The 114463-nt window shown below is 61.5% G+C and carries 107 protein-coding genes, 2 tRNA genes and 10 pseudogenes (2 of these 119 only partly in view); 71 read left to right on the top strand and 48 right to left on the bottom strand.

All coding sequences use genetic code 11. From position 1 onward, the window contains the following. The 3 genes from clpX to X727_RS151985 all read left to right on the top strand — a co-directional run. A protein-coding gene (gene clpX / locus X727_RS151975; RefSeq protein ID WP_023682305.1) for an ATP-dependent Clp protease ATP-binding subunit ClpX crosses the window boundary here: on the top strand, positions 1-1002 show its 3' portion. The gene continues 273 nt to the left of window position 1, outside the view; 1002 of the gene's 1275 nt are visible here — the last part of the coding sequence; its start codon lies off the left edge, out of view; it ends in the stop codon at positions 1000-1002. A 273-nt stretch (positions 1003-1275) separates the two neighbouring features. Beyond that, positions 1276-3687 carry an endopeptidase La gene (gene lon / locus X727_RS151980; RefSeq protein ID WP_023682304.1) on the top strand — a complete coding sequence of 804 codons (2412 nt, stop codon included), beginning with the start codon at positions 1276-1278 and terminating at the stop codon, positions 3685-3687. A 196-nt stretch (positions 3688-3883) separates the two neighbouring features. Continuing rightward, positions 3884-4156: an HU family DNA-binding protein gene (locus X727_RS151985; protein ID WP_023669423.1), complete on the top strand. Its 273-nt coding sequence runs from the start codon at positions 3884-3886 to the stop codon at positions 4154-4156. Positions 4157-4246: 90 nt separating this feature from the next. On the opposite strand, the gene X727_RS151990 is transcribed toward X727_RS151985, so the two are convergent. Continuing rightward, a complete protein-coding gene (locus X727_RS151990; RefSeq protein WP_023669424.1) occupies positions 4247-5269 on the bottom strand; it encodes an aldo/keto reductase in 1023 nt (340 codons plus the stop codon). 184 nt (positions 5270-5453) lie between these two features. On the opposite strand from X727_RS151990, the gene X727_RS151995 reads away from it, so the two are divergent. Together X727_RS151995 and X727_RS152000 are read left to right on the top strand one after the other, a co-directional pair. Then, on the top strand, positions 5454-6020 hold the full coding sequence (locus tag X727_RS151995) for an SIS domain-containing protein (protein WP_023689464.1): 567 nt from the start codon (positions 5454-5456) through the stop codon (positions 6018-6020). A gap of 3 nt (positions 6021-6023) precedes the next feature. Continuing rightward, entirely contained in the window at positions 6024-6767 is a 744-nt protein-coding gene (locus X727_RS152000; protein ID WP_023689463.1) for a creatininase family protein, read from the top strand. Between the two features lie 233 nt (positions 6768-7000). Here X727_RS152000 and X727_RS152005 read toward each other — a convergent pair whose 3' ends face one another. The 3 genes from X727_RS152005 to X727_RS152015 form a co-directional block, all read right to left on the bottom strand. After that, the gene (locus X727_RS152005; protein WP_023669427.1) at positions 7001-7918 is read right to left on the bottom strand and encodes a carbohydrate ABC transporter permease; all 918 of its coding nucleotides are present in this window, start codon (positions 7916-7918) and stop codon (positions 7001-7003) included. 9 nt (positions 7919-7927) lie between these two features. Continuing rightward, a complete protein-coding gene (locus X727_RS152010) occupies positions 7928-9043 on the bottom strand; it encodes a sugar ABC transporter permease (protein ID WP_023689462.1) in 1116 nt (371 codons plus the stop codon). 98 nt (positions 9044-9141) lie between these two features. Then, the gene (locus X727_RS152015; RefSeq protein ID WP_023669429.1) at positions 9142-10806 is read right to left on the bottom strand and encodes a sugar ABC transporter substrate-binding protein; all 1665 of its coding nucleotides are present in this window, start codon (positions 10804-10806) and stop codon (positions 9142-9144) included. A gap of 272 nt (positions 10807-11078) precedes the next feature. Between X727_RS152015 and X727_RS01000000164690 the strand changes: the two are divergent. The 6 genes and pseudogenes from X727_RS01000000164690 (at position 11079) to X727_RS152030 (ending at position 15480) form a co-directional block, all read left to right on the top strand. After that, positions 11079-12207, top strand: a pseudogene (locus X727_RS01000000164690) (ATP-binding cassette domain-containing protein). Positions 12208-12249: 42 nt separating this feature from the next. Next, a complete protein-coding gene (locus X727_RS152020; RefSeq protein ID WP_023834209.1) occupies positions 12250-12702 on the top strand; it encodes an RbsD/FucU family protein in 453 nt (150 codons plus the stop codon). Between the two features lie 4 nt (positions 12703-12706). Further along, positions 12707-13636, top strand: coding sequence for a ribokinase (rbsK, locus tag X727_RS152025; RefSeq protein WP_023697413.1), 930 nt, complete (start codon positions 12707-12709; stop codon positions 13634-13636). 231 nt (positions 13637-13867) lie between these two features. After that, a pseudogene (locus X727_RS1000000169600) lies at positions 13868-14305 on the top strand (alpha/beta hydrolase); the annotation flags it as partial. Positions 14306-14477: 172 nt separating this feature from the next. After that, positions 14478-14714: an alpha/beta hydrolase gene (locus X727_RS1000000169595; RefSeq protein ID WP_348524527.1), complete on the top strand. Its 237-nt coding sequence runs from the start codon at positions 14478-14480 to the stop codon at positions 14712-14714. A 130-nt stretch (positions 14715-14844) separates the two neighbouring features. After that, positions 14845-15480 carry an SGNH/GDSL hydrolase family protein gene (locus X727_RS152030; RefSeq protein WP_023743584.1) on the top strand — a complete coding sequence of 212 codons (636 nt, stop codon included), beginning with the start codon at positions 14845-14847 and terminating at the stop codon, positions 15478-15480. A 61-nt stretch (positions 15481-15541) separates the two neighbouring features. Here X727_RS152030 and X727_RS152035 read toward each other — a convergent pair whose 3' ends face one another. After that, a complete protein-coding gene (locus tag X727_RS152035; protein ID WP_023743583.1) occupies positions 15542-16555 on the bottom strand; it encodes an NADP-dependent oxidoreductase in 1014 nt (337 codons plus the stop codon). Between the two features lie 92 nt (positions 16556-16647). Here X727_RS152035 and X727_RS152040 point away from each other — a divergent pair, with 92 nt between their 5' ends. From X727_RS152040 to X727_RS152060, 5 genes are all read left to right on the top strand, one after another. Further along, a complete protein-coding gene (locus X727_RS152040) occupies positions 16648-17580 on the top strand; it encodes a LysR family transcriptional regulator (protein ID WP_023742812.1) in 933 nt (310 codons plus the stop codon). Positions 17581-17774: 194 nt separating this feature from the next. Beyond that, positions 17775-18179 carry an MAPEG family protein gene (locus X727_RS152045; RefSeq protein ID WP_023682292.1) on the top strand — a complete coding sequence of 135 codons (405 nt, stop codon included), beginning with the start codon at positions 17775-17777 and terminating at the stop codon, positions 18177-18179. 645 nt (positions 18180-18824) lie between these two features. Continuing rightward, a complete protein-coding gene (locus tag X727_RS152050; RefSeq protein ID WP_023834206.1) occupies positions 18825-19592 on the top strand; it encodes an SMP-30/gluconolactonase/LRE family protein in 768 nt (255 codons plus the stop codon). A gap of 274 nt (positions 19593-19866) precedes the next feature. Beyond that, entirely contained in the window at positions 19867-21039 is a 1173-nt protein-coding gene (locus X727_RS152055; RefSeq protein ID WP_031204207.1) for an alpha-hydroxy acid oxidase, read from the top strand. After that, positions 21032-21721, top strand: a complete 690-nt coding sequence (locus X727_RS152060) for an aldolase (protein ID WP_023743581.1) — start codon at positions 21032-21034, stop codon at positions 21719-21721. The genes X727_RS152055 and X727_RS152060 overlap by 8 nt, the downstream gene beginning before the upstream one ends. Before the next feature lie 13 nt (positions 21722-21734). Here X727_RS152060 and X727_RS152065 read toward each other — a convergent pair whose 3' ends face one another. From X727_RS152065 to X727_RS152100, 7 genes are all read right to left on the bottom strand, one after another. Continuing rightward, the gene (locus X727_RS152065) at positions 21735-22688 is read right to left on the bottom strand and encodes a PleD family two-component system response regulator (protein ID WP_023669440.1); all 954 of its coding nucleotides are present in this window, start codon (positions 22686-22688) and stop codon (positions 21735-21737) included. A gap of 64 nt (positions 22689-22752) precedes the next feature. Next, the gene (locus X727_RS152070; RefSeq protein ID WP_023682287.1) at positions 22753-23772 is read right to left on the bottom strand and encodes a chemotaxis response regulator protein-glutamate methylesterase; all 1020 of its coding nucleotides are present in this window, start codon (positions 23770-23772) and stop codon (positions 22753-22755) included. A 22-nt stretch (positions 23773-23794) separates the two neighbouring features. After that, entirely contained in the window at positions 23795-26068 is a 2274-nt protein-coding gene (locus X727_RS152075) for a hybrid sensor histidine kinase/response regulator (RefSeq protein ID WP_023669442.1), read from the bottom strand. Continuing rightward, on the bottom strand, positions 26065-26769 hold the full coding sequence (locus X727_RS1000000166390; RefSeq protein WP_081726107.1) for a chemotaxis protein CheW: 705 nt from the start codon (positions 26767-26769) through the stop codon (positions 26065-26067). Before X727_RS1000000166390 ends, X727_RS152075 begins: the two co-directional genes overlap by 4 nt. After that, the gene (locus tag X727_RS152090) at positions 26769-28010 is read right to left on the bottom strand and encodes a protein-glutamate O-methyltransferase CheR (RefSeq protein WP_023734098.1); all 1242 of its coding nucleotides are present in this window, start codon (positions 28008-28010) and stop codon (positions 26769-26771) included. The genes X727_RS1000000166390 and X727_RS152090 overlap by 1 nt, the downstream gene beginning before the upstream one ends. Further along, the gene (locus tag X727_RS152095) at positions 28007-28474 is read right to left on the bottom strand and encodes a chemotaxis protein CheW (protein WP_023700505.1); all 468 of its coding nucleotides are present in this window, start codon (positions 28472-28474) and stop codon (positions 28007-28009) included. The genes X727_RS152090 and X727_RS152095 overlap by 4 nt, the downstream gene beginning before the upstream one ends. Before the next feature lie 23 nt (positions 28475-28497). Further along, positions 28498-30135 carry a methyl-accepting chemotaxis protein gene (locus X727_RS152100; protein ID WP_023834204.1) on the bottom strand — a complete coding sequence of 546 codons (1638 nt, stop codon included), beginning with the start codon at positions 30133-30135 and terminating at the stop codon, positions 28498-28500. 1103 nt (positions 30136-31238) lie between these two features. Between X727_RS152100 and nanR the strand changes: the two genes are divergently transcribed. The 13 genes and pseudogenes from nanR (at position 31239) to ligD (ending at position 44084) form a co-directional block, all read left to right on the top strand. Then, positions 31239-31946, top strand: a complete 708-nt coding sequence (gene nanR, locus X727_RS152105; RefSeq protein WP_023743578.1) for a transcriptional regulator NanR — start codon at positions 31239-31241, stop codon at positions 31944-31946. Then, the gene (locus X727_RS152110; RefSeq protein WP_023743577.1) at positions 31946-32251 is read left to right on the top strand and encodes a putative quinol monooxygenase; all 306 of its coding nucleotides are present in this window, start codon (positions 31946-31948) and stop codon (positions 32249-32251) included. Before nanR ends, X727_RS152110 begins: the two co-directional genes overlap by 1 nt. Positions 32252-32298: 47 nt before the next feature. Continuing rightward, complete coding sequence (locus X727_RS152115; RefSeq protein ID WP_023749392.1) at positions 32299-33075, top strand: aldolase/citrate lyase family protein; 777 nt, start codon at positions 32299-32301, stop codon at positions 33073-33075. 14 nt (positions 33076-33089) lie between these two features. After that, the gene (locus X727_RS152120; RefSeq protein WP_023834203.1) at positions 33090-34142 is read left to right on the top strand and encodes an NAD(P)-dependent oxidoreductase; all 1053 of its coding nucleotides are present in this window, start codon (positions 33090-33092) and stop codon (positions 34140-34142) included. Positions 34143-34262: 120 nt separating this feature from the next. Beyond that, on the top strand, positions 34263-35918 hold the full coding sequence (locus X727_RS152125; RefSeq protein ID WP_023682276.1) for an extracellular solute-binding protein: 1656 nt from the start codon (positions 34263-34265) through the stop codon (positions 35916-35918). A gap of 87 nt (positions 35919-36005) precedes the next feature. Continuing rightward, complete coding sequence (locus tag X727_RS152130) at positions 36006-36947, top strand: sugar ABC transporter permease (protein ID WP_023743575.1); 942 nt, start codon at positions 36006-36008, stop codon at positions 36945-36947. Further along, positions 36947-37795 (top strand): carbohydrate ABC transporter permease, encoded by an 849-nt coding sequence (locus X727_RS152135; protein ID WP_023827582.1) that lies wholly within the window; start codon positions 36947-36949, stop codon positions 37793-37795. Before X727_RS152130 ends, X727_RS152135 begins: the two co-directional genes overlap by 1 nt. 12 nt (positions 37796-37807) lie before the next feature. Next, positions 37808-38902, top strand: coding sequence for a sn-glycerol-3-phosphate ABC transporter ATP-binding protein UgpC (gene ugpC, locus X727_RS152140; RefSeq protein WP_023705660.1), 1095 nt, complete (start codon positions 37808-37810; stop codon positions 38900-38902). Positions 38903-38958: 56 nt separating this feature from the next. Further along, positions 38959-40872: a hypothetical protein gene (locus tag X727_RS152145; protein ID WP_245274161.1), complete on the top strand. Its 1914-nt coding sequence runs from the start codon at positions 38959-38961 to the stop codon at positions 40870-40872. Between the two features lie 200 nt (positions 40873-41072). Beyond that, entirely contained in the window at positions 41073-41261 is a 189-nt protein-coding gene (locus tag X727_RS1000000167920; protein ID WP_155923567.1) for a hypothetical protein, read from the top strand. A gap of 51 nt (positions 41262-41312) precedes the next feature. Next, positions 41313-41807, top strand: a complete 495-nt coding sequence (locus X727_RS152150; protein ID WP_023834201.1) for a YidB family protein — start codon at positions 41313-41315, stop codon at positions 41805-41807. A 55-nt stretch (positions 41808-41862) separates the two neighbouring features. After that, complete coding sequence (locus X727_RS0133900; protein WP_032998960.1) at positions 41863-42222, top strand: DUF4112 domain-containing protein; 360 nt, start codon at positions 41863-41865, stop codon at positions 42220-42222. Positions 42223-42318: 96 nt separating this feature from the next. After that, positions 42319-44084, top strand: a pseudogene (gene ligD, locus X727_RS01000000164680) (DNA ligase D). Between the two features lie 13 nt (positions 44085-44097). Here the strand turns inward: ligD and X727_RS1000000166385 are convergent. From X727_RS1000000166385 to X727_RS1000000169005, 5 genes are all read right to left on the bottom strand, one after another. Further along, complete coding sequence (locus X727_RS1000000166385; RefSeq protein ID WP_023715431.1) at positions 44098-44289, bottom strand: DUF3606 domain-containing protein; 192 nt, start codon at positions 44287-44289, stop codon at positions 44098-44100. 579 nt (positions 44290-44868) lie between these two features. Further along, positions 44869-45909, bottom strand: a complete 1041-nt coding sequence (locus tag X727_RS152155) for a sensor histidine kinase (protein WP_023682268.1) — start codon at positions 45907-45909, stop codon at positions 44869-44871. Next, positions 45906-47393 (bottom strand): ATPase domain-containing protein, encoded by a 1488-nt coding sequence (locus X727_RS152160; protein WP_023734086.1) that lies wholly within the window; start codon positions 47391-47393, stop codon positions 45906-45908. The genes X727_RS152155 and X727_RS152160 overlap by 4 nt, the downstream gene beginning before the upstream one ends. A gap of 174 nt (positions 47394-47567) precedes the next feature. Further along, complete coding sequence (locus X727_RS152165; RefSeq protein WP_023669466.1) at positions 47568-47771, bottom strand: CsbD family protein; 204 nt, start codon at positions 47769-47771, stop codon at positions 47568-47570. A gap of 273 nt (positions 47772-48044) precedes the next feature. After that, positions 48045-48632: a CGNR zinc finger domain-containing protein gene (locus tag X727_RS1000000169005; protein WP_245274160.1), complete on the bottom strand. Its 588-nt coding sequence runs from the start codon at positions 48630-48632 to the stop codon at positions 48045-48047. 163 nt (positions 48633-48795) lie between these two features. Here X727_RS1000000169005 and X727_RS152175 point away from each other — a divergent pair, with 163 nt between their 5' ends. After that, positions 48796-49767 carry an EamA family transporter gene (locus X727_RS152175; protein WP_023834199.1) on the top strand — a complete coding sequence of 324 codons (972 nt, stop codon included), beginning with the start codon at positions 48796-48798 and terminating at the stop codon, positions 49765-49767. A 276-nt stretch (positions 49768-50043) separates the two neighbouring features. Here the strand turns inward: X727_RS152175 and X727_RS152180 are convergent, their stop codons facing one another. From X727_RS152180 to X727_RS152190, 3 genes are all read right to left on the bottom strand, one after another. Further along, complete coding sequence (locus X727_RS152180; RefSeq protein WP_023746312.1) at positions 50044-50304, bottom strand: hypothetical protein; 261 nt, start codon at positions 50302-50304, stop codon at positions 50044-50046. Positions 50305-51308: 1004 nt separating this feature from the next. Next, on the bottom strand, positions 51309-52199 hold the full coding sequence (locus X727_RS152185) for an adenylate/guanylate cyclase domain-containing protein (RefSeq protein ID WP_023746314.1): 891 nt from the start codon (positions 52197-52199) through the stop codon (positions 51309-51311). 415 nt (positions 52200-52614) lie between these two features. Further along, positions 52615-53643: a LacI family DNA-binding transcriptional regulator gene (locus tag X727_RS152190; RefSeq protein ID WP_023834198.1), complete on the bottom strand. Its 1029-nt coding sequence runs from the start codon at positions 53641-53643 to the stop codon at positions 52615-52617. Positions 53644-54000: 357 nt separating this feature from the next. Here X727_RS152190 and X727_RS152195 point away from each other — a divergent pair, with 357 nt between their 5' ends. From X727_RS152195 to X727_RS1000000168510, 15 genes and pseudogenes are all read left to right on the top strand, one after another. Then, on the top strand, positions 54001-55614 hold the full coding sequence (locus tag X727_RS152195; protein ID WP_023746316.1) for an extracellular solute-binding protein: 1614 nt from the start codon (positions 54001-54003) through the stop codon (positions 55612-55614). A gap of 81 nt (positions 55615-55695) precedes the next feature. Further along, positions 55696-56556, top strand: coding sequence for a carbohydrate ABC transporter permease (locus tag X727_RS152200; protein WP_023746317.1), 861 nt, complete (start codon positions 55696-55698; stop codon positions 56554-56556). Further along, positions 56553-57509: a sugar ABC transporter permease gene (locus X727_RS152205; RefSeq protein WP_023834197.1), complete on the top strand. Its 957-nt coding sequence runs from the start codon at positions 56553-56555 to the stop codon at positions 57507-57509. The genes X727_RS152200 and X727_RS152205 overlap by 4 nt, the downstream gene beginning before the upstream one ends. Beyond that, positions 57506-58597 carry an ABC transporter ATP-binding protein gene (locus tag X727_RS152210; RefSeq protein ID WP_023834196.1) on the top strand — a complete coding sequence of 364 codons (1092 nt, stop codon included), beginning with the start codon at positions 57506-57508 and terminating at the stop codon, positions 58595-58597. Before X727_RS152205 ends, X727_RS152210 begins: the two co-directional genes overlap by 4 nt. A 1-nt stretch (position 58598) precedes the next feature. After that, positions 58599-59660 carry an ABC transporter ATP-binding protein gene (locus X727_RS152215; protein ID WP_023746320.1) on the top strand — a complete coding sequence of 354 codons (1062 nt, stop codon included), beginning with the start codon at positions 58599-58601 and terminating at the stop codon, positions 59658-59660. Positions 59661-59695: 35 nt separating this feature from the next. Then, positions 59696-60856, top strand: a pseudogene (locus X727_RS01000000164675) (Gfo/Idh/MocA family oxidoreductase). A gap of 24 nt (positions 60857-60880) precedes the next feature. After that, positions 60881-61868, top strand: a pseudogene (locus X727_RS01000000164670) (sugar phosphate isomerase/epimerase). A 55-nt stretch (positions 61869-61923) separates the two neighbouring features. Continuing rightward, the gene (locus tag X727_RS152220; RefSeq protein WP_023746325.1) at positions 61924-62865 is read left to right on the top strand and encodes a substrate-binding domain-containing protein; all 942 of its coding nucleotides are present in this window, start codon (positions 61924-61926) and stop codon (positions 62863-62865) included. A gap of 61 nt (positions 62866-62926) precedes the next feature. Next, positions 62927-63931 (top strand): ABC transporter permease, encoded by a 1005-nt coding sequence (locus X727_RS152225; protein ID WP_050586906.1) that lies wholly within the window; start codon positions 62927-62929, stop codon positions 63929-63931. Next, the gene (locus tag X727_RS152230) at positions 63928-64710 is read left to right on the top strand and encodes an ATP-binding cassette domain-containing protein (protein ID WP_023693351.1); all 783 of its coding nucleotides are present in this window, start codon (positions 63928-63930) and stop codon (positions 64708-64710) included. Before X727_RS152225 ends, X727_RS152230 begins: the two co-directional genes overlap by 4 nt. Positions 64711-64720: 10 nt before the next feature. Next, the gene (locus X727_RS152235; protein ID WP_023746326.1) at positions 64721-65896 is read left to right on the top strand and encodes an aldose 1-epimerase family protein; all 1176 of its coding nucleotides are present in this window, start codon (positions 64721-64723) and stop codon (positions 65894-65896) included. A 118-nt stretch (positions 65897-66014) separates the two neighbouring features. Further along, positions 66015-67185 (top strand): annotated as a pseudogene (locus X727_RS01000000164665) (fatty acid desaturase family protein). A gap of 27 nt (positions 67186-67212) precedes the next feature. Beyond that, positions 67213-67507: pseudogene (locus X727_RS01000000164660) on the top strand (Rieske 2Fe-2S domain-containing protein). Positions 67508-67559: 52 nt separating this feature from the next. After that, positions 67560-67845: pseudogene (locus X727_RS1000000169800) on the top strand (3-methyl-2-oxobutanoate hydroxymethyltransferase); the annotation flags it as partial. Between the two features lie 30 nt (positions 67846-67875). Continuing rightward, positions 67876-68232, top strand: coding sequence for a hypothetical protein (locus X727_RS1000000168510; RefSeq protein WP_156932493.1), 357 nt, complete (start codon positions 67876-67878; stop codon positions 68230-68232). Between the two features lie 246 nt (positions 68233-68478). Here the strand turns inward: X727_RS1000000168510 and X727_RS01000000164655 are convergent, their stop codons facing one another. From X727_RS01000000164655 to X727_RS152260, 5 genes are all read right to left on the bottom strand, one after another. Continuing rightward, entirely contained in the window at positions 68479-68667 is a 189-nt protein-coding gene (locus tag X727_RS01000000164655; RefSeq protein WP_245265855.1) for a DUF3606 domain-containing protein, read from the bottom strand. Positions 68668-68978: 311 nt separating this feature from the next. Beyond that, positions 68979-69185, bottom strand: a complete 207-nt coding sequence (locus X727_RS152245; protein ID WP_023708917.1) for a hypothetical protein — start codon at positions 69183-69185, stop codon at positions 68979-68981. A 195-nt stretch (positions 69186-69380) separates the two neighbouring features. After that, complete coding sequence (locus tag X727_RS152250; RefSeq protein WP_023749387.1) at positions 69381-69821, bottom strand: hypothetical protein; 441 nt, start codon at positions 69819-69821, stop codon at positions 69381-69383. Positions 69822-69859: 38 nt separating this feature from the next. Continuing rightward, positions 69860-70216, bottom strand: coding sequence for a hypothetical protein (locus X727_RS152255; protein WP_023746331.1), 357 nt, complete (start codon positions 70214-70216; stop codon positions 69860-69862). Positions 70217-70404: 188 nt separating this feature from the next. Then, positions 70405-70917 carry a DUF4142 domain-containing protein gene (locus X727_RS152260; protein ID WP_023746332.1) on the bottom strand — a complete coding sequence of 171 codons (513 nt, stop codon included), beginning with the start codon at positions 70915-70917 and terminating at the stop codon, positions 70405-70407. Positions 70918-71812: 895 nt separating this feature from the next. On the opposite strand from X727_RS152260, the gene X727_RS1000000169000 reads away from it, so the two are divergent. The 3 genes from X727_RS1000000169000 to X727_RS1000000168990 all read left to right on the top strand — a co-directional run bounded on the left by X727_RS1000000169000 (position 71813) and on the right by X727_RS1000000168990 (position 72946). After that, positions 71813-72136 (top strand): hypothetical protein, encoded by a 324-nt coding sequence (locus X727_RS1000000169000; protein WP_245274167.1) that lies wholly within the window; start codon positions 71813-71815, stop codon positions 72134-72136. 36 nt (positions 72137-72172) lie between these two features. Continuing rightward, on the top strand, positions 72173-72565 hold the full coding sequence (locus X727_RS1000000168995) for a hypothetical protein (protein WP_023743175.1): 393 nt from the start codon (positions 72173-72175) through the stop codon (positions 72563-72565). A gap of 231 nt (positions 72566-72796) precedes the next feature. Next, a complete protein-coding gene (locus X727_RS1000000168990) occupies positions 72797-72946 on the top strand; it encodes a hypothetical protein (protein ID WP_023834193.1) in 150 nt (49 codons plus the stop codon). A 397-nt stretch (positions 72947-73343) separates the two neighbouring features. On the opposite strand, the gene X727_RS152280 is transcribed toward X727_RS1000000168990, so the two are convergent. The 3 genes from X727_RS152280 to X727_RS152295 all read right to left on the bottom strand — a co-directional run bounded on the left by X727_RS152280 (position 73344) and on the right by X727_RS152295 (position 75286). After that, positions 73344-73712: a hypothetical protein gene (locus tag X727_RS152280; RefSeq protein ID WP_155923565.1), complete on the bottom strand. Its 369-nt coding sequence runs from the start codon at positions 73710-73712 to the stop codon at positions 73344-73346. Between the two features lie 439 nt (positions 73713-74151). Next, entirely contained in the window at positions 74152-74403 is a 252-nt protein-coding gene (locus tag X727_RS152285) for a hypothetical protein (protein WP_023708906.1), read from the bottom strand. Between the two features lie 421 nt (positions 74404-74824). Further along, positions 74825-75286 (bottom strand): MucR family transcriptional regulator, encoded by a 462-nt coding sequence (locus X727_RS152295; RefSeq protein WP_023708904.1) that lies wholly within the window; start codon positions 75284-75286, stop codon positions 74825-74827. Positions 75287-75556: 270 nt separating this feature from the next. Between X727_RS152295 and X727_RS152300 the strand changes: the two genes are divergently transcribed. From X727_RS152300 to X727_RS1000000165580, 3 genes are all read left to right on the top strand, one after another. Beyond that, on the top strand, positions 75557-76306 hold the full coding sequence (locus tag X727_RS152300; protein ID WP_023708903.1) for a Crp/Fnr family transcriptional regulator: 750 nt from the start codon (positions 75557-75559) through the stop codon (positions 76304-76306). Positions 76307-76672: 366 nt separating this feature from the next. Next, entirely contained in the window at positions 76673-77215 is a 543-nt protein-coding gene (locus X727_RS1000000167915) for a hypothetical protein (RefSeq protein WP_155923564.1), read from the top strand. Then, positions 77163-77489: an ATP-binding protein gene (locus tag X727_RS1000000165580; RefSeq protein WP_196814989.1), complete on the top strand. Its 327-nt coding sequence runs from the start codon at positions 77163-77165 to the stop codon at positions 77487-77489. Before X727_RS1000000167915 ends, X727_RS1000000165580 begins: the two co-directional genes overlap by 53 nt. Positions 77490-77633: 144 nt before the next feature. Here the strand turns inward: X727_RS1000000165580 and X727_RS1000000166365 are convergent, their stop codons facing one another. The 4 genes from X727_RS1000000166365 to X727_RS152320 all read right to left on the bottom strand — a co-directional run bounded on the left by X727_RS1000000166365 (position 77634) and on the right by X727_RS152320 (position 80657). Then, on the bottom strand, positions 77634-77927 hold the full coding sequence (locus X727_RS1000000166365; protein ID WP_081726104.1) for a helix-turn-helix transcriptional regulator: 294 nt from the start codon (positions 77925-77927) through the stop codon (positions 77634-77636). A gap of 324 nt (positions 77928-78251) precedes the next feature. Continuing rightward, entirely contained in the window at positions 78252-78551 is a 300-nt protein-coding gene (locus X727_RS152305; protein ID WP_023669226.1) for a DUF1236 domain-containing protein, read from the bottom strand. Positions 78552-79788: 1237 nt separating this feature from the next. After that, positions 79789-80076: a hypothetical protein gene (locus tag X727_RS152315; protein ID WP_023745948.1), complete on the bottom strand. Its 288-nt coding sequence runs from the start codon at positions 80074-80076 to the stop codon at positions 79789-79791. Between the two features lie 320 nt (positions 80077-80396). Continuing rightward, a complete protein-coding gene (locus tag X727_RS152320) occupies positions 80397-80657 on the bottom strand; it encodes a hypothetical protein (protein ID WP_023745949.1) in 261 nt (86 codons plus the stop codon). Between the two features lie 744 nt (positions 80658-81401). Between X727_RS152320 and X727_RS152325 the strand changes: the two are divergent. The 3 genes and pseudogenes from X727_RS152325 to X727_RS152335 all read left to right on the top strand — a co-directional run. Continuing rightward, positions 81402-81599, top strand: a pseudogene (locus tag X727_RS152325) (adenylate/guanylate cyclase domain-containing protein); the annotation flags it as partial. A gap of 276 nt (positions 81600-81875) precedes the next feature. Then, complete coding sequence (locus tag X727_RS152330; RefSeq protein ID WP_155923563.1) at positions 81876-82427, top strand: hypothetical protein; 552 nt, start codon at positions 81876-81878, stop codon at positions 82425-82427. Continuing rightward, positions 82403-82825, top strand: a complete 423-nt coding sequence (locus X727_RS152335; RefSeq protein WP_023745951.1) for a hypothetical protein — start codon at positions 82403-82405, stop codon at positions 82823-82825. The genes X727_RS152330 and X727_RS152335 overlap by 25 nt, the downstream gene beginning before the upstream one ends. Positions 82826-82870: 45 nt before the next feature. On the opposite strand, the gene X727_RS152340 is transcribed toward X727_RS152335, so the two are convergent. Further along, positions 82871-82947: transfer RNA gene (locus X727_RS152340), tRNA-Asp, on the bottom strand. Between the two features lie 218 nt (positions 82948-83165). On the opposite strand from X727_RS152340, the gene X727_RS152345 reads away from it, so the two are divergent. Beyond that, positions 83166-83241: transfer RNA gene (locus tag X727_RS152345), tRNA-Val, on the top strand. 75 nt (positions 83242-83316) lie between these two features. On the opposite strand, the gene X727_RS152350 is transcribed toward X727_RS152345, so the two are convergent. Beyond that, complete coding sequence (locus X727_RS152350) at positions 83317-83895, bottom strand: hypothetical protein (RefSeq protein WP_245274159.1); 579 nt, start codon at positions 83893-83895, stop codon at positions 83317-83319. Positions 83896-83952: 57 nt separating this feature from the next. Between X727_RS152350 and X727_RS152355 the strand changes: the two genes are divergently transcribed. Beyond that, entirely contained in the window at positions 83953-84774 is an 822-nt protein-coding gene (locus tag X727_RS152355) for a M15 family metallopeptidase (RefSeq protein ID WP_155923561.1), read from the top strand. Here the strand turns inward: X727_RS152355 and X727_RS152360 are convergent, their stop codons facing one another. The 5 genes from X727_RS152360 to X727_RS152380 form a co-directional block, all read right to left on the bottom strand. Further along, positions 84775-85545: an SDR family oxidoreductase gene (locus X727_RS152360; protein ID WP_023834189.1), complete on the bottom strand. Its 771-nt coding sequence runs from the start codon at positions 85543-85545 to the stop codon at positions 84775-84777. 12 nt (positions 85546-85557) lie between these two features. Further along, complete coding sequence (locus tag X727_RS152365) at positions 85558-86553, bottom strand: ABC transporter permease (RefSeq protein ID WP_023706422.1); 996 nt, start codon at positions 86551-86553, stop codon at positions 85558-85560. Between the two features lie 160 nt (positions 86554-86713). After that, positions 86714-87754: a sugar ABC transporter substrate-binding protein gene (locus X727_RS152370; RefSeq protein WP_023684845.1), complete on the bottom strand. Its 1041-nt coding sequence runs from the start codon at positions 87752-87754 to the stop codon at positions 86714-86716. Positions 87755-87795: 41 nt separating this feature from the next. Beyond that, positions 87796-88560: an ATP-binding cassette domain-containing protein gene (locus tag X727_RS152375; protein ID WP_023669142.1), complete on the bottom strand. Its 765-nt coding sequence runs from the start codon at positions 88558-88560 to the stop codon at positions 87796-87798. After that, the gene (locus tag X727_RS152380) at positions 88557-89723 is read right to left on the bottom strand and encodes an ROK family transcriptional regulator (RefSeq protein ID WP_023834188.1); all 1167 of its coding nucleotides are present in this window, start codon (positions 89721-89723) and stop codon (positions 88557-88559) included. Before X727_RS152380 ends, X727_RS152375 begins: the two co-directional genes overlap by 4 nt. 212 nt (positions 89724-89935) lie before the next feature. Between X727_RS152380 and X727_RS152385 the strand changes: the two genes are divergently transcribed. Beyond that, the gene (locus X727_RS152385) at positions 89936-91117 is read left to right on the top strand and encodes a M24 family metallopeptidase (RefSeq protein ID WP_023697546.1); all 1182 of its coding nucleotides are present in this window, start codon (positions 89936-89938) and stop codon (positions 91115-91117) included. Between the two features lie 47 nt (positions 91118-91164). Here X727_RS152385 and X727_RS152390 read toward each other — a convergent pair. The 3 genes and pseudogenes from X727_RS152390 to X727_RS152400 form a co-directional block, all read right to left on the bottom strand. Continuing rightward, positions 91165-91440, bottom strand: a pseudogene (locus X727_RS152390) (ABC transporter permease subunit); the annotation flags it as partial. Between the two features lie 75 nt (positions 91441-91515). Further along, positions 91516-92793 carry a M23 family metallopeptidase gene (locus X727_RS152395; RefSeq protein WP_023834187.1) on the bottom strand — a complete coding sequence of 426 codons (1278 nt, stop codon included), beginning with the start codon at positions 92791-92793 and terminating at the stop codon, positions 91516-91518. Positions 92794-92956: 163 nt separating this feature from the next. Further along, positions 92957-93424 (bottom strand): peroxiredoxin, encoded by a 468-nt coding sequence (locus X727_RS152400; protein WP_023834186.1) that lies wholly within the window; start codon positions 93422-93424, stop codon positions 92957-92959. A gap of 184 nt (positions 93425-93608) precedes the next feature. Between X727_RS152400 and X727_RS152405 the strand changes: the two genes are divergently transcribed. Further along, positions 93609-96995, top strand: coding sequence for a DUF3971 domain-containing protein (locus tag X727_RS152405; RefSeq protein WP_023834185.1), 3387 nt, complete (start codon positions 93609-93611; stop codon positions 96993-96995). 17 nt (positions 96996-97012) lie between these two features. On the opposite strand, the gene tyrS is transcribed toward X727_RS152405, so the two are convergent. Next, entirely contained in the window at positions 97013-98266 is a 1254-nt protein-coding gene (gene tyrS / locus X727_RS152410; RefSeq protein WP_023834184.1) for a tyrosine--tRNA ligase, read from the bottom strand. Between the two features lie 254 nt (positions 98267-98520). Between tyrS and X727_RS152415 the strand changes: the two genes are divergently transcribed. Genes X727_RS152415 through X727_RS152430 form a run of 4 tightly spaced genes read left to right on the top strand, consistent with a single transcriptional unit; the run spans position 98521 to position 102209 of the window. Beyond that, the gene (locus tag X727_RS152415) at positions 98521-99255 is read left to right on the top strand and encodes a glycosyltransferase family 2 protein (RefSeq protein ID WP_023834183.1); all 735 of its coding nucleotides are present in this window, start codon (positions 98521-98523) and stop codon (positions 99253-99255) included. After that, the gene (locus X727_RS152420; protein ID WP_023669132.1) at positions 99248-99580 is read left to right on the top strand and encodes a lipid-A-disaccharide synthase N-terminal domain-containing protein; all 333 of its coding nucleotides are present in this window, start codon (positions 99248-99250) and stop codon (positions 99578-99580) included. Before X727_RS152415 ends, X727_RS152420 begins: the two co-directional genes overlap by 8 nt. Before the next feature lie 58 nt (positions 99581-99638). Beyond that, on the top strand, positions 99639-101282 hold the full coding sequence (locus X727_RS152425) for a glycosyltransferase family 39 protein (RefSeq protein WP_023834182.1): 1644 nt from the start codon (positions 99639-99641) through the stop codon (positions 101280-101282). Between the two features lie 30 nt (positions 101283-101312). Beyond that, the gene (locus X727_RS152430; protein WP_023734517.1) at positions 101313-102209 is read left to right on the top strand and encodes a phosphatase PAP2 family protein; all 897 of its coding nucleotides are present in this window, start codon (positions 101313-101315) and stop codon (positions 102207-102209) included. Positions 102210-102247: 38 nt separating this feature from the next. Here the strand turns inward: X727_RS152430 and X727_RS152435 are convergent, their stop codons facing one another. Then, positions 102248-102895: an FMN-binding negative transcriptional regulator gene (locus X727_RS152435; RefSeq protein ID WP_023697554.1), complete on the bottom strand. Its 648-nt coding sequence runs from the start codon at positions 102893-102895 to the stop codon at positions 102248-102250. A 222-nt stretch (positions 102896-103117) separates the two neighbouring features. Continuing rightward, positions 103118-103792 carry an alpha/beta hydrolase gene (locus X727_RS152440; RefSeq protein ID WP_023669128.1) on the bottom strand — a complete coding sequence of 225 codons (675 nt, stop codon included), beginning with the start codon at positions 103790-103792 and terminating at the stop codon, positions 103118-103120. Between the two features lie 255 nt (positions 103793-104047). Between X727_RS152440 and X727_RS152445 the strand changes: the two genes are divergently transcribed. From X727_RS152445 to sufA, 8 genes are all read left to right on the top strand, one after another. Further along, positions 104048-105211, top strand: a complete 1164-nt coding sequence (locus X727_RS152445; RefSeq protein WP_023745964.1) for a cysteine desulfurase family protein — start codon at positions 104048-104050, stop codon at positions 105209-105211. 187 nt (positions 105212-105398) lie between these two features. After that, positions 105399-106916, top strand: a complete 1518-nt coding sequence (sufB, locus tag X727_RS152450; protein ID WP_023706434.1) for a Fe-S cluster assembly protein SufB — start codon at positions 105399-105401, stop codon at positions 106914-106916. A gap of 484 nt (positions 106917-107400) precedes the next feature. Beyond that, positions 107401-107688: a hypothetical protein gene (locus tag X727_RS152455; RefSeq protein ID WP_155923560.1), complete on the top strand. Its 288-nt coding sequence runs from the start codon at positions 107401-107403 to the stop codon at positions 107686-107688. Further along, positions 107681-108436, top strand: a complete 756-nt coding sequence (gene sufC, locus X727_RS152460; protein WP_023834179.1) for a Fe-S cluster assembly ATPase SufC — start codon at positions 107681-107683, stop codon at positions 108434-108436. The genes X727_RS152455 and sufC overlap by 8 nt, the downstream gene beginning before the upstream one ends. A gap of 40 nt (positions 108437-108476) precedes the next feature. After that, positions 108477-109745: a Fe-S cluster assembly protein SufD gene (sufD, locus tag X727_RS152465; RefSeq protein WP_023834178.1), complete on the top strand. Its 1269-nt coding sequence runs from the start codon at positions 108477-108479 to the stop codon at positions 109743-109745. Positions 109746-109877: 132 nt separating this feature from the next. Beyond that, entirely contained in the window at positions 109878-111119 is a 1242-nt protein-coding gene (locus X727_RS152470) for a cysteine desulfurase (RefSeq protein ID WP_023834177.1), read from the top strand. Between the two features lie 21 nt (positions 111120-111140). Beyond that, positions 111141-111527 carry an SUF system Fe-S cluster assembly protein gene (locus X727_RS152475; RefSeq protein ID WP_023709315.1) on the top strand — a complete coding sequence of 129 codons (387 nt, stop codon included), beginning with the start codon at positions 111141-111143 and terminating at the stop codon, positions 111525-111527. A 105-nt stretch (positions 111528-111632) separates the two neighbouring features. Next, positions 111633-112013 (top strand): Fe-S cluster assembly scaffold SufA, encoded by a 381-nt coding sequence (sufA, locus tag X727_RS152480; RefSeq protein ID WP_013532156.1) that lies wholly within the window; start codon positions 111633-111635, stop codon positions 112011-112013. A 150-nt stretch (positions 112014-112163) separates the two neighbouring features. Here the strand turns inward: sufA and X727_RS152485 are convergent, their stop codons facing one another. After that, positions 112164-112661, bottom strand: a complete 498-nt coding sequence (locus tag X727_RS152485; protein WP_023834176.1) for a GFA family protein — start codon at positions 112659-112661, stop codon at positions 112164-112166. Between the two features lie 83 nt (positions 112662-112744). Between X727_RS152485 and X727_RS152490 the strand changes: the two genes are divergently transcribed. Beyond that, positions 112745-113068 (top strand): TfoX/Sxy family protein, encoded by a 324-nt coding sequence (locus tag X727_RS152490; RefSeq protein ID WP_023834175.1) that lies wholly within the window; start codon positions 112745-112747, stop codon positions 113066-113068. 202 nt (positions 113069-113270) lie between these two features. On the opposite strand, the gene X727_RS152495 is transcribed toward X727_RS152490, so the two are convergent. Further along, positions 113271-114188, bottom strand: coding sequence for a pseudouridine-5'-phosphate glycosidase (locus X727_RS152495; protein ID WP_023834174.1), 918 nt, complete (start codon positions 114186-114188; stop codon positions 113271-113273). A gap of 70 nt (positions 114189-114258) precedes the next feature. Next, a protein-coding gene (locus X727_RS152500; protein ID WP_023834173.1) for a carbohydrate kinase family protein crosses the window boundary here: on the bottom strand, positions 114259-114463 show its end. It continues 740 nt past the right edge of the window; the window shows 205 of its 945 coding nt (coding positions 741-945); its start codon lies off the right edge, out of view — the gene reads right to left on this strand; it ends in the stop codon at positions 114259-114261.

Below are 114463 nucleotides of genomic sequence, written 5' to 3'. Positions count from 1 at the left end.
GCGGTCCACAACCACTACAAGCGCCTCGCGCATGCCGGCAAGAACAACGACGTCGAATTGGCGAAGTCCAACATCCTGCTGATCGGCCCGACCGGCTGCGGCAAGACGCTGCTTGCCCAGACGCTGGCCCGCATCATCGACGTGCCCTTCACCATGGCCGACGCGACGACGCTGACCGAAGCCGGTTACGTCGGCGAGGACGTCGAAAACATCATCCTGAAGCTGCTGCAGTCGGCCGACTACAATGTCGAGCGCGCCCAGCGCGGCATCGTCTACATCGATGAAATCGACAAGATCTCGCGCAAGTCCGACAACCCATCGATCACCCGCGACGTGTCGGGCGAGGGCGTGCAGCAGGCGCTTCTGAAGATCATGGAAGGCACCGTTGCCTCCGTGCCGCCGCAGGGCGGCCGCAAGCATCCGCAGCAGGAGTTCCTGCAGGTCGACACCGCCAACATCCTGTTCATCTGCGGCGGCGCCTTCGCCGGGCTGGACAAGATCATCTCGGATCGCGGCAGGAAGACTTCCATCGGCTTCGGCGCCATCGTCGCTTCGCCCGAGGATCGCCGCACCGGTGACGTGTTCCGCCTGGTCGAGCCCGAGGATCTCTTGAAGTTCGGCCTCATCCCCGAGTTTGTCGGCCGTCTGCCGGTCCTGGCGACGCTGGAAGACCTCGACGAGCCGGCTCTGATCCAGATCCTGACCGAGCCGAAAAACGCGCTGGTCAAGCAGTATCAGCGGCTGTTCGAGATGGAAAGTGTCGACCTGACCTTCCATGAGAATGCGCTGTCGGCGATCGCCAAGCGCGCCATCGAGCGCAAGACCGGCGCCCGTGGCCTCCGCTCGATCATGGAAGCGATCCTGCTCGACACCATGTTCGAACTGCCCGCCCTGGAAGGCGTGCGCGAAGTGGTGATTTCGGAAGAAGTGGTGACCGGCAGCGCCCGGCCGCTCTACATCTATTCCGAGCAGAAGGAAAAGAAGGGCAACGTCAGCGCCTGATCTGGCATCTGGCCTAACCTTTTTATGGAACGGCGCCCGCGGGGCGCCGTTTTGCTGTGGTGAGGTACCGATCCTTGTGACGGAGTGGATGAACGAACGTGTCGACCCTTGATCTTTGCCCCTCGTGCATCCAACTAACATCGGAAGGCCGTGGTGCCGAATTCTGTGCTGTAAAACTCCCGTCACAAACGGTGGTAGGCGGAACGATCCTCGGTCGTTAATATGAGATTCGCGGTTGGCTCGATTAGCGGCCGCGACATGAAAGGTTGGACAATGGCCAAAATATCCAAGGCTCCCAGCGACGGCGTCTTCGCAGTCCTCCCACTGCGCGACATCGTGGTGTTCCCGCACATGATCGTTCCGCTCTTTGTCGGGCGTGAAAAGTCGATCAAGGCGCTGGAAGAGGTTATGGGTCAGGAAAAGCAGATCCTGCTTGCCACCCAGATGAATGCCGCCGATGACGATCCCGAGCCCGATGCGATCTTCGACATCGGCACGCTCGCCAATGTGCTGCAATTGCTGAAGCTGCCCGACGGCACCGTCAAGGTGCTGGTCGAAGGCGCGTCGCGTGCCAAGATCGTCTCGTTCACCGACCGTCCGGACTTCCACGAAGCTACCGCCACGGCGCTGGTCGAGCCGGAGGAGGAAGAGGTCGAGGTCGAGGCGCTCGCCCGTTCGGTCGTCACCGACTTCGAAAACTACGTCAAGCTGAACAAGAAGATCTCGCCTGAAGTGGTGGGCGCCGCCAGCCAGATCGACGACTATTCCAAGCTCGCCGATACGGTTGCTTCGCACCTCGCCATCAAGATCCCCGAGAAGCAGGAGATGCTGGCCACGCTGTCCGTCAAGGAACGGCTGGAAAAGGCGATGGGCTTCATGGAAGCCGAAATCTCCGTCCTGCAGGTGGAGAAGCGCATCCGCTCGCGCGTCAAGCGCCAGATGGAGAAGACGCAGCGCGAATATTACCTCAACGAGCAGATGAAGGCGATCCAGAAGGAGCTCGGCGAAGGCGAGGACGGCCGCGACGAGGCCGCCGAGATCGAGGCGCGCATCAAGAAGACCAAGCTCTCCAAGGAGGCCCGCGAAAAGGCGGAAGCCGAGTTGAAGAAGCTGCGGACGATGTCGCCGATGTCGGCGGAATCGACCGTCGTGCGCAACTACCTCGACTGGATCCTGTCGATCCCGTGGGGCAAGAACTCCAAGGTCAAGCAGGACCTGGCGTTTGCGCAGAACGTGCTCGACACCGATCATTTCGGCCTCGACAAGGTCAAGGACCGCATCGTCGAGTATCTCGCCGTGCAAAGCCGCCAGAAGAAGCTGAAGGGGCCGATCCTGTGCCTCGTCGGCCCTCCCGGCGTCGGCAAGACCTCGCTCGGCAAGTCGATCGCCAAGGCGACCGGCCGCGAGTTCATCCGCATGGCGCTTGGCGGCGTGCGTGACGAGGCCGAGATCCGTGGCCACCGCCGCACCTATATCGGCTCGATGCCCGGCAAGGTCATCCAGTCGATGAAGAAGGCCAAGAAGTCCAACCCGCTCTTCCTGCTCGACGAGATCGACAAGATGGGCCAGGACTTCCGTGGCGATCCGTCATCGGCTTTGCTCGAGGTGCTCGATCCCGAGCAGAACTCGACGTTCATGGACCATTACCTCGAGGTCGAATACGACCTATCGAGCGTGATGTTCGTGACGACGGCGAACACACTGAACATCCCTGCGCCCCTGATGGACCGCATGGAGATCATCCGTATCGCCGGCTACACCGAGGACGAGAAGATCGAGATCGCCAAGCGTCACCTGATGCCCAAGGTGATCCGCGATCATGCCCTGCAGCCGAAGGAATTCTCCGTCGGCGAGGACGCGATCCGCGGCATCATCCAGACCTACACCCGTGAAGCGGGCGTCAGAAGCCTGGAGCGCGAGCTGATGAAGCTCGGGCGCAAGGCGGTGACCGAGATCCTGAAGACGAAGAAGAAGACGGTGAGCATCACGGCGGCGAACCTCGCCGATTACCTCGGTGTTCCGCGCTTCCGCTTCGGCCAGGTCGAGGCTGACGATCAGGTCGGTGTCGTCACCGGTCTTGCCTGGACGGAAGTCGGCGGCGAGCTGCTGACGGTCGAAGGCGTCATGATGCCCGGCAAGGGCCGCATGACGGTGACCGGCAATCTGCGCGACGTGATGAAGGAATCGATCTCGGCGGCGGCCTCTTATGTCCGCTCGCGGGCCATCGATTTCGGCATCGAGCCGCCGCTGTTCGACAAGCGTGACATCCACGTCCACTTGCCCGAAGGCGCCACGCCGAAGGACGGTCCGTCTGCAGGTGCTGCCATGGCGACGGCCATCGTATCTGTCATGACTGGTATTCCGGTCCGGGCCGATGTGGCGATGACTGGCGAGATAACGCTTCGCGGCCGCATCTTGCCGATCGGCGGCCTCAAGGAGAAACTGCTCGCCGCACTGCGCGGCGGCATCAAGAAGGTGCTGATCCCGGAAGACAACGCCAAGGATCTGGCGGAGATACCGGACAATGTGAAGAACGGTATGGAGATCATTCCGGTCTCACGTGTCGGCGAGGTTCTGAGGCACGCGCTGGTGCGCATGCCGGAGCCAATCGAGTGGGTCGAGCCAGTCAATCCGCCGGCTTCCACCGATACCGTTGACGATGCTGGAAAGTCGCTTGCACATTAGAAACTACTAAAGTTGCAGTGCACAAAGAGAGAGCCGGGCCTTGAGCCCGGCTTTTTCATGTGAAAAACCCACCATTTCCGGGCTTTTTTCAACTTTTTTCCGGCTTTTTGACTTGGGTTTGCGAGCGCTTCTTTCTAAAGTCCCTCTCCTGCCGGATGAGTCGAAAGTTCCGGTTTTCTCATGGAAGGGAATTTTTATGAACAAGAACGAACTGGTTTCCGCTGTCGCTGAATCCGCGAGCATTTCGAAGGGTGACGCACAGTCGGCGGTTGAGGCGGTGTTCTCCGTCATCACTGGCGAACTGAAGAAGGGCGGCGATGTACGGCTCGTCGGCTTCGGAAATTTCACCGTCTCCAAGCGTGCGGCATCGACTGGCCGCAACCCGCAGACTGGCGCGGAAGTGAAGATTCCGGCGCGTACCGTGCCGAAGTTCTCGGCCGGCAAAGGCCTCAAGGACGCGGTCAACTAAAAATTTTTCAGAGAATGTTGAAAAGCCGGGTTCGCCCGGCTTTTCTTTTGCCTCGATGGCGGCAGGCCGTCAGCCCGCTGAGGCGAGCCTTCAGCCCACCGGCGCATCCGCGCGCATCAGGCCTTCCTGCTTGAGGTCCGCCCACAGCGCCGCAGGCAGCTTGGCATCGAGCAGGGCGCGGTTGCTTTCGACTTCACTCGGCCGCTGGCCGCCGGGGATGACCGACACCACGGAAGGGTGCAGCAGCGGAAACTGCAGCGCCGCCTCGATCAGCCTGACGCCATGGCGCTGGCAGACGGCCTCGATGCGCCCGACGCGATCCATGATGTCCCTTGGCGCCTCGGAGTAATTGTAATAGGCGCCTGGCTTCGGCCCGGTCGCCAGGATGCCGGAATTGTAAGGACCGCCGAGAACGATGCCGATGCCGCGTTGCTCACAGAGCGGCAGGAAGGTGGCAAGCGCTTCCTGTTCCAGCAGCGTGTAGCGCCCGGCCAGCAGGAACAGGTCGAAGTCGCCACGCTCCGCCAGCGTCTGGCAAACCTCCCATTCGTTGATGCCGCCGCCGAAGGCCTTGATCACGCCCTGGTCGCGCAGCGCAACCAGTCCGTTGTAGCCCGAGGCCATGAATTCCTCGATGCGCTGGTCTGACGCCTCCTTGCTGCCATGGGTGAAGATGTCGAGGTCATGGACGAAAAGGATGTCGATGCGGTCGACGCCAAGCCGTTCCAGCGACGCCTCGAACGAGCGCATGACGCCGTCGTAGCTGTAGTCGTAGACCTCCTTGCGCGTCGGTGTGTCGAAGAACTTGCCGATGCCGGTTCGTTCCTCCGGCGGGCAGGCGCGCAACAGGCGACCGACCTTGCTCGACAGCACATAATCGTCGCGCTTCCTGCCGCGCAGGAAGGCATTGAGCCGTGTTTCGGCAAGGCCCAGGCCATAGAGCGGCGCGGTGTCGTAGTAACGGCAGCCGGTCGCCCACGCCGCCTCCAGCGTGGCGTTGGCATCCGCGTCGGGGACGGCGCGGTAAAGGTTGCCGAGCGGCGCGCTGCCGAAGCCAAGCTCGGTGAAGTCGAGGCCGCCATTGCCGATGCGGTCGAAATGCCGTGTCTTCATGTCGTGCTGATTTCCTGGATTGATTGTCTGACATGACACTATCACGCCGCTGGCTCAGCAAAAGCCGCCATGGCCGTTGGACAGGCATTTTCGCGGTGATAGCATGAACAAAAACAAGCCTTTTTCCGAAAGCGCGCAACCCGAAATCACCGGCCACAAACCCAGCCGGACAGATGGGACTCTCATGACGAATGCCGGCTCGGATATGTTTTCGACCGCCCTGCAAGAGCTGGGCGCCGTACTGGCGCGCGTCGACGAAGCCGGCATCGACACCGCCTGCGAAACCCTGGCCCGCGCGCAAAAGATCGTCGTCTATGGCTGCGGCCGCGAGGCGTTGCAGCTCAAGGGTTTCGCCATGCGCCTCTATCACCTTGGCCTTGAGGTGTCGGTGGTCGGCGACATGAACACGCCACCGCTTCGCCCAGCCGATGTCTTCCTGGTCAGTTCCGGCCCGGGCGAGACGACGACGGTGCTTACCTTGATGCAAGTCGCCCGCCAGGCCGGCGCCACCGTGCTTTTGCTCACCGCCGAGGCAGGCAGTAGTGCGGTCGCGCTTGCCGACTTCACCTTGCTGATCCCGGCGCAGACCATGGCGCGTGACCAGGGGCCACAAAAGACATCGCTGCTGCCGATGGGCTCGGTCTTCGAAGGGGCGCTGTTCCTGCTGTTCGAGGTGATGGTGCTGAAGCTCAAGGCGCTGACCGGCCAGTCGTCCGAGGCCATGCGCACCCGCCACACCAACATGGAATAGATCATGCGCTACGAACTGATGTTGCCGCACCAGATCCGCAAGGCGATCGCCGAGAACTGGCCGGTCGCTCTCCCGCTCGGCGTGCTCGAATATCACGGCGAGCACATGGCCGTCGGCATGGACACGCTGGCCGTCGTCAAGACGCTGGAGCTCTACGAGAAGGAGGCCGACATCGTCATCCTGCCGGCTTTCTACTACGGTGCGGCGAGCTATGTGGTGGCAGCACCTGAAGGCAACGGCTCGGTGCAGGTCGGCGGCAACCAGCTGGCGCCGTTCGCCGAAGAATTGTTCTACAGCCTGCTGCGCATCGGCTTTCGTAACATCAACGCCATCATCCACCACCAGACCGAGAACTTTGCCGCCGGCATGCCGACCGATCTCGCCTTCAAGGCCGCCGGCCGCCAGGCGATTTTCCGCTTCCTCGAGAAGCAGCGCGGCGAGGGCTGGTGGGGCTCAGACGAGATGGCCGATTATTATGCCGGGCACGCCGCCGGCGAGAATTTCTTCAACTGGGTGCAGGTGCACCCGCTAATGTCGGCTGCCATGAACGGGAAGTATCCGTTCGATCACGCCGGTGTTGGCGAGACATCATTGATGCTGGCACTGTGTCCGGAAGCGGTCGATGCCGGGCGTTTTGGCGAGAATACCGCGTGGTATACGGCCAGTGCGCCGGAGGCCTCGGCGGAGCTAGGGCAGAAGGGCGTCGCGATGATCATGGATCACCTGAGGGCGATATTGGGGCGCTAGCAGACAAAGTCGCTCTGTAGCGATTCTTCACACCCCCTCTGTCCTGCCGGACATCTCCCCCGCAAGGGGGGAGATCAGATGTCATTTCCGCTTTCGCCAATCACCTACGTCGCAAGAAAAGCGATGCAGCCAAAGCTGCCGATCTCCCTCCTTGCGGGGGAGATGGCCGGCAGGCCAGAGGGGGGGTGCTGTCCCGCCGAGGTCAACAGTAGAGGGGCACGCCGCCTCTCGCCCTACTTCACCGCGCCCGCCGTCATGCCCATGATCAGATACCGCTCAAGCGCAATCCCGATGACCGCCAGCGGTGCGATCGCGGCGGTGGCAAGCGCCGCCATCGACCACCAGTTGATGCCTTGCGAGCCGGTCTGGCTCGCCACCATGACCGGGATGGTCTTGGCGTCGGTCGAGGTCAGCAGCGCGGCGAAAAAATACTCGTTCCAGCACAGCACCATCGCCAGGATGAAAGCGGCGACCATGCCCGGCAGCGCAATCGGCATGACGATGCGGAAAAAAGCGCCCCAGATCGAGAGGCCGTCGACCAGCGCTGCCTCCTCGAGCTCGACCGGGATCGAGTTGAACTGGTCGCGCATGATCCAGATGACGATCGGCAGCACCATCAGCGTGTAGAGCAGGATCAGGCCGATGCGTGTGTCGAGCAGACCGACTTCCCGGTAGAGCACCAGGAAGGGCAGGGCCAGCACTACCGGCGGCAGGATCAGCTGCGACAGGAAGAAGAAGGAGATGTCCTCGTTCTTGAACCAGGCGAACTGATAGCGGTAGCGGGTCAGCCCATAGGCGGCGAGGCTGCCGATGACGATGGCGAGGCTCGACGCGCCGACCGAGGTGATGACCGAATTCATGAAGCGCTTGAAAAACTCCTCGCGCACCGTCGAGGTCTGGAAGATCGAATCCGGCGACAGGCCGAGCGAGCGCCAGCCCTTCCAGTCCGGCTGGAAGTCGACGAACGGGATGAGGTGTCCTTGCGTGACGTCGACCGCGGTCTTGAACGAGGTGGTGATGGTCCAGTAGATCGGGAACAGGCAGATGAAGGCCCAGAACGCCAGCGCGCCATAGATGAAGATGCGATTGGCCAGAAAACCCAGCGGTGAGCGGATTTCCGAGGCAGCATAGTCGGTGGTCTGGACGCTCATTGTGCCTCGTCAGTTCACGTTGCGCACGAAGCGATTGGCGAATTTCAACAGCCAGGTCACGAACACGACGATGATGACGAGATAGGCCATCGCCAGCATGGTGCCGTAGCCGACATTCGAGCGGTCGCGGTATTCGCGGTAGATGAAGCTCGACACCGAATCGGTGGCGCCGCCAGGCCCGCCGGAGGTCACGGTGATGATGATGTCGGCGAGCTTCAACTTGAAGATGATGCGCAGGATCACCGCCGTGACCGACACCGGCAGCATCAGCGGGAAGGTGACCTGCCAGAAAGTCTGCCAGGGCGTGGCGCCATCGACGCGCGCCGCTTCCAGCACGTCGCGCGACATCGCCTGCAGGCCGGCAAGCAGCATGATCATCATGAACGGGATGAAGGTCCAGGCGTCGAGCACCATGATCGAGATGCGGGCGGTGATCGGGTTGGAGAAGAAGGCGGGGTTCTCCCAGCCGAGATGGCGCGCCAGCGTCGCCGCCGGCCCGAAACGGTACTCCATCAGCGATTTGCCGATCATCCAGGATACCGCGACCGGCGACAGCATCAGCGGCATCAGGAAGACGACTCGGAAGAATTTGCGCGCCCGGATCTGCGCGTTGAGCAGCAGCGCCAGGCCGAAGGCAATCACATACTCAACCAGCACGGCGAGCACATAAAGCACCATGTTGAACAGCGCGTTGCGGTAGTAGGGATCGGCCAGCATCTGCCAGAAATTGTCGAGCCCGTTGAACTTGCGGCCGGAAAAGGACGACAGGTTCCAGTCGGTCAGCGCGATATAGAAGCCGAACAGCGTCGGGAAGATCACCATGGCGATGGTGAACAGCAGCGCCGGCAGCAGGAACAGCGCGCGCTGGCCGTCCTCGCCGCGCGTCAGCACCTGGCCGATGCCGAGCGCCACGCCCCACAGAACATAGGCGTAGACGATCGGACGCCAGGTCTCGAAGCCGAGCGTGGTGATCTCGTTCTTGTAGAGGATCTCAAACGCGATCACCGCCAGCAGGCCAAGCGTGGCGGCCGCCATCAGGGCAAAACCCGCCCGCTTGCGGGCCGGCGAGATCAGATCGGCTGGGCCGGCGTTGGCCGGCCATGCATTGGTGGTCTGGTCTGCCACGCGTCCCCGTCCGTTTAAAAAATCAAGCCTGCGACCGGCCCGAGCCGGTCAGGTCCGGCGGCTTGCACCGCCGGACCTGTTGTCACGATAGGATCAGCCTACACGCCGAGCGAGGCCTTGTAGAGCTTGATCTGGTTTTCGCGGCCGATCTGGTCGGTCAGCTTCTCCCAGGCCGCGGCAATGGCGTCGGCGCCTTCCTGCGCCTTCATCTTGCCGGCGAATGTGTTGGCCAGAATGTCCTCGGCAGCCGAATAATACTGGAAGATGCCGGGGATGCGCGGCTCGATCGCCGCGTTCGGATGGTTGTAGCTGTCGGCTTCCGACTTCAGATACGAGGTGATGAACGCCTCGTCGTAGCCTGCCGCCACCCATTCGGGAATGTCGAAATGCGAGTTGCGGTAGGGCTGGAAGCCGGACGGATACATCGCCGTCCAGATCGACAGGTCCTTGCCGCCGAGATGAGCGGCGGCCGACCATGCCGCTTTTTTCTTCTTTTCGTCAGTATCGACGCGGGCCATGACGTAGACGCCCCAGCCGAGATAGGCGCAGTTCGGCGCATAGTTCGGGCCGCTGGCGAGTTTGTCCCAAGCGCCGGTCTTGGCATTGTAGACGTCGTCGGACCCCGGCAGGATCGAGAAGCCGGTGACGTCGCCGATGACCGAGCTATCATTGGTCTTGACGTTGGAGCCGACGTCGCCCCACCAGGTGACCATCGAACCGGTGCCGGCCAGGAACTGCTGGAAGGCTGTCGTGTTCGGGTCGGCGTTGATCTGGTCGGCGGGCTCCGACGGCAGCGCGTCGATGACGTCCTGGATGGCGCGCACCCAGGCCGGATTGTTGATGCGCGGCTTCATCGTGTCGGCATCGAACAGCCAGGCCTTGTCGTCGGGATGCTTGGCATAGGCGGTGGCGCGGCTGCCGAGGAAGTAGAAGCCGAAACCGCCCCAGGCCTTGGGCGCATCGAGATAGCCGAAGACGTCCTGGTCCTTGAACTTCTTGCCCTTGAGGAATTTTGTGACGGCCTGGACTTCCTGCCAGGTCTTCGGCACACCCCATTCGGTGGCCGCGCCGCCGTCCTTCCACGCCTTGGCGAGGTCGGCATCGGCAAAAACGTCGGTGCGGTAATTGAAGTTGTGCGCATCGCCATCGACGGTGATCCGGTACTGCTTGCCGTCCCAGGTGCCGACCGGCGGCTGCAGATAGGCCACGACATCCTTCATGTCGATCTGCTCTTTGACCCAGTCGGGCATCTCGGACGTCAGGCCCTTGCCGCAGACATCGCCTTCGAAGGGCGCGCCCATCTCGATGATGTCGAAGTCGACGGTGCCGGTGGCGATCGACTGCTGCAGGCGGGCATTGTAGTCGGCCTGCGCCAGGTCGATCCAGCTGATCTTGGCGCCGGTATAGGCCTCCCACGGCTTCAGGAAGCCGCGGAACAGCACATTGTGCAGGTTCTGGTTGTTGAGGCCCATGAAGGTGAGCTCGACGCCGGCGAATTCGCCTTCCTTGACGTTGGCCTTGGTGGCTTCCAGGCAGAGTTCGCCGACCTTCTGGAAATCGGCATCCGTCGGCTGACCCTTGCCGACGCCGGGGATCTGCAGAATTTTGGAGCGTAGCTCGCTGGCGGCTTCAGCCGGGCGGGTGAAAGCGCCGAGCCCAGCGCCCGATGCGGCGGCGATCGCGGCCATCGAGGCCGCGCCTTTGAGTATGTCACGCCGGGTGGCACCCGCGCGGACGAGTTTTTCGTACAGACCGACTCTCATCTATTCCTCCCAGAACAACAGTCGTGAATTAAAATGCCAATCCCTCCGACGCCGAACGTCGGCGGTTCTCCTTTATCATACGGGGACGTGGGACCCCACCCTGCGTCGCCTGGAGCTCCGATTTTCGGATAAAAATCCGACTGCCGGATTGGCAACAGCTAATATTTGCGTAATCGATTACCTTGTCAACACGAATGGCTTTTTATCGATAACATACCGACTTGCCCTTGCCGTTGGCAATGGCTAGCTTCACCGCGAGAAAAGGGGGGACGATGGCTCAAGTCGCGATCAGCAATGTGGCCAAGGCGTTCGGAACCGTCAAGGTCCTGCACGAGGTCAGCGTCGATATCGCCGATGGCCAGTTCGTGGTGTTGGTCGGCCCGTCGGGCTGCGGCAAGTCCACGCTGCTCAGGATGGTGGCCGGGCTGGAGACCGTCTCCGGCGGCACGATCGCCATTGGCGAGCGCATCGTCAACAATCTGCCGCCGGCCAAGCGCGACATCGCCATGGTGTTCCAGAACTACGCGCTCTATCCGCACAAGACGGTGGAGCAGAACATGGCGTTTGCGCTGAANCATCGCCATGGTGTTCCAGAACTACGCGCTCTATCCGCACAAGACGGTGGAGCAGAACATGGCGTTTGCGCTGAAGCTGCGCAAGACCGATCCAGCCGTGGTCGCCGAGCGGGTCAAGCGCGCCGCCGACATTCTCGACCTCAATCCGTACCTGAAACGTTATCCGCGCCAGCTATCCGGCGGCCAGCGCCAGCGCGTCGCCATGGGCCGCGCCATCGTGCGCAATCCGCAAGTCTTCCTGTTCGACGAGCCGCTCTCCAATCTCGACGCCAAGCTGCGCGTGCAAATGCGCACCGAGATCAAGGAACTGCACCAGCGGCTGAAGACCACCACCATCTACGTCACCCACGACCAAATCGAGGCCATGACCATGGCCGACAAGATCGTCGTCATGCGCGATGGCCGTATCGAGCAGGTCGGCGCGCCATTGGAATTGTTCGACCGGCCGGCCAATCTGTTTGTCGCCGGCTTCATCGGCTCGCCGTCGATGAACCTGCTCAAAGGCGTGGTGCGCAAGGGCGACAAGGTCGAGATTGCAGGCACGCTGTTCCCGGTCGCGGCCGGCAGCGCCGCCAAGGAGGGCCAGGCCGTGGTCTATGGCGTGCGGCCCGAGCATCTCGAAATCCATCCCGACGGCGTGCCGGCAAAAATCTCGGTGGTCGAACCCACGGGTTCCGAAACGCTGGTCTTCGTGCGCTTCGGCGACGGCGAGATGGTGGCGCTGTTTCGCGAGCGCCACGACTTCAAACCCGGCGACACGCTCAATCTCAAGCCGCGCCTCGACCAGGTCCATCTCTTCGACGCCGAGACCGGCAACCGGCTCTGATTTCCAATCGACTTTGACCAAACCTGTTTGACGAGGACTGCCATGCTCAAAGGGATCAACCCATTGCTCAATGCCGATGTGCTCCAAGCGCTCAGGGCAATGGGACACGGCGACGATCTGATCATCGCCGACACCAATTTCCCCGCCGATTCGGTGGCGCGCCAGACCGTGCTCGGCAAGCTGCTGCGCATCGATGCGCCGGCGGCCGATGTCGCCAAGGCGGTGCTGTCGCTCTATCCGCTCGACACTTTCGTCGACGACGCGGCCGCGCGCATGGAGATTGTCGGCAAGCCGGACGAGATTCCGCCGGTGCAAAAAGAGGTGCAGAAGGAGATCGACAAGGCGGAAGGCAAGGCCTGGCCGATGATCTCGGTCGAGCGCTATGCCTTCTACGAGCGCGCCAAGAAAGCCTATTGCGTCATCCAGACCGGCGAACGCCGCTTCTATGGCTGCTTCGCCTTTCGCAAGGGCGTCGTGCCGCCGGACGCCGAGTAGGGCCATGGCGTCGGGCAAACCTGTCGTCATTCTGGGCGTTTTCGTCGCCGACACCGCCTACCGCGCCGATCGACAGCCGCGCATGGGTGAAACCATTCTTGGTAATTCCTTCAAGCTGGGACCTGGCGGCAAGGGCTCGAACCAGGCGGTGGCGGCAGGCAAGCTCGGCGCCGACATCACTTTCCTGACCCGGCTTGGCGTCGATGCTTTCGCCGACATGGCCAAGGCGACCTGGGCAGAGGCGGGCGTGAAATCCGCCGTCATCGACACGCCGCAAAGCTATACCGGCGCGGCCTATATCTTCATCGAGGAGACGACCGGCAACAACGCCATCATCGTCAGCCCGGGTGCGGCGATGCTGATCTCGTCTGAAGACATCGAGGCCAATGCCGGCCTGATCCGTGGAGCCGGCGTCTTCGTCACCCAGCTCGAACAGCCGATCGACGCGGCACTGCGCGCACTCGAGATCGCGCGCGGGGCAGGGGTGACCACCATTCTCAATCCGGCGCCCGCGGCCAAGCTGCCGGACCGCATCTACACGCTGTGCGACTATGTGACCCCCAACGAAACCGAGGCCGAGGAACTGACCGGCATCAAGGTTTCTTCGATCGACGACGCTCGCCGCGCCGCCGACAGCCTGCTCAAAAAAGGCGTCGGCTCGGTCATCATCACGCTCGGCGAAAAAGGCGCGCTGCTGCACACGGCCGCTCGGTCCGACCATGTCCCGGTGGTCAATGCCGGCCCGGTGGTCGAAACCACCGGTGCGGGCGATGCCTTCAATGGCGGCCTGGCCGCCGCACTCGCCAAAGGCGTGGAGCCGCTGCAAGCCGTCCGCTTCGCCTGCGCCGTCGCCGGCATTTCGGTGACGCGGCCGGGTACGGCGCCATCCATGCCGACGCTGCATGAGGTCGAGGCGCTGCTGGCCAAGGGGTGACGTCGTTGCGGGAGAGATCGAATTCAGATCCGACCGGATCTGAATTGCCTCATGCAAGATCATGATTCTAGACGATTATGCCACATTTCTCCTGAGGAGAAATGGCGCGAGTGACGGGGCTCGAACCCGCGACCTCCGGCGTGACAGGCCGGCGAAAACCCCTGATTAATCAACGAATGGTTTCAATTCCTTACGCTCTCGAATTTGCGGGAAAAAGCGCGAAATTGAAACTTGCCTATCAGAACTCCTCGTCAACTCCGCGAGGTATTCACTTTGATCGACGCCTCCGCTGCTGCCAGCCTAGCGGCTGGACCGGGACTGACTGCTCCCGGCGACTTCTGGATCGGCTGGAGACGGCAGATCGATGCGCTCGCTTCCGCCGGATTCCGGGTCATCGTTCCCGACCAGAGGGGCTACGACACCAGTGACAAGCCGAAAGCCATCCGTGAATACACGCTCCCCAAGCTCGTCGGCGATGTCGTTGCCATCGCCGACGCGCTCGGCATCGGAAGGTTTCACCTCGTCGGTCATGACTGGGGCGGTATCGTCGCCTGGGCCGCAGGCGCAAAGCTGCCGCACCGCCTGGAAAGGCTCGTCATCCTGAACGCGCCCCATCCCGAGGTGCTGCTTGCCCATTCCTTGCGATCTCCGACCCAGTTCCTGCGGAGCAGCTATGCCGCCTTCTTCCAGTTCCCCTTGCTGCCGGAGGCTGTTCTGGGAGCAGGGCACTCGGCTCTGCTGGCACGGGCGCTCATCAAATCCAGCCGAACAGATGCCTTCACGGCGGAGGAAATCGCAGAGTATCGGCAGGCCTGGGAACGGCCGGGGGGCGCTGACCGGCATGCTCAACTGGTATCGGGCGCTGCGCTTCCGCCCAGGCCTGAAGCAGCGGATCACGACACCGACCCTTGTACTGTGGGGGATGCAGGACCAAGCTCTGGAATATGGCCTGGCCGAGCGCAGTCTGGCCCTTTGCAACGATCGGGGCCTGCAGACGTTCGAGAAGCCGACGCATTGGGTACAGCGCGAAGAGGCCAGCGCGGTGAATGCCGCGCTTCTGGCGTTCCTGGACGGCTGAGATGCCGCTCCGTTCTGCAGGTGGCCTGACTCGCCGTGATCTCCTGACCGTGCTCGCTGCCGCGGTCACAACCCACCACCTTACCTCCTCTGCTGATGCAGCATTGGCAGAGGCCTCAACGGAGCATCCGATGCCACACGTCGTCCTTCTCGGGGATTCGATCTTTGACAACGCTGCCTATGTCGCGCACGGGTCCGACGTAGTGCGGCAGCTGCGGGAGCGGTTGCCGGAGGGGTGGCGTGCAACGCTAAACGCCGTCGACGGCGCCATCACAAGCGGCGTCGAGCGGCAGCTTGAACGGCTCCCCCAGGATGCTAGCCATCTTGTCGTCAGCGTCGGTGGCAATGATGCTCTTCGTCATGCAGGGATTCTGGAGCAGGGGGCCTGTTCGGTGGCCGAGGTTCTGGACAGGATCAGCGATATCCGGGAGGAATTCGAGCACGACTACTGTACGATGCTCGAGGGGGCGCTGGGCCAAAACCTACCCACCGCTGTCTGCACGATCTACGAGGCGCGCTTTCCCGACTCACAGCGTCGTAGACTTGCCGCAACTGCCCTGACGGTCCTCAACGACGTCATCACCCGGGCGGCGTTCTCGCGCGGTTTGCCGCTCGTCGACCTGCGCTTGGTATCGAATGAGGACGCGGACTTCGCCAATCCTATCGAACCGTCAGTGCAAGGTGGCGCGAAGATCGCGGCAGCCATCGCGGCACTTGTAGTCGAGCACGATTCAGCCGGACGTCGGTCGTTGGTCTTCGTCGGCTAAACGGCGTAATCCCGCCCGATCGTCTGCACTCCCGATGGTCGGTCGGACTGAAAGCAACAATTCAGACGGCCAGCACGATCTTGCCTTGAATACTGCCGTCGGCGGCGCGCTCATGTGCGCGCGATGCCTCGGCCAGCGGGAATGTGCTGTCGATGACGACACGCACAAGGCCGTCGTCGAGCAGGCGGGCGGCTTTTGCCAACTGCGCGCCATTGGATCGAACCTGTGTGGATGAGACCGTGATCCCCAGCCTCTCTGTCTCTTCGTGACCAGCGAAGCCCAGTGGGTTGACCAGGAACAGCGCGCCGCCCGGCTTCAGAACATGGAAGAAGCGCTCCATGTCCGCGCCGCCCACCGCGTCGAGGACAAGGTCGACGTCTCGGACGACATCTTCCGCCGCGGTTGTCTTGTAGTCGATGAATTGATCCACGCCGAGATCGCGCATCAGCGCCTCGTTCTTGGCCGATGTCACCGCGATGACGCGCGCGCCCCGCCATTTCGCCAACTGGACGGCCAGATGCCCGACACCGCCTCCGGCACCATTGATGAGCACCGTCTTGCCGTCGAGGGGCACCGGCTCATGCGGTAAGGGCTGGAACGGATTCGGCTCGTCGTGGCCAAGTTCGATCAAGAACTGCCATGCCGTCAGAAGCGACATCGGCGCACCAGCCGCATGAATATGGTCGATGCCGGCTGGTTTCAACGCAACATGCGATGCCGGCACACTGACATAATGCGCGTAGGCATTGCTACCCGTCATCAAGTTATCGGGGAAGCGAACCATTGCGTAGACCTCGTCACCGATGCTGAACTCAGCGACGTCAGCGCCAACCGCTTCAATGACGCCCGACACGTCCGTGCCGAGAATCAGTGGGAAGGACGCGTTGGGTCGCCATTCTGGCGGCAGTGCGCGATAGCCATCCCGCAGATACCAGTCGGGCGGATTAAGCCCGGCCGCCTGGGCTCGGACAAGCACCTCGCCGGGCTTCACACCCGGCCTAGGAGCGTCTTCGTACACCAGCATCTCGGGACCACCGAATGCGTGCAGACGGACTGCCTTCATCTTATCGCTCATTGGTGAAATCTCCGCTCATCCATGTCATTGGAGCGAATCTAGCGGCATGACCGCCGGTTGATAATCGGTGCCGATGGCGGTTAAGTAATGCCATGGCGGAACATATCACTTTGGATCGGCTCACTGGCATCATCGCCTTCGCGCGTGCGGGATCGCTGGGCAGCTACACGGCAGCGGCGCGCGCGCTGTCGATTTCCCCGTCGGCGGTCAGCAAGAGCGTCCAGCGGCTCGAGCGGCATTTAGGAGTGTCGCTGTTTACCCGTACAACGCGCTCGCTCACCTTCACGCCCGAAGGGCGCGACCTGCATGAGCGCGCGCTGCGTCTGCTACGCGAGGCGGAGGAAATAGAGCAGGCGGCAATGACCGCGCGCTCCGAACCATCGGGCACGTTGCGCGTGGCCGCGTCGCTGCCGATCGGACTGCATCTGATCGCTCCGGCTTTACCGGCTTTCCGTCGGCTCCATCCGAACCTGATCGTCGATCTCAGGCTGGGTGACCAGATGGTGGACATGATCGAGGAAGGGATCGATGTCGCCATACGCATCGGTGATCTGGCTGACACCCGGCTACTATCACGCAAGATCGCACCCCATCGGCTTTGCTGCTTCGCCTCGCCAGCCTATCTCGAGGAACGCGGCACACCGACCCATCCCGATCACCTGGAAGGGCACGACACCGTCAACCTTCGATATCAGAGCACAGGCCAGGCCTTTCGCTGGCCCTTCCGGATTGGCGACCGTGAAATCGAGATCGTGCCCAATTCCGGTGTGGTCGCCGATGCCAGCGATGCCGTGCTCATCATGCTGGCAGCCGGCGGTGGGATAGGCATAGGCGCCTCCTTCATGGCGGCTCCCTATGTGAAGCGCGGCGAACTGGTCCCAGTGCTGTCCACGTTCGCGGTCGAGCGAAACAATGTCACCGTGCTCTGGCCGGCAAGCCGACGCGCCAACCCCGCCGTGCGCGCCTTTCTGACCATGCTCGACGCCGCTTTCACTCTGCGAATGGCAGCTTCAAGCATCGACTGATCTGGCGCGGAAGGGTCGCTAACGGGCGAAAGCGGTCAATCCTGCTGATTGGCTGAACGGCAGCTATTCCGGGCACAACGTCCAAAAGCTGCTATTCCGTTTCGGCCCCACTACAGGCCGCCCCTCCTCGTCGAATAGCATTAGACTAGTTGATCGGCTACAACGACCTAGATTGCTAGCAACGGGGAGGGCACATGTCGGCGAGTGCTTACGCATTGACTGGCTTCATCTCGTGGGCGCTGGCCCTGCTGATCGTGATGGAAGTTATCCGGAGCTACCTGGTGATCTCTGGGCAAGTCCCGGCAAACGGCTTTACGCCAGATAACGGAGCCCTCTCCCCGTTTATGCGGAGGTTAGCCCGTGCCCACGCCAACTGCATTGAAGGGCTTCCAATCTTCGGAGGTCTGCTCGGAGTCGCGATCATCATTTCAAAGACAGATGTCACGGATCCCTTGGCCTCCACGATGTTAGGCGCACGTATAGTGCAGTCGGTGATCCACCTCGTCTCAACCAGCCAACTCGCGGTCAGTCTCAGGTTCACCGCGTTCGCTGTGCAAATGGTGATTGGTGCGTATTGGTGCTGGTTGCTGTTGATCTGAAGAGTGGCGGAGCCCCGACGCAAAAGTGGGCCACCTCGATTCCGGGAGCCTTGGCAAACCCACTCCGGATCGTGACCCGAAAGACTGTCCCTTTTGACAGGCGAGCGAACCGCAAAACTGGCAGTGGCAAAACCGCCGTTGAGGCATGATATTGCTGTTGGATTTTGGGGCTACTCCCCAGCTTCGGAGAAGGATCGGCGTTCAGAGAGCAATTTGCACGCCTGGGCGCTGCGGCGCTCCCCAGCTTTTGGCCACACGCACGCCCTGCAAACGCTCGGCTCAAGAGCGCCTGGCAGCGGAGCAGAGAATTGTTGGACTTTGTGAGTGTTAGAGGGAGAGGAACTGAGATTCAACCTTCTCCACCTGCACTTGTTCCTGGCACGCTGGCCTCAGCAGCACCTAATCCTGCCACCCAACCTGGAGGAGCAAGCCAGTGCTACCGAGCTATGTAGACACCGATCGGCTCGCGCTGTAGCCAGGCCTCCGCCCGTCGGGGTTCACCGGCGCCGGGGTGGGGGGGCGGCCTAGGGGGGGCCCAGCAACGCGCACGTCAGCCAAGCTATCTTTGAGTCGCCGGGTCCGGAGACCGCCAGGCTGGATTATACCCGACAAATCTTGTTAGGCTGCCGTTCTGGGGGTCGCACGATGAACGAGGTTGAAAAGCTGGCCGTCGAGGTTGTCGCGACCGGCCTTGGCTGGCCCGAGGGCCCGACGGTGCTGCCCGATGGCCGAATTGTCATCGTCGAAAGCTATCGCAGCCAGCTGACGGCCATAGATCGCGACGGAAGTGCTCGCCAGTTCGCGTATGTTGCCGGAGCGCCCAACGCCTGCGTTCTCGGATCGGATGACCTGCTCTATGTCTGCCAGAACGGCGGCACGACCGGACCTTGGCGGGCTGCGGACATGACGACGCCATCGATCCAGCGGGTTGCCGAAGGCGGAAAGCCGGAAATCCTGCTGAGCGAAGTCGCGGGCATTCGGCTCAATGGGCCAAACGATCTTGTATTTGCTGCTGACGGCCGGCTCATCTTCAGCGATCCCGGCACATACAACCCGGGGAATCCGGACCCAAGCTACATTTTTGCCGTCAACCCCGATGGCAGTGCTTACCTTGCTCTCGGTTTCGACAAGCCGACCTTCCCCAATGGTGTGGCGATCGAAGCCGACGGCTCGATCATTTGGGGGGAGTCCTATACGGGGCGCGTCAAGCGGCAGCGTCCGGATGGTTCCGTCGAAGACCTGGGCCGCCTGCCTGGGGCCAATCCGATCCCGGACGGGCTGAAGGTCGGAGCCGATGGCCGCCTTTATGTCACGGATATTGCCGCCAACGGCATTCACGTTCTGAAGCCCAACGGCACAGCGGAGGGTTTCTTCGTCTGCGGCAAGGCAACGACCAACTNATTCACGTTCTGAAGCCCAACGGCACAGCGGAGGGTTTCTTCGTCTGCGGCAAGGCAACGACCAACTGCGTCTTCTCGGGCGAGATGCTTTGGGTGACAAATGCCGGCGTGCTGGCGACCGGCAGCGATCCCTCCTTTGAGGGAACACTCTCCTGCGTGCGTGTTCCGGGAGGCGGTGGACCGACGCATCATGGTCGCATCGGCGGAAAGCAACCGTGAGTAGCTCCTCGTCCGCCTCAAACACAGGCGATGACCGCGGTGCCGGCGGTGCGGCATCGTCTGCTTCGATGGCGGCGTTGAAGTGCCTGTACAGCGTGGCCGCGGTCCGCGTCGCCGCGCGGCGGACTTTGCCACGCCCGGTGTTCGACTTCGCCGATGGCGGTGCCGAGGATGAGCGAACGCTGCGCCGGAACGAGCAAGCTTTTAACGAGGTTGCCATTCTGCCGCGACCACTCAACGGTGCAACGACGCGAGACCTTTCCCTTGACCTCTTCGGCGCGAAACTTGCCATCCCGCTGGGCATCGCGCCAACCGGCCTGGCTGGGCTGTTCTGGCCCGACGGCGAGCGCGCAGCCGCCCGAGCCGCAGCGGCCGCAGGGACATTCTACTGCGCCAGCCACGGATCGGTCTGCACGCTGGAGGATATAGCAGCCACCGGAAGTAGCCCACGGTGGATGCAGGTGTTCGTCTATACCGATCGCGGCTTCACCCGAGAAATGGTGGATCGGGCGCGTGCCTCAAGCTACGACGCGCTGGTGCTCACCATTGATAACCAGATGCTTGGCAACCGTGAACGCGACATCCGCAACGGTTTTGCCATCCCGCCGCGCTTCGGTGTGGCCGGAACCCTCGCGGCCGCCACCAAGGCGGCGTGGCTTCTTCGTATGCGCACCCGACTCCCGAAACTGACTTTCGGCAACTACGCGCGCCCCGGAGATACGGCGACGGTCGGTGCATTGGCGGGCCGAATGGCCGCAATGCTCGATCCCGGACTCTCCTGGGCCGATGTCGACTGGCTGCGCACTGTCTGGTCCGGACCGTTGTTGCTGAAAGGCGTCCTGCATCCCAGCGAAGCCGCCGAGGCTGTAGCCCGAGGAATCGACGGCATCATCGTATCCAATCATGGGGGACGTCAGCTTGACGGCGCCGCCGCATCCCTGGACGCGTTGACGGCGGTTGTCGCGGCTGTCGCCGGCCGCGTACCAGTGCTTATCGACGGCGGCATCAGGCGAGGCTCTGACGTCGTCAAGGCCCTGGCGCTCGGCGCCTCGTGCTGTCTGATCGGGCGGCCGCAGTTGTGGGGGCTCGCGGTCTCCGGCGAGGAGGGGGTACGCCACGTGCTCGAACTCTACCGCAAGGAGATCGACCGCGTCATGGGACTGATGGGCGCGCGGAGCCTGCGCGACCTCGGGCCGGACTGTATTTCGTTCGTTCAGGGAATGGGGCCGCTACATGATTGAAGACCCACCACTGCTCACCATCAAGCGCCGTTTCGAACGGCCCGCAGCAGAAATCATCAGTGCTTTTGCGGACGTGCCGGTTAGCCAGGTCGTAGACGCGATGGGGGGACGCGGCGCCTTGCATTATGCGATCAAGCCACTGTCGCCAGCTACTGCGACGATGGTCGGCGTCGCCGTGACCTGTCACTGCGGTCCCGCCGACAACCTCGCCCTGTTTGGAGCACTGGATGCCGCAGCAAGTGGCGATGTCATCGTCGCGGCCACCGACAGCTTTGCCGGTACCGCGGTAACTGGCGATCTCGTGCTCGGCATGGCGCGCAACAAGGGGGTCGCCGGCTTCATCACTGACGGCCTGGTGCGCGACGTTGTCGGGATCGAGGCGGTCGGGTTGCCGGTTTACTGTGCCGGGGTCATTGCGAATTCGCCTGCGCGAAATGGTCCAGGCACGGTCGGATTCCCGGTGGTGCTGGGAGGAGTGACTATCTCGCCGGGAGACATACTGGTCGGCGACCGCGACGGTGTCGCCGTGGTGCCTCGCCTGGAGGCTGAGACTGTGCTGGCCCGACTCTCCGCCATCAGGGCGGCTGAGAAAACTCTTGATGGCCTGGTGCGGCAAGGTCTCGAGATGCCCGACTTCGCCAAGGTCGTCCTCAAATCGAACAGGGCGCGCTTCGTTGACTGAGATGTGAGCTTCTCTAGCTGCGGGACATATGAAGCGCAACACGATTTCGTCCTTCCGATTTGGCACGAAACAGAGCCAAATCGGCGGCATTGACGAAATCGTTTGGCGTCTCGTTCTCGGTGGGCACCGCTGTTGCGACGCCGACGCTGATGGTCACGCGATCCGGGCCGTGGGGTATGTTCAACTCTCGCACGCTCTGGACGAGCCGCTCGGCGATCGCACTGGATTGTTCCAGTATGGTGTCGACCAGCACGATGACGAACTCTTCGCCTCCGTACCGCGCAGCGAGATCGGTGGAGCGGCCCGAACCGCTCTGGATTACGCGGGCGATTTGCTTCAGCACATCGTCGCCGGCCATATGGCCATAGGTATCGTTGTATCGTTTGAAGTTATCGGCATCGATCATCAACAGCGACAGTGGGGACTGTGCGCGAAAAGCGCGTTTCCATTCAGCCGCCAGATATTCGTCAAAATAGCGCCTGTTACCGAGACCTGTCAGGCCATCGATCCGCGTCAGACGTTCAAGCTCTAGATTTGCACTGATCAGCTGTCGCTGGCTTTCCCTCAGCGCTCGGTGTGCCGAGTCTCGCTGGACGTGATCCAGATAGGCCCGCGTGTGATATCGAATGCGTGCAATCAACTCGATACGATCCGGCAGTTTGACGAGATAGTCGTTCGCGCCCGCAGCGAAGGCTTCGCCCTTGGTGGCTGGATCTTCCTTGCTCGACAGCACAATGACTGGAACCGCGCGTGTCGACGCATGCTTCCTGTATTCTCGCACCAGATGTAGCCCATCCACCCCGGGCATGACGAGATCCTGCAGGATGACGGTTGGCTTTACCTCATCCGCGACCGTCATCGCTCTCAACGGGTCGGTGCAGAAGTGCAAGGAAATATCGGGCTCGTTGGCTAGAGCGCGCCTGACCGCCTCGCAAACCATGATCTGATCATCGATGAGCAGAACCATGGATGAATAGTTATCTGCGAGTGGCGGGACCAACTCTGGTTCTTGCGTCATCGGAAGGGGCCTTTCACGTGGAGCGCTCGCAGGCTTCGATTATACGTGAGCCGATCGCACCCAAAGGAAGAATATCAACAGCCGCGCCGATGTCGGCGGCGGCCTTCGGCATGCCATAGACGGCACTTGTTGCTCTATCCTGCGCGATTGTGAGATGTCCCTTGTCACGGAGCTGTCTCAGCCCGCGCGCACCATCCCTGCCCATGCCTGTGAGCAGAACACCAATCACCGAGCCAGGCCACCATTGCGCCGCACTTTCGAAGAACACATCTACCGACGGCCGATAAACATTGTCCTTGGGGCTGGGCGTATAGCCAAGTTGCTGAGCTGACTTGAAAACCAGATGATCCGCAGAACTGGCAACGAGAACGGTGCCCGCTTGTGGACTATCCCTTTCCCCCGCGGGACGGATCGGGAGACGCGTATGCTGCCCTAGCCAATCAACAAGGCCTGGAACGAACTGAGCATCGAGATGCTGGACGAGCACAATCGCGCCGCGAAAATCAACGGGAAACGCGCTCAGGACTGCGGCAACGGCAGCCGGCCCGCCCGCAGAGGCGCCGATTGCTATCACGTGTCGAGTTGACGGCTCAGCCGCACGTGACATCCGCCTTTTTGCCTGGGTAGGCGCGTCGCCGATCAACTTGCCTATCGTTCGTATCTTGTTCGTCAAAAGCCGGGCGGATTGCGAGGACGCGTTGCCTTCGATGCCCACTGACGGAATATCGACTGCGTCAAGCGCGCCATGACCCATTGCTTCGTAGACGCCGGCGAGGTTGGCTTCGATACTGGCGGTCACCAGCAAGATTGAGCACGGGGTTTCCGCCATGATTCTGCGGGTCGCTTCCACGCCGTCCATCTCTGGCATCGCTAGATCCATGAGTATCAGATCCGGCAGATCACGTCTGCAGACCTCGACCGCCTCACGCCCATTAGTCGCGATCCACGCGACCTGATGTTCGCCGGTCAACAGAACCAGTCGACGCAGAAGTTCAACCGCCATCGGCATGTCGTTAACTACGCCGATTCTCATTCGCTGGCTTCCAATCTCGATCTCATTCAGCCGCCTCGCCAATCATGTCCACGACGGCATGGATCAGCGCCTCGTCCTGAAAACTACTCTTGGTCAGATAATAGTCCGCACCTGCGTCGAGCCCGCGCGCGCGATCTTCTTCCCGATCCTTGTATGAAACGATCATAATGGGTGTGTTCTTGAGATCAGCGTCCTTTCTGATCAAACTCACCAGCTCGATGCCATCCATGCGAGGCATGTCGATGTCGGTGACGACGAGATCGAAAGGACCAGACCGGACGGCATTCCACCCGTCCATGCCGTCTACCGCCACTTCGACCTCATAACCGTAATTGCCGAGCATCTTGCGCTGGAGTTCGCGAACCGTCAGTGAATCGTCAATCACGAGCACGCGCTTGCGCCTGCTCGCTTCGGGACCGCCCGCGGCGCGCCGAAGAGCTCGAAATCCGCTGGACGATGCAAGCTTTTCCACCGATCGGATCAGATCGTCGACGTCGAAGATCAGAACAGGCGAACCGTCTTCCATCAGGGCCGCTGCGCTGATGTCCTTGATCTTGGCAAACCGTGGATCGAGAGGTCTGATCACTAACTCGCGTTCCCCGAGAAAACGGTCAACGATCAGGCCGTACGCATCGCCCCGACCCGCATCCACGACGACGACCGATAGTTCGTTCGGTTCCGATCCGGGCTCACCTCGATCGAGCACCTCGCGAGCGGTGACCAGCCCGATCTGTCGATCGTTCAATCGAAAATGCGGCCGGCCCTGCAGGACGTTGATCTCCGTCCGCTGCAGTTTCAAAGTCTTGGAAATGGCAGCGAGTGGAAAAGCATAGGGCTCTCCATCGACATCGACGAGCAGCGTGCGCAGGACCGACAATGTCAGCGGCAATTGCAGTTGAAATCGGGTTCCGTGGCCAAATTCTGAGGAGACGCTTGCGACTCCCCGGACTTCCTTCGTCATGGCTTGCACTGCATCGAGCCCCACACCGCGACCTGAGACGTCGGTAAGGCCCGCTTTCATGGAAAAGCCTGGCAGAAACAGAAATGCGAGCAATTCGCTTTCGCTGAGTGTTTCAGCACTTTCCCTGGTTGCAAGTTGCCGGGCGACGACGGTCTCGCGCAGCTTCGAGAGCTCTATCCCCCTGCCGTCGTCCACCACGGCTATCTGCAGCAGCCCGGCATTGTGCCTCGCTTCGAGCCTGATGAGCCCCTCTTCGGGTTTGCCCATCGCGAGGCGCTCCTCAGGCGGTTCAAGCCCATGGTCTACAGCGTTGCGCAGAAGGTGCCCCAAAGGGGCATCGAGCTGCTCGAGGATATCGCGGTCGATGCCGGTCGAGCCGCCTACGATCTCCAGTCGCACCCGCTTGCCAAGGGTACGACCGAGGTCGCGGATCATTCTCGCATAGTGTCGCACGCCGTCCTCAAAAGGCCGCATCCGGCTCGCCAACGTTTCGTCGTACAATCTGTTGGCAAGATCGGTCGCTTTCCGATCCACTGAATCCAACTCATCGAAACGCTGCGCCAGGAACGCTTGGCTCAACCGAAGCTTTCGCTGCGCTTCAGCCAGCGCCTCCACCACCGCCGCATCGTTTGAAACCGGCGGCAGCACTGCATGAAGATTGTCGAACGCACTTGCGAGGTCCGATTGAAGTCGCTTCAGCCGTAGCAGCCCGTCAGCGAATGGCCTGAGCCGCCGAGCTTCCATCAGCGACTCGCCAGCCAGCCCGAGCAATCGGTTCAGGCTGTCTGCCGTCACCCGAACCATTCTATCAGAGCCGATGCTGCCGTGGGCTTGCGGTACCGCCCCAACGAGGAGGTTCGCTGAAGAGGTCGTCGCCAGTTGCTCCTGGGCGTGATCTGGAGTTGCGAAATCAGCTGCAGAATCTTGGGGCCCGGGCTTTGCCTGGGGGAGGGACAACCCCTCGAACTTCGCGAGAAAGGTTTCGACTTCTGAGTTGGCGCTCTCGCTCGATGATCCCGATGCGATCAATTTCAAAAGGTCAGAACCTTGCAGAAGCGCATCTATATGCTCCCGTCGCACCCTCAGATGCCCGCGTTGCGCTGCGACCAGGCAGTCTTCCATCGCATTTGCAACTTTGACTGCGGGCATCAGGTCGATGATGCGGGCAGCTCCTTTCAGAGAATGCGCGGCACGCATGCATGCTTCCAGGGCGTCGGCGGCGATAGGATCGCGTTCGAGTGCCAGAAGTCCAGAGGTTAGAGCCCGTGACTGCGTCTCCAGTTCGGCCTGGAAGAGGCTGAGCATCGAAACCTGGCTGAAGTCTTCATCTGTCAAGCGATGCTCCGATCCAGCATCGTGAGCAGTTGTCGTGGATCGAGACAGCCAACGGCTCGTCCTTGCCATGGCAGCACGGCAACCGTAGCGGCCGACAGTGCCTTGCCAATCATGGCCGGAACAGCGAGAGTGTCGCGTTCCTGGTACCGATGTAAGCCGTGGATCTCATCAACCATAAAAGCAACCCGCTTGTCGCGCTCGCCTACCACGACAAGGCGGCGAAATACCTTGGTTCGTGTGCCTTGTTCCCCTTCCTTGCGCTCGTCTATCCCGAGCAATTCGGCCAGGGAAAGGCAAATGAGCAATTCACCACGGACATTCGCAATGCCGAGCAGTGCACTGTTCCTGCGATGTGGAAGTGAATGAACGCGACGAGATTCAGCCACTTCATGAAAAATACCGACTGGAAGTGCCAGCCATTCCTCCCCCAAACGGAAGAGAACGGCCGTCTGCAGCGCGTCGTTGTCTGCCGAATCGATCGCTGCACGACCAGCGTTGTCAGGCCATTCGTCGCGAGATGCCGAGGGAGCTGCACGGTCGAGGAGGCGTCGTGCGATCTTCTTGTAGGTCGGGCAATTGCGGCAGTGGAGATGCTGCTCTAGTAGCGGACATGACTTGTCACCCCGTACGCCTATTTGCCGCCAGCAGTCGTTGATTTCGATCTGCTCCACCGGCTGAGCGATCCTTGTCGAAGCCGCCATCAACTGCCGCTCCTTTTCTGGACCCGACCCAGCCGGCCGGCCAGCGCCTCGGCGCCGTTATGGTCGCCTTGCTTGCTAAGCAGCAAGGCCAGATGGACAAGAGCTTCTCGATGATTTGGCGCGAGATAGAGCGCCTTGCGATAACTTTGCGCGGCTTCGGGTGCAGAACCATCCGCATCCTGGACGAGGCCCAGCAGGTAGAAGATTTCTGCGGAAGGACCGAACTCCCTGAGATGCGCCAGGGCGACCTCCTGTGCCTCCTTTACGCGTCCTGCATTGGCGATCCGTTCAACCGCGATGAGGCTTTCCGAGGCGCGTGCAAGCGGCTTGGCCGGAGCCTGCCCGCGGCCTTCATTGCCAATTGTCGGTCGGAACGGACGAAGAGGCTCGCTCTTGTTGACCTTAGGGCTTGGCGTCCGCACCGGGACGGCGGCCGAAACCTTCGGCGCCGTGGTCTTGACGGGCTCCGATTTCAGAAAGGCGAAGGCCAATGGCCATTCAGCGGAAAGAAAGCCATGCACCCTTGGAAGAGCTGCTTCCGCCGGACCGACCAGAAGAAGTCCGTCTTTGGCCAGCAGGTCCTTCAGGCAGATCAATGCGCGATCCTGCAGCTCTCGATTGAAATAGATCAGCAAATTGCGGCAAAGCAGGATGTCATAGACCTCTTGCCCGAAAGGCGCGTGAGAACCGAACAAGTTTCCTACCATGAACCGAACCTGTTTCAGCACCCCAGCAACAGGCCGCAACCCGCCCTCGGCCGCTTCGAAATAGCGATCCTTGAATTCTAAATGGCTGCCGCGAAACGAATTGCGGCCATAGATGGCGTGTTCAGCCGTCGCGATATTGCGGCTGCTGACGTCCACGCCATCGATCTTGAACTCATGTGCCTCAAAGCCGGCATCGAACATGGCCATGGCGACCGAGTAAGCCTCTTCGCCGGTTGAACATGGCAGGCTCAGGATTCTTATCGGCTGAGCAGGCTTGTGCGCGCGCGCATGCCGCGCCAGCATCGTGAACGCTTCTCGGTCGCGAAAGAACCAGGTCTCTGGGATCACCACCGCATTGATCAGCTCCTGCAGCTCCTGCGAGGAACCGGCCAAGTGTTGCCTATAGGCCTGAGGGTTGGTTATCCGGCATGCTTCCATCCGTTCTCTGACCGCCTGACGAACCACTGTCGGACCAACGCTGGCACTGTCCAGTCCAATGGTTTCCGTCAGGAGCTTTTCTATTGCTCCGGTCATTGATCACCAATTGCCGCCTGGCGGAGCAAAGCGGTACGAATCTCTTCCGAAAGCAGCGCTTCCACTTTGACCCACTGAATGATCTCCAAACCATCGGAAGCCACCGGCCCAAGATAGGGCGGGGTTCCTGGTTCCAGTCCGAACGGCGCGAAATCGGCCGGGTCTCGCTCGATCGTATCCGTCACCCGTTCCGCGATCAGCCCCAGCAGGCGTCGCTCGCCATCATCCGCCGGATAGCGCGTCACAACGATCCGGGTGCTCAACAGGCGCTCCGATGGTCGGCCAAGCGCAAGAAGGGTGACATCGATCAGGGGGATGGGTATTCCGTTATAGCTGACCAAACCCACCACACCAGTTGGCGCACCCGGAAGAACTTTCACGTCGATATAGGGCAGCACCTCTTCAATTTTGTGGACATCGATCAAGTAGCGATCCGGACCCATGCTGAAGGCGAGGAATAGCATTGTCACCTCCTACTGCCGGCTCGCTATGCTCGTAGCTTGAACCTCGATATGCTACTTCGCATGCCGCCTGAGACTTGATTGAGCTCGTCGATCGCGAGCGTCGATTGCTGAAGGGACTCGACTGTTTGCTGAGCTGCCTCGCTTAGCTGGGTTAGCGTGTCGCTGATCTGACCCGCGCCGGTCGCCTGTGCTTGCATGCCTTCATTGGCGGTTTCGAAACGTGGCACCAGCCCCTGAACCTGCTGAATGATCTCGAAGAGTTGCCCGCCGACCTGCTGGATGTCCTGCATACCCCGACGGACCTGCTCGGAAAACTTGTCCATGCCCATCACCCCGGCCGCGACTGCCGACTGGATGTCCTTGACCATTTGCTCGATATCGTAGGTGGAGACAGCTGTCTGGTCCGCGAGCCTTCGGATTTCCGTCGCCACCACTGCAAAACCCCGGCCATATTGGCCTGCCTTCTCCGCCTCGATGGAAGCGTTGAGCGACAACAGGTTCGTCTGATCGGCCACTTTGGTGATGGTCGTCACCACCTGATTGATGCTGCCGGCTTTCTCGCTCAGGATCGCCAGTTTGGAATTGATCGCGCCAGCCGCTTCCATGACCTGCTGCATGGTTTCTTCCATACGGGTCAGCCCCGCTTGCCCCCCGCCAGCCACGGCAGCGGTTTGTTCGGCAACTGTGGAGACCTCGTTCATCGTGCGGACCAGTTCGTTTGATGTGGCGGAGATTTCCTTGGCTGTCGCTCGGATTTCTGTTGTGGTCGCTGCGATTTCAGTCGCAGTTGCCTGCTGTTGCTTGGAGGTGGCGGCGATCTCAGTTATCGACGTGCCGACCTGTATGCTGGACCTTTGAACCTGACCAATGAGGGTTGTGAGATCGTCCGCCATTGCGTTGAAGCCGTCGGCAAGCACGCTGAATTCGTCTCGGCGCCTCAGATCGAGCCGTTCGCTGAAGTCGCCTTGCCGCATCAATTGAACCGCGTCGACCAAACGGGTGAGCGGACCTGTAATGGCGCGAAACAGCTGGTAACCCAAAAGAAGGGCTAGCCCGAGGGCTATCAACAAGCCAACGCTCAAACCGACTTCGGCCGTTCTGACGATAGAGCTGATCCGCTGCGTCGCGCTGTTTGCCTCGCCTCTGTGATCCTCAACCATGGCCTGCAGAGCGGACTGCAATTTTACAAAGATCGGCTCTACTTCGTTCTTGATAGCTGGGCTTTCATTGGGAGTTTCACCTTTCGACAAGGCAGCCCGGCTTGTTTCCAGCACAGCAGTTTCAGCCAGACGGAATTGGTTGGCGAGTTGTTTGACGGCTGCATAATTCTGCTTGTCGATATCGGAGACGATCGTTGCCTCATAGTCGTCCATCGACCGCTGCACCTGGTTGCGATTGGTCGTGATCGCGTTTTCAACCGTGCTTCTGTCTGACGGGTTGTCCTGAAGGGCATATTCCTGAAGCAGACTATGGGCCGCCATCTGGCCCGTCATGATCTCGGTACTTTGATAAAGGTCCGGAAGGATGCCCCTCTCGACCTCAGTCGCCTCCTCCCCCGCCTGAAGAAACCAGGCGTACGCGATGAGGGCTATCACGGACATGACCACCAGAACGGCTGCGAAACTGACGAGGATGCGGTGGCGTATTGTCAGACTCTTCATGGAACCGGTTCACCAATGGGGGGCATCGTGGGCTGCGCGACAAGCGCTCGTTCCGACATATTCGAAAAGGTGCGTCGAAAAGCGGTAGTCTGATGCTGAATGGTTTCTTTTCCGTTCCATAGCTAATGATGGCGAGGCGGCTCGCCAATCGGCGCCGCCAGAAGCGGTGGTCAAAGGACGACTGCCGTCCACGCACATCAGCCCGAGATCGGCTGGATGGCACGCCGCGTCAGGAGGAGCGTGGATGAGCTGCTTGAGGCCACGAATTGAATGACTGCTTAGGCCAGGTCGAGGCAAGAAAGCCGACGTCCTGCTTGCTGCCCCTAAGCTGCCAGGCGGGAACGCGCCTCATATCAGCCGTCCAGCATGACCGTCGCACTGAAAGCGGATCGCCGAAACCACATGTCGCAAACTGGCCAGCGCGTAGATTGGCGCCGAGTACGGGTTCGACATGCGCAGGTGACGATAACTAAATGGCAAGCGCCCCCGCCTGAGGCCCCTCAGGACTAAAATGATCTTGAGACAGTTTCAAATGCGCATCCTCAAGCGGCGGCCGCCAACCGCACAAGGATGAGCACAACGTGACGAGCGCTCTGGAGCGTAGAGGGGACTAACCCGACAATCCCTTCCTTTGCGACATTGCGGCGGGGAAAAAGATTACGAGATGGAGCAGGCGTATTGCCAAAGGGGTCCAGCAGCGAGAGTTCGCGTTTTCCGCCTCGGCTGTGAACCCGCTTCCATTCGCTGATCTTGCTCAGGTCGAGGTCTACTTGCCATCGAGGGCTCATGTCCCAGCTCATAAGCAGGCGGTTGGGTAGGTCTCGGCCAGCACACGGCCCGGTGGCACTCCTGGGGTCCACACCGCAGGTTCAAACTGACCACCGACCCAGGGTTCGAAGACCGTTCCCGATCGGAACACCGAGCAGATTGTGCTCGCTCTCCCGCAAGTTACTGAAATCTTCGTGAAGACATTGAAGGCGTCGCAAAGGACGCCTCGACAACGACGGAGTGCTTTAAGGGCCCGGCCACCGGATGCTTAGATCTCGTTGACAAGGGGTGCTATGGGATCATAACGTACCTGATTGGTATAACAGGTATGCCACATGATCGGAGTTCTGATCAAACAGCGGAAGCTTTCGGACGAGGTGGCAGCGCACCTCGAGCGGATGATCCGAGAGGGAGAGTTGGCCGAAGCCGACCGTCTCCCATCTGAACGGGAACTCATGCGGCAGTTCGGGGTAGGGCGGCCTTCCATCCGTGAGGCGCTGCTGCATCTGAGCAAAATGGGCCTTGTCGAGGTAAAATCGGGGGAGCGTGCCCGCGTCACTCGACCCACTCCTCAATTCGTGATCGACGCCCTTGCAGGGCCGGCTCGGCACATGATTTCGGCGCCGGGAGGGGTTCACGACTTCCAGAGCGCGCGGTTGTTTTTCGAGGTCGGCCTTGCCCGCAACGCCGCTGTGCATGCTACCCCGGAAGACATTGAGAGCCTCAAGGAGGCGCTCGAACTCAACCGTCAATCAATCGGCGACCTGGCGCGCTTCGAGCGCACGGACGTAGACTTCCATTACGTGCTGGCGGTAATCACCCGCAATCGGATCTTTACAGCTATTCACGCGGCGTTGGCTGAATGGTTGCTCGAACAGCGTCGCACCACATTGGCCAAGGGTGAAGACCGCAAGGCTTACCAGGCTCATCGCGAAATCTTCGAGGCCGTCGCCGCGCGCGATCCAGACGCGTCAGAGACGGCCATGCGCAGCCATCTCGAATATGTGGCCAAGCGGTATCTGCAACTTGCGAGGCCCAAGTGATGACCGGATTTGTCGTCTGGGTCGATTTCCGCCTGAGGCCTGATGCCCGGGACAGGTTCCGAGAACTTGTCGACGCCAATGCAACCGCGTCGATGCGCACCGAGGCCGGCTGCCGCCGCTTTGACGTGACGGAGGCGCGTGGCGAACCGGATCGGGTCCTGCTCTATGAAATTTACGATAGCGAGGCCGCATTCGAGGACCATTGCCGCACCGCTCATTTCGACGAATTCAATACGCGGAGCGCGCCGCTCGTCGTGACCAAGTTGGTGACGACCTGCGACCTCGTTCTTGAGGCCACGCATTGAAGAGAACGTAGGCGGATTGCCCCATTGGGGCGAACGGGAGGAAGTGCATGTCGGAGCCAAGTCTCAGGGCGTTAGTTTCTCACCGGCGGGTCAAGCTCGGCACGCTCGTCGCCGAGTTCGCCACGCCGGGAATCGGTCACATCCTGAAGTCCGCTGGCTGCGATTTCGTCTTTTTCGACATGGAGCATTCGGGATTTAGCTTGGAAACGCTGAAGAGTGCGATCCGTTATTTCGAGGCGGCCGATCTGCCGGTCATGGTGCGTGTGCCGTCGCAGGACTACCATTTCCTCGCCCGCGCCATGGACATGGGCGCCGAAGGCCTGATCGCGCCGATGGTGAGCAGCGTCGAACAGGCGCAGCACATCATCAACTCCATGAAGTACCACCCTGCCGGCGCCCGCGGTGTGGCGCTGCAGATCGCTCATGACCGCTACCGCCCAGGCTCGGTCGCTGATAAATTCGAGGCCGCCAACAAGCGCTCCACGTTCATCTGCCTGATCGAGACCGCCGACGGCGTCAAGAACATTGACGGCATCGCGGGACTGGACGGGGTTGATTGTCTTTGGGTCGGGCATTTCGATCTGTCCGTCTCGCTCGGCATTCCTGGCGACTTCGCCCACCCCACTTTCACTGCTGCAATGGCCAAAATCGTTGCCGCCGCCAAAAAGCACAACAAATCGCTTGGACGCTTGGTGCCCAACGTCGCCCAGGGACACGAGTTCTACGCACAGGGCTTCGATTTCATTTGTTATTCAGGCGACGTTTGGGTCCTGCACGACGCGATCGCCGACGCGGTTTCCAAGATCCGGGCCGGGTGCCAATAGGAGCGGAGGAGACGATGGACGGCGTAGAATTCAGGGTGGCGCTTTCCGGTGATTTCCGCAAGCCGGACGGCTCGCCGACCTACCCAGATTTCGATCTGGAGCCGCTGCGCAATGCGACAGGTGTCGAGATGGTGTTCCTGGAGTCAAACAGTCCGCTTCGCGCCGACCAACTTGAGGATTTCGATGCGCTCATCCTCCTCGCCCATCGTTTCGATGCCACGAGTGTCCCCAGGAGCGGCCGCCTGGCCGTCGTTGCCCGCTTCGGGGTCGGCTACGACACTGTCGACGTTGAGGCATGCACCGCAGCCGGTATTGCCTTGGTCATCACGCCCGATGGCGTGCGACGGCCCGTCGCCGTATCCGTCATCACCTTCATGCTGGCGCTGACCGGCAAGCTGCTGACAAAGGACGCGCTCACCCGCAAAGGGTCTGTTGGTTTTGAGAAGCGCTCCGAACATATGGGGGTCGGCCTCGTCGGGCGTACGCTTGGGTCGCTGGGCATCGGCAACATCGGTGCCGAGGTCTTCCGCTTGGCGAGGCCCTTTGACATGCAATTCATCGCCCATGACCCGTTTGCCGACAAGGGGGTCGCTGCCGACCTGGGCGTCGAGCTGGTAGGGCTGGAGGATCTGTTTCGCCGCGCCGACGTGCTGTCGGTGAGTTGCCCCCTGTCGCCCCAGACCCACCACATCGTCAATGCCGAGCGGATCGCCCTGATGAAGCCGACAGCTTACCTGATCAACACCGCGCGCGGCCCGATCGTCGACCAGAAAGCGCTGACGAAAGCACTGCAGGAGCGCCGCATCGCCGGCGCCGGTCTCGACGTGCTGGAACAAGAGCCTCCCGACGCAGACGATGCGATCCTCAAACTCGACAATGTCATCCTGGCGCCGCACGCGCTTTGCTGGACCGACCAGTGCTTTGCCGGCAACGGTGCCGCGGACGTCAAAGCGGTAATGGAGGTGCAGCGCGGTCGCGAGCCGCGCGGCGTGGTCAATCGCGAGGTGCTTTCGAGCGAGCTGTGGAAGACCAGGCTGTCTGGGCTCGCCGCCCGCTTTGGAACCTAGGAGGACACTGATTTTCGGCGCGCCGCCGCGGCCTGTTTGCGGCGACCTTACGGGAGGAAATGCTTGACCGCTGCGCCGGCGGACGAGTGAAGCAAAAGGAAAATGGGAGGACCAAGCATTATGAACGATCGTGAAAAACGTGACTTTCAGGCAGGTCTCGAAGCAGAGGTCGACGCCTTCATGCGCGGCGAAACCACCCGCCGAACTTTCATCACCCGCTTCGGTCAGATGACCGGCATGTTGGCCGTGTCCGGCCCGCTGCTGGGGATGATGACCGATTGGGCGCTGGCGCAGCAAACATTGGAATTGGCGGACGGCACGTCGCCGCTCGGCCAGGCGCAGGCCGCAGCCCTGAAAGCATCGAAGGAAGGGCCTGCGGACGGTTCCGCCTTTCGCGCGGCGGAGGCGGCCAAGGCGCATTCGGGCGTCACCCTCAACATGACCTACGAGGCTGGCCTGCAGGCACTCGACCCGCGCAATTTCAGTGGGCCGATGTGGGAGCAGCTTACCGGGATGAAGTCGAATGTCGTCGAGCTGTCGAACCCGGACCAGTACTCCAAGGCAGTCGCCGAGCACATCGCCGGCTCGGGTGCCTATGACGTCCTCGACATCTCGCCGGCCTGGACGCCGTCGCTTGCCGATGGCGGCGTCATCGCCCCGCTAGACGACTACATCGCCAAATACATGAACCCGGCAGACCTCGAGGACTATCATCCCCTGTACAAGGCGCTGCCGACCTACAAGGGCAAGATCTGGGGGTTCTTCGACGACGGCGACATGTTCGCTCTCTACTACCGCAAGGACATTTTCGAGGATCCGAAAATGATGGAGGCTTACCAGGCGAAGTTCAACGCCAAGCTTGGACCGCCCAAGACATGGGAAGAATATGCCCAGATCGCCCAGTTCATCACCGACCAGATGGCGCCAAAGGTCTATGGCGCGGGACATTTCCGCAAGGCAGGCAGCCCCGGCAATCAGTTCGACTTTCTGCAGCAGTACCGGGCCAACGGCGGAAAACTCTTCGGCGACGACATGAAGGCAGGTTTGGTTTCGGATGCCGGCGTCAAGACGCTGACAAACATGCTCGCCGCAAACAAGGCCTCGATCCCCGGCAACAACGAGCTCGACGCCGTCTCCTTGTGGGCGGCTTTCCTGACCGGCAAAGTCGCGATGATCTATTCCTGGCCTCCTAGCGGCCGTATGGCGGCGAACTATTCGCAGTCGGCCACGGCAATCAACTTCATTCCGCAGTCTCAGATCGCCGGCAAGGTCGGCTATGCCGTGGTTCCGGGAAATCCGGAACATGCCACCGGCTACAACAAGGCACTGTCGGCCGACTCGCCCAACCCCGAGGCGGCATATCTGTTCATGCAATGGGTATGCTCGCCACCCGTCTCGCTGGCACGTTGCATGCTGCCCTACGCGCTACGCGACCCGTACCGCATCTCGCACTTCAAGTCCGAGCTCTACGGCGCGCTCTTCCCGAGTGCCAAGGAGTACCTTGCCAACCTCAACAACTCGGCAAATGTCGGTCTGCTCGACCCGATCATGCCAGGCGCGCAGGACTACTTCTTGAGCATCGATCGCATGTGCACGGCGGTGTGGGCTGGTGCGGATCCGAAGGCGTCGCTTGAAACGGCGGCCGCCGAGTGGAACGAGACGACCGACCGACTGGGTGTGGATTCGCAGAAGGGCTTCTACACCGAGTTCTTGAAACTGCCTGGCGCCACCGCCGACAACACGGTGGAAAAACTTGGCATGGCGGTCACCCTCTGAGGGCAGGCGGACTTCTCTGGAGCAATCGGTGTTGCGGGCGCTTGGCTCGCAACACCTCCCCGCTAAGCGGCGATTTTGGATACGCCTATGCAGCCCACCGCCACGATCCGTCGTTTGAAGGCAGCCGGCGCACCGCCCCGGCTGTCTGCCTTTGCTCAATGGGCAGACCGTCATTTCAAGTGGCTGCTGGTCGGCCCCGCTGTGCTGCTGATATTGGCACTGTCGATCTATCCGCTTCTGTTCTCGCTGGTGGTATCCTTCATCAACTACGACTTCCAGGTGCCGGGCCACGCCTTTGTCGGATTGAACAACTTCGAGCGGGTCGTGTTCGATCCCGTAGCACGTTGGTCCCTGTTGCTGACAGCATCGCTGTCGGGCATCAGCGTCGCTATAGAATTCGTTCTCGGCCTCCTGGTGGCGCTGACAATGGTGCGCAGCTTTCCGGGCCGCGGTGTGATCATGTCGATCCTGATCGTGCCGCTGTTCATCAGCCCGGTCATCGTCGGCCAAGCCTGGACGCTGCTTTTACAGCGGCCTTTCGGACCGACGAACTATATCCTGACGCAACTATTGGGGCAGGAGGTTACGATCGGCTGGATGACGGAGCGCCCGTGGCTCTACGTCTCGCTGATCATCGCCGATGTCTGGCAGTGGACGCCGTTCATGTTCGTCATCCTGCTCGCCGGGCTGACCGCAATCCCACCCAATCTCTATGAGGCGGCAGAACTCGACGGCGTCAACGCCTGGCAGGTTTTTTGGGCGATCACGCTCCCGCATCTCGGGCCGATGATGCTGCTGGCGCTGACCTTCCGTCTGCTCGACGCAATCCGTATGTTCGATACCATTTTCATCATGACAGGGGGTGGCCCGGGAACACAAACCTACACGGCCTCCTATTATCTTTATACCATCGGCTTCACACAGTTTCATCTGTCGCAGGCAACAGCAGGAAGTTGGCTGTTCCTGATCTTTACGGCGCTCATCGTGACGTTGCTGGTGCGTCGGCTCTTGAAGGTAGAACCGGTCTGATGGCCGCCGTCGCGCCCGCCCGCCGCAGGAAACGCCGGTCGTTGCCGATCGGCCGAATTCTGCTGCTGGGGTTCTTCCTGGTGTTCGTGCTGTGGCCGCTCTACTGGATGTTCAACACCTCCATCAAGCCCAGCGACGACTACCTCACCGTACCGCCTGTCTGGTTCCCCGCCGCTCCGACGCTTGTCCACTACAAAGCTGCGCTGTTCGCCTATCGTGGTCTCGACGGGCTCATCAACAGCCTGATTATTTCGCTTTCGGCCACGGTGCTTTCGGCGCTGCTCGGCACGCTAATGGCCTATAGCCTGGCGCGCTACGACACCGGCGGCAAGCATCTGTCTTTCTGGGTGCTGTCGCAGCGCTTTTTGCCGCCGATCGGGATCGTGCTGCCGGTGTTCCTGATCTATCGCCAGGTCGGGCTCTACGACACTCATGTCGGCCTGATCATCGCCTATACGGTCTTCACGCTGCCGGTCTCGGTGTGGATGATGTTCGCCTATTTCCGCGGCATGCCGAAGTCGATGGAGGAGGCGGCCCTCGTCGATGGCTGCACGAGATGGGAGGCGTTCTGGCGCGTTGCCGTGCCGCTCGCAGCACCGGGCATCGTCGCGGCGGCTGTCTTCGCCTTCATTGCATGCTGGACGGAGTTCTTCTTCGCTCTGATCTTGACCAGCCGAACTGCCTTTACACTGCCAACGGTCTTCCGCGCCTTCATCGGCTTCCAGGGCGCGCAATATGGGGAAGCCGCGGCCCTTGCCATCGTCTCCCTTGTGCCATCGATCGCCCTCGGGGTCCTTGCTCAACGTCATCTGGTGCGCGGGCTGACGCTCGGCGCCGTTCGCGGTTAGGAAAGCTCCCGCATGGCCGAAGTCAAAATTACCGGCTTGCACAAGCGCTACGGCGCGTTCCATGCCGTGCGCGGCATTGACCTCCACATCCGCGACGGCGAGTTCACCGTCCTGGTTGGACCGTCCGGCTGCGGCAAGTCCACGCTGCTCCGGACCATCGCCGGCCTGGAGGAGATATCGGAAGGCACGATCGAGATCGGCGGCGAGGTGGTCAATGATTTCCGGCCGCGCGATCGCGACGTGGCAATGGTGTTTCAAGATTATGCGCTCTATCCGCATATGAGCGTGGCCAAGAACATCGGCTTCGGCCTCAAGGCTCGCAAGATGCCGAAGCCAGAGGTCGAGGTGCGCGTGGCCGAGGCGGCACGCATGCTTGGCATCACTCCCTTGCTGGGGCGTTTTCCGCGCCAATTATCCGGTGGCCAGCGCCAGCGCGTCGCCATCGGCCGCGCCATAGTCCGCAACCCCCGCATCTTTCTGTTCGACGAGCCGCTGTCCAACCTCGACGCACAGCTTCGCGACGAAATGCGCGGCGAAATCAAACGCCTTCACCAGGACATTGCGACAACGATGATCTACGTCACCCATGACCAGATCGAAGCGATGACGTTGGCTGACCGTATCGTGCTGATGCGCGACGGGTTGATAGAGCAGCAGGGCGCGCCACTCGAGTTGTTCGAGCACCCGGCCTCAACGTTCGTCGCTGGGTTCCTGGGTTCGCCGCGGATGAGCTTCCTGCCAGGCACCCTTGCCTTGGACGCAGGCGCCGCTGCCATCCGGCTCGCAGATGCACTGCTACCCTTAGCGCCCGGCAGGGGGCTGAAGGGCGTCGCGGACGGACAGCAGGTGCTGCTCGGGTTGAGGCCAGAACACCTCACTCGTGCGCACACTGCCATGCCGGAGCAGGGCACGTTTCGCTATGAGGCAACGATCGACCTGCTGCAGCCGACCGGCTCGCGCAGTTACGCGACATTCCGACTGGCCGGCGCGCCGGTGATGGCTGAGCTGCAGGCGCACGATGTCAGCCGTCCGGGCGAGAAGCTTGCGATCGACATCAACATGAACCGGGCCTCGATCTTCGACGCCACGACGGAGCGGGCAATTTGACCTCGACAGCTTCCCTGCCAGTCCGCTTGTGTGGCACCGAACAACTCGAGGCACCGTTGTGCACGCTGCGCGCCGGATCCTTGTCGGTCGCGTTCGACAATGGCGCCTTGCGTTACATCCGCATCGGGACGATCGAAATCTTGCGCGGAATCTCGTTTCTTGTACGGGACGAAAACTGGGGAACATGTACCCCCGTTCTCGATGATCTGCGGATCGACGAGAGGCCGGATGCGTTCGCCATTGAATACCGTGCAACATGTGCCGCAACATCCGGCCGCCTGATTTACCGGGCGCGCGTCTCAGGCAGCAGCGATGGTGCGCTGTCGTTTGTGGCGGAGGCAGAGCCCGAGACCGACCTTTTGACGAACCGGACCGGCTTCGTCGTCCTTCATCCGATCGAGGCCTTGGCCGGCAAGCCGATAAGGGTGCTGCATGAGGATGGTCACGACGAGCTATCGTTCTTTCCGGACCAAATCGATCCAAAATGTCCGTTCACCGACATCCGGGCGTTGGCGCACGAGATCGCGCCTGGGATCTGGGCGACATGCACCATGGAGGGTGATGCCTTTGAGATGGAGGACCAACGCAATTGGTCTGACGCCTCGTATAAAACATATGTCCGCCCTCTGCGTCGCCCGTGGCCTTACAGACTGCCCAGAGGCCAGAAATTCACGCAGGCCGTCCGGCTTCACGTGTCAGGAACGCTCCCTGCCGGGACGTCTGAAAATCGCAATCCACTCATCAACCTGACCATCGGCGGACCGGTCGGCCGAGTGCCCCGCACTGGCGTCGGCGTCGCCGCCGACGAGGCAAAGCACGCGCTCGAAACCCCCGAGCTCCTACGACGAATGGCTCCGCAGTGGATGGTCTGCCAGGTCGATCTCCGGATCGCACACGGCCAGGACGAACTAGAAAGCTACGCCGCGCTCGCACGGCTGACCGGCGCTGGCGTGGTCCTCGAGATTGTCACCAAGGGCACGCGCGATCCATTCGGCGAATTGGCGCCGGTCGCGGATGCTGTCCACTCACTCGGCCTCAAACTAGAAGCTGTCTCCGTATTTCCGGCGCAGGACATGACATCCGTACAGCCGGGAGCACCGTGGCCGACTATGCCCAGCTTCCACGAAAGCTGCTCCGCCGCTCGCCGGGCTTTCCCGGGCATCGCGCTGGGCGGCGGCATGGCCGCGTACTTCACCGAACTCAACCGCAAGCGTCCGCCAGCCGAAGCGCTCGACTACGTGACCTTCACCACCTGTCCAAGCGTGCACGCCGCAGATGATGTCTCGGTGATGGAGACACTTCAGGCAATCCCCCATCTAATCCGCTCCGCGCATGCTTTCATGGGGGAACGCTTGCCAATGCGTATCGGTCCCATCCAGCTCGGCTGCCGTGAGAACCCATACGGAAAATCCACTGCGCCGAATGAAGCGAACGCTCGCGTCTGTCTATCGCGCATTGATCCTCGTCAGCGCGGGCTGTTCAATGCGGCTTGGACTGTCGGATATTTCGCGGCCTGCGCTCGCGAAGGAATCGAGGCCGTCGCGTTCGGTGACTTCGCCGGCCCCTTTGGCCAAATCCACAGGAAGGCTGATTTCGTGCAGCCATGGTATGATCAGCAGGATGGCCCAACGGTCTATCCCGCTTTCCATGTCTTGGCTGGTCTCTCAAAGCTCGGCGGAGCCACCTTGCTGTCCGTAGGAACTTCCGGCGCTGACGGCGTCGCCACGATCGCGGCTGAAAAAGATCGCCGCGTGACCCTGTGGGTCGCTAACCTTACCGCCAAGACGCAATCTGTGCGGCTTTCGGATTCGCCGAGCAGCGCCCGCATTGCTCTTCTCGGCGCCGAGCAGTTCGAGCGGGCGGCAACCGATCCCGACTTCATGGAAAGTTCCGCAAGACCGCTGGATGATCAAAGCATCTCGCTTGGCGCCTACGCCGTCGCGCGAGTCGACCTCAATCGATCGTCTTAGGCCTAGCCGATGTTCGCTGTTTGGCCAAACCCCCGTCAAGGATGAGGGTGATAGTTCCATACTCTAAGGCAGCGCGTGGAATCCATCTCGCTTATACGTTGTACTATCGCGACGGCGACCAGGCTCGCTAGGTTCCGCCTGCCGAGACGCCAAGTTTTGAGGCCGCTCGCGCCGAAGCGATCCGTTGCGGAATCGGCCTGTTGGCTGATCTGGGCGATGACGATATGACCGGATGGTTAGTGCGCATGCGCGATCAGGCAGGCAACGAGCTTTGCACGATCAACGTCTGCGAGGCCGAAGCCGCACCGCAAACGGAAACAAGCCGGTTAGGCAGCACCGCTCACGTCTGTGTCGATACGCCAGCCCTTATTCAATTAGATCGTCGCTAGTCGGAACTTTTGTGATGTTGAGCCCTTGTCCATTGAACAGTGGAGGTACCAATGGCTAACCTGGGAAAATTGGCGATCGCGATGCTCGGCGTCTTGGCATACCAAAATCGCGACAAGATCGGCGACATGATCCGTGGAGCGGGCGATCGCAACCCAAATGATCCGCAAGGCGGGATTCTGGATCAGCTTTCAAAAGGCGTTTCGGGGACCGCGCTTGGCGATATTCTCGACCGGTTCAGAGGGGCAGGCGCCGGATCGAAGGTCGATTCGTGGGTAGGCACCGGGCCGAACGAGCCGATCCAGCCAAGCGAGGTGGAAGCAGCCATAGACGAAGACACCCTGACTTCCCTCTCGATGCAGACCGGCCTATCGCGCGAGGAGCTCATAAGCCGGATCACGCGAGATTTGCCTGAGGCCGTCAGCAAGATGACGCCTACTGGTGAATTGCCCGTTGAGGCGCCGAAAAGCTCCGGTGAGACGACCTTGCTCGACGACGTGCCATCGCACAGGACGGAAGCGAATTCAGGCGGCCAAAGCGATATCTAAGGTGACGGCTATCCATCAGGGAGAGATACTAAATCGTACTGGCGCGCGAGTTGGCATGATCGGGCAGGGCGGTCACGGTGGTCATACAGCAAACGTACTTGCCGAGTTGGATCTATTGGCCGCGCTACTCGATTCCCGCTGGCGCATTCCAGGCACATCAATTCGTTTTGGACTGGATGCGCTCGTAGGTCTGGTTCCCGTACTCGGAGATGCGGCGACGGGCATTGTCTCGGCCTACATCGTCTTGCGAGCTCGAAACGTCGGTGCCGGAAATGGGTTGGTCGCCCGCATGCTAGGCAACGTGCTGCTGGATACGCTCGTAGGAAGTGTCCCAATTCTCGGCTCGATCTTCGACGTCTATTTTAAGGCGAACAATCGCAACATCACTCTGCTGCGCCGTCACATCAACAAGTGAGGCGGATAACCAATCGTCGCGATGCAATTCTTCTAAAAGGCTCGGAACCGACAGGGGCGCTGGGGCTTGAGTCGCGATTCCTGGAGTCGCGAGCATATGACCAGTGCCATTGACCGGCTTTCGTTCATCGAGTTCCAATCGCCCACACTGGTCGAGAAAGCTCCCGAAGGCGGAGATTGGCTTCACGAGATCAAATATGACGGCTACAGGACGCAGCTGGTCGTTGAAGGCGGAAAGGCGCGAGCATTCACGCGTCGCGGCTACGATTGGTCCCACCGTTACAAGAGGATTGTTCAGGCCGCGGCAAGCCTGCCGGTCAAATCCGCTATCATCGATGGTGAAGCTGTCGTCCTGGGCGACACCGGCCTGCCGGACTATCAAGCCCTGGAACGTGAGCTGGGCAACCCAAGTTCGCTGCGGATGACTCTCTACGCTTTCGACCTCCTGTACCTCGATGGCCGTGATCGACGGGAACAACCGTTAGTGAAGCGCAAGGCTGCGCTGAAGAAGCTGCTGACCGAAACCGAGCCAACCCTGACTTATGCCGAGCATCTGGAGGTGAACGGCAAGGATATGTTCGACCATGCCTGCCGGATGGGCATAGAGGGAATCGTATCGAAGCGAGCGGATGCTCACTACCGCTCGGGCGTCCAGACCAGTTGGGTCAAGGTCAAATGTGTCAAGAGCGACACTTTTCCAATCGTGGCTTTCGTCGAGAAACTTGGCGCGCAGCCGCGCCGCATCGCATCGTTGTACATCGGCAGGCGAGAGGGCGACCGGCTGCTTTATGCCGGGAAGGCCCAGACCGGCTATACGCTGGACGCAGCCCGGCGCGTTAGGGAGCGGCTTGATCCGCTTGTAATCGCCAAGTCACCGCTGTCGGAGCCGATCAAGAAGCCCAAGGCGACATGGGTCGAACCAGACGTTCTTGCCGAGGTGCAATTCAGTGGCGTGTCGGACCGGGCATCTTGCGTGAGGCGGTCTTCAAGGGACTCCGCGAGGACCTTCAGGCAATCCCGCCCAAGCCTCCATCGCCCTCCAAGCGGAGGTCGGAAGGCCAACACGGCGTCCCGCGCGAGAACATTCTCCAGCTGCTACCCGATGCGGTTGCACCTTCCAAGGAAGAGCTGGCAGACTATTGGCGGCGGGTCGCTGATCAAGCTCTAGTTAATCTCGTTCGGCGACCGCTGAAGCTGGTCCGCCACGCCTCTGGCGCAACCTTCTACCACAAGGGACCGCTACCTCGGATACCGTCGTCCGTGCACCAGCTCCGCGTTCAAAAGCGCGAAGGCGGCGAAGGCATTCGGGTATGGATAGATGACATGGATGGTCTGCTTGGCTTGGTCGAGAAGGATGCCGTTGAGCTTCATCCTTGGAACGCGACGATTGAAGACATCGAACATCCGGACCGGCTCGTCGTCGACCTCGATCCCGGAGAAGGCGTGCCATGGGACGCTGTGATCGAGGCCACGCTGGCGCTACGGGGCATCTTGGAAGCGGCAGGATTGGAGAGCTGGCCAAAGGTCACTGGCGGCAAAGGCATCCACTTGGCCCCGCTCGTTGCGAAGATGACCCATGACAGCGCCCGGAAACTGGCCAAGTCGCTCGCCCACCGTCTGGTTGATACCGATCCTGACCGATACCTGTTGACAGCTGACCCCGCAGCCCGAGGAGGCCGGATCTTTCTCGACTATCTCCGCAACGGACGGGGCAATACCGCAATAGGCGCTTTTTCCCCGCGAGCGCGGCCCGGCTTCCCAATTGCCCACCCGGTCACATGGAAGCAAGTCGAGGCGGGCATCCGGCCAGACGTTTTCACGCTCGCGCAGCCTTTCAGACCCGCTCGTCGAAAAGCCGCGTGATGCGTCGCGACCATCAGCCGATATCAGCCCGTTTTCTTGCCTCGCGTTCGAGCCTCTTCCGGTCGTTGCCGTGTTCTCTGATTAGTTCGCGGACCTGTTCTGGCGTGATACGATGCTGTTTGGCGAAATAGCGAACCTCATAATCTTCATCGACTGATACACGATTGCGATCTCGAAAATCACGCTTGCTCTTATCGTCTGCCATTATCTTTCCTCCTGATCAGAGAAACAACGACCGACGTTGTATGTTCCCGGCGCCTCACTTCGGCCGCCAGAGGCGCGGGCTGTCCGACCGTACTGGCGCCGCAGGCATTGCGAAGGTGATCTGGCGAAAGTTGGTTGGCCAAAGGCGAGGGTGATTTCGTTTGCTGTTCGGGATAGCTGACCGTCGATCGAGCCTGCCTGCGGGCCTCTTGGTTTTTTACGACGCCAGTCGGAACCCAGACGGGTCGCAGATGATTCAGATGCGCATCCGGGCTATCAACGAGGATCGTGAGCAAAATGGCGGGGGGTGACCACGAAGGCGACAAAACTGCGCTCCGGGAGCCCAAAGTTTCGTCTAGGACGCATGACCCGGGTCACAGCGCCGCGGCACGAGTTCGACTTCATCACCAAGGTCGGCCGCATAGACCACGCCGGAGCTCTCGCAATGTAGCAGAGGCATATGGGAGATATAGAGGCGGTCTTTTTCGGAACTGATGTTTTGGCTAAAGCGCTAGACCAGCCTGCCGAGTGACGCTCAGTTATCCCTATCGCGGCGCCCAGCCAGCCTTTCCGTTGCCGCTCAGTAAGCCGGCACAAGGCGCGTGTTTCGCAACGGCAAGGCCATGGTGAACTGCAAGCCGTCACGATGGTAGTTCAATTCGATCTTGGCGTTGCATTGCACGGTCACGACTTTTTCCAGAAGTGTCGTGCCAAACCCCCGGCGACTGGGCTGCTCGACTTTCGGCCCATCTCGTTCCCGCCAGTCAAGATTGACGATCTGTGTATCGCCGGACCCGCCTAACGACCAGCGGACATCAAGGCGGCCTCCCGTTTGCGAAAGCGCGCCAAACTTCGACGAATTGGAGGCCAGTTCGTGGAAAGCCATCCCGACAGGGACCGCAATGTCGGCGACTAGCGCTACGTTCGGGCCTTCCATAACGATACGCGGCCTGTCGCGCGTCTCATAGTGGTCAAGCTCGCTTTCGAGCAGCTTGTGCAGCGAGGCAGTCTGCCAATAATCGTCGGTAAGCATCGAATGGGTCTGGGCCAGGGAAACGAGCCTGGCTGAAAAATCGCGTACGAAATCATCGACGTTGCCGCTCGACTTGGCCGTCGCGCCCATCATGGCGCGAACGTTGGCCAGCGTGTTCTTGACGCGGTGATGCAGCTCGCGGATGAGCAATTTCTGCCGATCGGCGACCTCCCGCTTCTGTTCGATGTAGGACTGGACCTCACGCTGGCGGGCGCGGGCACGCAAGGCGGAGCGCACCGAGTTGGCGAGGCTCGAAGCCAGAAATGGCCGTTCAAGCACGATCAGATAGCGGTCCAGAAATGCCATCCGCGTGTCGACTTCGTTCCCCCGCATCGTCAGAAGCACGATCGGAAAATCCGACCATGCGGGTTGGGCTTCAAGCCAGGCCGCAAACTGCGTTCGATCGGAACTGAGCAGGGCCTCCTCGGCCACGACAAGGCACTGAGCCTCGTCGAGAAGCGGCACTGCCTCTTCCAAGCTGCCGCACACACGCGAGGCAATCTGGTTTGTAGCCAGGATGGAGGCCGCGATCCTCGCGTCACGGCCAAGCGGCGCCAGCACGAGAACGGCGGGGCTGGACGACATCATAACGCCTTGTCCCTCAGAAGGTCTGTCGGCTTGCCTTCAAATTCCGGAGATCCCATCAGGATACCGCGGAATTGTTCCAGTGGCTCACCTACGGCCACGCCGTTACCGCCGATTTTAAACTCACGAATCGTCTCTTCGTGGGGGCCGACACGTTTCTTGACAACGGAAATCGCGCGTCTCAACTGACCTGCGTTCTCGAAGAAGCGCAGAAGCATGATGGAATCGCAGAGATAGGTCATGTCGACCGGCGCTGCCGTTTGCCCAAACAGCCCATGATTGGCCAACAGCAGGATCGTCGCCACTGCCTTCTGATTGAGATAGGTGAGGATCTCGTGCATCTGAAGCACCAGATGCTGTTCTTCGGACATGGCATTGAGATAGCCAGTTAGGCTGTCGATCACGACGATCCGCACATTGGATTCTTCGACGGCCGCTTGGATGCGCGAAGACAATTCGCCTGGTGAAAGCTCAGCCGGATTGACAGATTCAAGCATCAGCGTGCCGTCCTCGGCAAACGGCTCCAGGTCCATGCCGAGCCCGGCGGCGCGCGCCAAGAAGATGCGCTTTGTCTCGTCAAACAACAGCACCAGCACACGCTCGCCACGCTCGAGTGCGGCATAGCAATAGGTGCAGGCAATTGTAGACTTGCCAACGCCAGACGGCCCCATCAGCATCGTGCTGGTACCACGGGCCAGCCCGCCGCCAAGCAGGGTGTCGATCCGGTTGTTGCTCATGGCCGGCGTATCATGCTCGGCCACCTCATGCTCGGCTGCAACGAGCCGCGGATAGGCGATAACGCCGCCTGGGCGAATGACGAAATCGTGAAAGCCGCCCCGGATCTGCACGCCGCGCATTTTGATCACGCGTAGCCGCCGACGCTCTCCACCATAGACGGGCGACAGCTGCTCCATCCGAATGACGCCGTGACTGATCGAATGCAAATTGAGGTCATCCTGCTCAGCGGTCAGGTCGTCGAGCATAAGCACCGTCACATTGTTGAGCATGAAGAAGCTCTTCAATGCCAACACCTGGCGCCGGTACCGCAGTGACCCTTGCGATAAAAGTCGAATTTCAGAGAGCGAATCGAACACCACGCGATCGGGTCTGACGCGTCCGATCTCGACCATGGCAGACTGCACGGTTTCGCCGAGTTCCAATTCCGAGGAATGGATCAATGTCTGTAGCTGCGCAGGATCGAAACTGAGCTCCGGCGGCACAAGTTCAAGAATTTGCACCCCCTTCAGATCCCAGCCGTGACGGCCAGCAACCGAGAGCAGTTCGCGCTTGCTTTCTGACAAAGTGATGTAAAGGCATGTCTCGCCATTCTTGGCGCCCTCGATCAAAAACTGGAGGCCAAGAGTGGTTTTTCCAGAACCTGGTTTCCCTTCGATGAGATGGGAGCGGTTCCTGGCGTAGCCGCCACGAAGAATGTAGTCGAGGCCGCTAACTCCAGTTGTGATCGCCGAGGCGTCGTCTCTGTCCAACTAATCCCCCAATGTAATTTCGAGAACCAGATAACGACGGGCACCTTTCGCGGTTCCACGTCTCTCGGTGAGCGCCCTTGTCGTGAGACTCACGAAAAGGCGACAAGAAACGCGGCAAAAAAGGGCGCCGTACCTCTCGGAGCCCTTTTTCAAGTTCAGTTTGGAACCGGCGACCTACCAGCCTTGCCGGCCATACCAGTCATCGATGTCGCGCCGGGCGCGGTCCTTCTCAATGCCGTAGCGCTCCTGAATCTTGCCTTCCAACTGATCGCGGTTACCGGCAATACGGTCCAGATCATCGTCTGTGAGTTTGCCCCACTGTTCCTTGACCTTGCCCTTTACCTGCTTCCAATTGCCTTCGACACGGTTCCAGTCCATGGCACCTATCCTTGTTTGTTTCGGACTGAGAAAAACGCCGTCAGGCTAGCGGAGTTCCCGTCAAGTTTGAGCAGATCGACCGATCGAAGCGTGGCGAGGTAGGCGGCCCCGAAGCAACCCGCCCTGGAACGCGATGATGGCTTGCCGCGCCGGCCGTGGTCTCCACCGTCTTGGCCACAGTCGCTCGCGAGACCAGCTTCGTTGAACAAACAGCGACAGGGATAGCGTGAAGCCAACTATGCTGCGTTCGTCATCCAAGCCTGGCGTCAGATACTAATTCTTTCTGTTGGGAGCCATGTTCCCTGCGGCTTTTGCCCTGAAGCGCCTTACCCGGCTGCGTGTGCCGCAGCTCTCATCCGAGCACCACCGCCTGCGCCCGCCACGCGAGGTGTCGATGAAAAGCCAACCGCAGTTCGGCCCGGTGCACTCGCGCACGCGGCGGCGGTCATTCCTGGACACCAAAAACTCGGCTGTCTCAAAGGCCACGCGGTGGCCGATAGTGTTCAGACTGGCTGCGTCGGTCCACTGCCAAGCGAGGCGGTCGCCGGACGGGAAAAGCGAGCGCTTCGGCAGGGCTAGGGCGACTGTATCGCGCACGATTTGCAAGGCATCGTCCGGCACCCGGGCGCCTGCCGCCTCGGCCTGGAGAGCCGCGTAAACGGCCTCGCGCAAAATCTTGGCCTTTTCCAATGCCGCCTCCGCAAGGAGCGGGCGGGCGGAAGCCTCCGCGAGCAGTGCTCGCGCCTCATCGACGTCGATCAAATCGGCACGTCCAGCCCAGACGACCAGGTCGGCATAGGTCTGCAAGAGGTCTGGCCCCCACACATCGCGTCGCGCGTCGACCGTGTTGACGAAGTCCAAGCAGGGGTGACCGCCAACCATGCGCATGTCGACGATAGTCTTCGCACCATCCATCCCGGAAACATCGGTTGGCGGAACCGTATTGGCAAGAGGCCGTTGTAACGAAATAAACGTCCTTTGGCCGTTACGACGAACCAACAACGCCCAGCGAAGGCTGCTTCCGATGAACCGCAACACAGCGACATTTCTGGTTTTATGTGTGATCTGGGGCACCACGTGGATCGGTATCAAGGCAGGGATCGCCACCGTGCCGCCTCTGATGTTCGCAGGCACGCGTTTTACAGTAGCCGGCTTGCTGATCCTCAGCGCGACGCGCCTAAGGGACGCTGCTCTACCACGGGTGGCGAAAAGGAGTTGGCCGCGTCTTTTCGTTGTTACGTTGTTCATGATTCCGCTTTGCTATGGCCCACTCTTTTGGGGCATGCTCTATGTCGATACGGGCACCGCGGCTGTTCTTGAGCTTTCGCTGACCCCTGTCACGCTGCTTGGATTTGCGTTGCTTCTGGGGGACGAACGCTATGACGGCCGCAGGCTCTTTGCGATTTTGCTCGGTGCGGCCGGTCTGTGCATCCTGTTCGGGCCCGAGGCCTATGCTAGTTGGACACACGCAGACCAGCAGGGCAGGGGGCTCCGGCTGCTGGCGATGACAGCGGTGGCGTCGGCAGCTGTAATCTATGCATGGGGTTCGGTGCTCGCGCGGCCGCTTCTTGAGGTATATTCATCGGACTTCATCGCCGGCTTCACCACCCTTTTCGGGGGCGCATTCCTAATTCTCATCTCACTCGTTGTGGAGCCAGGCGCGGCCGCGGCTCTAAAAGGCGATTGGGGCTGGCCGGCCTGGGTCGGGTGGCTGTTCCTCGTGCTGTTTGGTTCGTTCATAGGCTACACTCTATTTATCCGGCTCCTGCACGAAATCGGCGCCTCGCGCGCCGGAGCATTTGCCTTCGTCTCACCCGTGATTGCCGTCGTGCTTGGCATCATCACCTACGGCGAGGAGGTTAGCCTGATCGACATCATCGGCATGGCTATCATGCTCTTCGCAGCGTTTCTTGCGCTACGCGAGCGCAAACAGGAAACATCATCCGCTTCCCCACCGTTGATTCCACGCTCCGCGCGGGCCGATGGCAGAACATGAAAGACGGCGCGCGCATCCAGCCGCCAATCAGCCTTGAGATGGAAAAGCACAAGGTTCTCGTCTATGCGAAAAGAGGGCTCTCCCGGCAGCGTATCCCGCCTACCACCGGCGGCGAGGAAAGCTTCAGCTCATACGACAACACTAGTCGGCGAGGGATTTTGCCGAGTTGCTGTCAAGATTGCAGGCGGGATTTGATGGAAAAATCGCGAGGCTGCAATCAGCGACCTATTCGTTCCGATGGCAATGCAGGCTATCCGCCAACACGTCGACAAGCTGTCAGCCGCATCGCTTCAGTTCCGCCACCTGAACCCCGAGACGGAATGCCTGACCATCGGCATAAGAACGTGCATAGCTTTCCGCTTCGAACGGAAACGTCAGGGTGCTGCCGTAGGCGGTGATGCGGACCGTCCACTTCTTGTCGCGAACGAGTTCGACCGAATTGTCGGGCGACGTCATGATTTCCTCCGGCACCAGCAAGGCGAAGGCACGGATAGCGTCGCAAAGGTTGTTTGAATGCAAACAATCCGACACGCTCATGTCGCTTGTTCTATACGCCTCGACTTTCTCTCGATTAGCGTAGCGCCACGGCTGCAATGTTGGTGGCGCTAAGTCCCCTAGCTACCAAGACCTTTCCCATCGCGTCGGTCCCCTTGCGGCGTCACGCAGCGACCTTTCTGAACCCGATCGCCGAGATCGTCAGCCCGCAGTGTCATCGAGAGAATAGCCGGCAAGCCGCACGGTGCGAATGGCAACTCTGCGACGACTGCTTCAACAACTTTCGCGACTGGCTCATGTGAACGTCGACCACCTGGGCGCTCACACTGGCTTTCTGCGACCAGCCGGCTGCGATGAATTCATCACGGCTGATCACCTTTCAGGATCCTCGAGCATGTGGCGCACCAACTTGAACTCGATCGGCCCAAGAGGAATCTCCCCCCGGTGCTGCAAACACGGTGGTATCGAGCTCCATCTCGACGTCGCGATATGTCAGTGGTCTGCGCTTCTGCGCCAATTTCGTGACGGTAGCCCAATCGCGAGCCTTCGCAGGTGGTCGAGGAGCTATTGCGGCGCAAATGGTCTGATGAAGCGTTCGTCGACCCGGGCTGCAACAGCCTGTGCTGACCTTCAGCGCCTGGGGATATCAAGGCGACACAGGGCAGGGAATTGGTCCGGGCATTCCGCTTCAGCCGGCCGCTCCCGTCGCCAGCTCATTGTCTGGCCGACAGTCCAGCACAATTCGCACGCACCGGCCTTTTCGCGGCAAGACCTAGCGCGTCATCGATCGAGCGGGCCAGCTTGCTGCCGAAGCCATCCACCTGCCGAATGTGGCTTAGGAGCAGGTAGAACTCCGCATCCTGCGAGGGAGATGCACCGGCCCGCGGCTCCGTCGAACTCAGCGAGGGAACGGAAGTCAGACGTTCCTGGATTGGCCTTGGCACATTTGTGAACGGTCGATCCCAATGGCTGTCAAAGAGTACGGCGCGACATTGAGGGCGCCAGCGAACCAGCTCTAAACCGGTCGAGCTAGTAGCCGGGCCGGGTCAATCCGAGACAATTTCGTAGTGAAGAAGCTGGGCTTCGTCGAGTGCCGACTTCACTCCAGGCGAGATGACGCCGGAGCCGAAGAGGATAATATCTTCACGGCGTACGAATACTTCATGGCCCAGTCCCATGGACACAAACGTGCCCGAAGAGCTTCGTTCGAGAAGCCGAGCTCTGCCATTCAATATGGTGAAGGCGGCGTGGCGCCTCGATACCCAGGGCCGCTCGACGATGATGTCGCATTCCGCCGATCTGCCGATTGTCACGGATTCGCCGTTCCGACAGGATCGCAGCTGATCTCTGTAGCGGATGACCAGATGAATCTGCCGCGGCAGGACCGAGCGTCTATCTGTAGTGGCGCCATGGCTGGTGATCTGCGTACCGGGGGCCCCATCGTCGCTCCACAGGGTATAGACATCGAAGAACTCTTGCTTCCCCTTCAAGGCCATTTTGTCGAGGAGCCGCAGGCCCTTGCGGCTTCTCGGGGAAAGGGCTTCGCAGAAGCTCTGGCTGATCAGCACCTCTCCGGGGTTCGCCGTGGTGGACAACCTTGCTGTGACATTGACAACGTCACCGAATATCGCGCCCCGCGCGCGAATGACCGCCCCGAAATGCAATCCGATACGGGCGCTTAACGGACCTTTAGTCAGTTGGTGGCTGATTTGGCAGACGGCCCTCAGCGCCATTTCCGGGCTCTCGAAGAGGCTGAGTATGTCATCGCCCTTCGAGTAAATGAAATCACCACCGTGCTTGGCGACGATCTCGCGCATCGTGTCCAGGCAATCCGAGACCTGCTGTAGAGCGGCATCGTCTCCGATCCGCTCATAGAGTGGCGTGCTGCCCACGACATCAGCTAAGAGGACTGCGGCAAGAAGCGTTTCCTGGTCCATCGATCTCGTGTCCGACCCAAAAAGTCAGCGTGCGTGTATAACACACGAGGTTGCCTGCGACATATCTGCTCGTGCGCCTGGGGCCGGGGCGATGCCTCAGGTGATCGTCGCGGACGGACGGGCGTATGCCATTCGTCGGCTTCGTGCCGACATCCAGAACCCTCTTCGCCCCAATCGTTCGCGACTAGGTGCTATGAGTGGACTTGGTCTTTTTAGGTTCGGAAAGGCTGACCGAGTTGCAACGGGCGGCGGCCTTCTCATGCACCATCAACCACGACCCGATCTTGTCCCTCCGACTTCGCGCGGAATGGTGCCAGATCGGCGGCTTTCAAGAGATCATTCGGGCTCTCGTTCGTATTTGGGACCGGTGGCGACGCCAACGCAGTGCTTTCCGATAAGATCACGGATCCATTGATCAGATTTCAGGTATATTCTCTTTGAAGATCACCTGAAGTCGTGGTTGATGCGGTTCATAGGTCAGGTGCCTGACAGAGTGGCTTAAAATGTTGAGGGCTTCCCGCGCCTCGACGCGCGGATTTTGATCTATGACCGCATCGAGCGTCCCATCCAACAAAAGTTCCTTGGTGCCGTCTGTCACCTCGTGGCCGAGAAAGAGAATGTCTTTGGCGCGTCCACGCTCCTTGAGCGCCCGAGCGATGCCGGTGTTGCCGGCGCCGACATTGTAGATCGCGGCAAGATCGGGGTGCCGGTCCAGAAGCGCTGATGCTTCCGAATAAGCCTTCTCTCGGTCATCCAGCATTTCGCGCATCTCGACGATCTCGAGATTGGGCGACTCCTCGGTCAAGATGTGCCGGAATCCCATCTCGCGTTCCTCATGGCCGCGATAGGACAGCGAGCCGGCGAACAGCGCCACCTTGCTTGGGCGTCCCGATTCCATGAATCGGTTGAGCAGATAGCCGGCCAGCCGCCCCGCGGCGCGGTTGTCGATGCCGATATAGGCCACTCTCGGAACATGCAGGATGTCGGAGGCGATGGTCACTACCTTGACGTCATTGGCCGACAGCGAGCGGATCGCCTCGCGCACCGTTGGATGATCGAGCGCGATCACGCCGACGCCTTGTGTCTGTCCACGCAATTCTTGCAGCAGGCGGGCGAGCCGGTCGGGGTTGAAGCCCTCTATGGTGGCGATGTGGACGTCGAGATCGGGGCGCGCCAAGGCCTGCGCCTCGATGTGTCGATGCAGCATCTTGATGAAGGAATTGGTGCCGGCCGGCAGAGCGAAGTCGAGACGGATGACCTCTCCAGGTGAGGGCCTGGGCGGCGCTCCGTTCGGGCCCTCCGCGATGTAGCCGAGGCGCTGCGCCATTTCGAGCACGATCTCACGCGTGCGCGCCCGCACACCGGGCCTGTTGTTCAGCACGCGGTCGACGGTGGCGGCGGAAACGCCGGCTTCCCGGGCTATGTCAGTCAAGGTGGAACGCACCGTCTTCATCTCCTCAATGCATCAGATCGCACAATGCCGCTAGCCCGTCCGACGGCACCACAGCTGCCAGCCATCAGCGATTCTGATGGGAAATGATGTATCGAGCCTTAGCCGATGCGCAAGGAGGTTGGGCTAAATCGCGTCGCCCGGCGTGATAGTCGCGTGCCAGAAAGGCAGATTTTCCATCAAATCGAGGCATTGAGCCCGTGTGCCGACCTTTGCATGACGTATTTTCTCTGCGGTTGCGGTGTTACGATGTATTTTGAGTATTTATGATGTTGACAGCCTTCCGGTGCTGCCGTCAATATCCCTCAATGGGCTCGTGGAGGAAACATTGGCCCTGAGGGAGGAATTCCAATGTCTGATCTGATCCGCATATCGCGACGCCGATTGCTGGGGTCCGGAGGAAAGGCGGCGGTGTTCGTAGCCGCGGCAGGTATCGCCCCGCAATTCATCCGTCCCGGCCGTGCCCTTGCGGCCGACGCGCTGGCGCCAGGCATGGTCGGCGGCCCCACCGGTTTCGAGGGCGCCGAGCGCTATCAATATGGCGCCGACACGCCGGAAGGCCGTGCCGTTGAGGCGGCCAAGGCCTTGAAGGGAGCTGGCAAGGCACCGGCCAAGATCGTACTTGGCCTGTCGGATGGCTCGATTGGCCAACTCACACAGCCTTTCCCGGCGGGTGCGCCGTCGATCCAGGAGCTGTGGGAAAAGGAAACCGGCATCCAGATCGAGATCGTCGGCCTGCCGAACGGCCAGGAATTCACCAAGACGATGCAGGACATCTCCACCAAGGGTGGGGCCTATGACATCTACTCGACGGAATGGAACCGCCTCGGCGACCTTGCCGAGACCGGCGGCATCGCCAAGCTCGACGACTTCGTCGCCCAGTACAAGCCCGAATGGGACGATCCCAAGACCGGCTATGTCGACGGCGCCAAGGGCGTGTCGCTGCTCAACAAATATCGCGGGTCCAACTATGGCGTGTCGCTGGACGGCGACTTCCAGACCTGGGTCTACCGCACCGACCTGTTCGGCGACGCCGCCGAGCAGAAGGCGTTCAAGGACAAATTCGGCTACGATCTGGCGCCGCCGAAGACCTGGAAGCAGCACAGTGACATCGCGGGCTTCTTCCAGCGCCCCGACAAGGGCCTGTTCGGCTCCACCGACCTGCGCAACCAGGGCTGGGGCTACACCAACTGGTATCAGCGCTATGTCTCGATGGCATCGCCCAACCAGTTCCTGTTCGGCGACGACGGCAAGCCGCTGATCAATTCCGAGCACGGCATTGCCGCCACCAACGAATATGTCGGCTCGCTCGTTCATCACTCGCCGGACGCGATCTCCTGGGGCTGGCCGGAGCAGTATGGAAATTTCGCCAAGGGCGGCGCGGCGATGACCTGCGCCTTCTCGAACCTGCCGAAATTCCTCGACAATGCCGGCAACAAGGATTCAGCCGTCACCGGCAAGATCGGCTCGATGCTGCCGCCCGGCCGCGAAGTCGACGGCAAGCTGATCAGCCGTTCCGTGCTGTGGTTCTCGCTGACCGGCATGGTCTCGTCTCAGTCGAAAAACCAGGAGGTCGCCTACCTTTTGCTGCAGTGGCTGGGCTCCGCCCGCATCTATGCCTGGATGAGCGCCAATCCGGGCGGCTATCTCGATCCGTTCCGGCTCTCGGATTTCTCCGATCCGCTGGTGCGCCAGACCTACCACGCCTACCACATCGACGTGGTGCGCGAGACCGTCGCCCGCACGGTGCCGACGATCAACTATCCCGGCGCCACCGCCTTCCACAACGCATTGGACGAAAATCTGATGGCGTCGCTGACCAAGGCCAAGACAGCGGAACAGGCGATGGCCGACACGGAAGCGGAGTGGAAGAAGATCGCCCGCCGCATCGGCGAGGACAAATTGCTCGAAGCCATCAGGACGAACAAGGAGGCCTGGCCGACGGTTCTCGACCCGATCAGCTGATCCGTCTCCCTGGATCAGCGCTGGAGGGGAGGAGCATCTGTTCCTCCCCTCAGCAGTCAACGCCACCAGCAAAGCAGCCAGATGAAGCGTTCCGTCCCCTTCGAGATATTCCGCTACGCCGCGATCTTCGCAGCGATGGCGGTGACGCTGGTACCGATCCTGTGGACGGTGTCGATGGCCTTCAAGCCGATCGCCGAATGGTCGGCGACCGGCGCCGACCTGACATGGTGGCCGAAGAACCCGACGCTCGGCAATTTCCAGTTCGTCTTCGGCGAGTCCAACAACAATCTGATCGTGGCGCTCGACCGCACCGCGCTGAAGCCGATCCTGTCGTCGCTGCTGTCTTCGGTGTTCGGCACGGCGATCGCAATGTCGGCGGGCACGGCTGCGGCCTACGGGCTGTCGCGTTTCGGCTCCGGCCAGAACCTGCCGCTGGCGCTGATCCAGCTCAGGCTGTTTCCGCCAATGGCGGTGATGATCCCGGTCATGATCATGTGGGCCTTCCTGAACTTCACCGACAGCTGGTTTGGCCTGGCCCTGATCTACGGCATCGTCACCCTGCCGTTCGCTTTCTGGCTCATGAAGACCTTCTTCGACGACATGCCGCGCGAGATCGAGGAAGCGGCGCTTGTCGAAGGTTGTTCGCGGTTGCGCGTCTTCACGCGCATCACGCTGCCGATGATGCGCGCACCGCTGGCCAGCGCCGCCCTCTTCGTCTTCATCCTCAACTGGTCGGACTATCTGATCGCGCTGCTGCTGACGACGCGTGAATGGGTGACGATCCCCGTCTACATGGCCTCGCTGTCCTCCTCGATGACCGGGCAGCTCTATGGCGCCAAGGCCGCGCTCGGTCTTATCGCCGCGGTGCCGCCGGTCATCATGGGCATCGCCATCCAGCGCCATCTGGTGCGCGGACTGACGTTCGGCGCGCTCAAGCAATGAGCGCGGTGACCGTGACTGTCTCAAAGGACGCAAAGGCCGCGCTTGGCAAGCCCGCGCTGCGGGACGAGGGAGCGCGGCTGGGATTCCGGCTGACGCTGCCGGCGCAGGTTTTGGTGCTCTTCATCTCCGTCTTCCCGCTGCTGATGCAGCTCTACATCAGCGTCACCGACTGGTCGCCGCTCTCCGGCCTCGGCTGGTGGAACGCATGGGAGATGTGGAACAGCTTCGCCAACTACACCGACCTTGCCGCCGATGCGCGCTTCTGGAGCGCGCTGAGGCGCACGGCCATCGTCATGGTCGTGTGCGTGCCCGTCGAATTCCTGCTTGGCCTGGCATTGGCGACGCTGTTCGCGGACGATTTTCCGGGTAAGCGGATCTTCTATTCGATCCTGCTGATGCCGATGATGGTGGTTCCGGCGGTGGCCGGCTACATGTTCTTCATGCTGTTCCAGTCGGGCGGGCCGCTGAACGACATCCTGTCGGCACTCAGCGGTTCCCGCGTCACCATCGCCTGGCTGTCTGACCCCACACTGGCGCTGATCGCGGTGATCATCGCCGATATCTGGCAGTGGACGCCGCTGATGTTCCTGATCCTGCTTGCCGGCCTGGTCGGCGTGCCGCAGGACCAGATCAAGGCGGCGACCCTGCTCGGCGCCAACCCGTGGCAGCGCTTCGTCACCATCGTGCTGCCGAAGATGAAGACGATCATCATCATCGCGCTGGCGATCCGCGTCATCGAGAACTTCAAGATCTTCGACACGCTCTACATCATGACCGGCGGCGGCCCCGGCGTCGCCACGGAGACGATCTCCGTCTACATCTACAAGGTCACGACGCAGGACCTGATCTGGGGCTATGTGGCGGCGATCGCGCTGGCCATCCTGGTCGTGCTTTCGATCGTTGCCGTATTCGCCATGAAGCGCATGGCGCGGGCAAGGCTGGTGCCGGCATGAGCGCGATCCAGCTGCGCAACCTGGTCAAGACCTTTGGCGAGTTCACGGCGCTGAAGACCATGGATCTCGATGTCGCCGATGGCGAGTTCATGGCGCTGCTCGGGCCTTCGGGCTGCGGCAAGTCGACGACGATGAACATGATCGCCGGCATGGAAGAGCCGACCAGCGGCAAGATCCTGTTTGGCGAGCGCGACGTGGCCGGCGTGCCCATGGGCCGCCGCGGCGTCGGCTTCGTTTTCCAGAACTACGCCATCTTCACCCACATGACGGTGCGCCAGAACCTTGCCTATGGGCCGCGGATGCGCGGTGCGGCGAAAGCCGAGATCGACCGCCGCGTCGGCGCCACCGCCGAGCTGCTGCAGTTGACGCCGCTGCTCGACCGCAAGGCCGACCGGCTCTCGGTCAACATCCTGCAGCGGGTGGCGATCGGGCGCTCGGCAATCATGGAGCCGGCGATCTTCCTGCTCGACGAGCCGCTGTCCAATGTCGACGCCGCCTTCCGGGCGGTGATGCGGACCGAGCTCAAGCAGCTGCAGCGCCAGTTCAGGCAGACGATGGTCTACGTCACCCATGACCAGCTCGAGGCCATGACCATGGCCGACCGCATTGCCGTCATGGATCACGGCGTGCTGCAGCAGGTGGGAACGCCGCTGGAAGTCTACAACAATCCGGCCAACGTCTTCGTCGCACGCTTCATCGGCGCCCCGGGCATGAACCTGCTGAGGGGGAGGCCGGCGGAGAGCGATCGGGGCCTGGTGGTCGATCTCGGGCCGCTGGGGGTCACGCCGACGCTGCCGGATGAGCTGGCCGCCACCTTGCGCGGATCGCGCTCCGAGGTGCTTTACGGCTTCCGGCCCGAACAGGTGTCGCTGGTGCAGAGCGGGCAGGGCCTCGCCATGCCGGTGAGCTTCGTCGAGCGGATCGGCGCGAGGACCGTCGTCCATCTCGGCGATGGCGAGACCGCCGTGAAGGCGGTGTTCGACAATAATGTCGGACTGTCGATCGGCGAGCTTGCCGTCGTCGCCCCCGTGGCATCGTCCGTGCGTGTCTTCGATGCCCGCAGCGGCATTGCGATGAAGGCAGGTTGACATGGCCGATATCGTCTTTCGCAATGTCAGCAAGCGCTACGGCACGACGCTCGCCGTCGACGACGCCTCGTTCACCGTCAATGACAACGAATTCTTCTGCTTCTTCGGGCCGCCGCTGGCGGGCAAATCGACAATCCTGCGCCTCGTGCTCGGGCTGGAGACGCCTGATGCCGGAGAGATCCTGATCGGCGGCAAACCGGTCAACACCGTCTCGCCGGCCGAGCGCAATGTCGCCATGGTGTTCCAGAACCTGGCGCTGTTCCCCCATATGAGCGCGCGCGACAATGTGCGTTTCCCGCTGGTCGAGCGCAAGGTCGCCGAGGCCCAGATCGAGAAGCGTGTCGCCGACGTGGCCGCCAAGCTCCACATCGGCCATATCCTGCACAAGCCGCCGGCGCAGCTTTCCGGTGGCGAGCGGCAGCGCGTGGCCATAGCCCGCGCCCTGGTGCGCGACCCGAACGCCTATCTGATGGACGACCCGATCTCTGCGCTCGATGCGCGGCTGCGCGAGGAAACGCGCGTCGAGCTCAAGCGCATCCAGCGCGAACTCGGCAAGACGCTGATCTACGTCACCCATGACCAGGAAGAGGCGATGTCGATCGCCGACCGCATCGCCATTCTGGAGAATGGCAGGATCCGGCAGATCGGCGCCCCGTCCGAGATCTACGACCGCCCGGCGAACACCTATGTGGCGCGACTGCTTGGTTCGCCTGTCATGAACATCCTCAAATCGGTGCGCGGCGACGGTGGCATCGAGGCCGCCGAAGGCGCGGTCAGCATCGACGATCGCGCTGCTCCGGCCGACGCGATCGAAATCGGGCTGAGGCCGGAGGACATCAAGGTCCGGCCCTGGGTCGACGGGGGCGTTGGCCGCCCGGCACGCGTGTTCGAGGTCGAGCCGCTTGGCGGCTACACGGTGGTAACGCTCGCCGCCGGAGAGGCGCGGCTGAAGGCGCTGCTGCGCGGCCAGCCCGACATCAGGCCGGATGCGGCGGTAGCGATATCCTGCGAGCCGGCCCGGGTGCACTATTTCGGGCAGGACGGAGGCGCGTTGGCGAGATGATCGCGGCTGCGAAAACAGAACTTCGGGAGGAAGACATGGCGAGCGAAGGCTTCGAGCCGGACGTGAAGGTCCGCACGAAAGAATACCGTATCGGCTGCATCGGCGCCGGCATGATCATGGCCGAGTGCCATCTGGCAGCCTATCGCGAAGCGGAGTTCAACGTGGTGGCGATCGCCTCGCGCACCCGTTCCAATGCGCAGAAGGTCGCCGCGCGTTGGGACATCCCGACCGTCCACGACACGCCGGAACAGCTGATCGAGAATCCCGAGATCGAGATCGTCGACCTTGCCTTTCCACCCGACCAGCAGCCGGCATTGATCCGCCATGCGCTGAAGCAGCCTCACATCAAGGCGATCCTGGCGCAGAAGCCACTGGCGCTGTCGGTCGATGAAGCCGTGAAGCTGCGCGACGAGGCAGNCTGGGCGACATCGTCTTTGCGCAGATCGACATGCATGCGATCCCGCACTGGCAGACTTTCCTTCAGGACTACGACCGGCTGACGCTCGCCAATATGAGCGTGCATCATCTCGACGTGCTGCGCTTCCTGTTCGGCGATCCCTCGGAAATCACCACTCTGACACGCAAGGACCCGCGCACGACATTCGAGCATAGCGACGGCATCACCGTCTCGACGCTGCGCTTTCCCTCCGGCGTGCTCGCCGTGTCGCTGGAGGATGTCTGGTCCGGNGACGGCATCACCGTCTCGACGCTGCGCTTTCCCTCCGGCGTGCTCGCCGTGTCGCTGGAGGATGTCTGGTCCGGACCGCGCCAGGAGGGCTATCTGGACGACCAGCACATCAACTGGCGCGTCGACGGCACCAAGGGTGTCGCCAAAGGCACGATCGGCTGGCCGAAAGGCGTGGCCTCGACGCTGACCTATGCCTCGACCGAGACGACCGGCGGCGAATGGGTCAGCCCGAGCTGGGACACGATGTGGTTCCCGCATGCCTTCATCGGCGTGATGGNAGACGACCGGCGGCGAATGGGTCAGCCCGAGCTGGGACACGATGTGGTTCCCGCATGCCTTCATCGGCGTGATGGAGCAATTGCAGCACGCGGTGAAGACCGGTGCGCCGCCGGCATTATCGGTTGCCGACAACGTCAAGACGATGGCGCTGGTCGAGGCCGGCTACCGCTCGATCGACGAGGGCCGCACCGTCAAGCTTTCCGAAATCTCGATAAAATCAGCCAACTGAATCGCTTAGGGAGGAGTTCACATCATGATGCAGGCAGGTATTTTCACGGGCTATTTCCCGTACGGCCTCGAAGAGACGGCAAAGAAGATCCGCGGGCTCGGTTTCAACACGGTGCAGATCGACCTGCATTTCAGGGATATCGATCTGTCGGCCGGGCAGATCACTGAGGACAAGGCCAAGCAGGTGCGCGACGTCTTCCGCGACAACAACCTGCCGATCTGCTGCGTGTCGGGCTACACCAACATCATTCATCCCGACAAGGCCGAGCGCGACAAGCGCGTCGGCTATCTCAAGGAGATCATCCGCAATGCGCGCGCCTTCGGCTCGCCCTACGTGATCTCCGAGACCGGTACCTACAACACCGAATCCGACTGGGTGCATCACCCGAAGAACAAGACCGAGGAAGGATTCGAGGAATGCCGCAAGGTGATCGCCGAGCTTGCCCAGACCGCCTATGACCACGGCGCGGTCTTCCTGCTCGAGACCTACGTCAACAATGTCGTCGGTTCGGTCGAGGAGACGGTGAAGATGTTCGCGCAGGTCGACCATCCGGGCCTCGGCCTGCTGATGGATCCGACCAACTATTTCGAAACCCACAACATCGACCGGATGGACCAGATCCTGAACCAGGTGTTCGATACGCTGACCGACAAAATCAAGATCGCACATGCCAAGGACGTCAAGCGTTCGGGCAGCGACAAGTCGGAAAAGCATGCCGACATCGGCGACGAGGATGCGATGGAGAGCCACACGTTCCGCGGCGTCGGCGAGATCGAGCTGCCGGCGCCCGGGCTGGGATCGCTGAATTACGATCTCTATCTGCANGTTCCGCGGCGTCGGCGAGATCGAGCTGCCGGCGCCCGGGCTGGGATCGCTGAATTACGATCTCTATCTGCAGCGGCTGGCGGAAAAGCACCCAAACATCCCGGTCATCATCGAGCATCTCTCGGAAGACGACGTGCCGCGCGCGAAGAAATTCCTCGACGGGAAGTTCCGCGCCAACGGCCTGTGAGCGCCGGTTGCGCCGCCGGCGCATGGCGGCGCAACTCCAACCAAGGGAGGAATGAATGTTGAAATTCGCATTGAAAGTGGCTGCCGCGGCAACGCTGGTAGCCGGGGTCTCCTTGAGCCTGCCGGCATTCGCGCAGGACGGCCAGAAGACCTTCTATCTGCTGTCGCATGGTGGCCCTTCGGACGCGTTCTGGATCGACTGGAATGCCGGCGCGACCAAGGCCTGCGACCAGCTCAAGGTGACCTGCAAGATCTCGTTCAGCGGCGGCGACATGGCGGCGCAGAAGGAGGCTTTCAACTCGGCGCTCGCCGCCAAGCCGGACGGCATCGCTACCACCTCGGCTCAGCCCGGCCTGTGGACGGAGGAGGTGAAGGCCGCCAAGGCCGCCGGCATACCGATCGTGTTCTTCAACACCGACGATCCGGCGACCGGGCGGCAGGCCTATGTCGGGGCCGACCTCAGGGAAGCGGGCGTCATCTGGGCCAAGTATCTCGTCGACCACAAGATGGTGAAGCAGGGCGACAAGGTGTTCCTGCCGGTCGAAGTGCCGGGCGCCAGCTACCAGCAGCTCGAGACCGAGGGCATCGCCAGCGTCTTCGATCCGCTCGGCATCAAGTACGACGTGGTCGATTGCGGCACCGACCCGGCCGGCATCATCGCCAAGATGACCGACTACATGGTCGCCAACAATCCGCCGGCAATCATTGCACTGGGCGATTCCGTGGCAGCAAGCATCAAACGCGTCTTCGACGGGGCCGGTGTGTCGGCCGGCAAGGTCCCGGTCGTCGGCTGGGGCAACTCAAAGGAGACGGCCGAGGCGGTCAAGTCCGGCTTCGTCAATGCTGCGGCCTGGCAGTACCCGTCGGCGCAGGGCTTCATGCCGGTGGCGCTGCTCGGGCTTGCGGCCTCTGGCGAGCCGATCGGCTACGACATTCACACATTCAGCCTCTACGACACCTCGAGCGTCGAGCCGATCCTGAAACTCTACAACAAGTGACGACAATCGGCGCCCGCCGCGAAATGGCGGGCGCCGGACGAAACGCATGGTCCTGACAGATATGGCAATCACAGCAGACGACGACACGCAGCGAGCGAAGGGCAGGTCTGCGCTGCTGCGTTCGCCGCAATTCTCCTCGCTCATCATCCTCATCGTGCTGCTCGTGGTGTTCGCCATCGCCGACGGCAACTTCCTGTCGCCGCTCAACATATCCAACATGATGGCGTTCCTGCCCGAGCTCGGCATCATCGCTCTCGGCATGACGCTGCTGCTGACGGCGGGCGAGTTCGATCTGTCGGTCGGCGCCGTGTTCGGCCTTGCGCCCGTCGTGGTGATGCTGCTGGTGCAGAATGGCGGTATCGACATCGGCGTCGCCCTCCTGGCCGGGCTTGTGCTGTGCATCGCGATCGGCGCCATCAACGGGCTGATCGTCACCAAGATCGGCATTTCCTCCTTCCTGGTCACGCTGTCGATGCTGCTCGTCGTGCGCGGCGCGGCGCTCTACATCACGCAGGGATTCCCCCTGAAGTCGTGGGACCAGCCCGGCTTCTTCGTCACGCTGCTTGCCGGCAGCTTCAATGTAGGCTCGTTCCGGTTCTACACCTCGCTCTGGTGGTTCATCGGCCTGTCGCTGCTGGCGATTTACATCCTGCGCTACGCCAAGCTCGGCAACTGGATCAGCGCCATCGGCAGCAACCGCAACGCAGCGGTGGCGCGCGGCGTGCCGGCCGACGCGGTGAAGATCTGGCTGTTCATCCTGACTTCGGTGGTGGCCGGGCTGGCCGGCATGATCAGCGCGTTCCGGATTTCGGCCGCCTCGCCGGTGGCCGGCACCGGCTACGAACTCGAAGTGATCGCCATGGTGGTGGTCGGCGGCACGGCGCTCACCGGCGGGCGCGGCACCATCCTCGGCACCATCGTCGGCGCGCTGATGCTGCGCGCCATCCGCAACGGCATCGTGCTGATCGGCGTGCCGGGCTTGGCATACAACATCTTCGTCGGCGTCATCATCCTCGCCATGCTCATCCTGCACGCTTTGCTGCAGAAGAACGCCGCAAGGAGCTGACGATGGAAGTGCTGCGTCTGCAAGACCTGCAAAAGTCCTTCGGCAACGTGCGTGCGCTGAAGAACGCCTCGTTCACCCTCAACGAAGGCGAGGTGGTTGCCCTGCTCGGCGACAATGGCGCCGGCAAGTCAACGCTGATCAAAGCGATCTCCGGCGTCTTCCCGGCCGACCACGGCGACATCTTCGTGCGCGGCGAGAAGGCATCGATCCGCTCGACGCGCGACGCGATGGACCTCGGCATCGAGACCATCCATCAGGACACATCGCTCGCGCCGGACCTCAGCATCGCGCGCAATCTTTTCCTGGGCCGGGAGCCGGTCAATTTCGGCTGGCTCGGCGTGTTCGCGCCGCTCGATCTCGCCAAGCTTCGCAACGCCGCCTCGGCGCTGCTGAAGCGGGTCGGCATTTCGAAAAAGCTCGATGCAGATGCGCTGGTGAGCACCCTCTCGGGCGGTGAGCGGCAATCGATCGCGATCTCGCGCGCCATGCAGTTCGCCGCCAAGGTGATCATACTCGACGAGCCGACCAACAATCTTGGCGTCGAGGAAACCCACGGCGTGCTGCGCTTCGTCAAGGAGGTGCGCGACGCCGGCCACTCGGTGCTGCTCATCACCCACAACATCCACCACGTGTTCCAGGTCGCCGACCGCATCATCGTCATGCGCCGCGGCGAAATCGTCGCGGAACAGACGGTCGCCGACACCGACCTGTTGACGGTGGAAAGCATCATCACCGGCGCCGACATGTCGGCCTTGCTCAAGGAGGCGAGGGCAAAGTGAAGGACGTCGCATGGTAGAGCTTTACGGCAAGACGCTGTCGCGAAGGCAGGTGGCCGAGCGGTCCGGCATGCTGTCGCAGTTTGCCGGCGTGCGGCTGATGACGCTCGGCGACGGCGTGGAGCGCGGCATCCGGATGCTCGAGTTCCGCACCGGCTCCGGCCTGCGCTTCACGGCGCTGGTCGACCGGGCGCTCGATATCGCCGATTGCGACTTCCGGGGCCAGGCGATCGGCTGGCATTCGCCGAGTGGCTTTCGCCACCCCGGACTGCACGAGCATGAAGGGGAGGACGGTTTCGCCTTTGGCCGGTCGTTCTCGGGGCTGCTCGTCACCTGCGGCCTCGACCATATACTGGGCCGGCAAGACGTGCCGGCCGAAAGCTACAATTATCCGGGGCGCAAGCGGGTATTGCACTCGCTGCATGGCCGCATCGGCACCGTGCCGGCGCGGCTGACCGGCTACGGCGAGGCCTGGGACGGCGACCGCTGCGTGCTGTGGGCGGAAGGCATCATCCAGCAGGCAACCGTGTTCGGCGAGGATCTCCATTTGCTGCGCCGCATCGAGGCCGATGTCGGCGGCAGCGAGATCCGGCTGTCGGACCGCGTCGTCAATCATGGTTTCAGCCGCACGCCGCACATGTATTTCTATCACGTCAACGTCAGCCATCCCTTGCTCGACGAGGGTTCGCGCTACCTGGCGCCGATCCGGGATGTCGTCTGGGCGGCGCACGCCGGCGATCGTTACGAGGCTCAGAAGGTCGGCTACCGAACCGTGCCGGCGCCGCAGCTGGGATTCAGCGAGCAGGTCTGGGAGCACGAGCTTGGCGCCGATGCGGCGGGCGAGGTGCCGGTAGCCGTCGTCAATGACCACCTGGGCCTCGGCTTCGAGGTCGTGACCCGCAAGGATCAGCTGCCCTGCACCTATCAGTGGCAGAACTTCCAGGCCGGCCTATATGCGTTGGGAATCGAACCCTCGACGCATCATGTTCTGGGCAATCTCGCCGCGCGCGAACGGGGCGAGATGATTTGGCTGGACCATGGCGAAAGCCGCTCCTATGACGCCGTGTTCCGGGTGCTCGACGGTGCCGGCCAGATCGCCGAAGCGGAAGCGAGGATAGCGTCGATCGCCCGGCAGCCGCAACAGGATTACCCTGCGCCGTCCGGCGCTTTTGCGAGACTGCAGGGGTGACCGGCTTGAAACGCACGATCGGTTGCCGCGGCGGGCGGGAAGTGCGCCGGAACACGGAAGCGGGCGCGACCGGGCCGACCCCAGGCAGCCCTTGCGGAGCGCAGGCGGGAAAGCGGAGATGACGATGACGGCAAGCAGGAAGCGTGACTACAGCCTGGTCGGTGAAAGCACCAAACGCGCCATCGAGACCGGGCTCGCCTCGGCCGAGTGGTATCACACCGACGTGCCTCGCAAGGCCATGAAGGAGCTGATGCAGCGCTCCGACGGGCCGGCGATCCGCGACACGATCATCTGGGTCGCGGCGATCCTGCTGTCGGCCGCCGGCATCGTATGGTTCTGGGGCACGTGGTGGGTGGTGCCGTTCCTGTTCGTCTATGGCGTGCTTTACGGCTCGTCGAGCGACTCGCGCTGGCACGAATGCGGCCACGGCACCGCGTTCCGGACGCGCTGGATGAACGATGTCGTCTACCAGATCTCAAGCTTCATGCTGATGCGCAACCCAGTGCAATGGCGCTGGAGCCATGCCCGCCATCACACCGATACCATCATCGTCGGCCGCGATGCCGAGATCGCGGTAATGCGCCCCCCAGATCTGCTGCGGGCGGCGCTCGCCTTCACCGGTATTCTCGATTTCCGCTATTCGCTGCCGGCGCTGGTGCGCCAGGCGTTCGGCAAGCTGTCCGATGAAGAGAAGAGCTATATCCCCGAGATGGAGCAGCACAAGGCGGTGATCGCTGCGCGCTGGCATGTCGCCATCTATGCGGCGACAGTCGGGCTGGCGTTGTTCACGTGGTCGCTGCTGCCGCTGGTGCTGATCGGCCTGCCGCGTCTCTATGGCAGCTGGCACATGGTGCTGACAGGGTTGCTGCAGCATATCGGCCTGGCCGACAATGTCGTCGACCACCGGCTGAACACGCGCACCGTCTACATGAACCCGGTCAGCCGCTTCATCTACTGGAACATGAACNGTCGTCGACCACCGGCTGAACACGCGCACCGTCTACATGAACCCGGTCAGCCGCTTCATCTACTGGAACATGAACTACCATGTCGAACACCATATGTTCCCGATGGTGCCCTATCATGCGCTGCCAAGACTGCACGAGCTGATCAAGCACGACCTGCCGGCGGCGAACCCGTCGATGTGGCATGCCTATCGCGAGGTCTGGCCGGTGCTGCTTCGACAGCTGAAATATGAGGATTTCTATCTCAAGCGGAAATTGCCGCCGACAGCCAGACCCTATCGCGGCGAATTTCACCAGGTGGATATGTCGGCGGCCGCTGAATAGCGATAGCGAATTTTGCCGGAGCCGGAGATGGCTGACTGGATTGAAGCGTGCGCGGTGGACGACATCTCGAAAGAGGATGTCATCTGCTTCGATCCTCGCGGTTTGCCGCTCGCCCGATGACGAGTTGTTAGCCACCGACGGATATTGGACGCATGAGAAGCCGCATCTAGCCGAAAGCTGGTGATCGACGACGTCATCGATGCCCGAAGCACAATGGCCGCTTCAATTACAACACCGGCCAGGCCAGGGCGCGCCGGTCTGCGTCAATCTCGCGATCTATCCGGTGAGAATCGAGGCCGGCAACGTGATGATCCAGATCTGACGCGTGGTAACCGATCCAGCACCGCGTCTAGCAAACACAGAGTGACGTTTTCATGAGCCGAAAGAGGCCGACCGTCGCGATCTGCGCGCGATGAAGCGCCAGCTGACCATGCTGCGCGTGCTGACCATGGACGTAGCCGGGGCCGTCGAGCGGGAGTGGGTCGATCAACTCGGTGCCGCCAGAGCTGTGCTGAATCCTATATCGCGATGCGGCCCCCAGCCTGTTCACCGTGCCGGGCTAGAATTTCTTCGAGATCGGCACCGCCGACGATTTTCTTAGTTGGGCTTTCCGGCTCCGGGCGCCGACGCCGTCATTGCAGCGCCGGCTATGCCACGGTCACCGTGCCCAGACATATGTGCTCGGGCCCTTTGGACCCTGATCGACAAGATCCTGATTCACTGCTGCTTCTGCTGATCAGCTTTGAGGTGCTGATTGTGCGGTTTGATCCGCCAGCGTTGATACTGGGCGCTACCGCGATCGAAGCGGAAGGACAGCGCCTGCCAGCGGCAAAACGACCGCCTGCGCAAGATCAGTTTGAGGGAAGGAGATGGAAATTATTGGTGCGCAGCGAGCGCGGCAAAGCTGCGCAGGTGATCGTGGCTGGAAAGCGTCGCTACAAAGGCGGTGCGTTTGTCAGTTTGGAAGCCGACACGCGTCCGGCAGACGACGGTGATCTCGTGGCTGACTGCGGCGCGGGATTATTATTGAACGACGGCAGGAAGTAGGCTCGTTGCTACGCCGTGCGTCCAGGACTCGGGTTGGAGTGGATTATGGTTCGGGGTCACGATAGGAGATCTGCGCAGCCTCGAACCTCCAGTGCTTGCCGCATGTTGGGCAGGGTACAATTGTCACTTTCACGCTCGACCTGCCCGCGTGTGCGTCAGCATGACGATACACTCAAATTCTCACCACGGCTCAAGGTCCTCCTCGATAGCGACATGCCGTAAGCGAGCCGCCCCGGGAAACTGACTTCAATTCCTTCGCAGCCGCAACGAGGCGCGGTCATTCCCGGCGGCTATGATGAGCTCCATCGCCTGCTCAGGCGTTATGCCGTTCTGCTGGGCAAAATGGAAGTGTTCGTTGCGTTCGTTGGACGAGACCCGGTTCCTGTCGCCAAAATCACGCTCGCTTTTGTTGTCCGTCATCATCTTCTCCTTCAACCTCAATTCGTCGGACCGAACCGCCCGCTGGAGCAAAACTTCCGAAACTGCCGAACGCGGAGGCTGATCGAGCCTCGCTAGGGCTGCTGCAAGTAGACGAAAGCTCCAACTGGCCAAAGCTGGAGGGTTGTCGAATGCCGAGGTGAGGTCGGCGCACGCCGTGGCATCGCGTCGGCGACCTTCACCACCCGCCTAGAACACGGACGGGAGCAGCCTCGGAATGATTTGCCCGACCGCCAGGCAATGAAGATGGAACTACGCGACACCGAGTTCCTCGTCCTGTGGCATCAGCAGACGCTCTCGTGGATGTCTTACCCGGCATTCTCGCCGGAATGATCGAAGTGGATGGCGAGGCCAAAGGCGAGCGCTCGCTCGGCGATCATATTGACAAGATGGCTTTCGCCGATCGACAGCGCCGGAAGGGCCTCTTTCAACGCCTCGAGAGCATGCCGTGTCGACAAAAGACCCCGCCGCTTGCGGCTGCTCACATATTGATCGATCAGGCACTCCAGTGGCATCTGCCTGCCTCCGCTTCGGACAGGATCTCGTAGCGTGGCTGCGGAGCGACAGCATTCACATTGGTTAAGAGACGGCGGCGAACGCCATCATGCATGCCGCCAACAGACGGCGGTGGGGCTGATTTACGCCGGGTTGGAGCGCTATCCTAGGGTAAGCATGGCGCGACCGTCGCGCCGGGTTCGGACATTTCGATGCTACTGCTCCGGTACCGCGGAGGTTTGTGGATGGTTGCGTGCCGCCTCGGCGATTTCCGGAATGAACTTCGTCGCGGTGCAGCTTCGGTTTACATTGGCGCGGGCGGTAAATACCTCTTGCCCGCAGACTTGCGAAGCGAGCGCGATCGGCACATGCACCGCCAGTGGCAACTCGGTCTCAGCCACTCCTAGATGTCTTGCAACCTGTTGCTTCACCTCCGGCCGGCCGAGCGAGACGTCAACGCCGACATCATCCTTGGCGGTCGGCGACGATCCTTGCGCCGGCAGACGATCGTGCTTGCCTGTTTGCGATGAGTCGCCGGATTGTTGAGCCGGCTGACTTGTCTGCGCAGATGCCTGGGCGCCCAAAATCAGCGAGGCCCCCAGCCCCAAAAAAGCCCGGAGCCCCAAAGACACAATCCGAAGTCCGAATGTGCTCATTGTCATGTTCCTCACCGTGGGTTCAGACTTGGCGCCGCTCAGAGGTCGGTGTTGCTTCGGCCTCTTTCGAAGACAGGGATGTCTTCCTCGTCCTCATCATTGTCACCGGTTGGTATGTCCTCGGCGTAGCTGCGGGTCAGTTCCTCGGTTTCGCTTAAGCCGTCCATCGTCTCATTGGCGCCTGCCCCTTCATCATGACGACCGGTAATTTCGCTGCGGGGCCTTGCGCCGAGCGGCTGGTCGACATCGTCGGCTCCCACGAAACCTGGCTCCGCGCCGTGCCTGTCTTCGTGGCCCACGGGGCTGTCCAACACGGCGGCATCCTCCGGGCGAATGGGTTCATCATTGGCGAAGTCACTTCGTCTCGAATGCGAGGTCTCGTTTAGCTTTGGCATGTCAGGTCTCCTGTTCGTTTGGCAACTTCGACGACGCTGGTGCTTGCACGCCGGACTACCTGAGCGACGCACCTTTAGAGTTCCTGCATCGACCACCGCTTAAAGGTTGCAGCGTTCCTGAGGGCGGAGGCAGTGTTGGCCACAGACTCCACAGCGCCGCGAAGAACCAACGTCGTGGCCAGATCCACTCAGCCCTGAGAACCGCTCTTGCTCAGTTGCTGGGCATGTTTGAAATGCTGCCGGATCACCGGCGCGGTCTTTTTCGCATGAGCCGCCAGATGTTTTGCCTGACCGTTTTCTGCATAGGAGGTCATCAGCGTCAGGGCTTCCTGGTGCGCTGCCACCTGGGCGTCGATATAGGCGTTATCGAACGCCCCGCTGCTGTCGTTGCTCAACGCTTCCAATTGGGCAGCATGCTTGCTTGTCATCTCCGGCGCCACTGCGACGTCGTCCTTCTTTGCCGCCGCAATGAGCCGCTTGGAAGAAGTCGTGTGGTCCTTGATCAGCATGCGAGCGAATTCCTTCACTCGTGATGTCTTCGATTTCCGCAGCGCCAACTCACTCGACTGGATCTCGAACATGTCTGAACTCGCAGCTGCTTTGACAAATTCCTGCGGGGACGGCGTCGCGGTCTGAGCCATTGCCCCCGGGCTGATGAGACCGATGGTGATCGCAGCCAAAAGCGCTTTGACGAAATGCATGTTGTGCTCCTGCAATATTGCTTAACTGGCCCAACACGGCCGAGCTGCCGTTGTTCCCCTTGTTGTGACAATAAATACGGGGCGGCAGGCGTAGACCCCGGATGGCTCCGGCTCAGGGCTTTGATCATAGATCCGGCCGTAGCCAAGACCGGTGACTGCGCGGAGCTCAGCGCGGCGGTCGGCTTGGTGGCAGCACGTTGTGCGACATTCAAATCTCCGAAAGAAATCGTCGGCCATCGTCGCGATGCTTCAGGCAGACCAGTGCGATTTTGTAGGGTTGCGCTGACGGGATTCTGATTCCGCCCGCCGGTCGGGTTCGTCAAGAGGAGCTAATATAGCATTGTATGTCAGATCGGCGGTATTAGCCGCTTACTGATCGTCGCATGGTCCATCTCTGAATCTTGTTGCACCGCACAATATTATTGACGATGGGGTGCTTAGGCAAGGATATTGAATGACAAGTAGAGGAATCACGTCCTAGTCAAAGTAATTTTATTATGTCTGACTCTTGCTATTACCAAGTAATGACCCAAGACGCAGCTTTCGCGGGCCGTTAGCTTGTTTTTTAAACTCTAGTGCGTCACTATCGGGTCCGTAAATGCCCAAAAATGTCCCATCCTTTGAAGGGCAACAAGGAGGCGTACTATGGCAAGAATTTTTGAAATTCTTATGGGGCAGTCTGACTGCCGGATCTGTTCTCGCAATTCTTTGCATGCCAGCGACAGCAGCTGGAATTAGTGTCGGAGGCGTCGGCGGGGTATCCGTCGGCAGCGGAGGCGCCAGCGCTAATGTGGGCGGCAACAGCGGCGCTACGGCTAGCGTNGTCGGCGGGGTATCCGTCGGCAGCGGAGGCGCCAGCGCTAATGTGGGCGGCAACAGCGGCGCTACGGCTAGCGTGTCCCTAGGCGGTTCTGGGGCAAATGCCGCAGCCTCCGTCGGCGACACTGGCGGAGCGACTGCTTCCATCGGAACCGGCAGCGCCAATGTCGGTGTCGTCACCGGGGTTGGTACCGACGTAAATGTCGGCGTTGGAACCAATCCAGCCGCCAACCCCAGCAACCCGACCGCATCGAGCAACCCGAATCTGGCTAGCGTTGTCGGCGATATGTCGAACGCCCAGGTCACTCGGATGAAGAAGCGCTGCGTCGAAGTGCTTAGCAACGAAGACACCTATGATCGTGACCTGCGCCGGCTCTGCCTGCTGATCTCGCGCCGCTAACCAGCGACCCCTTTCCGACCTGTCGGGGCTGTCGACATGACACTCTCCAGTTCCGACAGTGGAAGCCCGCCCGCCGAAAGGTTGGGCGGGCTTTTACAGTCAGCGTCCTTCCATCCGCAGCAGACAATCGCGCTTGGCATCAGCGACCTGGCCGAGCAAGCGATGGAAGACCGCGCGGACAAGCTGGGCATATCCTGCGCAGAGGAAGTCGGCAGCGTGTACGCCGCGATTCTCGGTGCTATCATGCACCGCGATGCCGCTTGGCTGACTGACCGAGGCCGCGCTATATCGCGCCCGGCGGGCGTATTCAGCTCAGCGAGCCTCTGCCGGGGGGAAGCCAAGACCATCTTTCACTTGCTCGACAAGGCCGGACTTGAAGGCAAGGTGTCGAAGCGCAAGGACAGCAAATACCGTCGACCAACTGGCTGAAGGCCAAGTGCTTTGCGAACGACGAGTTCGATCTGCTCGGAGTCGAGCGTGAAGCGGGCAAGCCGGCGTTCGCTGAGGATGACACAAATCGCCGTGCCTAAGAAAGATCAGGAGCGCGCCACCTACGCCTGGATGTACGGCGCCCAAGCGCGCAAGGATGGCAAGGAGCNCAGGAGCGCGCCACCTACGCCTGGATGTACGGCGCCCAAGCGCGCAAGGATGGCAAGGAGCGTGAGGTGCCATTATTGGCAGGAACATGCCGACGGGTGGCTCCAGGGTTTTGACGGTGTGCCGATGGCTGGTTTTGGAAAGACCAAGACCGTCAACGACGAGATGGAAGCCGAGGTCGACGAAGCCGCCGTCGAGCGGCCCGACGAATAGCCGTTTTGCCATGTGCCGTATGTTCGTTTTTGATTGAAGAAAGGGTTTCGTCGGGCTTATAAAGATTGCGTTTACCATTGCCTTTTTGGGAGGATGCGATGGTTGCAACGCCCATAGATATCGCTCAAGCGGCCACTGCGACTACGGCCACCTTGCTGAAGTGGCAGAAGTCCATGGAGGAACGCGCCACGTTTCGCCAGAACATGGATCAATCGCGCAGGGCGATNACTGCGACTACGGCCACCTTGCTGAAGTGGCAGAAGTCCATGGAGGAACGCGCCACGTTTCGCCAGAACATGGATCAATCGCGCAGGGCGATCCAAGCCTCACGCGATCTGCTGAAGCGCCTTCGTCAACGTCATCGCGACGACGATAGCGGCGCGGATGCGCTAAAGGATTAGCCGCCAGGGCAGATGTGAGACGGAGGTCCGGGAACGGATTGGGGCCACGTGCGGCACCTAATGTCGCGATGGTGATGGCCGATGATGTGCTTGAACAGGAGATTGCCCATCTCCTGCATTGCCGTCATATCCGGGTAAGCCGCTAAAACGGAGCCTTCACCACCGACGCTGCCGAGCAGCGGGATCAACACGAAGCTGTCATCCCGAAACTTGCTTATGGTGGTGATCGTGAAGAAATCGTAGTCGGGATAGGCCTCATCAAGCAGGGCGCTGATCTCGGCGAGGAATTCAGGCGTCTCGAACTGTGCGCCGATCGGCGGCACCACAATCATGTCTTTGCATACTTGCATCTCGCGCCTTCCCAAGCCGTCTCATCGTGAGCGGCTGTTCCGCCAAGGTCAAATCACGTCTTCCCTGCCGATGATCTGGAGTCAGCAAAGTTATTCACACGTCGACAAGATGGTTAGAATTGTCGCGGTTCGGTTAAGACCTCGATCATGAGGGGTGGCGCATCGTGTTGTTGGGTCTACATATTGCCTTCCTGACCCTACCCGGTAGCTCAAGCCCGTTGCCGTAATTGGCAACGGGTTTTTTTACGTCTTCATCTGGCACAGTTGATCTAATGGTATGGAAACGCGACGACAACCAAGCAATTCTGCCTTAAGCGGTCGATTCCTCGGATGTAGCCGTGACTACGAAAACCCGCTGTTGCGCGCGCGGCGGGGTTTCTTGGCATCAAGACGCTACCCCGCCCTCAGGCCCGTTGCTTAATTGCGGCGGCCTTTACAGGTCCGGCGCCGCTATCTACTGCTGAATAGGTGGAGTCACGAGACCCGGAAAGGGCAACACGTTGCCGCCCGTCCCCCGCCGGCGGCGCAGTTCAATCTCGCGATAGACCAGGGTGCCCATCACCATTTCCGCGCTGGCGATTTCCGATCTCGATGGCAACGACTTGAGCAATTGGTGCAGTTGTCGCGTTTCCATGGTCGCAATGTGGGCGGCAATGGCTTCGATGCTATCGCCCAAATTCGCCAGTAACCCTGCGGACATCTGCATCGCGCTACTCTACAGCCGGGAAAACGTGTTGAGATGCAGACGCGACCTTTGGCCTTCTGCAAAGGCCAAAGCATAGGATTCGAGCTTGAATGATCGGGTGAGTTCCTGGTCTTCCTCGACCACGCGAACAAACCACTCGCCACAGGCTTCGCCAACTTCGACACAAGGGCGTGCTTTGCGAATTGGAATTATATCAGCCAGGGCGTTGCCTCCCAGCAATCAGGCCAAACGGGATTGTAACGTCGTAAGCGGTCTTCAACAAGAAGAGTTTGGGCAGCAATACGAAACTGAGGTGTGGGCCACAAATGGCCGGCGCCATGGGTTGGGGAACCTGGGTGGGCACCGGCCAAGAGCGGACAGGTCCGCCGCGATGCATACATCGTCGATTGGTGCCGCAGTGGTAATGGTGTGATCGCGGAAGCTACGCTTTAGCCTTAGCCGCCGGCCTTGCCTTGCCCGTTACAGTTGCCGTGGGCTGCGGTGCCTTCCTACCCAGACCGATCGACTTCGCCATGGCAGACCGTGAGGCCGCATAGTTGGGAGCGACCATCGGATAAGTGGATGGCAAGTTCCACTTTGTTCGATACGCGTCAGGAGTGAGACCGAAATCCACGCGCAGATGTCGCCGAAGGGTTTTGAACCGCTTACCATCTTCAAGACAGATGATGTAATCGGGAAATACTGACTTCTTCGGATTTACCGCAGGCACTGGTTCTTCGGTCGCGGCAGCCACGCGATGGCCAATCCCAGACAGCGACGCGTGCACTGAGGCTATCAGGTCCGCCAAACCCGCGACCGGCACGGGATTGTTGCTGACGTACGCCGATACCACATCCGCCGTGAGTTCTACCAGTTCAGGGGCGTGGTCGGGGGCGTCGGTCATGGTGTGAGTCCTCGAATTTGAGAACGATCTATTATAGCTGCTGCCGCAGCTGCGCAACTCGAGGCCCGATGATGGGCCGCTTCCCTCGTAAGCACCAATCCTGTTGAGCCTGTGTTTGCCGATGGAGGAAAGGACCATCCGAAGCAGTGCCAGACTTATCACAGGTTAAGTCGGTCCGGTGTTTATGATATAAGGTCGGGCATCATTCGCGTTCTGCTGGCCGCGGGTGACTGAGAGACCATAGCGCTCCCGCCCAAACGGAGAGCCGACATGCTTTATCAAAGCCCATTAACCGCCAAGTTCCATCGTGCCTTCACCCTCACGTCAGGTGAGCGTCAAGCTCTCGACGCGGTAAGAATAAGGATCGTTGCGATTGGCGCAAACCAGAACTTGGTTCGGGAAGGCGACCAGCCGTCCCGGTGCATAATGGTCCTGGCTGGCTTAGCCAGCACCTCGAAGGTAACAGGAGACGGGAAGCGTCAGGTCACTGCTTATCATGTGCCTGGCGACATGCCCGATCTGTTGAGCCTGCACCTCGATCTGTTGGATAGCGACGTTCGAACGGTGAGCGCTTGCAGTGTTGGCTTCATAGATCACTCGGCTATACGGCTGCTCTGCGAACGCCACCCCAGGCTGGCGGCAAATCTTTGGCGAACGACACTGGTTGATGCATCGATTTTCCGCGAATGGGTGGTTAATGTCGGGAAGCGCCAAGCGCTTGGCCGAGTGGCCCACCTTCTCTGTGAAATCATGCTACGTATGGAAGACGCCGGACTCGCGTCCGATCAAACCTGCGCTTTTGCTGTGACTCAAGCTGACCTTGGCGAGGCGACAGGGCTGTCGGCAGTCCACATCAACCGCACGCTCAAGTCTCTTCGGGAGAAGCGCCTTACATCACTTGTGAATGGCCAATTGACCATCCATGATTGGGAAGGACTGGCCTTTCTTGCTGAGTTCCGGCACGATTACCTGCACTCAGCAAGGACCAATAAAACGGCCGAGTTCATGTCAATGCACTGATTGCTCCAGGGGAAAATCGCCAGAAATGCGGATTGGCTCCAAGGGTAGCCGGACCACTTGTTGGCCTTCGCTGACCATCAGCGGTGCGATCGCCCCCCAAACATGTTTTGCCATGGTGGCGCGGCGGAAATGATCAGCAGGTTGATACCAAGCCTGTCTGGCTTGCTTCTTTTTGATGCGGCAGGCGGGGCCGCCTTGCCCCAGGCCAAACGCAGGCCCCAAACGAAACCGGCCTCACTTGGTGCACGCTCCTTTTACCGCGCGGTCAATGCTTTGATGGCGCGTCGAAGCGTTAGCGCAAGGGGTTCACTTGCGCGCAGAGTGCATTCGAATGCTTACCGGCCCACACGGGCGTTGACTATCCGTATGGCCGTCTGGGTCGTGGAGGTTAACTGGGACGGGACACCTGCTCTCCTTGCCAGCCTTCGGAACGTTTCCTCGCAGCGTGCGCAGGAGGAACGTCGACGTCAATCCCAGAAGCTCGGAGCAATTGGCCGCCTCGCAGCCGGCATAGTTCACGATATCAAAAATCTGATAGCAGCGTTCGACTCGGGCCTGCGGCTCCTGCAAAAGCAACTCGCCGAAAATCCCGGCGATCCGAAATCAGCCATCCTGATCGACGAACTGCTCAAACGAACACAGAACGGCGGGGCACTTACGCAGCAATTGCTTGCGTTTTCTCGGCGCCAGTCGCTTACGCCCGAAGGCATTGATCTGAACGGACGGATCGAACAGCTTTCGATGCTGCTGGAACGAACGCTCGGGAGTGCAATCAAAATTGAACGCAACTTGGACGCGGCGCTTGGCCCTGTTCTGGTCGACCCCAACCAGCTCGATGTCGCCATGCTCAATCTGGATGAACGCCAAGGACGCCATGGCCGGCGTGGGAACGCTCACAATCGAGACTAGCGATGTCCCTGACGACATCGACGACGTGCATTCACTGGCGGGTTCGTGCGTTCGTATGACCGTGCGCGATGCCGGTTGCGGCATGAACAAGGAGATTCTGGCGCAGGTCTTCGAGCCGTTCTTCACCACCAAACCCGATGGACGCGGGACTGGACTTGGACTTAGCCAGGTTTATGGCTTCGTCCAACAATCCGGCGGGCACATTCGGATAGAGAGCGAAGCTGGTGAAGGAACAAGCGTCCACCTTTTTCTGCCGCGTGTGCAGAAGCAGTAACCAAGCTCTGCCGGGATCGCTTTGCATTGGGTATGGCGGAAGTGACGTGGCCAGTCCGCCAAAGCAATCCCGTAGAGCGACATAATGGGTGGTTAGCGGCCGCTTTAGAGATCGGGTGCAGAGGGTACACGGGCTTTTCCCCCTTTATCCTTTTTTCTCCCGGCCGCGCCACCGTCTATTATCGGCGGCTAGGCCGCTATCACCTTCTGAGCGGGTTAGCGATGGAGTGCCTTGGACGGTGAAAACGATTCCGGCATCCTCAAACGCTTTGCGGATGGCGGCGATGTTGTGGGGACGCGGTTTCCTGTATCCGTTCTCAAAAGCGCTGATCACCATCTCGCTAAGATTGGCCTTGGCGGCAAGTCGCACACGCGGCCAGTTCAATAGGGCTCGTGCTGCTCTGACTTGATCTGCTGAGAGTAGGGTTCGGCTGTCCATAGCCAGTCGAACATTTAGTATCGCTAAACTGTTCCTCTTGACCTTCTGCGATTTCTAACGGTGTGAGGCCGGCCTGTCGCAAGCCGTCATCGATTATGGCTGCAACCTTTCGGACGGTTGTTACCTCGGCTCCAACAAGACGTGCTGCCTGCATTCTTGCTTGGAGATCAGCCAAGCGGGCAACCAGGGCTTGCGTCCTCTCGAGTTCAGGGTTCGTCATGTTCATTGTCCAGCTGAGTGGCAATTTGAATTTGTCCGGCTGAGTAGCGTTTGAATGCACACACTCGCCACCCAAGGGTGGCGAGCGTGGGTTCGTTCGAAATCTCAGTCGTAAACTTTCACGATCTTGCGGGTGCCCGGATCGACCAGGACCGTGCGGTTGTCGACCACCACGTAACGGTATTTGACGTTCGGGACCTCGTGGATCTCCACAGTTTCCGGCAGAGCTGTCCCGACGTTCAATTCCACGCCGGGAAGGTTCACCGAAGCCAAGGGCTGCTTCTTGACATACTCACGGATGACCGTGTCCTGTTCCGGCTGGATGATAATGTCGTCAGCGGCGGCGGAGCCGATCCCCGCCAAGAGCAACATGGCTGCGGCGGTGTTCACAAAGTGCATCTTCATATCTTCTCTCCTGCAAGGACCGGCACACGACGATCATCGTCCCGCACTGCCCGGCAACCAACTTTGAACCGGGGTAAACGTTCCCGCCTACGCACCTTTGTCTAATCCGATTGGTCTAAAGTCCGACCGTACAACGCAATGGTCTTACCTTTGGACTAGGCGGAACGGATTAGGGCTTCAGGTTGTTGGTTCTCCACAACGGGAGAGAACAAATGGATCAAAGTGTTGGCCAGGCGCGATGGTTGCTCGCACCGATTTTTGCAACAGCCGTTACCTTTCTGGTAATGGCGGTCGTCCTTAGCTGACATGTCTTGGATCGGCGCAGCCAGGTCCCTTCCTGCGCTGATAGGATTCGCGAGTTGCTTGAGCGGCTGGCGAATCCTCTATTTTACCGTGCGCTGGGCCTGCTCCTTCAGCAGGCGGGGCGCTTCGTTCAGCTCATGTAAGTTGGGAGGTTTACTATGCATCGGCGATCCTTTTTGACAGCGATGTTTGGCGTTGCAGGGGCAGCAGCCTTTGCAAGCGCGGTCCGGCCTATCAACGCATTGGCCGGTGTTCCAGCGGCCAAAAGCGGCATTCTCGAAGAACTCGACGCGCCAGACGCCTTCGACAACGAAGGTACTCACGCGGAAGTGGAGCCGGTCAACCATCGGCGCTACTACGACCAAGATTACGACCCAGACTACGACCCAGATTACTACCACCGGCGCCGCCGCCGCCGGCGGGGCTGGAGAAGAGTCTGCCGTAGTTACTGGCGACACGGGCGCCGTCGGGTCCGGTGCTATCGCCGACGGGGTCCTTCGGTCGTCTTGCGATTTTAGCTAGTCGGCTGCTTCTGCCCATGGCCCGTTCCGGCTGACGTGCTGAGAACGGGCCGGTACGATTCCTTTTTCGTGGCAAACGCAATCCATCTGAGGGCACTCATCAGCAGGGCCGATGGACCTGACTTACAGCTTGGTGGTGCCGCTGTGTGTGGTGCGCCAGGAGCGGTCTGACGGTCCCTCTGTGCAGCGCTTCGGCTGCCGCCAGCCTGGGAAAGCTTTTCGGAACGTTTGGTTCTGGCCGTTAGGCCACGGGGCCAAGCTCAGCCATCAGGACACCCCGCAAGCGATGAGCAGCGGGGCCTGGTAAGGCCCGGCGACCTCCTTTTGACATACGGGGAGAAACCAAGAAGGGCGCCGAGCCTTACCGGCGCTGCTTTGAGGGAGACGACGCCGGACGAGATGAGAGTAGGCGATCATGCTAATTTCTGCGAACCATGCGAATGAGGGAAAGCCGTGTGCGATTCTTCGCTATCCAGCCACGAACCTCTGCCTCGGACATGGCGGTCCGTCGCTCGATCGATGATGAAGAACGCCTGATGTAGCTGCTCGACTTCGTAGAGCCCGACCCGGATCTCGAACCCTGTCTGGCGGGTGGCATCGAAGTCACCGGGACCGATGACAGGGAAGGCGACGACGATGGCGAAGCGGACGACGAGCGCGAAGCCAACGATGCCGAGTATGGCTTCATAGAGGGAGGGCAAGGCCTATAATTGTCCGGTCGAGAATGAATAGCCCGCTGCCTCACGGTGGCTGGCTTCAGTTTTTGTGTGGCACGATGTAGCGACTGCTCACCGCACCCGCCCCTGTGCCCCGCGTGACGACAATCGTGCTATACCCGGCTGGAACGGAACCTGTAGCGGAGGGTCGATCGAACTGCATCGCCCGACGATCTCCCCGTTGGGAGCGCCCTCGAGCCTCACGGCTAACGCCAACTGGCATGTGTCAAGGGATCCGAACATGGCCGGTGATGTATCGAGTGGCTTGCAGACTCCCTGGGCGGGACTGCAAGAAAGCAAAATCATCACAGCTGCAGTTGCCGGATCCATTCGTGAAGCTCCGTTGTTCGACGAGCCTCAACGCGGAATAGCGAGCTTTGTTTCGCAGGGGCTAAAATATGAGTTTTCTGGTCTGGCACGGTGGCGGGCTTTTCATTGTCACAGCTTTCGCCTCTCAATTGTCCGGATCCCGAACGGTAAAACAGCCATCCGACGAGACACACCGAGAGGATCGCGATGGCCAGAAGGATGCCGCCGGCAATGTTCACCATCAACATGAAATCCATCGGACCTCTCCCTCTTATATGCCGACAATCGGAAACTCGTGAAATCAACATGGTGAACAGGTTGCGAACATGCTGCTACGGTTTTTGCAGAGCCAAGAGATGAGACGAGACGGACCAGCACGACAGGGACTAGCTCTCGTCGCAACAAATTGACACACAAGGACTCGACGGAGTCGAACGGCAAGGGCAGGGACGCCATCAAGCGAATTTCAAAACCGGTGCCTTGGCCGACGGGCAATCGCTGATAACATCAAGGTATGCCCTGAGGCGACGTTACAAGGCAGTGTACTTGGGTGCAGCCGGCCGCAGGCGGCCGAACTCTCGCCTTCCAGAGGTTCTGGAGTGCGCCGACCGACCCCGTCGTGCTCGTCAATGTGTAGGTTTGCAGTGTGGTGTTCCTTCAAGGTCAATCAGCAGCTTAAGCATGGAGGACCACGGCAAGCGGCGTTTTATTCCCGGACAGCGCAAATTCTGTCTCGACAATGTGATTGGTCCGGGCGCCTCGTTTTTTAACGCTCTTTGGCCCGCAACATCGGCCGTCCAGTTCGGGAATATCGGGACCTTTCAAGAATTCGGATATTGTGAGAGCAGCGACGCGTCGTGCGACGAAGGGGAAACAACTTCGCAGTCTCGTTCGACAGCGAGGCGCCTGGCTCAGCGTCTGCTTGCCGGCATCCTGTGTGGGGCGGGAGCGCGGGGGGCAGTCCAGGCGACCGGCAGGCAACGCTCGCGTCTGTCCATCGCGGTGATGGGAGCCTCGTCGAGTTCAGCAGCGTTGTGGAAGCAGTCCGCTGCGCGCGTCAGAACGCTATTGCTAAGCGCAATGCCGGGGTGCCCGATGATCGTCGCATTGAGTTCCGGATTGGCATTCACCTGGGTGACGTCGTGCAGGAGCGCGATGACGACCTGATGGGTAATGGCGTCAACATCGCCGAGGGTATCCGGGTTGCCCGGGCCTAGCGGCTTCGAAGCCGCCGATTATAAGTATTCTCGCCCTGTGGCGGCCGATTCTGCGATTAAGAATTGGACGAATAGGCATGGGGGAGAAAGGCCGTTATTCTAAGCCTCATCCACCCTCGATGCGGGAAATAACGAGATCATGGAGTAGGAAAATCTCATGCTATGCGGCGGAGGTGCTTACAAGGGCGAGATTCACACCCGCCCAACGACAAGGCGCCCATCCCCTGCCCGATGGACGGTGGATAGAGTTTTGGTGCCATGAGCCAAACCCACACATTACAACCGTCATCTATCCGCTTCCCGGTACAACCACGGCTGGTGCCGGCGATCAAGGCGGCGTACTTCGCCGACCTGCCGCCAGCCGACATCACCCTCGAGCTGCTCGACGACTGGTATGGCCGTCTGCTCCGGGTCAAAGGTGTCGACATCGCCTACCGTGCCGTAAAGACGTGGCGTTCGCTGTACAATGTCATGGCCGGCATGAAGCTATGCCCGCCCGGCTCCGACCCATCGCAGGCGATCCGCCGCCAGACGCCACCACCGCGCCACCAGACCTGGACGGCAGGCGAGGCGGTGCGCATGGTCAAGGGCGCCTGGCGCGCCGGCTACCGCGGACTGGCCTGCATCATCGCCGTTGCGTGGGACACGAGCTTCTCACCCGTCGACGTGCGCACGCTCACACCGGCGCAGGCAATGCAGACAGCACAGGAATGGGGTTTTCTGATTGCACGCAGCAGAGTGGCGAGGCGGCTTTCGGCACGCTGTCGTCACGCACGCAGCGCCTGGTGCTGGCCTATGTCGAATCGCTAGGCGTCACCCTGCTTGACGATGCGCCGATCTTTCGCTCGCGCGGTTTCGCGCCGGGCCCGAGGGGCGGCCGGCCGCGCGCCGGCGTGCCTTACACGAAGGATTCTCTGGTCGACGACTTTGCCGATCTGCGTACGCTGGTGTTCGGGACATCGGAGAAGCGGCGGCTGATGGACATGCGGCGTTCCGGCGCGGTCGAGGCGAATGCCGGAGGCGCGTCGGTCGAGGCAATCTCGGCCAAGATGGGCAATTCGATCGATGGGAACAAGGCGCTGCAGAAGACCTATATGCCGGTCAATCTGGCCGCCGTCCGCTCAGCCGATGCCAGCCGCCGCAAGGGCAGAAAGCTGCTTGGCTTGGAACGGAACGAATACAAAATGTTGAAACTCTCAGGAGAATGAGAGTTGAAACTTTTCAAGGGGCGGTAGCTAACCCCTTGAAATTAATGGCGCGAGTGACGGGGCTCGAACCCGCGACCTCCGGCGTGACAGGCCGGCACTCTAACCAACTGAGCTACACCCGCGCATTGGACGAGCACGTGTCAGCCGTGTTCGTCGTTGGGGCGGTGGATAAGGGGTTCGCCACCGGGTGTCAAGCGCAGCTGGACAGCATAAACGCAAACAGGAGAAGGTTTTTTGACGGGCGGCACTTTGCCCGCGAAAACCACTGTGCGGCTAAGCTCGCAGCTGTTCATTTGGCCTTGCGAAGCCGGTTGCGACCGCTTAAAGGTCCGGCCGGAGCGGGCGATTAGCTCAGTTGGTAGAGCGCTTCGTTTACACCGAAGATGTCGGCGGTTCGAGCCCGTCATCGCCCACCATATCCCGGCCGACCATATCTCGAATGCCGGGCGCGGCCGCAATGAGCCGCACCCGCACTTCTTTCCCAGTGCAACCTATCGCTTGACGTAGCAGTTCTTCTTCACGCGGCGGATGGGATCCTCGCCAAAGGCGTCGACGCTGCATGTGACGCCGTTCCTGAATACGCCCTGGACGTACTGGCCACGCGCCCCGTATCTCACCAGTTTGCGGCCACGGAACTCGCAGAACCGCCCCTCCGAGGCGCAGGCCACCCATCTGCCGCCGCCCTGGCCGTAGTCGTCATCACCGTAATTGTCATCGTCGTTGTTGTCGCCAAAGTCGTCACCGCCGCCGCGCCTCACGATATAGCAAGCCTTGTCGCGGCCGGGCGCCGGGTCGCCAAAGACGCGATTCGTACACGGCACGGCACGACGATCGATGAAGCGCGAAGTGGTCTGCCCGCGCGCGCCGTAGACCACTTCCGAGGGGTAGGGCAGGCGGCAGATTTCGCCTTCGTCGGCGCATCGCTGCATCCGCTGGGCGGATGCGGTGGCTGGAAAAAGAATAGAGACGGACGAGGCCAGGCCGACCAGGCAGATGAATGTAAACGTCATCCGGATCAAAGCATTGAAGGTTTTTGACACGATTTGTCTCCCGTTCGATTCGACCAGCATGGTACAGCAGCCTTGTTAAATGCACGATGAACGAAAGCCCTCCGGGAAGGCAGGACAATGATGGATCATCCAGGGCGCCTGATGCTGCGGTTGCTGTTCGCATTGGCAATCGTCGGCACTGGACGCTTCGCCTATGCAGGGAATGCGGGCGACGGCGTCGACCAGCCGGCCGCCAAGGCTGCCTTGCTCAAGGCCTATCCCGGACTTTTCACCATCTCGGGCAATGTGCTGTCCTGGACCGACGGCACCACGATGATGTGGGACGACGGCAAGGCGCGCGACGCCGACGCGCTGCTTGAGAGCCCCGACATCGAAGACATGTTTCGCTACGTCTATCCCAGAGCAGCCGAGGGCGCGCTGGTCCCGGCGGAGGATTTCGATCCCGGCCGTATCCGCAATGAACCTTTCTTCGAGAAGCTCTACGGGGCAAGTGCCGCCGAGGTGGGCAAGCACATCGCCAACGTCAAATGGTTGCCGAAGCTCGGCAAGAAGACCGTGCAGGTCACCAGGATTTTCGGCATCAACGACCGGCTGGGCAAGGTCTCCGCTGCGCTTGAGGCGATGCCCGCGGAGCTGAGCCGTTACGGGCTCAAGCCCGGCGGCGGCTTTGTCTGGCGGCCGATCGCCGGCACCGACCGGTTGAGCGTTCACTCGTTCGGAGCGGCCTTCGATATCAATGTCGGCTTCTCCGACTATTGGTACAACAACAGGAACAAAACCAACCCGAAGGCCCACATTCCCTTCAAGAACCGGATTCCGCTGGAAATCGTGGAATTTTTCGAGAAAAACGGCTTCATCTGGGGCGGGCGCTGGTATCACTACGACACCATGCACTTCGAGTACCGGCCTGAGTTGCTGCTGTACAAGAAATCCGGCTGATCACGGCGGCAGCAGCCGGAAATCCTTGCCTTCGGGCAGCAACTGGCCGCCGTCGACGACGATGGTGGTGCCGGTGATGTAGCTGGCATCGTCGGAGGCGAGGAACAGGAAGGCGTTGGCGACGTCGCGCGGACTGCCGAGGCGTCCGAGCGGGATCGAATCCTCCATGTTCTTGATGTAGGCGGCGCCGCGATGCAGCTCGATCGCTTCGGTCAGGATGTTGCCGGGCTCGACGCCGTTGACGGTGATGCCGTAGCCCGAAAATTCCAGCGCCGCCGAGCGGATGAAGCCGTTGATGCCGGCCTTGCTGGCGGCATAGTGGCCGTGGCCGGGGCTGGTGACGTGCGGACCGGTGATCGACGAGGTGTAGAGCATGCGCCCGTAACCTTGCGCCTTCATCGGCGCCAGCGCCGCCAGCGTGGCGTTGAACGTGCCGCGCAGATTGACCGCCATCACCCGGTCCCAGTCGTCCGGGCTGGTGTTTTCGATCAGCTGCCAGGGATAGATGCCGGCATTCTGCACGACGATGTCGAGGCGGCCATGGCGGCTCAGCGCCAGCGCCACCGCAGCTTCTGCATCGGCCATTTGCGAGATGTCGGCGCGAATGAAATCCGCGCCGAGCTCGTCCGCGGTCGCCTGGCCGGCTTCGGCCTCGCTGTCGGCCAGGACCAGCCTTGCGCCTTCTTCGGCAAAGCGCTGGGCGATGCCCTTGCCGATGCCGCGCGCGCTGCCGACGATCAGCGCGACCTTGCTTTCGAGCCGTCCTGTCATGCCAGCCGTCTCCTATGCCAGTCTTTGGCGAATGGTTTGCTTGAAGGCGTCGAGCAGCACGGCGGCGAGCACCAAAAGGCCGTGGATCACCTGGGTGAAATTCGCCGGCAGGCCCATCAGATTGATCGCCGTGTTGATGGAGGAGAGCAGCAGCACGCCGGCATAGACCCCGGGCAAGGTGCCGACGCCGCCTTTCAGGCTGACGCCGCCGATGACGACGGCGGCAAAGGCGTTGAACAACAGCCCGGTCCCGAGATTGGCGGTGGCGCCCGAGGTGCGGATGGCGAGCAGCCAGCCGGCGAGGCCGGCGATGGCGCCAGCCAGCACGAAGGCGATGATCAGGTTGCGGTTGACGCGGATGCCGGCGCGGAAGGTCGCTGTCTCATTGCCGCCGATCATTACGAGGTGGCGGCCGAACGGCGTCTTGGCCATGAGCAGCGAGAACAGGACGAAACAGGCGACGGCGATCCAGGCGGTCAGCGGCAGGCCGGCCATTCGCTGGATGCCGAACCAGCGGATGGCCGGCGCCAGATCCTGTGCCGAGCGGCCGCCGGAAATCACCAGCACCAGGCCGCGCACCCAGATGTAGGACGCCAGCGTAATGATAAAGGCGCTCATCTTCACCTTGACCACGAGATAGCCGTTGAAGGCGCCGATGAGGCCGCCGACGGCCAGCGCAACCAGCAGCGAAACCGGAACCATCAGCCATTGCGGATTGAGCTGTATGCCCATGCCGATGCCCGATGAGCAGAACAGGATGCCGACCGCCATGGCGCTGAGTGCGGCCACCGATTCCACCGACAGGTCCATATGGCCGGCAATGATGACCAGCGACAGGCCGATCGACATCACGCCGAGAACGCTCGAGGCCTCGATGATGTTGGCGAAGATGCCGAGCTGGAAGTAGTTGGGGACGAAGACGGAAAAGACAACCAGCACAAAGATCAGCATGAACCAGACGAGGTTGTCGAGGACGAACTCCAGGGCTTTGCGGCTGCGCGGGTTCATGGGCTGATCCGGTTGGCGCCCCCGAGAAAATCAGGCTGAGAAATCAACTCGATTTCGTCGGGTTCAGGCGCGGGTTTAGGTTCGCCACGGTGTCCTGGGACGCGGCGTCGTGAATGGGCAGGCTCCGGGCCGCAATGGCCCGGAGCGCTTCGCTAGGCGACTATTCGACAGACTTGATCGTGTCCGTCGGCGGCTTCTGGTTGCCCCAGAAGGCCGGATTGTCGACGTTTTCCTTGGTGATGGCGGCGCCCGGGATCTTGATGTTGGGGCCCCAGCTCTCCTTGGTCACGGTCGACTTCAAGCCGAGCACGTCATACTCGCCAGGCTTGATTTCCTGCTTGCCGGCGATCTTGTCCATGAACATCGCCACGGCCGCGGCCTGCGCGTAGAGCGGCTGCTCGACTTCGACATTGAGCCAGCCCTTGCGGATCAGGTCGAGACCGACCGGAGCGCCGTTCGAGCTCATCAGCATGACGTCGCCCGGCTTCTTGCCGGCGGCCTCGAGCGAGGCGACGGCTGCGACCGACAGGTGCGCGGCATGGCTGAAGATCAGGTCGATGTCGGGGTTGGCGAGCATCTGGTCGGCAACGATCGTGCCGGCGTTGCTGGCTTCCCATTGCATGGCCGGCAGCGAGATGATCTTGACGTCAGGAAACGCCTTCAACTTCTCCTCGAAACCCTTCTGGATGTCGAGCGTGTAGGGATCGCCGGGATCGCCGAGCACCTGCAGGATCTTGCCCTTCACAGAACCGTTCTTGGCGGTCAGAAGCTTTTGCGCCTGCTCGGCGGCGACGTAGCCGATCTCGACCGTGCCCGCCACCGAGGTGAAATCGGACGGGGTCGAGGTGATCTGGCGGTCGAACTCGACCACCGGGATGCCGGCCGCACGCGCCGCTTCGATGGACGGCTTCAGCGCGTTGAAATCGACGGCGGCCAGGATGATCGCCGCCGGCTTCAGCGCAATGACGTCGTTCATCTGCGATTGCTGCGCGTCGGTCTTGTTGTCGGCGTTGAGTGTTTTCACCTCATAGCCGACCTGCTTGAGGAACAGCTCCAGCGCGCTCACCGAGCCGGTCTGGAATTCATCGAGCAGGGTCGGGACCATGTAATAGACGGTGCCCTTGGTCTGGGACATTGCCGGCGTGAGCGAGGCAAGAGCCAGTGCCAGGATACCGAAGACAAGAACCAGTATTCGCTTCATGTCGTTCGCTCCTCTTTTATACCGGACCCCTCTTTTGTCCCTCAACCTGCCGGTCCGGCACCGGCAAGCGTCTCACCGGTGATCATGTTGATCACCGCATCGGGACTTGTTTTGTTGCGTGCGACATCGCCGGCCACGACGCCTTGCCGGATCACCACGATCCGGTCGGCGACCTGGAAAGCCTGTTGCATGATGTGGGTGATGATGACGACGCCGATGCCCTGGTTGGCCACCTGGCGGATCATCTCGAGACCGCGCCTGGTCTGCTCGACGCCGAGTGCCGCGAACGGCTCGTCAAGCAGCACCAGCTTGCCGCCCCAGTGCACGAAGCGGTTGAGCTCGATGGCCTGGCGTTGGCCGCCCGAGAGATGCTCGACATTGGTGCGCAGCGACGGGATGCGGGTGCCGGCACTTGCCAGCGCCTTGCCGACCACGGCCTCCATGGCGCGCTCGTCGAGGATGGGGACACCGAGAACCTTGCGGGTGATTTCGCGGCCCATGAAGAAATTGGCGACGACGTCGACATTGGTGCAGAGCGACAGGTCCTGGTAGACGGTCTCGATGCCGGCAGCCTTGGCCTCGGCCGGCGTTTTCGCCAGGAATTCCTTGCCCTCGAACAGCATGCGGCCGGAGCTCGGCTCGAGGCCGCCGGCGATGATCTTGACCAGTGTCGACTTGCCGGCGCCGTTGTCGCCGAGCAGCGCCACGACTTCGCCCTTGCCGATCGAGAAGCTGATGCCCCTCAGCGCATGAATGGCGCCGTAATTCTTGGTGACGTTTTCGAGTACCAGCAGCGGTTCGGTCATGCCGCCACTCCCTTGCTGTGCATGAGGTCTGACCGGCGCTCGCGCTCGGCAATGAACATCTGGCCGAAGCGCGGCGACAGCACGCCCGAAACGGCCAATGCAGCAGCGCCCCGCAGCACCGAATGCTTGCCGCCGGTCGCCACGGTCACGCGCGGTGTCTTGCGGTCGCGCCGCGCCGAGACCGAATTGGGAAGCTGTCCCGCCGCGCCGACCAGCTTTTCCAGCAGCTCGGTGGGCGCAAGCCCGCCGAGGATGACGGTTTCGGGGTCGAACACATTCTCGATGGTGACGATGGCGTTGCGGAAGATCGGCGCGATCTCGGCCACCCAGGCGGCGTCGCTGACGTTGCGGCGGCGACGTGCTTCGAGCGAGAGATACCGTTCGAGGCAGCCGCTGTTGCCGCATGGACAAGGTTCGCCGCCGGGAACGGCAGGGATGTGTCCGATTTCGCCGGCATTGCCCCAGGCGCCGCGCATCACCGCGCCGTCATGGACGATGACGCCGCCGAGGCCGACGCCGAAATAGAGGTAGTAGTATTCGGAATAACCGGAGCCGAGACCGTAAAGCCGTTCGCCCATGGCCGCCGCCGCCATGTCGGTCTCGAAGAAGGCCGGCAGCCCGGTCGACGCCGCCAGCCGTTCCGGCAGCGCGACATCCTTCCAGCCGGCCATGGTCGTCGGGCCGACGAAGCTCATCGACTCCACGCCGAACGGTCCAGGCAGCGCCATGCCGATGCCGAGCACGCGTCCGCCGGGCCGCAGCGCGGTCAACTCGGGCACCATCGCGCCGATCAGCTCGAAGGCATGGTCGGGCGTCGCATGCGGCGCCTCGCGATGCATGCTCTCGATGACATCGCCGCTGAGATTGATGAGCGCCGCGTCGATCCCCAGCGGGGTGAGGTGGACGCCGACGGCATAGCCGCCCTCGGGGTTGATCCTGAGCGTCGCCGGCGGCAACCCGCGTCCGCGCGGCTCTTCGCGCAGCGACAGCACATAGCCATGCTCTTCGAGTTCGCGAACGATGGTCGATACGGTCTGGACGGTGAGGCCAACGCGGCCGGCAATGTCGCCGCGAGCTATCGGACCGTGAAGGCGGATGGACTCCAGCACGATGCGCCGGTTGTAAGGCCGCCCGAACTCCTGATTGGTTCCCCGCAGTGCCATGTCCCGCGCCCTTTAGGAAGGCTAAGACTTGCACAGGCAATTTATTCAGTCAAATGGAATTCAAAAATAATTCGGAATGGTTCCCAGACGCGGTGCAGGACCTGTCCCATGCGCCGCGCTGGCCGATTGCAGCCGGGCTGAAACCACCGCAATGGTGAATGACGTCAGGCGGGCGCGGGGCTCGCCCGACCAGTGATCCAGCAGGAAAACCGATGATCGAATTGCCTTTTGCGCGCGATGAGTACCAGCGGCGGCTCAAGAAGATCCGCGCCGAGATGGCGGCGCGTGGGCTGGAACTGCTGGTCGTCAACGATGTCGCCAACCAGCATTACATCACCGGCTATGACGGCTGGTCGTTCTACACGCCGCAGGTCGTGCTTGTCCCGATCGAAAACGAGGCCGAGCCGGTCTGGATCGGCCGCGCCATGGATGCGGCAGGCGGCTTGCTGACGGCCTGGATGAAGCCGGAGAATGTGGTCGGCTTCCCCGAGGACCACGTGCAGCGCGCCGATCGCCATCCGATGGACTGGATAGCGGCCTGCATCGTCGCCAAGGGCTGGGGCGCGAGACATATCGGCATCGAGCTCGAAGCCTATTATTTCTCGCCGAAGGCGCATGCCCGGCTGGTCGCTGGCCTGCCCAATGCGAAATGGCACGACGCCGATCTGCTGGTGAACTGGATCCGCGCCGTCAAATCCGCGCCCGAAATTGCTTATCTGCGCAAGGCGTCGACACTTGCCGAATCGGCGGTTTCGCGGGCCTTCGAAGTCATCGCGCCAGGCGTGCGCGAATGCGATGCGATTGCCGCGATCCAGGCGGCGCAGATTGCCGGCAGTCCAGACTTCGCCGGCGACATCACGGCACTGCCGCCGACCATCCTCGGCGGCGAGAATGCATCGGCTCCGCACATCATGTGGAGCGATCGGCGCTTCGGCAAGGACGAAACGATTGCGCTCGAACTTGCCGGTGTCTGCCGCCGCTATGCCGCAGGCCTCGCCCGAACGATGCAGCTCGGCAAGACGCCGGCCCGTGTCGCCGACACCGCAAAGGCGGTGATCGAAGGCATGGATGCGGTGCTCGACGCGGTCAGGCCGGGGACCACAGCCGAAGCGGTCGAGGCCGCATGGCGCAAGGTTATCCAGCGCTACGGGCTGAAGAAGGAATCGCGCATCGGCTACTCCATCGGCGTCGCTTATCCCCCGGATTGGGGCGAGCACACGATCAGCCTGCGGCCCGGCGACAAGACCGCGCTGCAACCCGGCAACGTCCTGCACTCCATTCTTGGCATGTGGATGGATGGCTGGGGCATCGAGATCAGCGAGACCATTCTGGTGACCGAGACCGGCCATGAGACGCTGACCAAATTCCCGCGAGACATCCATGTCAAATCCTGACCGGTCAGCCACGACGGACGCCACCGCGACCCGCCTGACGCATCTGCTCAATATTGGATCGTCCGGCGCTCGATCAGCACCACAAGACAAAACAGGACGATCGACAGGCCCGATGACAGCACGATCGCCGCGTAGAGGCGGTCCGACTGGTAGTTGAAGGACGCCTGGACGATCAGCGCGCCAAGTCCTTGGTCGGAGCCGATCCATTCGCCGACAATGGCGCCGATCACGGCGGTGGCCGAGGCAATCCTCAGCGATGAGAACAGCATCGGCAAAGCGCGCGGCAGCCGCAGGCTCCAGAACGTGACGCCGGAGCACGCGATGTCGGATTGCCAAACAACAGGATGGTACAACGGGTGAAGGAGGCGGGGGCGTGCAACCAGCCGCCTGGCTTGACCCTACAGATACTGCTCGACCTTCTTGCCGACGGTCAGGAAGCGCAGCGGGTCGATGGCCTCGCCATTGTGGCGGACTTCGTAGTGCAGGTGCGGGCCGGTCGAACGGCCGCTGCTGCCGGTTTTGCCAATGATGTCGCCGGCTGCGAGTTTTTGGCCGACGGCAACGTCGATCTCGCTCAGATGGCCGTAGCGCGTGGCAAAGCCGTTGCCGTGATCGACCTCGACCATGCGGCCATAGCCGCCGTTCCAGCCGGCCTTGGTAACGATTCCGGCCGCCGTGACCTTGGCTGCCATGCCGACCGGCGCGCGGAAATCCATGCCCGAGTGCAGGGCAGCGGTGCCGAGGATGGGGTCAGTGCGCACGCCGAACGGGCTGGTGACGGAGTGGCCCGGCGCCGGGTTGGCGAGCGGCAGCCGCCGCGCCTCTTTCTTCAACTGGTCGAGCGTATCCAGCGCCTCGTCCAGTTCCTTGACCTTGCTGTCGAACATCATCGAGCTGTCAAGCGGGATCAGCGGTCCGCCGACATCGCTTTCGTTTTTGCCGAAATCACTGTCGACCGGCAGACCGGCCGCTTCCAGCGCCTGGGTGATGGCATCGGCGTTCTTGTAGGCGTTGTCGGCCAGGGTTTCGATGCGGATGAGTTGCTGGCTTTCGATAGCCTTCAGTGAATCATTGATCGAGACGAACAATTTGTCGGCACGGTCCGCAGCCGTTTCGCTGGGCAGCGGGTCGGAGCGTGTCGACCACAGCGAGAATGGCCTGGTGTCGCCCGAACCGAGGCTGGCGACCGAATAGGCGAGTGGCTCGCCGCCAGTCAGTTCGGCATGCTCGTCGAGTTTTGCCGCCACATCCGCGGCGGCCGGCGTGCCGACCTCGTTTTCCGCCCGTTCGAGGATCGGGCCGAGGCGGCCATGGCGCTGGCTGAGCTGGCTCTGCCGCTCGATCAATTCGCTGACCTTGGTCTCCATCAGTTTCTGGTCGAGAAGCTGGCGGCTGGTGATGCGGTCGACCTGCGCGCGCAATGCGGAAATGCGATCTTCATAGGCCTGCTGCATGCGCGCCTGCCGGGCCGTGGTGGCGCCGATCAGATCGTCGCGCAGTACGAGATAGGAGGTCGCCAAGAGATAGCCGATGGCGATCGCCGCCAGTGCCGAGCCGAGAAAGGCGACGAGCCACGGCCGGATGGTGAAATGCCGTATTTCATTGCCCCGCGCAATGATGACCGTATGCGGCTCCTTGCGCCTGCCGAAGACCGCTGACTGACCGGTTAGGTTCACGGGACCAAGCTTTCGTTACGACACCAACGAAGCCCGATTACACATTATTAGGGTTAACAAAGTTTTGCCGTCGCGGGCGCGCTAGTGACCAACGGTGTCAGCCAACCGCATATTTGTCTTATGCCCCAATGCACTGCGCGGCGTTGGCCAGATCGGTGGCGCCTCAGAGCGCGCGGACCGCCTCCAGCACTGCTTCGGCATGGCCTTCCACCCGGACCTTGCGCCAGATCCCGGCGATCCGCCCGTCCTTGCCGATCAGGAACGTCGCCCGCTCGACGCCCATATAGTTGCGGCCATACATCGTCTTCTCGACCCACAGATTGTAGGCCTCGATCACCTTGCGCTCCTCGTCGGCAACCAAGTCGACGGTGAGATCGTATTTGGTTTTGAACTTGTCGTGCTTCTTCACGCTGTCCGGCGACAGGCCGACCACCACGGCGCCGGCCTTTCCGAACTCCGGCTTCAGCTGCGAAAAGCTGATCGCCTCATTGGTACAACTTGTGGTGTCGTCCTGCGGATAGAAATAAAGTACAACGGGCTTCCCCCGCATAGAGGCAAGGCTGAGTGAGCCGCCGCCGTCGCGCGGAAGATCGAATTGCGGCGCAACGTCGCCAACGTCGAGATCAGCCATATCGATGCCCTTGTTTGAGGTTACGCGGCCCTAAATCAAAGAGATAGAGCATGATGTCTGGACAAACGGAAACCGTTTGTCCGAGAAAACCGCCTCACACTTTTCCGCATCATGCTCTAGCCTGCGTCGTTATAGTGTCGGGCGGGGATTCGTCCACGATCGAATTCGCACAACGGAAAATTGCGTGGATCAGGAAGAACCGCAGCACGAGAAAATCCGGTTCAGGCGTGACGAGATCACCGACCTGGGGGCTTTCCCGTCCGCTTGCCGCGTGCCGCCGCTCGGCAAGGCACGGATCGGCCGCGGCTTTCGCATCCTTGCCCGGCTGTTTGCCGGCATTGGAGCCCTTGTGCTGCTGGCAGCGGCCGCCGTCTACGTCATCGGCGCCACCGGCATCGGCAACGAACGGCTGCGGTTGGAAGCCGAAACGGCGATCGAGAAACTGGCCGGTTTCGACGTCAAAGTCGCCGTTGGTCCTGCCAGCCTGACACTTGACGGATCGAGCTTCATTGCGCTGCAGGTCAAGGATGTCAGCGTCGAGACGGCCGACGGCAAGCCGATGGCCGATGCCGGGCGCGTCCGCTTCGGCATCCGGCTGATCCCGCTGCTTTCGGGCGAGGTTCGGCTGACCAGCGCCAGGATTTCCGACGCCCATATCGTCACCGCGGCAATGCCGTCGGGTGGTGACTGGACAGCGCGCCTGCGCAATCAAGACGGTCTCATCGATCCGGAAAAACTGGCCGCCGCCGTCTTCAGTGACGTCAATCGTGCACTCGATGCCGTGCGCGAGGATTCGATGCGCCGCATCGATCTTAGAAATGTCGCGTTCGAGCTGCCCGAGGCCGGATCGGTCAAGCTGGTCATGATCGCCAACGCGACGGTGCTGCAGTCGGGCCCCGGCAGCATGGAGTTCTCGTCCGAGGCGAATGTCGATGGCCGCGCGCTCACCGTCACGGCCACCGCCACCCGCGATACGAGCTCGATGCGCGTCACCGCCTTGAACGCCGCCATCGACATGGCGGATGTCGCGGAGACAACGCCGGCGGCCGGCGGGCGAACCGGCGCGATGGCTTTGAAGCTCACCGGATCCGAAGGCTCGGGCGAGACCGATTCGCGGCTGACGGGCTCGCTGTCGCTAACCGGCTCGGTGCTGGACCTCGGCACACGCGGGCTGTTGCCGGCCGATGTCGATGTCGACGCCGCCCTTGTCTCCGGCTCCAACAAGATCGATGTCGGCAGGCTGGTTCTAAAGACCGGGCGCTCGGCGTTCAATTTCGCCGGCTCGATCGGGCCAAAGCCGTCGACCGGCGCGGCCGGCGAGGAGCCTTCCTATCGTTACGACCTGACCAGCGACGGCTCGACGCTGGCGCCTTCGGAATCGCCCGAGCCGGCGCTGAATTTCTTCGCCCGCATCGCCGGCGTCTATCAGGTCAAGAGCCGCAAGCTTGTCGCCGACCAGATCGGCATCAGGTCGGGATCGGGGAGCGAAGTGCTGGGAACCGCTGCGGTTTCCTTCATCGACAACGGACCGCCGGGTATCTCGGTGTCGCTCAACGTCCACGACATGGCGGTCTCGCACGTCAAGCAATTGTGGCCCTGGTTCTCGGCCAAGAACGCGCGGCTGTGGGTGCTGCAGAACCTGTTTGGCGGCCGCGTCGTCGATGCCAGCCTGCAGTTCCAGGTCGTGCCGGGGCGTCTCGGCAACGGCGTGCCGCTTTCGGCCGACGAGGTGTTCGGCCGCTTCCAGGTCGAGGGCTCGCGTTTCGACACCGCCGGCCGCATCCCGCCGATACGCGATGCCGTCGGCGTCGTTTCCTTCCACGGCAACGATGTCGACGTCGCGCTGTCCTCGGGCAGCGTCTATATGCCGAGCGGCCGCACCGTGGCGGCAAGCAATGGCACACTGTCGGTAAAGGCGGCAAACCACCCGCCGGTGATCGGCGCGCTCGACATCGACGTCGCCGGTGAGGCGCCGGCCATCGCCGAACTTGCCTCCTACGAACCGATCAACGCCATGCGCCATGTCGGCATCTTGCCGGACGACCTGTCGGGCACGGTGACCGGCCACGTCAAGGCCGACATTCCGTTGCAATCCGGCGTCGAAACGTCGAAGCTCGATTGGCTGGTATCGCTCGACTACAAGGACCTGTCGCTCGCCAAGCCGTTCGAAGGCCAGATGGTGACCGATGCCGACGGCTCGATCGAAGTCGGGCCCGACAAGGCGGTGATCTCTGCCAAGGCGCGGCTGAACGGCATTCCAGCCGAGCTCGATCTGGTCGAGCCGCTCAGGGATGGCGGGCCGCCGCGCAGCCGCAAGGTGGCGCTTGTGCTCGACGAAAAGACGCGCGCCATGGCCATGCCTGGCCTGTCGCCGCTGATTTCCGGCACCATCAAGGTGGCAATCGACAAGAGCGGCGAAGGCGGCAGCCAGAACGTCGACGTCGACCTGACGAGCGCCAGGCTGGACATTCCCTGGGCAGGCTGGAGCAAGGGGCCGGGCATTCCCGCCAATGCCACTTTTACCATGAGCAAGTCCGGCGATACCACGACGCTGTCCGACTTCGACCTCGACGGAAAGAGCTTTTCGGTCGAAGGCGATGTCGTCCTGGTCAAGGGCGCGCTGTCTTCGGCCCGCTTCAGCAAGGTCGCCTTGAACCGGGGCGACGATGTCGCCGTGACGGTGAAGCGGTCGGGCAAGGGCTTCGCAGTCGATGTCAGCGGCAACGCGCTCGATGCCCGCTCGCTGATCAAGCAGTTCACCTCCGATGTCGATACCGCCACCAAAACCACCGGCACGGACGCGGTTTCGGTCAGCGCCGACGTCAATTCGCTAACCGGGTTCCATGACGAGGTCCTGTCCAATTTGAAGCTCGACTACAGTGCCGCCGGCTCCAAGGTGAACAGGCTCAAGGTCAGCGCCGCGGCAAGTTCCGGCGCCGCCATCACCATCAGCAATACGGCAGGCAATGGTGCTCGCGCGCTCACCATGAAGTCGGCCGACGCAGGCGCCATATTGCGCTTCCTCAACATCTACGAGCATATGGAAGGCGGATCGATCACGCTGGCGCTCAGCGGCGCAGCCGACGGCCCGATGCGTGGACAGGTCGATTCGAGCAACTTCTTCATCGTCAATGAACCGAAGCTCGCCTCGATCGTCTCGACCACGCCAACCGGCGACAGCCGCAGCCTGAACGAAGCGGTCAAGGGCAAGATCGACACTTCGCGGGTAAAGTTCGAGCGCGGCTTTACCGAGATCGACAAGGGGTCGGGCTATTTGAAATTGGCGAATGGCGTGCTGCGCGGCCCGCGCATCGGCACCACCTTCCAAGGCACGCTCTACGACCAGAACAACAATATGGACATGACCGGAACCTTCATGCCGGCCTATGGCCTCAACCGCATCTTTGGCGAACTGCCGCTGGTCGGCGCGCTGCTCGGCAATGGCCGCGACCGCGGGCTGATCGGCGTCACCTACCGGCTTAAGGGCAACGCCAACAAGCCGGTGCTGGACATCAACCCGCTATCGGTAATCGCGCCGGGCATTTTCCGCTCGATCTTCGAATATCGCTGAGGATCCCAGAAGACGGGTCAGACCGGCCGCACCAGAACGTGTTTTTTCTTGCCCACTGAAAGCTTTGCGACGTTTTCCGGACTCAAATCCTGAGGCGTCACCATCCGCCGGTCGTCCGCCACCGGCTGGTCGTTGAGGCGCACGGCGCCACCCTGTATGTGACGCCTTGCCTCGCCGTTTGACCCGGCAAGGCCCGCGCTGACCAGCAGCGACAGGATGCCGATGCCGGCTTCCAGCGCGGCGTCGTCCACTTCCACGGTCGGCAGCGTTTCGGCCGTCACGCCTTCCTCGAATGTCTTGCGCGCAGTTTCCTCGGCCGCGAGCGCCGCCTCGCGGCCGTGCACGATGGCCGTGGTTTCGGTGGCCAGCACCTTCTTGGCCTCGTTGATCTCCGAGCCGCCAAGGGCGGCCAGCCGCGCGATCTCCGACAGCGGCAGCCGGGTGAAGATCTTCAGGAAGCGCTCGACGTCGGCATCCTCGGTGTTGCGCCAGTACTGCCAGAAATCATAGGGCGAGAAGAGGTCGCCGTTCAGCCACACCGCGCCCTTGGCCGATTTGCCCATCTTGGCGCCCGACGATGTCGTCAGCAGCGGCGTGGTCAGCGCATAAAGCTGCGGCGTGCCCATGCGGTGGCCGAGATCGACGCCGTTGATGATGTTGCCCCACTGGTCCGAACCGCCCATCTGCAGCCGGCAGTCGTGGCGGCGGCTGAGCTCGACGAAATCATAGCCTTGCAGGATCATGTAGTTGAATTCGAGGAAGGACAGCGACTGTTCGCGCTCGAGCCGCAGCCTGACGCTGTCGAAGGTCAGCATCCGGTTGACCGAAAAGTGGCGGCCGACATCGCGCAGGAACTCGACATAGTTGAGCTTCATCAGCCAGTCGGCATTGTTGACCATGATGGCGTCATTGCCAGTGTCGCCGAAGCGCAGGATGCGGCCAAAAATTCGCTTGATGCCTTCGATGTTGGTGGCGATCGCCTCGGGCGTCAAAAGGCTGCGCTGGTCGTCACGGAAGGACGGGTCGCCGATCATCGAGGTGCCGCCGCCCATCAGTGCGATCGGCCGGTGGCCGGTCTCCTGCATCCAGTAGAGCATGGTCGCCGATATCAGATTGCCGATGTGCAGGCTGGTCGCCGTGGCGTCGTAGCCGACATAGGCGGTCACGGTTTCCTTCGCGAAAAGTTGATCCAGCCCGGTCTCATCCGAAATCTGGTGGATGAAGCCGCGCTCGCTCATGACGCGCAGGAAATCGGACTTGAAGGCGGGCATTGTTTCTTCCTGAAAGCGCCGGGTCCGAACGGCCCGGCATGGCCTGAACGCGGGCGTTTAGCATCCAAGCGCGTCAAGCAAAAGTGGTTTCCGATTTTGCGCCGGCATGGACAGCCTATTCTGCACTGCCGCGCATGCTTGCTTCATCCTGTCGGCTGGCGTAATGAGGCGCCGCGCCAACGGGTTCGATCCGCTGGAACGGCACCGCACGGCATCCACCGAATGCCATATCTTGTGACAGAGCCCGACGCGATATGCCGGACGCATTGATATCCATCGTCATTCCCTGCCGCAACGAGGCGGCGAACCTGCCGCTGCTGATCGACGAGATCGAGGCGGCGATGACCGGGCGCGACTTCGAAATCATCGTTGTCAATGACGGTTCGACTGACGACACCGCTTCGGTGCTTGCCGCTGAAGCCGCCACACGTCCGTTTCCGCTTCGGCAGCTTCGGCACGAAAAATCCGCCGGCCAGTCGCTTTCGGTGCGCTCGGGCGCCTGGGCGGCGCGCGGCTCGATAATCGCCACCATCGACGGCGACGGCCAGAACGACCCGCAATATATCCCCGTGCTGGTCGATGCGCTGCGTCGGGCAGGGCTCGATTTCGGCGCCGCGCAGGGGCAGCGGTTGAAGCGCCGCGACAGCAAGATCAAGCAATTGGCATCGCGTTTCGCCAACTGGCTGCGCGGCGCGATCCTGCATGACGACACCCGCGACACCGGTTGCGGCCTGAAGGCCATCCACACCGATATTTTGCGCAAACTGCCGTTTTTCGACGGCACGCATCGTTTCGTTCCGGCGCTGGTCATCCAGGAAGGCTACCGCGTCGTCCATTGCGACGTCGTCGACCGCTCCCGCCGCCACGGCAAGTCGAATTACGGCATCTTCGATCGCGGCCTGCAGGGCGCGCTCGATCTCGCCGGCGTCTGGTGGCTTCGGCGCCGGCGCCGCAGAATGCCAAAGGTAGAGGAAATCACGCATGGCTAACGTGTTTCAGGAATTGGCGACCTGGCTGCACCAGGTTTTCGTCAAGCAGTTCGACGCTTGGGTTCTGCTCGGCTTCGTTGCCCAGTTCTTCTTCACCATGCGCTTCCTGGTGCAGTGGATCGCTTCGGAAAAGGCCAAGCGCAGCGTCGTGCCGATCGCTTTCTGGTTCTTCTCGCTGTTCGGCGGCGGGCTGCTGCTGGTCTACGCCATCCAGCGTGAGGATCCGGTGTTCATCGCCGGCCAGGCCATGGGCATGGTGATCTATGTCAGAAATTTATGGCTCATCGCCAATGAGCGCAAGGCGGCGATGACCAAGGTCGACTGAGCCACCAGTCCCGCCAAATCCAGTCTGTCCGGTGTTGACCAGTCTGTCCGGTGTCGAAATGAGCAGGAACTACATCTTTCTCTTCCTGTTCAGCCTGGTGATGACGGCGTCGGGACTGGCCTCTTTGCCGCCGCTCGACCGCGACGAGCCGCGCTTCGTCCAGGCGACCAAGCAGATGACGGAGACCGGCGACTATGTCGACATCCGCTTCCAGGACGCGTCGCGCTACCAAAAGCCGATCGGCATCTACTGGCTGCAATCGGCGGCGGTGACGCTGAGCGGCGAGGGGGCACAGGCGCCGATCTGGATTTACCGGCTGATCTCGGCGCTGGGCATCGCCATCGCCGTCGTCGCAATCGCCTGGACCGGGGCCAATCTGTTCGGCGCCAATGCCGGTCTTGCCGCCGGCCTGGTCATGGCGGCGATTTTCGCCACCGCCTTCGAAGGCCGCGACGCCAAGACCGACGCGATGCTGCTTGCCTGCTGCGTTCTGGCGCAAGGCGCGCTGGCGCAGATTTATCTGGCATCGCGCCGCAACGAGCCGGTCGCCGGCCATCTGCCGTGGATTTTCTGGGCTGCGCAGGGCGCGGCGATCCTCATCAAGGGGCCGATTGCACCGCTGCTGTCGGCGCTGACGGTGCTCACGCTGGTTGCCTTCGAGCGCGACTGGCGCTGGCTGGCGAGGCTGAAAGCCGGGCGTGGGCTGATTCTGGTGCTGTTGATCGTGCTGCCCTGGCTCGCCCTCATCACCTGGAAGAGCAACGGCGCCTTCCTGCAGCAGGCCGTCGGCAAGGATATGCTCGGCAAGGTCGCGCAAGGCGAGGAGTCGCACGGCGTTCCGCCGGGCTTCTACGTGCTGACCTATTGCCTGTTCATGTGGCCGTTCGGCCTTATGGCGCTCGGCGCCGGACTGCAGGCGCTCAACCGATTGCGCGACGATCCGCGCCTGCGTTTCTGCATCGCCTGGTACGTTCCGTTCTGGCTCGTCTTCGAATTGATCCCGACGAAACTGCCGCATTATGTGCTGCCGGCCTATCCCGGCATGGCCCTGCTCATCGGCTGGCTCTTGACGCTGACACCGCAAGAGGCAAATGCGCCGCTCAGGCGCTGGCAGACATGGCTGTGGTGGGCGACCGCATTCGGCACCGTTCTGGTGACAGTCGGTCTCGCCGTGCTTTGCGTCGGTGCGCCGATCTATCTCATGAAGACATTTTCATGGTGGAGCGTTCCGGCCGCCGCGGCAGCATTGGGCGCCGGCTACCTCGCTGTTTCGCGCCAGATGCTGGTGCCGCTGGTCCGCATCGGCGGGGCTGCGGTTTGCGCCGGTATAACCTACGCCCTGCTGTTCGGTGTCATCGTGCCGTCACTGAAACCGATTTGGATGAGCCGGGAAATCGAGGCTGCGGTTCGCGCCGATCGTCCCTGTGAGATGAGCGTGCTCGCCTCCGCGCAATATCACGAACCGAGCCTGGTATTTCTGGTGGGCACAAAGACGGTACTGACCGATGTCGATGGGGTTGCGCAACATCTGCTTGGCGATCCGGCCTGCGCTTTGGGCCTGGCGCCGGTCGGCGATGAAAAACGGCTGGATGACCTGCTGGCAGGGCAAGGCAAGAAGGCCAGCCGCGTCGCTGAAATCGACGGCATCAACTATTCGTCAGGTGATAAATTGTCGCTCGGCCTGTACCGTGTGGCGAACTGATATCTCTTCGATGATCGCTTCGAGCTCCGCATGTTGACGAAGTCGCCATCACCGGCGCGTGCCGCTATGCCTGCCATGCTCCGGCAGTCTGTCGATAATTTCCGCGATACTTTCGGGATTGTACGGCATCGCCTGGCGACGCGCCCGGCGCGCTACCCGAAAATCCTGTGGTCGGTCTGGGTCGTGGCCTGGCTTTTACTGACGGTCGCGGTGTCGCTCCGTTTCGACCATCTTGCGGGCACCATGGCGAGGCAGTGGGCTTTAGGCTCGACCAATGTCTTCCGCATCGCCGAGTTTTTTACCTTCTTCGGCCTAGGCGGCTGGTATCTTGTCCCGTCGGTACTGGTGCTGATTGCCGCGAATCTGACGGATTGGCGCAGCCTTTCCCGGCGCGCGCGGATGACCTTCTACAACTGGACCTGCTTTGCTTTCATGGTGCTGGGTTCGATCGCACTCTCGGCCATGGTCGTCAACGTGCTGAAATATGGCGTGGGCAGAGCCAGGCCGATGAATTTCGACAAGCTCGGCGATCTGTCGCTGCATCCTTTTTCCTTGGAGGCGCGCTTTGCCAGCTTCCCGTCCGGCCATGCCACGACCATGGGCGTCATTTTCGGCATTGCACTGCTGTTGTTGCCCCAGCGCAGATGGGTGCTGCTGGCTGCAACCTTGTCGGTCGCATCGACCCGGATCTTTATCGGCGCGCACTATCCGAGCGACACTGTCGCCGGCTTCGGCCTTGGCTGTGCTGTTGCCATCGTTTGCGCGATGGTGCTTGGCCGGCTGGGATGTATCTTCCGCTACACGGCGTCGGGGTTGCCGGTGGCAAAAACTACGTTCCGCCTATTCCGTCGGGCTCGCAAACCAAACCAAAACGATGCGCCGAGACAGACGAATTTCCGCATTGGAGCAGCGCCGGCAAGCAACTGAATTGCTGACGCCTTTGGAACCATCTAAGACCACCCCAGCTAGCTGTCGATGCCACCCCAGCTCCGCACCAGCCGAGCCATGTCAGGCGCGCCGGCGGCTTCCTTCTCCAGCCCTTCGGCGACACCGACGCGGTCGGCGACGGGCCGGTTCTGGCTGACTTTCCACTTGCCGCTGATTTCGGCGATCTCGATCTCAAGCCCGATGATGCCCTTGATCTGCGACTGGATGAAGGTCGGCGGCGCATCGGTCACCGCCCAGGGTGCCTCGCGGGCGCCTTCCTGTGACAGCGTCAGCTCGGTGATCTGCTGTGCGATCCAGGCGGAATCCTCGATCACTCTGACCGTTCCTCGCACCTGGACAATGGCGTAGTTCCAGGTCGGCACGACCTTGCCGGTCTCGCGCTTGGTCTCGTACCAGGACGGCGTCACGTAGGCGTCGGCGCCCTGGAAGACGACCAGCACCGGCGATGTCGGATTGTCGGCCAGCTGACGCCATTGCGGGTTGGCCCTGGCCAGATGGGCGCGCAGCCGGCCATTCGGCCCAACCTCGGCATCAAGCAGGAAGGGAATGGCATTGGCGACCGGGCCATCGGCGCCGTTGGAGATCAGCAACCCCAGCGGATGCGTCCGGATCAGCCCGTGCAGGACGTCCGGCCGCGTTTCCTGGAAATGGGGAGGCTGGTACATGATCGGNCATGATCGGTCATGCCTTCTTGCGCTGGCTGAACCGGCATTGTGCACCGTTCAGCCGAGCCGCGCCACATGTCAGGCTGGCTTCACCGTTTGGATCAGCCGAAATGGCATTGTCGCGCCCATGATGGGCACGACTGTGACGGCATCGGACCGGGAGTTTTTGTTTTGACGCAATTCCGGACGGAAAACCCGTTTACACTTTTCCTGGAATTGCTCTTAGCGCAGCCGCTTCGGCCGCGGATCGGACAATTCGCCGGCCAGCCGTCGGTCGAGATAGTCGGCGCATTCCTCGAGCAGCAGATCGGCGTCGTTGGCGAAGAAGTGGTTGGCGCCTGGCAAGGTCTTCTGCGTGATGGTGATGCCCTTTTGCGTGTGCAGCTTGTCGACCAGGCCCTGCACATCCTTGGGCGGCGCCACCTTGTCGGCATCGCCATGGATGATCAGACCCGATGACGGGCAGGGCGCCAGGAACGAGAAATCATAGGTGTTGGGCTGCGGCGCGATCGAGATGAAGCCCTCGATCTCGGGCCGGCGCATCAGAAGCTGCATGCCGATCCAGGAGCCGAAGGAATAACCGGCCACCCAGCAGCTCTTGGAATCCGGATGCAGCGACTGCACCCAGTCGAGCGCTGCGGCGGCATCCGACAATTCGCCGGTGCCGTGGTCGAATTCGCCCTGGCTGCGGCCGATGCCGCGGAAGTTGAAGCGAAGCGTGGTGAAATCGCGCTTCTGGAACATGTAGAAGAGGTCATAGACGATCTTGTTGTTCATCGTGCCGCCGAATTGCGGATGCGGATGCAACACGATGGCAATCGGCGCGCTCTTCTCCTTGGAAGGCTGGTAGCGGCCCTCCAGGCGGCCGGCCGGACCGGTGAAAATGACCTCAGGCATGAAATACTCCAAATGGCATACGAATGCGCGGCGCCCGGAACAATTCTTACTCCAGCCCCAGCCCTTCCGGGCCTTGACGCAGGGCAAGCGTCTTCTTAGAAGCTAGTTTAGAATTGTTCAAAACTGGATAGCCAGCCGTGACGGCCCGGCCATCCTCGCCGCAAGCCGCGTAAATAGGACGTCTTGCCTTGCAATTTCAAGGAAATAACGCGCTATCCTTGCGGAAAGGGTCTTGACGGGATCGATTGGGTGAAAATGGCCGCAGCACGCGCCTATCTCGACTACAATGCCAGCGCGCCGCTCATTACCGAGGCGCGCGAGGCGATGATTGCCGCGCTCGATCTCGTCGCCAATCCGTCGTCGGTGCATGCCGAGGGGCGCGCGGCGCGGCGCCTGATCGACACTGCCCGGCGCGATGTGGCAGCACTTGTCGGCGCCAAGGCCGAGCATGTTGTCTTCACCTCGGGCGCGACGGAAGCCGCATCAACGCTGCTGACGCCGGATTGGCGGATGGGCCGTGTCACGGTGCGCATGAGCCGGCTCTATGTCTGCGAGGCCGACCACCCTTGCCTGTTGAACGGCGGCCGCTTCCCGGCAACACAGGTTTCGCGGATCGGCGTCGACGCCGATGGCATTGCCGACCTCGCTCAGCTGACAGCCGCTCTGGCCGCGCATGACAAGGCCGAAGGCCTGCCGTTGGTCGCGATCCATGCCGCCAACAACGAGACCGGCGTCATCCAGCCGATCGAGGCAATCGCTGCAATCGTCAAGGCGGCGGGCGGCATTCTGGTGGTCGACGCGGTGCAGGCTGCGGGCCGCGTTCCCATCGACATGTCAGCGGCTTACGCCGACTATTTGATTCTGTCTTCGCACAAGATCGGCGGCCCCAAGGGCGTCGGTGCCATCGTTGCGGCAGCCGATCTGATGATGCCGAAGCCGCTGATCAATGGCGGCGGCCAGGAAAGGGGCCATCGCGGCGGCACCGAAAACTTGGCGGCCATCGCCGGCTTTGGCGCTGCGGCGCGGCAGGCTTTGGCCGGACTGAACCATGTCGATACGCTTGCGCACCGCCGCGACGAAGTCGAAACCATCATCAAAACACTGGTGCCGGACGCAGAAATCTTCGGATCCGGCGCGCCAAGGCTTGCCAACACGACATTCTTCGCTATTCCCGGCGTGAAGGCCGAGACGGCGCAGATCGCGTTCGATCTGGCCGGCGTTGCGCTGTCGGCGGGATCGGCCTGTTCGTCGGGCAAGGTCGGGCCGAGCCATGTGCTGAAAGCCATGGGTTACGGCGACAGCCTGGGCGCTTTGCGCGTGTCCATCGGCCACGCAACGAGTGCCGGGGATATCGAACTGTTCCGTGCTGCGCTGGCCGGTATTGCCCAGCGCCGGGCGGGCAGGGAACAAGCCGCCTGAGGCGGCGACAAAGAATTCAGGCCTCGCGGCCTGGTAGAGCCGTGCGTTTGCAAGTGGCCGGGTGAATTCCCGGCCGAGACGCACTATATGAAACTTACGCCGCCTTCGGCGCCTCATGGGCAGCCCTCGGCGATGCCATAGTTTGAAAACTGTCGGGCCTTGACCCCGGCGTGGATGGAGAACGCTTATGCCTGCTGTGCAGGACACGATCGATCGGGTCCGAAAGATCGACGTCGACCAGTACAAATACGGATTCCAGACAGAGATCGCGATGGACAAGGCCCCCAAGGGCCTGAGCGAAGACATTATTCGCTTCATCTCGGCCAAGAAGGATGAACCGTCCTGGATGCTGGAATGGCGTCTGGAAGCCTATCGGCGCTGGCTGACGCTGGAAGAGCCGACCTGGGCGCGCGTCCATTATCCGAAGATCGACTTTCAGGACCTCTATTACTACGCGGCGCCCAAGAGCACGCCCGGCCCGACCTCGCTGAGCGACGTCGATCCCGAGCTGTTGAAGGTCTACGAGAAGCTCGGCATTCCGCTGCGGGAACAAGAAATCCTCGCCGGCGTGCAGAAAACCGACGTCTCCGATCTCGAGGAGCCCAGCGACAACGTCTACAAATCGGGCCGTGTCGCGGTCGACGCGGTGTTTGATTCCGTTTCCGTCGTCACCACGTTCAAGAAGGAACTGGCGCAGGCCGGCGTCATCTTCTGCTCGATCTCGGAAGCCATCCGCGAGCATCCGGAGCTGGTGCAGAAATATCTCGGCTCGGTCGTGCCGACATCCGACAATTTCTACGCCACGCTGAATTCGGCTGTCTTCACCGACGGCTCGTTCGTCTTCGTGCCCAAGGGCGTGCGCTGCCCGATGGAGCTGTCGACCTATTTCCGCATGAACGAGAAGAACACCGGCCAGTTCGAGCGCACGCTGATCATCGCCGAGGAGGGGGCTTACGTCTCCTATCTCGAAGGCTGCACGGCGCCGCAGCGCGACGAGAACCAGCTGCATGCCGCCGTCGTCGAACTGGTGGCGCTCGACGATGCCGAGATCAAATATTCGACGGTGCAGAACTGGTACCCCGGCGATGCCGAGGGCAAGGGCGGCATCTACAATTTCGTCACCAAGCGCGGCGACTGCCGCGGCCACCGTTCGAAGATCTCGTGGACGCAGGTCGAGACCGGTTCGGCGATCACCTGGAAATATCCCAGTTGCATCCTGCGCGGCGACGATTCCTCCGGCGAGTTCTATTCGATCGCTGTGTCGAACGGCTACCAGCAGGTCGATAGCGGCACCAAGATGATCCATCTCGGCAAGAACACGTCGAGCCGCATCATCTCCAAGGGCATTGCCGCCGGCTTCTCGCAGAACACCTATCGCGGCCAGGTCTCGGCGCACCGCAAGGCGACCAACGCCCGCAACTTCACCAATTGCGATAGTCTCCTGATCGGCGACCAGTGCGGCGCGCACACCGTGCCCTACATGGAAGCCAAGAACTCGACGGCGCAGTTCGAGCATGAGGCGACGACGTCAAAGATTTCCGAGGACCAGAAGTTCTACGTCATGCAGCGCGGCATCCCGGAAGAGGAGGCGATCGCGCTGATCGTCAACGGCTTCGTCAAGGATGTCATCCAGCAGCTGCCGATGGAGTTCGCGGTCGAAGCGCAGAAGCTTATCGGCATCAGCCTTGAGGGTAGCGTGGGGTGACAAGGGCGCGCAAACGCGAATCCGTGGAAAAACATGTCTATCTGCGGGATCGAGTGGATAACTGGGAAGCGGGCCTGGGCGTTGCGTTCTGGTTTTGCGCGATAGGGATAGTGCTGCTCGGCGCGGCCTACTCGCCGGATGGCTTTTGGCGAGGACTTTGGCAAGCCCTGACGCAGATGTAGAATAACCGGGCGTAGGCGCTCGGATAGGCAATGCGATGGACACTGGAAGGATAGCGACCCGCCAAGCGTTCAGGACCGTGCACAAGGCATGGGATTGAAACTGAACGTTTGAAAGGAAGTTGAAATGATGGATACGGTTCCGATCGTTTTTTACGCTTTGGTGTGCGGCGCGCTCTGCGCTGTCGCGCCCTCCATCCAGTCGACGCCGCGCCGGATGGCGGCGGGCGCCGTGACCGGGCTGGTCTCGGCNGTCTCGGCAATTATACTGCCGTTTCTGCGCCACTTGGTTGATGGCTGAAGAGATGACCATGACGCTGTCTCGCGACGAGATCTGGTTTGCGGTTCGCTGGCGGCGGCTGTGGGCGGTTCGTCGCGAGGGCAACATCGCCACGATGAAATACGCCGCGGCCGCAGTAGCCTCGGCCCTGGTAGGCGCCGTTTTGGCGGCGTTCGTCCATCCGCTGGTCGGCCTTGCGGTTTTCGCGGTGGGGTTCGGCCTGTCCTTCTGGCGGTTCAAAACCCTGCAGCGCCGGCACACCGATTACACAGTCACCTACGACGATTATTTCAGAGAAAAGAACAATGCTTGAGATCAAGAACCTGCATGCCCGTATCGTCGATGACGGCACCGAGATCATCCGCGGCCTGAACCTGACGGTGAAAAACGGCGAGGTCGCCGCCATCATGGGCCCGAACGGCTCGGGCAAATCGACGCTGTCCTATATCCTCGCCGGCCGCGAGGACTATGAGGTCACCGAAGGCGATATCCTCTATAATGGCCAGTCGATCCTCGAAATGGATCCGGCCGAGCGCGCCACCGCGGGCATCTTCCTCGCCTTCCAGTATCCGATGGAGATACCTGGTGTCGCGACCATGGAATTCCTGAAAGTGGCGATGAACGAGCAGCGCAAGGCGCGCGGCGAGGAGCCGCTAAAAATTCCGGAATTTTTGAAGCGGGTGAAAGAGGCCGCAGCCTCGCTCAACATGGACATGGCGATGCTGAAGCGGCCGCTCAATGTCGGCTTTTCCGGCGGCGAGAAGAAGCGGGCCGAGATCCTGCAGATGAAGCTGCTGGAGCCAAAGCTCTGCGTGCTCGACGAGACCGATTCAGGCCTAGACATCGATGCGCTGAAGATCGTCTCGGACGGCGTCAACGCGCTGCGTTCGCCCGACCGTGCCATCATCGTCATCACCCACTACCAGCGCCTGCTCGAGCACATCGTGCCGGATAGCGTGCATGTGCTTTACAAGGGCCAGGTGATCAAGTCCGGCGACAAGTCGCTGGCGCTCGATCTCGAAGCCAATGGCTATGCCGGCGTGATCGGCGAAGCCGTGTGAGATGCCAGGTCATTTTGTACCAAAAGACAGGGCCAAGCTTATGAACATGCATTCGACACCCCAGCGCACCCAGGCCGAAACGGCGCTGATCGACACTTTCGGCGAGCGGCTGTCGCTGCTGCCGGGCGACGGTGCGGTGATGCTGAAGCGCGACGACGCCATCGAGGCGATCAAGCACGGCCTGCCGACGCGGCGCATCGAATCCTGGCATTACACTGACCTGCGCCGGCTGTTGACCGCGGTGCCGGCCTTCGATCCGACGGCCGCCGCCAAGGGGCTGGCTCCCATCGTCGAAGGTTCCGCCGTGCTGGCGGTTCTGAACGGCGTCTCGAGTGCGAAATTCCCTGCCATCGAAGGCGTGACCGTCCAGCGCCTGTCGGAAAAGCTGACCGATGGCTCGATTGCGCCCGGCCTCGACCCCTATGGCAGCGATGACGCCATTGGCGCGCTGAACACTGCTTTCGTCGCCGACGGCTATTTCGTCGACATCGCCGATGGCGCAGCACTGGAAAAGCCGATCGAATTGCAGAACGTGCAAGCCGGCGGACAGACCCATGTGCGCTTTCCCGTGCGTGTCGGCGCCGGCGCCAAGGCTGCGATCGTCGAGCGTCAGGCGGGCGAGGGCGCGGCTCTGGCCAGCTCCGTGAGCCAGATGGTGCTGGACGAAGGCGCCGAGGTGACCTGGCTGATCATCCAGGAACAGCCGGAAACGGCCACCCATCTGGCGCAGTTCAAGGCGCATCTCGGCAAGAATTCGAAGCTGACGCTGTTCTTCATGAATGCCGGCGGCAAGCTTGTGCGCCAGGAGATCGTGGTGAAGACCACGGGCGAAGGCGCCGATTTCAAATTGCGCGGCATCAACCTGCTCGCCGGCGACACCCACACCGACGTGACCATGGTGCTCGACCATGCCGTGCCGCATACGACATCGACGGAAGTGATCCGCAATGTCGTGACCGGCAAGGCGCGCGGCGTCTTCCAGGGCCGCATCAACGTTCACCAATACGCGCAGAAGACCAACGCCAAGATGGCCTGCAACACGCTGCTTTTGTCGGATGATGGCGAGTTCTCGACCAAGCCGGAGCTGGAAATCTTCGCCGACGACGTCATCTGCGGCCACGGCGCGACCGTTGCCGAGATCGACCACAACCATCTGTTCTACCTGATGGCTCGCGGCATCGACGAGAAGAGCGCCCGTGGCCTGCTGGTCAAGGCGTTCGTCGCCGAAGTGATCGAGGAACTGGACGACGAAACCATCGTCGAGGCCCTGGAAACAAGGCTGGACGACTGGTTCGTGGCGCATGGGTAGCGCCTCCCTTCTCCCCTTGTGGGGTCCGAAGGACGGGCGAGGCAAGTGACTCGCCCCGGGCGGTGGCCGAGCGAAGCTCGGTCGGATGAGGGGTGCGTGACGAAGCGAGGCGGTGCCTCAAGAGAGCTTGTAATGGACCAGAAGATCGAAACAACCCCATACGACGTCGAGGCGATCCGCCGCGACTTCCCGATCCTGTCGCGCGAAGTCTACGGCAAACCGCTGGTCTATCTCGACAATGGCGCCTCGGCGCAGAAGCCGCAGGTGGTGCTGGATACGATCCAGCACGCCTATTCCCAGGAATACGCCAACGTCCATCGCGGCCTGCATTTCCTGTCGAATGCCGCAACCGACGCTTATGAGAAGGCACGCGAGACGGTGCGCCGTTTCCTCAATGCGCCAAGCACCGACAACATCGTCTTCACCTCGAACACGACCGCGGCGATCAACACCGTGGCTTACGGCTATGGCATGCCCAATATCGGCGCGGGCGACGAGATCGTGCTGTCGATCATGGAGCACCACTCCAACATCGTGCCGTGGCATTTCATCCGGGAGCGGCAGGGCGCCAAGCTGGTCTGGGTGCCGGTCGACGATCTCGGCATCTTCCACATCGAGGAATTCGAAAAGCGCCTGACCGACAAGACCAAGCTCGTCGCCATCACCCAGATGTCGAATGCGCTGGGCACGGTAACCCCGATCAAGGAGATCGTGCGCATCGCGCATTCGCGTGGAATTCCCGTACTTGTCGACGGCAGCCAGAGCGCCGTGCACATGCCGATCGACGTGCAGGATCTGGATTGCGACTTCTTCGTCTTCACCGGCCACAAGGTTTACGGGCCGTCCGGCATCGGCGTGCTTTACGGCAAGAAGGATATTCTCTCGGCCATGCGCCCTTTCATGGGCGGAGGCGAGATGATCGAGGAAGTGACGGAAGACGTCGTCACCTACAACGAGCCGCCGCACCGCTTCGAGGCCGGCACGCCGCCGATCGTCCAGGCGATCGGGCTGGGTGCAGCATTGGAATACATGGAAAAGATCGGCCGCGAGCGCATCGCCGCGCACGAGGCCGACCTCAAGACCTACGCGCACGAGCGGCTGCGCGCCATCAACTCGCTGCGCATCTTCGGCGACGCGCCGGACAAGGGCGCCATCATTTCTTTCGAATTGCAGGGCATTCATGCCCATGACGTGTCGATGGTGATAGACAGGCAGGGTGTTGCCGTCCGCGCGGGCACCCATTGCGCCCAGCCGCTGTTGAAACGCTTTGGCGTAACCTCCACATGCAGGGCATCGTTCGGCATGTATAATACCAGGGCCGAAGTCGACGCTTTGGCCGATGCGCTGGAAAAAGCGCGCAAGTTCTTCGGGTGACAGGTTCTTTGGATGACGACCATGGATGATGCGAGCCACACCACCGCGCCGGAAGCAGCCATCAATCCGCTGGTTTCCGCCTCGGCCATTCCCGCCGACGAGCTGGCGCGGCTGACCGACGACATCGTCTCGGCGCTGAAGACCGTCTATGACCCGGAAATCCCGGCCGACATCTATGAGCTCGGCCTCATCTACAAGATCGACATCGAGGACAACCGCGCGGTCAAGATCGACATGACGCTGACCGCGCCCGGCTGTCCGGTGGCCGGCGAAATGCCCGGCTGGGTGGAAAACGCCGTCGGCGCCGTCGAAGGCGTCTCCGGCGTCGAGGTCAACATGACCTTCGACCCGCCCTGGTCGCCCGACCGCATGTCGGAAGAGGCGCAGGTGGCGGTGGGCTGGTACTAGGTTGACTGAGGTTGGTGCACTTGCACCAGTGGTAAAACTTCACCATTTTAGGTGAGGAATCATTCGGCAGGCCTTGAACCTGCATGGAATGGAAGAGGAAAAAGAATGGGACGCTTCGCCGTCATCACGATGACCGAAAAGGCCGCCGACCGGGTGCGCGAGATCGTCGCCACGCGCGACAATGCGCATGGCATTCGCCTCGGCATCAAGAAGGGCGGCTGCGCCGGCATGGAATACACGGTCGACCTGGTGACCGAGCCCAATACCAAGGACGACCATATCGAACGCGACGGCGCGCATGTCTATGTCGCGCCCGAGGCTGCCCTTTTCCTGTTCGGCACCGAGATGGATTTCGAGCAGACCACGCTGCGCACCGGCTTCACCTTCCACAACCCGAACCAGAGTTCGGCCTGCGGCTGCGGCGAATCCGTCGAACTGAAGCCCGCCGACCTGAAGGCGCTGGCTGAGGCGCGCGCTTCGGCCTGATCTTCCTTCTCCCCGTTCACGGGGAGGTGAGGAAATGGTCCGCGCAGCGGGCGAAAAGCCAATTGCTTGGCTTTTCGAATGACGAACGGCCCGAAGGGCCGGATGAGGGGCAGCGCTGACCATCGGAAGTCGCGCTCCGCGCCTCCCTGCTTACTTCACCCACATCTTCGTCCGCTTGTGCCAGTCGGCGATCGATTCCTCGGGATAGACGTCGAAGACCTTGTCCTTTTTGCCGATCACCGGCTCGACCCAACTCGCCTTGTATTTCAACATCAGATGCACCTTCTCCGGCGGCTTCGGCAACTCGCTGTCGATTGCCGAGGCGAAGGGGTGCACCAGTTCCGGCCAGGTCGGATCGTAGAGCCAGAGCGCCGAACCGCACTTCTTGCAGAAATTGCGCTCGCCGGTCGAAATCTCGCAGTTTGGATGCTCGTCGTCCGCGATCTCGGCCTGGTAGACGCCGAGATTGCGCTTGCCCTTGATTTTCAGCGTCTTGTAATCGGCGCCGAGATTGATGGCGAAGCCCCCGCCGCCCTGCTGCTTGCGGCAGATCGAGCAGTAGCACAGCATGAACGGCACCGGCGTGTTGCTCTCCACCTCGAAATGGACGGCATCGCAGCGGCAGGATCCCTTGAGCAGCAGCGGCATGACAAAACTCCGACGGATGGCTCTCAACTTGCCAGCATGGTTTTTGGTTGCAGCCGTGGCAAGCCCGGTGACATGATTGCGGCATGGACAATGAACGCATCGAAGAACTGTTCGAAGGCCTCGGCCCGGTCAGTATCCGAAAACTGTTCGGCGGCAAGGGTATCTATTTCGACAGCGTCATCGTCGCTATCGTGCTGCGCGGCGAATTGCTGCTCAAGGCTGACGAGCAAAGCGCGCCCGACTTCGAAGCCGCCGGCTGCAAGCAATGGACCTATACCGGCACCCGCCACGGCAAGCTGGTCGCGATGCCGTACTGGAGCATTCCCGACGACGCGTTTGATGATCCTGACGAGATGAGGGTGTGGGCGCGCCGGGCGTATGAGGCGGGGCGGCGGGCGGGGAAGTGAACCGGGACCGCCGCGTTTCTTCCCACCCCCTCTGTCCTGCCGGACATCTCCCCCGCAAGGGGGGAGATCAGTTGTCACATTGGCCTTCGCCAATCACCAACGTTGAAAATGGGAGCCTGCGGCTAAGCTGTTAATCTCCCTCCTTGCGGGGGAGATGGCCGGCAGGCCAGAGGGGGGTGCTGTCCCGCCGACGTAGGCGATCCTACAGCGCCTTCGCAATCCTCGCCGCCAACCGCGCATTGTTCTCGACCAGCGCGATGTTGGTCTTCAAGCTCCGGCCGCCGGTCAGGTCGAGGATTTTGCCCAGCAGGAACGGCGTCACCGCCTTACCGGTCACATTCTGCGCCTCGGCCGCCTTCTGCGCGGCCTCGATATAGCCGGCCATCTCGTCGGCCGGGATTTCATCGTCCTGCGGCACCGGGTTGGCGATCAGCATGCCGCCGACCAGGCCAAGTGCCGCCCTGGTCTTGTAGAAATGCGCGATCTCTTCCGGTCTGTGCAGGGTCAGCGGCGCGCGGAACGGGGAATGCCGCGACCAGAAGGCCGGCATCGTCTCGCAGCCATGGCCAATCACCGGCACGCCGCGCGTCTCCAGCACTTCCAGCGTCTTTTCGATGTCGAGGATCGCCTTGGCGCCGGCCGAGACGACGATGACCGGCGTGCGCGCCAACTCGTCGAGATCGGCCGAGATGTCGAAGCTCTTTTCCGCGCCCTTGTGGACGCCGCCAATGCCGCCGGTGGCGAACACCTTGATCCCGACCATGTCGGCCGCGATCATGGTGGCGGCGACCGTGGTGCCGCCGGTGCGGCCTTGCGCCACCGCAAAGCCGAGATCGGCGCGCGACAGCTTCATGGCGTCGCCGGTCATCGCCAGCGACTCGCGCTCGCCGTCGGACAGCCCGATCTTGATGCGGCCGGCAACCACGGCGATCGTCGCCGGCACCGCGCCATTGTCCAGGATGATCTTTTCGACATTGGCGGCCATGGCGCCATTGTCGGGGTAAGGCATGCCATGGGTGATGATGGTGCTTTCCAGCGCCACGACGGGGCGGCCAGCGGCGAGCGCCTCGGCCACGGGCGCGTGGATGTCGATGAAGGGGCGGGCGCTTTGCGGTGTCATGATGGTCTCCGATCCGGAGATCCGCGCGTCCGCTTGGACGTCGCGCTCCGGCAATGGCAATTGGCCGCCCTCATGCCATTTCCTGTGCGTCGGGTACAAGAGCCAGTGCCTCGGTGAAGGTCGCGGCGGTGAAGGCCGGCACGGCATCCGAACTTTCGATGGCGAGCGTCGCCGCGGCAACGCCTTCGCGGAGGGCCTGGCGCAATGCCAGGCCGCGCAGCAGGGCAGCGATGGTGGCGCCGGCCAGCGCGTCGCCGGCGCCGGTGACGTCGGCG

Origin of the sequence: Mesorhizobium sp. L103C105A0 (assembly GCF_000502215.1) — a bacterium.
Classification (GTDB): domain Bacteria; phylum Pseudomonadota; class Alphaproteobacteria; order Rhizobiales; family Rhizobiaceae; genus Mesorhizobium.
This window is presented reverse-complemented; position numbering and strand designations above follow the sequence as displayed.

Bases quoted from the DNA above. Each gene is read 5' to 3' on its own strand.
- lon (WP_023682304.1), top strand. From the start codon at position 1,276: ATGGCCAAAATATCCAAGGCTCCCAGCGACGGCGTCTTCGCAGTCCTC.
- X727_RS151985 (WP_023669423.1), top strand. From the start codon at position 3,884: ATGAACAAGAACGAACTGGTTTCCGCTGTCGCTGAATCCGCGAGCATT.
- X727_RS151990 (WP_023669424.1), bottom strand. From the start codon at position 5,269: ATGAAGACACGGCATTTCGACCGCATCGGCAATGGCGGCCTCGACTTC.
- X727_RS151995 (WP_023689464.1), top strand. From the start codon at position 5,454: ATGACGAATGCCGGCTCGGATATGTTTTCGACCGCCCTGCAAGAGCTG.
- X727_RS152000 (WP_023689463.1), top strand. From the start codon at position 6,024: ATGCGCTACGAACTGATGTTGCCGCACCAGATCCGCAAGGCGATCGCC.
- X727_RS152005 (WP_023669427.1), bottom strand. From the start codon at position 7,918: ATGAGCGTCCAGACCACCGACTATGCTGCCTCGGAAATCCGCTCACCG.
- X727_RS152015 (WP_023669429.1), bottom strand. From the start codon at position 10,806: ATGAGAGTCGGTCTGTACGAAAAACTCGTCCGCGCGGGTGCCACCCGG.
- X727_RS152020 (WP_023834209.1), top strand. From the start codon at position 12,250: ATGCTCAAAGGGATCAACCCATTGCTCAATGCCGATGTGCTCCAAGCG.
- rbsK (WP_023697413.1), top strand. From the start codon at position 12,707: ATGGCGTCGGGCAAACCTGTCGTCATTCTGGGCGTTTTCGTCGCCGAC.
- X727_RS1000000169595 (WP_348524527.1), top strand. From the start codon at position 14,478: ATGCTCAACTGGTATCGGGCGCTGCGCTTCCGCCCAGGCCTGAAGCAG.
- X727_RS152030 (WP_023743584.1), top strand. From the start codon at position 14,845: ATGCCACACGTCGTCCTTCTCGGGGATTCGATCTTTGACAACGCTGCC.
- X727_RS152035 (WP_023743583.1), bottom strand. From the start codon at position 16,555: ATGAGCGATAAGATGAAGGCAGTCCGTCTGCACGCATTCGGTGGTCCC.
- X727_RS152040 (WP_023742812.1), top strand. From the start codon at position 16,648: ATGGCGGAACATATCACTTTGGATCGGCTCACTGGCATCATCGCCTTC.
- X727_RS152045 (WP_023682292.1), top strand. From the start codon at position 17,775: ATGTCGGCGAGTGCTTACGCATTGACTGGCTTCATCTCGTGGGCGCTG.
- X727_RS152055 (WP_031204207.1), top strand. From the start codon at position 19,867: ATGGCGGCGTTGAAGTGCCTGTACAGCGTGGCCGCGGTCCGCGTCGCC.
- X727_RS152060 (WP_023743581.1), top strand. From the start codon at position 21,032: ATGATTGAAGACCCACCACTGCTCACCATCAAGCGCCGTTTCGAACGG.
- X727_RS152065 (WP_023669440.1), bottom strand. From the start codon at position 22,688: ATGGTTCTGCTCATCGATGATCAGATCATGGTTTGCGAGGCGGTCAGG.
- X727_RS152070 (WP_023682287.1), bottom strand. From the start codon at position 23,772: ATGAGAATCGGCGTAGTTAACGACATGCCGATGGCGGTTGAACTTCTG.
- X727_RS1000000166390 (WP_081726107.1), bottom strand. From the start codon at position 26,769: ATGGCGGCTTCGACAAGGATCGCTCAGCCGGTGGAGCAGATCGAAATC.
- X727_RS152090 (WP_023734098.1), bottom strand. From the start codon at position 28,010: ATGACCGGAGCAATAGAAAAGCTCCTGACGGAAACCATTGGACTGGAC.
- X727_RS152095 (WP_023700505.1), bottom strand. From the start codon at position 28,474: ATGCTATTCCTCGCCTTCAGCATGGGTCCGGATCGCTACTTGATCGAT.
- X727_RS152100 (WP_023834204.1), bottom strand. From the start codon at position 30,135: ATGAAGAGTCTGACAATACGCCACCGCATCCTCGTCAGTTTCGCAGCC.
- nanR (WP_023743578.1), top strand. From the start codon at position 31,239: ATGATCGGAGTTCTGATCAAACAGCGGAAGCTTTCGGACGAGGTGGCA.
- X727_RS152110 (WP_023743577.1), top strand. From the start codon at position 31,946: ATGACCGGATTTGTCGTCTGGGTCGATTTCCGCCTGAGGCCTGATGCC.
- X727_RS152115 (WP_023749392.1), top strand. From the start codon at position 32,299: ATGTCGGAGCCAAGTCTCAGGGCGTTAGTTTCTCACCGGCGGGTCAAG.
- X727_RS152120 (WP_023834203.1), top strand. From the start codon at position 33,090: ATGGACGGCGTAGAATTCAGGGTGGCGCTTTCCGGTGATTTCCGCAAG.
- X727_RS152125 (WP_023682276.1), top strand. From the start codon at position 34,263: ATGAACGATCGTGAAAAACGTGACTTTCAGGCAGGTCTCGAAGCAGAG.
- X727_RS152130 (WP_023743575.1), top strand. From the start codon at position 36,006: ATGCAGCCCACCGCCACGATCCGTCGTTTGAAGGCAGCCGGCGCACCG.
- X727_RS152135 (WP_023827582.1), top strand. From the start codon at position 36,947: ATGGCCGCCGTCGCGCCCGCCCGCCGCAGGAAACGCCGGTCGTTGCCG.
- ugpC (WP_023705660.1), top strand. From the start codon at position 37,808: ATGGCCGAAGTCAAAATTACCGGCTTGCACAAGCGCTACGGCGCGTTC.
- X727_RS152150 (WP_023834201.1), top strand. From the start codon at position 41,313: ATGGCTAACCTGGGAAAATTGGCGATCGCGATGCTCGGCGTCTTGGCA.
- X727_RS0133900 (WP_032998960.1), top strand. From the start codon at position 41,863: ATGATCGGGCAGGGCGGTCACGGTGGTCATACAGCAAACGTACTTGCC.
- X727_RS1000000166385 (WP_023715431.1), bottom strand. From the start codon at position 44,289: ATGGCAGACGATAAGAGCAAGCGTGATTTTCGAGATCGCAATCGTGTA.
- X727_RS152155 (WP_023682268.1), bottom strand. From the start codon at position 45,909: ATGATGTCGTCCAGCCCCGCCGTTCTCGTGCTGGCGCCGCTTGGCCGT.
- X727_RS152165 (WP_023669466.1), bottom strand. From the start codon at position 47,771: ATGGACTGGAACCGTGTCGAAGGCAATTGGAAGCAGGTAAAGGGCAAG.
- X727_RS152175 (WP_023834199.1), top strand. From the start codon at position 48,796: ATGAACCGCAACACAGCGACATTTCTGGTTTTATGTGTGATCTGGGGC.
- X727_RS152180 (WP_023746312.1), bottom strand. From the start codon at position 50,304: ATGAGCGTGTCGGATTGTTTGCATTCAAACAACCTTTGCGACGCTATC.
- X727_RS152185 (WP_023746314.1), bottom strand. From the start codon at position 52,199: ATGGACCAGGAAACGCTTCTTGCCGCAGTCCTCTTAGCTGATGTCGTG.
- X727_RS152195 (WP_023746316.1), top strand. From the start codon at position 54,001: ATGTCTGATCTGATCCGCATATCGCGACGCCGATTGCTGGGGTCCGGA.
- X727_RS152200 (WP_023746317.1), top strand. From the start codon at position 55,696: ATGAAGCGTTCCGTCCCCTTCGAGATATTCCGCTACGCCGCGATCTTC.
- X727_RS152205 (WP_023834197.1), top strand. From the start codon at position 56,553: ATGAGCGCGGTGACCGTGACTGTCTCAAAGGACGCAAAGGCCGCGCTT.
- X727_RS152210 (WP_023834196.1), top strand. From the start codon at position 57,506: ATGAGCGCGATCCAGCTGCGCAACCTGGTCAAGACCTTTGGCGAGTTC.
- X727_RS152215 (WP_023746320.1), top strand. From the start codon at position 58,599: ATGGCCGATATCGTCTTTCGCAATGTCAGCAAGCGCTACGGCACGACG.
- X727_RS152220 (WP_023746325.1), top strand. From the start codon at position 61,924: ATGTTGAAATTCGCATTGAAAGTGGCTGCCGCGGCAACGCTGGTAGCC.
- X727_RS152225 (WP_050586906.1), top strand. From the start codon at position 62,927: ATGGCAATCACAGCAGACGACGACACGCAGCGAGCGAAGGGCAGGTCT.
- X727_RS152235 (WP_023746326.1), top strand. From the start codon at position 64,721: ATGGTAGAGCTTTACGGCAAGACGCTGTCGCGAAGGCAGGTGGCCGAG.
- X727_RS152245 (WP_023708917.1), bottom strand. From the start codon at position 69,185: ATGCCACTGGAGTGCCTGATCGATCAATATGTGAGCAGCCGCAAGCGG.
- X727_RS152250 (WP_023749387.1), bottom strand. From the start codon at position 69,821: ATGAGCACATTCGGACTTCGGATTGTGTCTTTGGGGCTCCGGGCTTTT.
- X727_RS152255 (WP_023746331.1), bottom strand. From the start codon at position 70,216: ATGCCAAAGCTAAACGAGACCTCGCATTCGAGACGAAGTGACTTCGCC.
- X727_RS152260 (WP_023746332.1), bottom strand. From the start codon at position 70,917: ATGCATTTCGTCAAAGCGCTTTTGGCTGCGATCACCATCGGTCTCATC.
- X727_RS1000000168995 (WP_023743175.1), top strand. From the start codon at position 72,173: ATGACACTCTCCAGTTCCGACAGTGGAAGCCCGCCCGCCGAAAGGTTG.
- X727_RS152285 (WP_023708906.1), bottom strand. From the start codon at position 74,403: ATGCAGATGTCCGCAGGGTTACTGGCGAATTTGGGCGATAGCATCGAA.
- X727_RS152295 (WP_023708904.1), bottom strand. From the start codon at position 75,286: ATGACCGACGCCCCCGACCACGCCCCTGAACTGGTAGAACTCACGGCG.
- X727_RS152300 (WP_023708903.1), top strand. From the start codon at position 75,557: ATGCTTTATCAAAGCCCATTAACCGCCAAGTTCCATCGTGCCTTCACC.
- X727_RS1000000167915 (WP_155923564.1), top strand. From the start codon at position 76,673: ATGGCCGTCTGGGTCGTGGAGGTTAACTGGGACGGGACACCTGCTCTC.
- X727_RS1000000165580 (WP_196814989.1), top strand. From the start codon at position 77,163: ATGAACGCCAAGGACGCCATGGCCGGCGTGGGAACGCTCACAATCGAG.
- X727_RS1000000166365 (WP_081726104.1), bottom strand. From the start codon at position 77,927: ATGGACAGCCGAACCCTACTCTCAGCAGATCAAGTCAGAGCAGCACGA.
- X727_RS152305 (WP_023669226.1), bottom strand. From the start codon at position 78,551: ATGAAGATGCACTTTGTGAACACCGCCGCAGCCATGTTGCTCTTGGCG.
- X727_RS152320 (WP_023745949.1), bottom strand. From the start codon at position 80,657: ATGGATTTCATGTTGATGGTGAACATTGCCGGCGGCATCCTTCTGGCC.
- X727_RS152330 (WP_155923563.1), top strand. From the start codon at position 81,876: ATGAGCCAAACCCACACATTACAACCGTCATCTATCCGCTTCCCGGTA.
- X727_RS152350 (WP_245274159.1), bottom strand. From the start codon at position 83,895: ATGCTGGTCGAATCGAACGGGAGACAAATCGTGTCAAAAACCTTCAAT.
- X727_RS152355 (WP_155923561.1), top strand. From the start codon at position 83,953: ATGATGGATCATCCAGGGCGCCTGATGCTGCGGTTGCTGTTCGCATTG.
- X727_RS152360 (WP_023834189.1), bottom strand. From the start codon at position 85,545: ATGACAGGACGGCTCGAAAGCAAGGTCGCGCTGATCGTCGGCAGCGCG.
- X727_RS152365 (WP_023706422.1), bottom strand. From the start codon at position 86,553: ATGAACCCGCGCAGCCGCAAAGCCCTGGAGTTCGTCCTCGACAACCTC.
- X727_RS152370 (WP_023684845.1), bottom strand. From the start codon at position 87,754: ATGAAGCGAATACTGGTTCTTGTCTTCGGTATCCTGGCACTGGCTCTT.
- X727_RS152375 (WP_023669142.1), bottom strand. From the start codon at position 88,560: ATGACCGAACCGCTGCTGGTACTCGAAAACGTCACCAAGAATTACGGC.
- X727_RS152380 (WP_023834188.1), bottom strand. From the start codon at position 89,723: ATGGCACTGCGGGGAACCAATCAGGAGTTCGGGCGGCCTTACAACCGG.
- X727_RS152385 (WP_023697546.1), top strand. From the start codon at position 89,936: ATGATCGAATTGCCTTTTGCGCGCGATGAGTACCAGCGGCGGCTCAAG.
- X727_RS152400 (WP_023834186.1), bottom strand. From the start codon at position 93,424: ATGGCTGATCTCGACGTTGGCGACGTTGCGCCGCAATTCGATCTTCCG.
- tyrS (WP_023834184.1), bottom strand. From the start codon at position 98,266: ATGCCCGCCTTCAAGTCCGATTTCCTGCGCGTCATGAGCGAGCGCGGC.
- X727_RS152415 (WP_023834183.1), top strand. From the start codon at position 98,521: ATGCCGGACGCATTGATATCCATCGTCATTCCCTGCCGCAACGAGGCG.
- X727_RS152420 (WP_023669132.1), top strand. From the start codon at position 99,248: ATGGCTAACGTGTTTCAGGAATTGGCGACCTGGCTGCACCAGGTTTTC.
- X727_RS152425 (WP_023834182.1), top strand. From the start codon at position 99,639: ATGAGCAGGAACTACATCTTTCTCTTCCTGTTCAGCCTGGTGATGACG.
- X727_RS152430 (WP_023734517.1), top strand. From the start codon at position 101,313: ATGTTGACGAAGTCGCCATCACCGGCGCGTGCCGCTATGCCTGCCATG.
- X727_RS152435 (WP_023697554.1), bottom strand. From the start codon at position 102,895: ATGTACCAGCCTCCCCATTTCCAGGAAACGCGGCCGGACGTCCTGCAC.
- X727_RS152440 (WP_023669128.1), bottom strand. From the start codon at position 103,792: ATGCCTGAGGTCATTTTCACCGGTCCGGCCGGCCGCCTGGAGGGCCGC.
- X727_RS152445 (WP_023745964.1), top strand. From the start codon at position 104,048: ATGGCCGCAGCACGCGCCTATCTCGACTACAATGCCAGCGCGCCGCTC.
- sufB (WP_023706434.1), top strand. From the start codon at position 105,399: ATGCCTGCTGTGCAGGACACGATCGATCGGGTCCGAAAGATCGACGTC.
- X727_RS152455 (WP_155923560.1), top strand. From the start codon at position 107,401: ATGACCATGACGCTGTCTCGCGACGAGATCTGGTTTGCGGTTCGCTGG.
- sufC (WP_023834179.1), top strand. From the start codon at position 107,681: ATGCTTGAGATCAAGAACCTGCATGCCCGTATCGTCGATGACGGCACC.
- sufD (WP_023834178.1), top strand. From the start codon at position 108,477: ATGAACATGCATTCGACACCCCAGCGCACCCAGGCCGAAACGGCGCTG.
- X727_RS152470 (WP_023834177.1), top strand. From the start codon at position 109,878: ATGGACCAGAAGATCGAAACAACCCCATACGACGTCGAGGCGATCCGC.
- X727_RS152475 (WP_023709315.1), top strand. From the start codon at position 111,141: ATGGATGATGCGAGCCACACCACCGCGCCGGAAGCAGCCATCAATCCG.
- sufA (WP_013532156.1), top strand. From the start codon at position 111,633: ATGGGACGCTTCGCCGTCATCACGATGACCGAAAAGGCCGCCGACCGG.
- X727_RS152485 (WP_023834176.1), bottom strand. From the start codon at position 112,661: ATGCCGCTGCTGCTCAAGGGATCCTGCCGCTGCGATGCCGTCCATTTC.
- X727_RS152490 (WP_023834175.1), top strand. From the start codon at position 112,745: ATGGACAATGAACGCATCGAAGAACTGTTCGAAGGCCTCGGCCCGGTC.
- X727_RS152495 (WP_023834174.1), bottom strand. From the start codon at position 114,188: ATGACACCGCAAAGCGCCCGCCCCTTCATCGACATCCACGCGCCCGTG.